This is a genomic window from Streptomyces sp. NBC_01261 (assembly GCF_036226385.1).
Lineage (GTDB): Bacteria > Actinomycetota > Actinomycetes > Streptomycetales > Streptomycetaceae > Streptomyces.
Window position 1 is genome coordinate 8896242 of the sequence record NZ_CP108463.1, and the last position, 111259, is coordinate 9007500.

The window sequence follows — 111259 nt, forward strand, 5'->3', positions numbered from 1 at the left end:
CGGCGGCCCGCATCCGCTCCGGCACGCCGAACAGGTCGCAGATCATCCGCATCGGCAACGGATGAGCGAACTCCGCCCGCAGATCGACGACTTGGTCCGCCGGGACCTCCGCCATCGCGTCGAGCAGACCCGCGGTGATCTCCCGCACCCGGGGGAGCATGGCCTCGGTACGGTGCCGGGTGAAACTCGGGGCGACGAGCTTCCGCAGGCGGGTGTGGTCCTCGCCGTAGGAACTGAGCATGTTGACGATGCTGGTCCAGCTGTAGAGCCAGGCCCATCCCGGTTCGCCGGCGACCTTGTCGTACAGGGCCCAGTGGCGGCGGGCGTCCCTGCTGACGCGGGGGTCGAGCATCAGCGACTTCAGCAGGTCGTAACGGGTGACGGCCCAGGCGGGGACACCACCGGGCAGCTCCACCGGGACGAGGGCGCCGAGCGCGCGCAGGCGGGCGGCTTCTTCGGGGACTGACCTGCCGTAGGGGTCGAGCACGACGGTTCGGCGCGGGTCCACAGGGCTCTCCTCAAGGTTGGCGGGTGGTAGGCAAGTAGGCGTGCTGGTAGGGCGGTTGGAGGCGGGGTCGCGTCCGGGCCGCCGGACCCCGCCGACGTTCACCGCATCGCCGCGGCCGTGTCGCGGCGGCTGCCGGTGAGTCGTATGTCCTCGCCCAGGAGGCCGCGCAGGATGAGGCCCATGCTCTCGTCGAGGGCTCGCATCGCGACCGGGTTGATGATCGGTTCCAGGCTCGGGATGCCCAGGTCGAACTCGCACGTGAACAGGACGCTCACGTCCGTACCGGCCTGGGTGATGTCCCACGTGCCCGCGAAACTCGCGAAGTCGCCGGTGAGTTGGTCGAAGGTGATGCGCCGGGCGACGGGGTCCATGACGTCCCGTTCGGTCCAGCGCAGCAGACCGCTGCGGAAGTGCACCTCCCAGGCGGACTCCACGGTGTCGGGACCGTCGGGCGTCACGGTGACGGACCGGACCGTGTCCGTGTGGTCGGTGTACCGCTCGTAGTCCTGGACCCGGTCGAAGACATGGGTGGCGTCTCCGTCCGGGACGATCGCCTCGATGCGTACGTGGCAGGTCATGTTGGTTTCTCCGTAAGGGTTTCGGACTTTCGGGGCGGGGTGGGCACGGTGCTCAGCCGAGCACCAGCGGGCCGCCCGCGAAGGCCGCGCACATGCCCTCCGCGGCCCAACCGCGCGACGGCGGATGGAACTTGAGCGCGGCCGAACACGCGGCGAGATACGCGGTGTCGTCGGTGGAGACGTACGCCATGCCGCCCAGCGCCTCCAGGCAGCGCGGGACCACGCGGTCGATGGTGTCCTGCGTCGAGAAGCGGCAGACCAGTGAGCGGAGCAGGTCGTCCTGGCCGAGCGGGCGGCCCGTGTCCATGGCGGCGGCGGCACCGCGGATACCGCCCATGGCCGACTCCAACTCGACCAGGATCGCGGCCCGTTGGGCGGCGCTCGCCCGCTTCGCCGACAGCACGCGTTCGGCCAGCGCGCTGGCCATCCCCAGGTACGACGCGGCCATCAGCAACTCGAACCACACGAAGCCCACGGTCTGGACCGGGTCCAGCGTGCGGTCCTCGCCGAGCCCGGTGCGGACCACGAGATCCGGCGGGACGCGGACGTCGCGCAGCCGGACCTCGTCGCTCTCCGCCCCGGCGAGGACGAAGCTGCCCCAGAACGGGTGCACGGAGATACCGGGTGTGGCCGCGGGGACCACGGCCACGGCGAGCTCCGGGCCCTGCCCGTCGTCGAGCGTCACCGACACGCTCAGCAGATCCATCGACGCCGACAGACTGCACGGCTTCTTGACGCCGTTGAGCACCACGTCGGTGCCGTCCTGGTGCGCCTTGATGGAGGAGTCGAGGATCGACTGTCCCGACCGGCCCTCGGCGAACCCCGAGGCGACCAGCAGCCGTTGGTCCGCCACGGCCTCCAGCAGCATCCACTCCATGCCCTGCGCGACCTCGTACGCCTGGACCAGCCCGGCCACCGACAGGTGGTGCATGGTGGTCGCCACCGCCAGCGAGGGGCTGCGCGCCCCGATCGCACGCTGCAACGACACGGCGTCCTCGGCACCGATGCCGAGACCGCGGTGCGCCGCCGGCACCAGCAGCGCGGGGCCGCCCGCCGCCTTGAACAGGGGGAGCGCGGGTCCACCCGGGCGCTCCCGCTCGCTTTGCGGCAACTCGGCGAGCCGCTCGTCCAGACCGGGCAGGAACCGGTCCAGCACCGCGCGTTCGGGTTCAAGAAAGTACATCGCCGTCTCCTCCTCGATCCGCGGGATTGCTACGGCAGCCACGGGGAACCGCTGTCGCCTTCGACCGGGCGCTCACGCCGACGCCCGGGCGCCGAGCCGGTCGGTGATCAGGCGTCGCACCGACGCCCGCCACGCGTCCTCGTTGGCCTGTGTCTCCGCCGCGGCCTCCAGACCCGGGAGGTCCGCGAGCGAACTCGGCAGCGGCTCCTCGTTGAAGAGCACCGACGACATGTCCAGCAGCCGGTCCAGCCGGGTCTGCGCCCACTCCGGCACCACGTCGAAGAACGCCGGACGGACCAGCCGTTCGACGACATCGGGTGCCAGCACCCGCAGCGGCCGGACCGCGATGCCCGCCTCCGCCGCCGCCTCGACGATCACCTGGACCAACCGGTCGCAGGTCAGCGCGTGGGCCCCGCCGCTGAGCCAGTACTCGGCGGTGTGCGCGCCCCCGTCCAGCAGGGACACGATCGCGCGGGCCACCACGTCCTGCGGTACGAAGTCGACGTAGCTCGCGGGGTCGCTCGGCACGAAGGGCAGGCGGTTGCGGAGCACCTGTTGGGCGAAGGTGTGCAGGCCCTGCGGTTCGGCGATCTCCCCGGTGACGGAGTCGCCGATGATGATCGACGGGCGGACGACGGTCACGCTGCCGCCCGCCGCGGCGACCGCCTCCTCGCCGGCCATCTTGGAGGCCACGTAGTCCGCGGGGCTGTTCCCGGCCCGCTCGGCGCGGTTGCCGCCGGCGGCCAGGATCTCCCGGTAGCGGGCCACGTACGCGGTGCTGACGTGGATCAGCGGGACACCGGCGTCGGCCGCGAACCGGGCGACCCGTCCGGCCCCTTCGACGTTCACCGTGTGCATCGAGTCGCGGCCGGACCCGAAGGCGACCATGCCGGCGGCGTGGACCACCGCGTCCGTACGTGCGCACAGGTGCCGGTAGGAGGCGATGTCCAGGCCCAGTTGGGGCCGGGTGATGTCACCGGCCAGGACCTCGGAGCGAGCGGGCGGCGGCCTGCGGTGCGCCAGCGCGATCACCTTGTGGTGGCGCAGACGCAGATACGGAAGCAGGGCGGTGCCGAGGACGCCGGTGGCGCCGGTCAGTAACACGGTCTGTGGGCGTGCCGGGTGCGGTGGGTCGGTCGGGGTGCGCGAACTCGCCGTATTCTCAAGGTGGTTGGGGTTTTCGGGGTACGTCGGCATGTCGTCAGCCTTTCGGGAGCCTCGTGGCCGGGTGCGGGTCGCCGGGTGGGTTCGCCGGGTCAGGTCAGGGACTTCGCCATCGCGGTCAGGGCACCCTCGACGGCCTCCAGCAGCCGGGCCTCCTGGGATGGCGAGAGCACGGCGGGCGGGGTCAGCCGGACGACCGGATGGGCGTTGAGGGAGTGGTTGACCACCACCCCGCGGTCGACCATCTCCAGCAGGAACTCACCGGCCGCCCCCGCGTCCACCAGCTCGATCCCGATCAGCACCCCGGCACCGCGCACCTCACGGACCAGACCGGGCGCGCGGTCGGCGGCGACGGCCCGGAGCGCGGGAAGCAGCCGGGAACCGATGGCGGCGGCCCGTTCGACGAGCCCCTCGTCCCGGATGACCCCGATGGTCGCGCTGACGGCGGCCATCGCGATCGGAGCGCCGGAATAGGTGGAGGTGTGCAGGAAAGGGTCGCTGTCGAACGACTCGAACACCTCCTGTGTGGCGAGCGTGGCCGCCACGGGCATCACCCCGCCGGAGAGCGCCTTGCCCGTCACGAGCACGTCAGGCCGTACGCCCTCGGCGGCGCAGCCCCACCAGGAGCCGAGCCGACCCAGCCCGGTCATCACCTCGTCGACCACCAGGTACGCGCGATGCTCCCGGCACAGCGCGGCCACCGCCGCCAGATATCCGGACGGCGGCACGATCACCCCGGCCTCGCTCTGCACCGGCTCCACGACCACGCAGGCGTCCGCGCCGCCATCACCCAGCACCGCGGCCAGCGCGTCGGTGTCACCGAACGGCACGTGCTGGACATCCGGCAGCAGAGGCCGGAACGGGTCCTGGTAGAGCGCCTTCGCCGTCAGGGACAGCGCCCCGAGGGTCTTGCCGTGATAGCCGTCCTGCATCGAGATCAACCGCCGTCGGCCATGCGCACGGGCCAGCTTCACGGCGGCCTCGACGGCCTCCGTGCCCGACCCGGAGAAGTGCACCCGGTCCAGGCCCGCCGGCGCGACCCCGGTGAGGGCCTCGGCGGCGAGCCCGGAAACCGGGTCCAGGAACAGCCGGGTCGACAACGCCAGCCGCCCCGCCTGCCGCCGCACCGCGTCGACGACCCGCGGATGCCCGGCGCCGACGAAGAAGACGCCGTAGCCCCCGCAGTTGAGGTAGTTCCTCCCGTCGGTGGAGGTGATCTCGGCGCCGAGCGCGGACTCCTCGACGACATCCCCGAACATCCCCGCCAGCCGCGCACGACCGCTGCTGAGATGCCGCGCGTGCAGCGCGACCAACTCTGTTCCTGTCCGACCCACTACGCATTCCCCCGTGACGACGCGTGACGTGCCGCCGAGCTTGGGCCCGGCCTGGACGCGGGGTCACGCCTCAGTCCACTCACCGGAACGGCAACTGTTTCCACCCCGTCCAGGGCAACCCCGCCAAGGGGCGCGGGGCAGTGTCGATTTGCGGCTCCGCCGCGGGGCGCGCCCGGCCACACACGACCGGCACTGGAAAACCGACCGCATCCACAACGGACCGATGCGACCAACCCCCGGAGGGCATGGCAGGCTTGGGGCATGGCCGTCCAGATCAACCCCAGCATCCTGTCCGCCGACTTCGCCCGCCTCGCCGATGAAGCGAACGCGGTGGCCGGCGCCGACTGGCTCCACGTCGACGTCATGGACAACCACTTCGTCCCGAACCTCACCCTCGGCGTGCCGGTCGTAGAGTCGCTGGCCCGGGCGACGGACACCCCGCTGGACTGCCATCTGATGATCGAGGACGCCGATCGCTGGGCGCCGCAGTACGTCGAGGCGGGTGCCTCCTCCGTCACCTTCCACGTCGAGGCGGCCGCCGCGCCGGTGCGGCTGGCCCGCGAGATCCGGGCCAAGGGAGCGCGCGCGTCCATGGCGCTGAAGCCCGCGACGCCCATCGAGCCGTACGAGGATCTGCTCCCCGAACTCGACATGCTGCTGATCATGACCGTGGAGCCGGGCTTCGGCGGCCAGTCGTTCCTCGACATCATGCTGCCGAAGATCCGCCGCACCCGGGAGCTGATCAAGAAGCACGGACTGGAGCTGTGGCTGCAGGTCGACGGGGGAGTTTCGGCCTCGACGATCGAGCGCTGCGCGGACGCGGGCGCCGACGTGTTCGTCGCCGGTTCGGCGGTCTACGGGGCATCCGACCCGGCCGCGGCGGTACGTGCATTGCGCACACAGGCCGAAGGGGCCGCGAGCAAGGCATCCTGGGCGTGCGACCACTGAGCGGCAGGTATGTGAACGGCGGCCATCGAGGCTGATCAAGTACGCCGGATCTGCGAGGATGAACGGCGAACCCAGAGTGTGAACAGCAGTGAGGAGAACGCCGTGTCGGGTATGTCGGCGGGCCGGTCAGCCATGCGGATGGGACCCGCTGAGCTGGTGCAGGCGGCGGCCATGGCCCGCCGCTTCTACCTTGAGGGCAAGTCCAAGATCCAGATCGCGGAGGAGTTCGGCGTCAGCCGCTTCAAGGTGGCCCGGGTCCTGGAGACCGCTCTCGAACGGGATCTCGTACGGATCGAGATCCGAGTACCGGCCGAACTGGACGCGGAGCGCTCGGACGCGCTGCGTGCCCGGTACGGCCTGAGGCACGCCGTCGTGGTCGAGTCCCCGGCCGAGGTCAGCGAGGAGTCGCCCGATCCCGAGAACCTCGGGGAGGTCGCGGCCGACCTGCTCGGCGAGCTGGTCAACGAGGGCGATGTGCTCGGCCTGGCCTGGGGCCGGTCCACCATCCACATGGCGGCGGCCCTCGACCGGCTGCCGCCCTGCACGGTGGTCCAGCTGACGGGCGTGTACGACGCCGGGACCGCCGAGCGCGGCTCGGTCGAGGCCGTACGGCGGGCCGCGCAGGTGTCGGGCGGCGACGCCCACCCCATCTACGCGCCGATGCTGCTGCCGGACGCGGCCACCGCGGAGGCGCTGCGCCACCAGACGGGGATCGCGCGGGCCTTCGAGTACTTCGACAAGGTCACGGTCGCCTGCGTCTCCATCGGCTCCTGGGAGCCGGGCATCTCGACGGTCTACGACATGCTCAAGGACGAGGAGCGGGCACACTACTCGTCCCTCGGTGTCGCCGCCGAGACCTCCGCGCACCTCTTCGACGCCGAGGGTCGCCGGGTCGGCCGGGACCTGGGCGAGCGGTGCATCACCGTCAAGGCGGACCAGTTGCGCCGTATCCCCGAGGTCGTCGCGATCGCGGGCGGGCAGCGGAAGGCGGCGGCGATCGACGCGGTGCTGCGGTCCGGTCTGGTCACCAGTCTGGTGACGGACACCGCGGCGGCCGACTATCTGATGACGGCCGGCTCCCCGCCGAAGTCGGCGCTCAGCCGGACGGACCCCGACGGGATCTGAACCGACACCGACGGGTCCAGACAACGGGTCGTACGGGGACGGCCGTGGCAGCATCGGGCGCATGCTGCTGCGGTTCGTCTCCCGGGTGCTTCTCGTCTGTCTGGCCGTCGTGCTGCCGGTCGGCTGTTCTTCCACGACCACCAGCGGTACCGGCACCGCGACGGTCAAGCTCTCCCAACTCCCCGCCGAGGCACGGCGGACCGTCGCTCTCATCGACGAGGGCGGCCCCTTCCCGTACGCCAAGGACGGGGTCGTCTTCGGGAACTACGAGAAGCTGCTGCCCCAGCAGAAGCGCGGCTATTACCACGAATACACCGTCAGGACACCGGGCTCGCGCGATCGCGGGGCCCGGCGCATTGTCACCGGGCAGGCCGCCGAGATCTACTACACCGATGATCACTACAAGTCGTTCAGGACGGTACTGAGATGACGCAGCTCGCGGTCACGCTCGACCTCGACGGGGTCACGGACAAGGCCGGCCTGATGGACCGCTGTGCCCGTGCGCTGTCCCTGCCCGACTGGTTCGGCCGGAACTGGGACGCCCTCGCCGACAGCCTCGGCGACCACACCGTGTGGCCCGAGGGCGCGGTGGAGCAGGGGCTGCTGGTCGTCGTACGGAACTGGCAGACGTACGCCAAGGCGCGCCCCGACGAGTGGGAGACCGCCGTCGACGTCTTCGGTGACGCCGCCGACCGCACACCGGAGCTTTCGGTCGTGCTCGCGCTGGGCGGAACCAGGTCCTAGCCCGATTGTCCGAGGCGGCTGGCAGAGTGTTCGGTATGGAGCAACAGGAGCAGCGCACGTCGGTTCGTCTCGTGGTCGTGGACCCCGACCTCGAAGCGCAGTGCGACCGGGTGGAAGAGCACTTGCTGGTGCCCCTGGCCGAGTCCGTGAGCGGGGTGAGCGGGCACGCGCTCTTCGCGGACGGGCTCGTGGCCTTCCGGCGTGTGCGGGAGACACTCGCCGAGGCGGTCGCGCGGGGGCCCAAGGTGTGGCAGCCGAACGGCCGTTGGGAACACGAGGGGCTGCGCATCGTCGAACTGCCCACGGAGGAAACGGACTTGCTGTACGCGCTGCTGCGCGAGCTGTCCGGACTCCTCGTGGCACCGCCGGACCTGCCCGACCCCTCGGGCGTCGTGGCCACCGTCCGCACCACCGTCCTGACCCCCGAGAAGACCGCCGTCGGCCTGGTCGGCGCGCTGGCCCGGGTGCTCTCCCTGGTGGACCTCACGCCCGACGCCGATACGGCCATCCTCTTCGCGGCGGTCGAGGCGGCGGGCGACGAGGACGTGCGACTCAGCTACGGGCAGGACGAGGCGTGGCAGCGCCTCGCCCACCGGCTCACGATGCTGCTGACCGAGTCGGCTCCGCTGCATCGCTTCCTGTACTGATCCGACCGCTCCGCGTCACTGGGAACGCCGCCTGCGGCGGACGACGAGGAGCGCGGCCGAGCCCAGCACCACGGCCCCGCCCGCCGCGCCGGCGATGAGGGCCATGGGCCCCGAGCCCGTGTGGTGCAGCGTGCCGCCGGGCGCGATCGTCGTGGTCGGTGTGGCCGACGCACCGTCCGACGGTCCCGGCGCGGCGGACGTGCCGGACATCGGCGAGGACGGTGACGTGCTCGACGTCGGTGACGCGCCCGCCGTGTCGAAGGCGAACGTCACGCTGTCGTTGGCGGTGTTCCGGTCGTTGAGGGCGATGCCCGCCGGGCCGGGGCGCACGGTCGCCGTGCCCTTGGCGCCGATGTAGTCCGTGGCCGCCTTCACCCACAGCGCGAACAGCCGGCTCTTCCCGGCGGCGACGCCGCGTGGCACGGGGCAGACGTAGTGCCGGTGACCAGGTGCGAAGGGCCCCGTTTTGGTGTCGCAGACCCGGAGGAAGCATTTGCCGCAGGGGCCGTCCTCGCCCTCCTCGGCTCCGTCCGGGACCCGATCTTGGCGTGCGTCACGTCCGGAACCTTGCCGACGCAGGTGAGGACCTGCCCGGCGGTCGCGCACCTCGGGTCGTCGACCGCGACGCTCGCGACGCCGGACAGATCCCGGGCATCGACGACGAGCGTCTTGTTCGTCTGCAGGGGAACGTTCGCCCCGCCGTCGTGGAACGTCCAGCCCACGTGGACCGACCGCGCCGCCGCTCCCACGTCGAGCTGCTTGTCCGCTTCGATCACGGCGTAGGACTGCGTCGCCGAGGGGGAAGGACCGGCGGTCGGCGCCACCCTGAGCACCGCGCGGTGGAAAGTCATGCCCGTTCGCTACGCGAGGTGTCCCGAAGGCTGCCCACATCTCAATCACAGGTTCGTTTGGGTGTTCCTCCAGGGGCGCCGTCGACCTGCCTGGACGATGATCCGAGGCATGGCATCGCGCCCGACATGGGACAATGAAGTACGTGCTCTTCCCCCTGGCTGACCTGTCCGGGGACCACCTCTGATCGACTGGGATGTGCAGCACGTGCGTTTCCTCAACGACATCCAGCCCCCGTACGACCTGACGTACGACGACGTCTTCATGGTGCCGCGCCGCAGCGCGGTCGGATCGCGTCAGGGCGTGGACCTCAGCTCCCCGGACGGCACGGGCACCACCATCCCGCTGGTCGTCGCCAACATGACCGCCATCGCCGGGCGCCGGATGGCCGAGACGCTCGCCCGGCGCGGTGGCCTCGTGGTCATCCCGCAGGACATCCCGATCGAGGTCGTCACCGAGGTCGTCGCCTGGGTGAAGAGCCGCCACCTCGTGCTGGACACCCCGATCCGGCTGGCCCCGCACCAGACCGTCGCCGACGCGCTGGCCCTGCTGCCCAAGCGCGCGCACAACGCCGGTGTCGTCGTGGACGAGGCCCAGCGCCCGGTCGGTGTCGTCACCGACGCCGACCTGACCGGTGTGGACCGCTTCACGCAGCTCGCCGAGGTCATGTCCCGTGACCTGCTGCTGCTCGACGCGGACATCGACCCGGGCGAGGCGTTCGGCAGGCTGGACGCGGCCAACCGCCGCTACGCGCCCGCCGTCGACAAGGACGGCAAGCTCGCCGGCATCCTCACCCGCAAGGGCGCGCTGCGCGCCACGCTGTACTCGCCGGCCGTCGACGCGGACGGCAAGCTGCGCATCGCCGCCGCCGTCGGCATCAACGGCGACTTCGTGCAGAAGGCCAAGCAGCTGCTGGACGCGGGCGTCGACACGCTCGTCATCGACACGGCGCACGGCCACCAGGAGTCGATGATCAGCGCGATCAGGCAGGTGCGGGCCCTCGATCCGCAGGTCCCCATCGTGGCCGGCAACATCGTCGCCGCCGAGGGCGTCAAGGACCTCATCGAGGCGGGCGCCGACATCATCAAGGTCGGCGTCGGACCCGGCGCGATGTGCACCACCCGCATGATGACCGGCGTCGGCCGGCCGCAGTTCTCCGCCGTCATGGAGTGCGCCGCCGAGGCGAAGAAGTACGGCAAGCACGTGTGGGCCGACGGCGGTGTCCGTCACCCGCGCGATGTCGCGATGGCCCTCGCTGCCGGTGCGTCGAACGTGATGATCGGCTCGTGGTTCGCGGGCACGTACGAGTCCCCGGGTGACCTCCAGCAGGACGCCGACGGCCGCCTCTACAAGGAGTCGTTCGGCATGGCGTCCGCCCGCGCGGTCCGCAACCGCACGTCGGACGAGTCGGCCTACGACCGCGCCCGCAAGGCGCTGTTCGAGGAGGGCATCTCCACCTCCCGCATGTTCCTCGACCCGGCCCGCCCGGGCGTCGAGGACCTGATCGACTCGATCATCGCGGGCGTCCGTTCCTCCTGCACGTACGCCGGCGCCGCCTCCCTGGACGAGTTCGCCGAGCGCGCGATCGTCGGCATCCAGAGCGCGGCAGGCTACGCGGAGGGCAAGCCACTGCACGCGAGCTGGAGCTGATCAACTCCGTTCTCCGCGGCCTCTGTTGTCCCGGCGCAGGGGTGTTTCGGGGGCCGTGGGCGCGCCGCGGTGGTTGGCGTCCTGGGGCGAGCTGTTGCGCATGGGCTGGGGATGGCTAACCACCCTTCGTGCGGTCTCTGTTGTCTCGGCGTCCGGGGTGTTTCGGGGGCCGTGGGCGCGCCGCGGTGGTTGGCGTCCTGGGGCAAGTCGTTCCGCATGGGCTGGAGTTGGCCAACTCCTTTTCGTGCGGCTTCTGCTGTTCCGGGTGCCGTGGTGTTTCGGGGGCTGTCGGCGTGCTGCGGCGGTTACTGTCCTGGGCGAGCCGCTGCGCGTGGACTGGAGCGACCAACTCCTTTCTCCATCGCCCCTGTTGTCCCGGTCCCCGGGATATCCAGAGGCCGTCGGCGTGCCCCGGAAGCTACCGTCGGGCGTACGGAGATCGCCGTGTGCCGGGCCGCCGACGTGGCGTTGCTCGACCAGTGCATCGGCTCGCCGGGGGTCGTCTCGACTCGTGCCTGCCGGTTCGCGCGGCAGGAAACCGGCGGCGGCACCTGTCTCGTCGCCTGGCTGGATGGTCGGCCCGTCGGGCACGCGGAAGTGATCTGGGACGGCTGCGCGGCCCCCGAGGTGCGGGCCGCCCTGCCCGGCTGCCCGGAGCTCAACGGTCTCGCCGTGTGGCCCCCGCAACTGCGCTCGCGCGGCATCGGCGGCGCCCTGATCCGGCGGGCCGAGGAACTGGCCCGGGAACACGGCCGTACGGCCCTCGGCCTGGGCGTCGTGGCCGACAACCCGAGGGCCGCGGACCTCTGCGCCCGCCTCGGCTACCGGCCCCTGACGGACTACGTGGACCGCTGGTCGTACGAGGACCGTGACGGGGTGATCCGTGAGTGCGTGGACCCCTGCACCTTCCTCACCAAAGAGCTGCCGTCAGGCCCCCTTGACGTCAAGCGGCCCTGACGCAACGCTGCATCCATGACCACACCCCAGAGCATCGAACCCGAGCACACCCTCCTCACCGCCGTAGCCCGCCTCGACAACCTCCGTACCCGTGAGTCCCTCGCCGGTTTCGGCAGCGACGCGGAAGCCCTCGACCGCACCGAGACGCTGGAACTGCTCGCCCTGAGCGAGGTGGTCGCCCGCAAGGCCGCCTACGGCCGTCAGCTCACCGTCCGCGCGGCTCGTGAGTCCGGTGCGTCCTGGACGCAGATCGGGGCCGCGCTCGGCATGAGCAAGCAGGCCGCGTGGGAGGCGCACACGCGGTGGATCGACGCCCAGGCGGAGGTGTTCGGACAGCCCGGGCGGATCGGGTTCGACGAGGAGGACCTGGCCGCGGCGCGCACCCTCGCGGGGGAGCCGGACGAGGGCTGAACAGAACATCGCCGAAAACCGAACCAGGCATCGGCGAGGGCTGGACAGGGCATCGCAACGGGGCTCCGCGCCCCCCCGCAACGGCCGACAGTCACCCCGCACCGCCCAACAACCCACCCGCGACAGTTCAAGGGCTTCAGGTCCGGCAACTACGACCACTTCATGCCGCTGGGCATGGCCGGCGTCAGCGCGGCCGGAGCGACGCTCTTCTTCTCGTCCATCGGCTTCGACGCCGCCTCCACGGCCGGCGAGGAGGCGAAGAACGCGCAGCGCGACCTGCCCCGCGCGAACATGCTGCCCCTCGTCATCGTGACCGCGCTGTACGTCCTTGTCGCGGCCGTCGCCGTCGGCGCGAAGCCCTGGCGCCGCTTCAACGGCTCCGAGGCCGCCCTCACCCAGATCATGCGGGACGTCACCGGCCAGTCCTTCCGGGGCACCCTGCTCGCCGCCTGCGCGGTCATCGCCATCGCGAGCGTCGTCCTGACCGTGCTCTACGGCCAGACCCGCATCCTCTTCGCGATGTCCCGGGACGGGCTGGTCCCCAAGGTGTTCGGGAAGGTCCACCCGAGGACCGGGGCGCCGCGCGCCAACACCGTCATCGTGTCCCTGTTCTGCGGGGTCCTCGCGGCCGCCATCCCGCTCGGGCAGCTCGCGGACGCGACCAGCATCGGCACGCTCTTCGCCTTCGCGCTGGTCAACATCGCCGTCGTGGTGCTGCGCCGGACCCGCCCGGACATGTCCCGCACGTTCCGCGTACCGCTGTCGCCGGTGCTGCCCGCCGTCGGCTTCGGGCTGTGCGTGTGGATGATGGGCAGCCTCTCGGCCGTCACCTGGGTGGTCTTCGGAATCTGGATGGCCGTCGGGCTCGTGTTCTACTTCGTATACGGCCACCGCCGCTCCCGACTGGCACCCACCGCACCACCCGAGAAGTGATCGATCCACCGTGCTGAACGAACTCGACGAACGCATCGTGCACGCCCTCGCCGAGGACGCCCGCCGCTCCTTCGCGGACATCGGGCAGCTCGTCGGCCTGTCCGCGCCCGCCGTGAAGCGGCGCGTGGACCGGCTGCGGGCCACCGGCGCCATCACCGGCTTCACCGTACGGGTGGACCCGTCGGCGCTCGGCTGGGAGACCGAGGGGTTCGTCGAGATCTACTGTCGGCACAACACCTCCCCGGACACCATCCGCCGCGGCCTGGAGCGCTACCAGGAGGTCGTGGCCGCCTCCACCGTCACCGGCGACGCGGACGCGGTCGTCCAGGTCTTCGCCGCCGACATGCGCCACTTCGAGCGAGTCCTGGAGCGCATCGCGGGGGAGCCCTTCGTGGAGCGCACCAAGTCCGTGCTGGTGCTGTCCCCGCTGCTGCGCCGCTTCTCGTCGGGCTCGCCGACGTAGGGCGGCTGTCAGTGGAGCGCCGTACGGTCGAGGGCATGGCAGCACGGATCGATCTCACCCTCGACTGCGACGACGCCCCGCTCCTCGCCACCTTCTGGAAGGCGGCCCTCGGCTACGTCGACGAGCCACCGCCCGCTCCCTTCGCCACGCGTGCCGAGTGGGCCGCGCGGTTCGAGCCCGTGGACGACGACGCCGAGGACGACGGCGCCTGGCTCTGCGACCCCGACGGCGTCGGCCCGCGCCTGTCCATCCTCAAGGTCCCCGAGCCCAAGTCCGCGAAGAACCGGCTGCACTTGGACATCCGTGTGCCGGTGCGCGGCGGCCCGGAGGAGAGATGGGCGGCGATCGGAGCCGAGGCCGCGCGGCTGGTGGAAGCGGGCGGCCGGGTGCTCACCGAGTTCGACGGACACCATGTCGTGATGGCCGACCCCGAGGGCAACGAGTTCTGCGTGGCGGCCGGTTGAGCGCCCGAACCGCCCCCGGGCTCACTCCGCCGTCTTGCGTGCCAGCGCGTTGTTCCCTATCGAGTTGTGCACGCTGAAGCTCACCGCGTCCGAGCGGTAGCGGTCGTCCGACCACTCGACCGGGCGTCCCTCGCGGGTGGTTGTGACCCGGCGGACCCGGAGCAGGGGGCTGGTGCGGCGGATGCCGAGCAGCTCCGCGTCCTGGGCTCCCGCGGCGACCGCGTCGATGACGTGCTCGCCGTAGGCGAAGACCAACCCCGTGTCGTCGTACAGGCGTTGGGTCACCGACGGGCACTCCGGTTCGATCGCCTCGACGGCGGGGGAGATCCAGTCGGCGTACACCGTCCGCTCCAGGAGGACCGGCTCGCCGTCCAGGCCGCGGACCCGCAGGACGTGCAACACGGCTATCCCCGCGGTGAGTTGGAGGCGTACGGCGTCCTCGGCCGTGGCCGGGCGGTACTCCTGCGCGATCACGTGCCCGGTCGCCTCGCGCTCCATCGCGCGGGCCCACTCGGCGAAGCTGCGCAGTTCCGCGAAGCTCTGGCTGCGACGGCTGGCCAGCACCACCCGGCGGGCGCCCTGGCGGGAGCCGATCAGCCCCTCGGCGCTGAGGGCCGCGACGGCCTGGCGGACCGTGCCGCGCGAGACGCCGTACTGCGCCGCGAGGTCCGTCTCCGCGGGCAGCAGGCTGCCGACTGTGTACTCGTCGCGGTCGATGGCTCTGCGCAGCTCGTCGGCGATCTCCTCGTGTCGCGCCGTCATGCTTCCCCTCCGAGTTGGCCACTGTGCACAGCGTGAGCAGCGTAGTCGAGTTCCCTTGGTGATCCGTGTCAGTCAGGAGTGTGCAGAGAAGAAGGGGTCACGGTTTCGCCAATGTTTACGAACAAGACACCATCACCGGGCGTACTGAGGCCAACTTGTTCAGACAAGTTCTGCCGACAAGTGCTCCGCTTTTCTCCGCTCTGCTCTAACCCTCGTGCGCACCCCTGGAGAGACCGTGACCGTGTCCCCGCCGAGAAACGCCGTCCTGGGTGGATCCCTCGCCGTCGTCGCCGCGCTCGCCCTCAGCGCCTGCGGCGCCGCTCCCACCAACTCGTCGACCACCGCCGACGGCAAGAACGCCGCCACCGCCACCTCCGTCGCCGACTTCGGCGGCATGGACGCCCTGGTGAAGGCGGCCAAGAAGGAGGGCACGCTGCACGCCATCGCGCTGCCCCGCGACTGGGCCAACTACGGTGCCCTCATCGACGGCTTCACCAAGAAGTACGGCATCAAGATCACGGACGAGAACCCGGACGGCTCCAGCCAGGACGAGATCAACGCCGTGACCTCCCGCAAGGGCCAGGACCGCGCGCCCGACGTCCTCGACCTCGGCTCCTCCTTCGCGCTGAGCGCCGCCCAGCAGGGCCTGCTCGCGCCGTACAAGGTCGCCTCCTTCGACCAGATCCCCGCGGGTCAGAAGGACCCGAAGGGGCAGTGGTTCAACGACTACGGCGGCTACATCTCCATCGGCTGCGACGCGAAGCGCGTGAAGACCTGCCCGACCACCTTCGCGGACCTGCTGAAGCCGCAGTACAAGGGCCAGGTCGCCCTCAACGGCAACCCCACCAAGTCGGGTTCGGCCTTCGGCGGTGTGTTCGCGGCGGCGCTCGCCAACAAGGGCTCCTTCGACGACATCCAGCCCGGCCTGGACTTCTTCGCCAAGCTGAAGAAGAACGGCAACTACACGCCCGTCGAGTCGACCCCGGCCACCGTCGAGAAGGGTGAGACGCCCATCTCCATCGACTGGGACTACCTGAACGCCGGTTACGCCGACGAGTTCAAGTCGAAGGGCGTCGACTGGAAGGTGTCGGTGCCCAGCGACGGCCAGTTCTCGCAGTACTACTCCCAGGCGATCAACAAGGACGCCCCGCACCCGGCCGCCGCGCGGCTGTGGCAGGAGTACCTGTACAGCGCCGAGGGCCAGAACCTGTGGCTCAAGGGGTACGCGCGTCCGGCGCTGATGACCTCCATGGAGTCGGCCGGCACGCTCGACAAGACCGCCGCCGCCAAGCTCCCGCAGGTCTCCGGCACGCCGGCCTTCCCGACCGAGGCCCAGCAGAGCAAGGCCAAGACGGTCATCGCGTCCGGTTGGGCGAAGGCCGTCTCCGGATGACGGCCACGCTCACGCGGGCCGACGTGGGTGCCGCCGCTTCTGTGAAGCGGCGGCGCCGCGTCCCCAGTTGGATCGCCGTGGTCCCGCTGCTCGTGTTCGTCGCGGTCGCCTTCGGGGTGCCCGCCGTCGCGATGCTGAACGGCGCCTTCACCGTCAAGAACCAGACGACGGGCGCCACTTCGTACAGCACCGCCAACCTGACCGAATCACTCAAGGGCGCCTACCTCACCGCGCTGATCGGCAGCGTCAAGCTGTCCGCCCTCGCGGGCGCCCTCGGTACCCTGCTCGGGCTGCCGCTCGCACAGGTCGTCGTCACCTCCCGCTTCCGCGCGCTGCGCGAGGCCGTGCTCACCGCGTCCGGCGTCCTCGCCAACTTCGGCGGTGTCCCGCTGGCCTTCGCGTTCGTCGCCACCCTCGGCAACGCCGGTGTCCTGACGACCCACTTGGGCCTCAAGGACAAGGGCTGGGACCTCTACAGCTTCTGGGGCCTGGTCCTCGTCTACCTGTACTTCCTCATCCCGCTGATGGTCCTCACCATCACCCCGGCCCTGGAGGGCCTGCGCACCCAGTGGCGCGAGGCCGCCCAGAACAACGGCGCCACCGGCGTGCAGTACTGGCGGCACGTCGCCCTGCCGGTCCTCGCGCCGTCCCTGCTCGGCGGGTTCGTGCTGCTCTTCGGCAGCGCGTTCGCCGCGTACGCCACCGCCGCGGCCATGGTGGGCAGTTCGGTCCCGCTGGTCACCCTCCAGATAGCCGACGCGATCTCCGGCAACGTGCTGGTCGGCCAGGAGAACGTGGCCCTCGCCCTCAGCCTCGACATGGTCCTGGTCGCGGGCCTGGTCATGGCCGTGTACCTGCCCCTGCAACGACGGAGCGCGCGATGGCTGGACGCCTGAACCTCTGGCGGTGGGTCGTCCTCGGCCTCGCCGCCCTGTACTTCCTGGTGCCGCTCGCCGCGTCGGTGGTCTTCACGGTCGACGTGCCGGGGGAGGGCGTCACCTTCGACGCCTACACCCAGATCGTCTCCGCCGACGGCTTCACCTCCAGCCTGGTGCTCTCGCTGGAACTCGCCGCCGCCACCATCGCCGTCGTCCTGCTCCTCATGGTCCCGGCCATGGTCGCGCTACGGCTCGGCGCGCCCCGGCTGCGCCCCGTCGTCGAGGTCATCTGCTCGCTGCCGCTGGTGGTGCCGCCGATCGCATTCGTCGCCGGTATCGCCACCGTCCTCAAGTGGGGTCCCGACTACCTGTCCCGGACCCCGCTGTTCGAGACCTTCGTCGCCATCCAGAACCCGAGCTTCCCGTTCATCCTCGTCCTCGCCTACGTCGTGATGGCGCTGCCGTTCGTGTACCGGGCGCTGGACTCCGGGCTGCGCGCCATCGACGTGAAGACCCTCGTCGAGGCCGCCCGCAGCTGCGGTGCGAACTGGCCACAGGCGCTGGTGCGGACCGTACTGCCCAATCTGCGCGGGGCGTTGCTCAACGCGTCCTTCCTCACCCTGGCCCTGGTGCTCGGCGAGTTCACCGTGGCCCAACTGCTCGGTTTCCAGCCCTTCGCCGTGTGGATCTACAGCGTCGGCGGGTCCAACGCCCAGCTCTCCGTCGCCGTCTCCGTGCTCAGCCTGGTCGTCACCTGGGCACTCCTCCTCACGCTCGCCGGTGTCGGCGGGCGCGACAAAACCGCTTCGTCCCGGGGATGAACCATGACCGCCACCACGCTTGAGAAGACATCGACGGACAACGCCGCCACCGTCGAATTCCGGGGCCTGCGCCGGGAGTTCGGCCCCACGATCGCCCTCGACGGACTCGACCTGACCGTGCGGCCCGGCGAGTTCCTGGCCCTGCTCGGCCCCTCCGGCTGCGGCAAGACCACCGCCCTGCGCATGCTCGCCGGGTTCGAACACCCCACCTCCGGCGAGGTGTTGGTCGACGGCAAGGACGTCACCGACGTCCCCGCGCACCGCCGCGACGCCGGGATGGTCTTCCAGTCGTACAGCCTCTTCCCGCATCTCAACGCCCTCGACAACGTCGCCTTCGGCCTGCGCATGCGCAAGGTCCGTACGGCCGAACGGCGGTCCCGTGCGGCCGAGTTGCTCGACCTCGTCGGGCTCGGCGACAAGGGCGAGCGCTTCCCGCACCAGCTCTCCGGCGGTCAGCAGCAGCGCGTCGCCCTGGCCCGCGCGCTCGCCCTGCGCCCGCGCGTCCTGCTCCTGGACGAACCGCTCTCGGCGCTCGACGCCAAGGTGCGGCTGTCCCTGCGCGAGGAGATCCGCCGCCTCCAGCAGGAACTCGGCATCACCACCCTCTTCGTGACGCACGATCAGGAAGAGGCTCTGTCCATCGCCGACCGGGTCGCCGTGATGCGCGCCGGAAAGCTCGAACAGTGCGCCGCACCGGCCGAGTTGTACGGCCGCCCCGCGACCGCGTTCGTCGCCGAGTTCGTCGGCACGATGAGCCGGCTCCCGGGGCAGCTCTCGGACGGGGTCGTCGACGTGCTCGGCCAGCGGCTGCCGGTCGACGGCGAGGCACCGGCAGGACCCGAAGTCGACGTGCTCGTACGGCCCGAGGCGATCCATGTGCACGCCGACGAGGCCGGAGACGCGCGTGTCGTCGGCACCGCGTTCCTCGGCGCGGTCATCCGCGTCAGCGTACGACTCGGCGACGGCACCGAGGTCAAGGCCGACCTGCCCACGCACGAGGCCGCCACCCTGGGCGCCGGAGTCGCCGTACGCGTGTCGCTGCCGGAGCGGCCGGTCCTCGTGGCAGAACGCGTCAACCCGTAAGGCCCACCGGCCCGTTGTGAACCCGCAGTGAAAGAGAGAAACGTGACCCCCCACGCCCAACTCCCGCTCCAGGCCGTCCTGTTCGACATGGACGGAACGCTCGTCGACACCGAGCGGCTGTGGTGGGAGGCGGTCGAGCAGGTCGCGGGCAGAACCCTGACGGACGCGGACCAGCCGGAGGTGCTCGGCCGCCCGGTCGAGCACACCGCCGACTGGCTCGCCGAGGCCACGGGTGCCTCGGCGGCGGACCTCGCGGCAGCCCTGCACCGGGAGTTCGCCACCCGCGTCCGCACCGGCATCGTGCCCCGCCCCGGCGCGCTCGACCTGCTCGACGCCCTCGCCCGCGACGGCGTCCCCACGGCGCTCGTCACCGCGTCCCCCCGCGCGGTCGCCGACACCGTCCTCGACGCCCTCGGCGCCGGCCGCTTCGCCGTCTCCGTCACCGCCGACGACACCGGGCTCACCAAGCCCGCCCCCGACCCCTACCTCGCCGCCTGCCGCGCCCTCGGCGTCGACCCGGCGGCCTGCGTGGCCGTCGAGGACACCCAGACCGGCGTCAGCTCCGCCGAGGCGGCCGGCTGCGCGGTCCTCGCCGTACCGTCGCTGGCCCCGATCGACGCGGCCCCCGGCCGGACCGTACGGGACAGTCTCGTCGGGGTCACCCCGGCGGACCTGCGCGCGATGGTGACGCACCAACCGCCCTACGAGCTACGCGTGTTGACCTGGAACCTCTGGCTCGGCGGCAGCAAGGTCGACGATCACCGGACCAAGCAGCTCAAGGCCATCGCGGAGACCGGCGCGGACGTGGTCGGCCTCCAGGAGACCGGCGGCACCGCCGCCGGGGAACTCGCCGAGGCGCTCGGCTGGCACCACCACCGCGCCGGCGAGAACCTCGGCGTGATCAGCCGCCACCCGATCACCGCCCGCTTCGGCGACCCGGACGTCGGCTTCTACGGCGCCGCCGGGGTCCGGATCGCCGTCGCCGAGGGCCGCGAGGTCGACCTGTGGACCTGCCACCTCGACTACACGCCCTACGGCCCCTACGAGTCCGCCTTCGACGGGCTTCCGGCCGCCGAGCTGATCGCCCACGAGGAGGTACGGCTCGCCCAGATGCGGGATGCCCTCGGCCGGATCGCGGAGGTGGCCGACGACGCCGTCCCCGTCGTGCTGGTCGGCGACTTCAACAGCCCCTCGCACCTGGACTGGCCGGACGTGGAATGGCCGGTGACGAAGGCTGCGGCGGACGCGGGGTTGCGGGACTCGTACCGGGAGGTGCATCCGGACCCGGTCGTGGAGCCTGGGTACACCTGGTCGCCGATCCATCCGGTGCACGAGGACGGCAGTGGGCGCGTCGAGCCGCAGGATCGTATCGACTACGTCCTGTACCGGGGGCTCACCGTGTTGGACTCCCGGACGTTCATGGTCGGCACGCCTAGCCCCTGGCCGGATGTGGCTGGTAACTGCTGGCCGTCGGACCATGCGGCTGTCCTCACGGTGTTTGCGGTGCCTCGCGGGTAAGTGCCGCGCTGGAAGGTCCGTTGCCGGCTGCAGGTTCGTTGTGGCTGGGCGCGCAGTTCCCCGCGCCCCTTGGGGCGCCGGCCTTCAGAGGGTCAGAAAAGGATCAGGGGTTCCAGAAGAACGACACGTGGGCGCGGTCGAAGCGGTGCTCGGCCAGGTCCTGGCGCGGGATCACCCAGTGCAGCGTGGAGCCCTCTCGCCCGGTGAGACCGATGTCCCACTGGGCGAGCAGGGTCCACTCCTCGGGAGCGGGCAGTTCCGTGGCGTCGGCGGACCCGGGCGCCGCCTTGGCCCGGTGCCGGCGTGCCTGTTCCGCCTCCGCCGCCGCGTCCGTGACGGGGTCCGTCTCCGTGCACTCCTGGGAGGCGTATCCGCCGATGTGCAGCGGTCCGTCGACGACGATGTCGCCGTAGGTCTCCTCCCACACCTCGGCCAGGTCCCAGGCGCGGGGATGGCCGGGAAGCGTGTCGATGCCCTCGTCGGGGTCCGGGGACGGGGCCAGGAAGTGGTGCGGCAGGGAGATGTCGGGGGCCAGCCGCAGTTCCTCCCGCGGGTACTGCTCGTGGACGGCGAGCGTGTCGGTGTCGTCGAAACCGTCCCCCTCCTCGCCGTGGACGCAGGGGTACTTCGTGTTCCGCTCCTCGACGGGTGTCCCCTCGGGGATGTGTATGACCTCTCCGGCCGTGCCGCCGTAGTACGTCATCTCGGGGAAGCCGAAGAGCAACAGGCGGCCGTCGGGGGGCAGTTGGAGGCCCGTCGTGTTCTCGGGGAGCGCCGCGCAGTCGAGGGTGGCGAGTAACGGGAACCAGGGGTCGGGGGCGTCGGCGGGCAGCAGCAGCGGTCCGCCGAACCTGCCGACGACCGGCCCGTCCCCGCCGGTGACGAGGGTCCCGGACGGACGGGCGGTGGCGATCCACCGCTCGACGTCCTCGGACGGTATCCCGCGCCCCAGTGCTTCCGCCCGGAACGGCGCGAGCCGGTCGATCAGGTCAGGATTCATGGGCGGAAACCTACGCCCGGGGTCTGACAACGGGTCCGCCGCATCCGAACGACCGGTACCGACCAGGCACGCAACGAATCGCCGCCCCGCCCCGCCCGCACGCAACGAACCGCCCACCGGTGCGCAACGGCTCCTTCTTGTCCGGCCCGGCCCGTCGGCCGTACCGTCTAGGGAGACCCCAATAGGTGGCTCTTCGGCCTTTTCGTACCGGTGAGGAACACGCATGCGCACCGCCCTCCTGCAGAGCTCCGGCCGCCCCGGCTCCGTCGTCGAGAACCTCAAGGTCCTCGACGAGGCCGCGGGCCGGGCCGCGGCCGGCGGTGCCGGGCTGCTCGCCGCGCCGGAGATGTTCCTCACCGGATACGCGATCGGCGACGACATCGGCCGCCTCGCCGAGCCCGCCGACGGCGACTCCGCGGACACGATCGCCGACATCGCCGGCCGCCACGGACTCGCGATCGCCTACGGCTACCCCGAGCGCGACGGCGACGCCGTGCACAACTCGGCCCAGCTGATCTCCGCCGACGGCACCCGCCTCGCCAACTACCGCAAGACCCACCTCTTCGGCGACTTCGAGCGCGCCCACTTCACACCGGGCGAACAGCCGGTCGTCCAGGCCGAGTTGAACGGCCTGACCGTCGGCCTGATGATCTGCTACGACGTCGAGTTCCCGGAGCCCGTCCGCGCCCACGCCCTCGCCGGCACCGACCTGCTCCTCGTCCCGACGGCGAACATGCACCCGTTCCAGTTCGTCGCCGAAGCGCTGGTCCCGGTGCGGGCCTGGGAGAACCAGATGTACGTGGCGTACATCAACCGCATCGGCCAGGAAGGGGAGTTCGACTTCTTCGGCCTCTCCACCCTCGCCGGACCCGACGGGGTCGCCCGCACCCGTGCCGGCCGGGGCGAGGAACTCCTCCTCTCGGACCTGGACCCCGAGTTCCTGGCCGACTCCCGTGCGGCGAACCCGTATCTGACGGACCGTCGCCCCGGCCTCTACGGGTCCCTCGCCTGAATCCCCGGCCTTCGCCTTCCCTTCAAAGCTTTGTCGCTAGGAGTCCGTACCCCATGACGTCCACGGTGCCCAACGCCGTCCAGCACGCCGACGAGCGGCAGCCGCCGATCACCATGTTCGGGCCGGACTTCCCGTACGCGTACGACGACTTCCTCGCCCATCCGGCGGGCCTCGGCCAGATACCCGCGACCGAGCACGGCACCGAAGTCGCCGTGATCGGCGGCGGGTTGTCCGGCATCGTGGCCGCCTACGAGCTGATGAAGATGGGCCTCAAGCCCGTCGTCTACGAGGCCGACCGGATCGGCGGCCGACTGCGCACCGTCGGTTTCGAGGGGTGCGACCCGTCCCTCACCGCCGAGATGGGCGCGATGCGCTTCCCGCCCTCCTCCACCGCCCTCCAGCACTACATCGACCTGGTGGGACTTGAGACCCGGCCGTTCCCCAACCCCCTTGCGGAGGCGACCCCTTCGACGGTCGTCGACCTCAAGGGCGAGTCGCACTACGCCACCACCGTCGACGACCTCCCGCAGGTCTACCGCGACGTGATGCACGCCTGGAACGCCTGCCTCGAAGAGGGCGCCGACTTCTCCGACATGAACCGCGCCATGCGCGAACGCGACGTCCCGCGCATCCGCGAGATCTGGTCGGAGCTCGTCGAGAAACTCGACAACCAGACCTTCTACGGCTTCCTCTGCGACTCCGAGTCCTTCAAGTCCTTCCGGCACCGCGAGATCTTCGGCCAGGTCGGCTTCGGCACGGGGGGCTGGGACACCGACTTCCCGAACTCGATCCTCGAAATCCTGCGCGTCGTCTACACCGAGGCCGACGACCACCACCGCGGCATCGTCGGCGGCTCCCAGCAACTCCCGCTCCGCCTCTGGGACCGCGAGCCGCAGAAGATCGTCCACTGGCCCTACGGCACCTCGCTGGCGTCCCTGCACGTGGGCGGCGCACCCCGCCCCGCCGTGACCCGGCTGCACCGCACCGCCGGCAACGGCATCACGGTGACGGACGCGAACGGCGACATCCGCACCTACCAGGCGGCGATCTTCACCGCCCAGTCCTGGATGCTGCTCTCGAAGATCGCCTGTGACGACTCGCTCTTCCCGATCGACCACTGGACGGCGATCGAGCGCACCCACTACATGGAGTCCTCGAAGCTGTTCGTTCCCGTCGACCGGCCCTTCTGGCTCGACAAGGACGAGGAGACGGGCCGGGACGTCATGTCGATGACCCTCACCGACCGGATGACGCGCGGGACTTACCTCCTCGACGACGGCCCGGACAAGCCCGCCGTCATCTGTCTCTCGTACACCTGGTGCGACGACAGCCTGAAGTGGCTGCCGCTGTCCGCGAACGAGCGGATGGAGGTCATGCTGAAGTCGCTCGGCGAGATCTACCCGAAGGTCGACATCAGGAAGCACGTCATCGGCAACCCGGTGACCGTCTCCTGGGAGAACGAGCCCTACTTCATGGGCGCGTTCAAGGCCAACCTCCCCGGCCACTACCGCTACCAGCGGCGCCTGTTCACCCACTTCATGCAGGACCGGCTGCCCGCGGACAAGCGGGGCGTCTTCCTCGCCGGCGACGACATCTCCTGGACGGCCGGCTGGGCCGAGGGCGCCGTCCAGACCGCGCTGAACGCGGTCTGGGGCGTCATGCACCAGCTCGGCGGCACGACCGACCCGACGAACCCCGGGCCCGGGGACGTCTACGACACGATCGCGCCGGTCGAACTGCCGGAGGACTGACGGGCGTTCAGCTGGTCGGAGGCAGGTCGGCCGGAGGTCAGATCCCGGCCGCGCGTGCCTTCTCGTACACCTCAGCGGCGACGTCCTTGAGCTCCTGGGCGTCCCGCGGAGTGGTCTGGAGATCGACCAGGATCTCCTCCAGGCCGACCGCCGCGTGTGCCACCAGGTCCTCGACGATCTGGTCGGCGCTGCCCTGGAAGGGCTGGCGGTCGGGTCCGTCATAGGGCTTGGCCGTGTGCACGGCGTTGGCCCGCACGACCTTCTGGATCGGCTCGGTGCGACCGCGTTCGGCCGCCAGGTCCTGCAACTCCCGCCACTCGGCGGCCAGTTGCTCAGCGCCCAGGGCCACCGGAATCCAGCCGTCGGCGTGGTCCACCAGCCGCTGCCGGGCCTTCCCGCTGCCCGCGGCCAGCAGGATCGGGATCGGCCGGGCGGGCTTGGGACCGACCACCGCGGAGGCGATCTTCGTCAGTCGGCCGTCGTACTTCACCGGGTCCGGGCCCCACACGGCCCGGCACACCTCGATCAGTTCGTCGAGCACCCGGCCGCGCTCCTCGAATGGCCGGATTCCTGCCGCCGCGTACTCGTCGAGCGACCAGCCGGTGCCCAGGCCCGCGATCACCCGGCCGCCGCTCGCCGCGTCCAACGAGGCCAGCGCCTTGGCCAGTTGGAAGGGTATGCGCAGCGGCGCCACCAACACACTGGTGCCCAGCCGCGCCCGCTCGGTGGCGGCGGCGGCGAGGGTGAGCGTGACCAGGGGCTCGGCCACGTCCCGGTACACGTCCGGCCAGGCGAGACCCTCGATGTTGTACAGGCCCTGGGTGGCGGGCTCCGGGAAGAGGGCCCGCTCGAAGACCCACAGGCTTTCGTAGCCGATCTCCTCGGCGGTGCGTGCCACGTCGGGAACGTCCGTGCCGATGGAGTACTGCCGCATCTGGGGGAGACTGAGGCCCAGCCGAGTCGTCATACCGGTGCTCCTTCGCATTCGGGTGTGCCGTCAACGCGGGGCGATCACCGGGGGGTTCCGAGGTGGCCGGCACGGCGGCCGGATCAGGCCACCTCAGTCGGGCAACGGCGTGAGCATCATCCGGCCCGCGAATCCCACCGCCGCGTCCAGCCGCTCGGTGAACTCCTCGGCGACATCGGGCAGTCCGCGCAGCGCCCACAGGGCCCGCGCCGCTGTCCAGGTGGCCTCCCGGGCGCGCTCCAGACTCCACGAGCCGAGCAGATGCGTGAGCGGATCGGCGATCTGGAACAGGTCGGGCCCCGGCATCAGTTCCTCGCGGACGCGCTCCTCCAGCGACACGAGGAGATCGCCCACGCGGTCGAACTCGTCCTCCAGGTCGGCCGGTTCGCAGTCGAGCGTGCGGCAGGCGTCCACGACGGCGAGCGCGAGGTCGTGGCCGATGTGTGCGTTGATGCCGGAGAGCGCGAACTGCAGCGGTCGTACGCCGGGATGGCGCCGGAGCTGGAACAGCGGGCGCCAACAGGCGGGCGGGCGGCGCCCGTTGGCCGCCGCGTCCACGGCCGCCAGGTACCGCTCCGCGAACCGTACGTCCAGCGTGATCGCCGCCCGCGCGTCCGCGAACCGACCGGCGTCGACACCCCGGTCGACCGCCTCCGTGACGGCGAGATACACGCGGTTGAACACTGCGATCCCGTCCCGTGCGGGCAGTTCCTCGTCGAGCGCGCGCAGCCGGGAGACGACCTTGTCCACGGGTGTGGTGAAGTGTGCCAATTGCCCCATGGGGGCAGCGTCCCAGCCCTGGGCTGGCCGCGGTGCCGCCGGGCCCGACACTTCCCCAGAACGGGGGAACGGGTCCGGTGTGAGGGGGCGGTGTGTCGCGTTCGCGGGACCGACGGCGGAGCGTACTGGTCGTGGCGGCCTCGATCGTGGTCGCGCTCGGCGCGATGACCGGGGCGATCAGAGCGCTGGACGACGAACGCGGCACGGACCGGACCCGGCCGCACGCGAGCGACGCGACCCTGCTGCTGCCGTGGCCCGATGTGCCGACGACGTTGAACTCCCCTTCCCCGAAGGGGAGTTCGTCGGCCCATCCGAAGAAGACCACCACGACCGGCCCCACCCCGAAACCGCCCAAAATCACCCCCTCCCGCCTCTACCGCCACTCGGACTCCCAGGTCCTCGACTGGGTCCGCGCTCATCCCGACGACCCCCGTACCGAGGTCATAGAGTCCCGGATCGCCGATCAGCCGGAGGCGGTGTGGTTCGCGGACTTCACACCGTCGACGATCACCTCCCGGGTCCGCGCGGTGACTTCGGGCGCCGCCGCGCAGGGCCGGGTGCCGGTGGTCGTGCCGTACGCGATCCCGGACCGCGACTGCGGCGGGGCCTCCGAGGGCGGGGCGCCGGACTTCGACGCGTACGACGGCTGGATCGACGACTTCGCGGCGGGGCTGGGTTCCAGGGAGGTCGTCGTGATCCTCGAACCCGACTCCACAGCCCAGGCCGACTGCCTCTCCGAGGCCCAACGCGCCGACCGCTTCGAGGCGTTGGCCCGCGCGGGCCGTGTCCTGAAGGCCGCCGACCCGAAGGCCCGCGTGTACTACGACGCGGGCCACTCCGACTGGAACCCGGCCGCGCGGCAGGCGGCCCTGCTGAAGCAGGCGGGCGCGGCCTCCGCCGCCTCCTCGGACGGGATCTTCAGCAACGTCTCGAACTTCCACGCCACTTCGGCCGAGATCGCCTACGACCGGCAGGTGCTGGACGCCCTCGGCGGTCCCGCGGGTCTCGGCGCCGTCATCGACACCAGCCGCAACGGCAACGGCGCCCCGGCCGACGGCCAGTGGTGCGACCCGGCGGGCCGGAAGATCGGCCGGGCGCCGACGCTGAGCACCGGGGAGGCGCGGATCGACGGCTATCTGTGGGTCAAGTTGCCGGGGGAGTCGGACGGTTGCCGGGGCGCGGCCGGCACGTTCACGGCGTCGTACGCCTACGACCTGGCGCGCTGACCGGCCTCGCCCGGTGAGTCGTACGACGACGTCCCCTCGTCCAGCAGCGGTTGGTCCGTCTTCAGGTGGGCGGGCGCGAGGAAGCGCAGGGCGTGGTAGCCGGTGATGACGACGAGCGTGCCCAGCGCGATACCGCTGAGCGTGAAGTTGTCGGTGAACTTGATGGTGACGCCGCCGACGCCGATGATGATGCCCGCCGCGGCCGGTACCAGGTTCAGCGGATTGCGCAGGTCCACACCGGAGTTGAGCCAGATCTGCGCGCCGAGCAGGCCGATCATGCCGTAGAGGATGACGGTGATCCCGCCGAGCACCCCGCCCGGGATCGCGGCCACGATGGCGCCGAACTTGGGGCTCAGGCCGAAGAGGAGCGCGAAGCCGGCGGCGGCCCAGTAGGCGGCGGTGGAGTAGACGCGGGTCGCGGCCATCACGCCGATGTTCTCGGAGTAGGTGGTGTTGGGCGGGCCGCCGACGGCGGTCGACAGCATCGAGGCGACGCCGTCCGCCGAGATCGCGGTGCCCAGTTTGTCGTCCAGCGAGTCGCCCGTCATCTCCCCAACTGCCTTGACGTGTCCGGCGTTTTCGGCGACCAGCGCGATCACCACCGGCAGCGCGACCAGGATCGCCGACCACTGGAAGGACGGTCCGTGGAAGGACGGCAGCCCGACCCAGTCGGCCCTGCCGACGCCGGAGAGGTTCAGGCGCCAGTGGTCGGTGACCTCACCGCTCGCGCTCATCGAGTGGATGCGGCCGAAGATCCGGTCGAACGCCCAGGAGACGCCGTAGCCGAAGACCAGGCCCAGGAAGATCGCGACGCGGGACCAGAAACCACGCAGACAGACGACGGCCAGACCGGTGAACGCCATGACCAGCAGGGCCGTCCACTGGTCCTGCGGCCAGTAGGTGGCGGCGGTGACCGGGGCGAGGTTGAAGCCGATCAGCATGACCACCGCGCCGGTGACGATCGGCGGCATCGCGGCGTGGATGATCCGCGCCCCGAACCGCTGCACGGCGACCCCGACCAGGAACAGCACGACCCCGACGACGAACACCGCGCCGGTCACCGTCGCGCTCGTCCCGCCCTGCGCGCGGATCACGGCGGCCACGCCCACGAAGGACAGCGAGCAGCCGAGGTAGCTGGGCACCCGGCCCCTGGTCGCGAGCAGGAAGATCACGGTCGCGACGCCGGACATCATGATCGCGAGGTTGGGGTCGAGGCCCATCAGGACCGGGGCCACGAAGGACGCCCCGAACATCGCCACCACGTGCTGGGCGCCGAGCCCGACCGTGCGCGGCCAGGAGAGGCGTTCGTCGGGGCGGACGACCGCTCCGGGCGCGGGCGTCCGCCCGTCACCGTGCAGCTTCCAGCGCACGCCGAGGTCCATGGTGGGGTCGCTTTCTCTGTACGTGAAATCGGTCCGGACCATTGTCACGGCTACCTGGTGGTTCTACGCTCGCACGGTTCCACTCATGAACAGCGTTCACATACCTGATCGGAGTTGATCGGTGAGTGCAAGGTCGAGTGTCAGATCCCGACTGGGCATCCTTCTCGCCGCCGTGGCCACGCTCACGGCCGTCGTCATCCCCTCCGCCTCCGCGCACCCGGCGCCGGCCGTCCCCCACACCGCCGTCCTCGACGGCACCCGCCTCCAGCAGACCAAGCTCCGTCTGGACCGCGGGGACCCTCAACTCCGGCGGGCGGTCAAGCAGTTGACGGCGCGCGCCGACAACTGGCTGCACCAGGGCCCCTGGACGGTCGTGGACAAGCCGAAACCCGCCCCCGGCGGGGATGTTCACGAATACCTGAGCCAGGCGCCCTACTGGTGGCCCACGACCACCCCGACCGCCGACAACCCGTGGGGCTGCCCGTACGTCCAGCGTGACGGCCAACGCAACCCCGAGGTCGACACGGGGACCGACCGCCAGGACGTGGAGAAGGTCTTCGACTCGACGTACGACCTCGCGCTCGCCTGGTACTACACCGGCGACAAGCGCTACGCGCACAAGGCCGACCAGGTCCTGCGCACCTGGTTCCTCGACCCGGCCACGAAGATGAACCCCAACCTGGACCACGCCCAGTTCATCCCGTGCAAGTACGACGGCCGCGCCATCGGCATCATCGACTTCTCCCAGTCGTACACCAGCGTCGTCGACGCCGTCGCGATCCTCGGCACCGGTGCCCCCGGCTGGACGAGCAAGGACCGTACGGCGATGGCCGGTTGGAACTCCGACTTCCTCGGCTGGCTGAAGAACAGCGCCTTCGGCAAGGAGGAGGGCGCCGCCGCCAACAACCACGGCACCTTCTACGACATGGAGTTGGCCGCCCTCGCCTACGCGACCGGCGACAAGGCGCTGGCCAGGCGGACCGTGCTGGACGCGCGCGCCAAGCGCGTCGACCCGCAGATCGCGGGCGACGGCAGCCAGCCGCAGGAGCTCGCCCGGACGCGGAGTTGGCACTACTCGACCTTCGACCTGGTCGCGTACACCCGGCTCGCCGCCATCGGCCGGCATGTCGGCGTGAACCTGTGGACCTATCAAGGCCCGGACGGGCAGGGCTTGTTGAAGGCGGTGGACTATCTGCTGCCGGCCGCGACCGGGGCCGCCGCGTGGTCGCATCCGGAGCTGGAGTTCTACCGGTACGCGGCGAGCGACGTCGTCCACGCGGCGGCCGACGCGGGGGACGCCAGGGCGAAGGCCGCCGTACCGAAGCTGGAGGCGCCGCCCGGCGGTGACCTGTGGGCGCTGCGTCCGGCGGCCGAGCAGCTGGACTCGATCGCCGGTTGACCGGCCCACCGTGTGAGGACTCGGAGGGCCTCCGTAGTCCTTCCCCGTAGGCCCGTCCGAGCAGGGCCTTCTCGACAGGGGCTCCTGAGCGGTCGCTTAGAATGGGGCGGTCCCCACAGTCTCCACCGCCCCACCAGCACCGCTCGGGAGTCCCGCCGTGACCGTCGAAAGCCCATCCGCCACCGCCCTGTCCTACGGTCAACTCCGCGCCGTCACCGTGCACTTCGACGATCTCGACGCGCTCGGAATGCTGCACAACGCCCGCTACCCGCTCCTCGTCGAGCGGGCGTGGACCGAGCTGTGGCAGGAGCACGGGGTCCGCTTCGACGGCGACTGGGCGAGCGCCGGGGACGCCTGCAACGTGGTGAGGGAACTGCTGATCAGCTACGAGGCGCCGGTCACGAAGACGGGTGCGTACGCGGTCCACCTCTGGCTGGACCGGCTGGGGACGACGGGCCTGACGTACGGCTTCCGGTTCTGTTCGGCGGACGGAGCGACGACCTATGCGACCGGCACTCGGGTCCTGGTCCGGCTGGACGCGGGGACGTTGCGCCCCGCGCCCTGGAGCGAGGGGTTCAGGGCCGTGGGCCGGACACTGCTGCGCTCGGCGGGCTGACCTTCGGGCGGTCGCGGTCCCCGGCGCGGAGCACGCCCGCGAAGACCACGAGCCCGCCCGCCAACACCGTGACCAGGCAGAACGACACGACCAGGCTCGTCGCCTGCGCCACCCCGCCGATCAGGCTCGGCGCGACAAGCCCCGAGGTGTAGGTGATCGTCGCGACGCCCGCGATGGCCTGGCTCGGGTTGGGGCCGCTGCGGCCCGCCGCCGCGAAGCAGAGCGGGACGACCACGGCGATGCCCAGACCGAGCAGTGCGAAGCCGACCATCGTCAGCGCCGGGGTCTCCGCGAGGACGATCAGCAGGCCGCCGAACACGGACAGCACCCCGCCCGCGCGGACCGTACGCACCGAGCCGAAGCGGTTCACCACCCCGTCGCCGACCAGCCGGGCCACCGCCATCGTCAGCATGAAGCCGGTCGTCGAGGCCGCCGCGAGCCCGGCCGACGTACCCAACTGGTCCTTCAGGAACACCGCCGACCAGTCCAGGCTCGCCCCCTCCGCGAACACCGCGCAGAAGCCCACCGCGCCGATGAGCAGCGCCGACTTCGGCGGCAGCGTGAACCGGGGCGGCGCCTCCTCCTCCACGCCCGGGGGGATGTCCAGCACCCAGTGGCAGGCGGTCACACCGAACACGGTGAGGATCACGGCGGCGATCAGGTGGTGCACGCGGGCGTCCGAGCCGAGGTGTGCGGCGAGGGTGCCGCCCGCCGAACCGATCAGGGCGCCCGCGCTCCACATACCGTGCAGGCTCGACATGATCGACTTGTCGAGGAGGCGCTCGATCTCGACACCGAGCGCGTTCATCGCGACGTCGGCCATGCCCGCGCTCGCGCCGTACGTGAACATCGCCAGGCACAGGGTGACCAGGTTGGGCGCGAGCGCGGGCAGCACCAGGGACATGGTCCACATGGCGATCAGCCCGCGCAGGGCGGTGCGGCTGCCGAAGCGGTGGGTGATCCAGCCGGCCAGCGGCATCGAGCAGGAGGCGCCGAACGCCCCGAAGGCCAGGGCGAACCCGAGCCAGCCGGCGGCGACGTGCGCGTGCTCCTGGATCCACGGCACCCGGGTCGCGAACGAGCCGGTGACCGCGCCGTGCACGGCGAAGACGGCCGCCACGGCGTACCGGGCACGCTTCACCTCGCGTCGGTCGTAGACCACTTCACTCATTGTCCGGCCCCTCCTGCCGCGCGCGTCCCCGCCGCCGTCAAAGTCTCTGCTCACGCGTTCTCGTCCCGCTCGCGCCGGGTAAACTATCAGGAACCCTGCCTGATAGAAAGAGAGTTACCGGCTGCCCGTCGCACCCCCTCGATCTGGGAGGATTCCCGGCATGCCCGCATCCCCGAGCACCGCCCGGGCCATCAACGACCGGCTCGCCCTGCGCCTGCTGCAACACGAAGGCCCGCTGACGGCAGGGCAGTTGAAGCAGCTCACCGGACTCTCCCGGCCGACCGTCGCCGACCTCGTCGAACGCCTCACGGCCTCCGGGCTGATCGAGATGGTCGGCGAATCCGGGGAGCAACGGCGCGGCCCGAACGCCCGGTTGTACGGCATCGTCGGCAACCGCGCGTACCTGGCCGCGCTGGACGTCCGCACGGAGGGCGTCTCCGTACTCGTCTCCGACCTCGTCGGCCGGGTGCTCGCGGAGGCGTCGGTACCGATCGACGGCGACTCGGGCACGGGCCCGGCGGTCGAACAGGCCGTGGCCCTGGTGGAACGCGCGGCGAAGGAGGCGGGCGCGGAACACCTCCACACGGTGTGCGTCGGCGCCCCCGGCCTCATCGACCCGGCCACCGGCGAACTCCGCGACACCACCGGCCTCCCCGCCTGGCACCGACGCCTGGTCGCCGCCCTCCACGAACGCCTCCCCGACACCCGCATCGTCGCCGAGAACGAGACGAACCTCGCGGCGCTGGCCGAGCGACGCGACGGCGCGGCCCACGACCGGGACACGTTCGTGCTGCTGTGGCTGGGCATGGGGATCGGTGCGGCGGTGGTGCTGGACGGGATGTTGCGCAGGGGCGCGTCCGGGGGCGCGGGCGAGATCGGTTTCCTGCCGGTACCGGGGACGAGGGGGTTCCCTTCGGCGACGGACTGCGAGGGGGGTTTCCACTCGCTGGCGGGGGCCGGGGCTGTGCTTGAACTGGCCAGGGAGTGCCGGGTGTTGGAGGCGGGGAGGGCGGAGGGGAACAGCGCGGCGGAGGTCGTGCGGTGGGCTGTCGCGGAGCTGGGCGGCATCGGCGTCGGGGGTGACGCGGGCGTCGATGCCGGGGGTGAGTGCGATACGGGTGCCGCGGGCGGCGGTGTCGATGCCGGGGGCGACCCGGATGCGAGCGCCGACGCCGGTCGTCCGGACCCCACGCGAGACACCGGCCCCCGCAACGCCTCCGCCGCCCGCTTCCTGGACGCCCTCGCCGACCGTCTCGCCCTCGGTGTCGCTTCAGTCGTCGCGCTGCTGGACCCCGGATGCGTGGTCCTCGGCGGCGAGGTCGGGCAGGCCGGCGGTGACGAACTCGCCGTACGGGTCGCCGAGCGGATCGTCCGGATGTCCCCGTTGCCCGCAGAGGTGCGCCCGAGCGTCCTCGGCGGCGCCGCCGTGCTGCGCGGCGCGCTGCTGACGGCTCAGGACGGCGCGCAGGACGAGTTGTTCGGATAGCCGGCCGGGCGCGCGGTCGCACCTGGCCTGAGTGGCCCGGCGGTGGGCAAGGGCCGTCGTCACCACCGCCGGACCGGTCCAGGGTGTCCCCTCCGGAGATCCGAAAAGGACTAGACCAGATGATCCAGCAGGTAGGGCCCCCTTGAGAAGTCCAGCGGCACTGTCTGTGAGCCAGCCCACACCCTTCACCTGGATGGACCCTTGCCGGGCGTGGCACACTGGCCGTGTACCAGAAGCAGCGCACTCCGGGGTCGGTGAAAGTCCGAACCGGCGGTTATAGTCCGCGACCCGTCCGCTTCCAGCGGCCGGTTGACCAGGTGGAATTCCTGGACCGACGGTTAAAGTCCGGATGGGAGGCAGTGCGCGGCGGGCGGGCATTCGTGCGCGCCGCCGTATCGGCTCGTCCTGTGTGGACGGGTTCTGTCCGGCGTCGTTCCCGGTGTTCTCGTCCGTTTCATTCTGTCGTCTTCGACAGGCCCCGGAGTCCGTGCCCTATGAGGCAGGAGGACCCGGGAAGTGTTCACCGGAATCGTCGAAGAGCTGGGTGAGGTCACCGACGTCGAGAATCTCGACGACGCCTCCCGCTTTCGTCTGCGCGGCCCCATCGTCACCGAGGGCGCGAAGCACGGCGACTCCATCGCCGTGAATGGCGTCTGTCTCACCGTCGTGGAGTTCGAGGGTGACGAGTTCACCGCCGACGTCATGGCCGAGACCCTGAACCGTTCCAGCCTAGGCGTCCTCGCCGTCGGCTCCCGCGTCAACCTCGAACGCCCCATGGCCCTCGGCGCCCGCCTCGGCGGTCACATCGTGCAGGGGCACGTCGACGGCACCGGCGAGGTGATCGAGCGCAAGCCGTCCGAGAACTGGGAGCTCGTCAAGATCTCGCTCCCGGCCGACCTCACGCGCTACGTGGTCGAGAAGGGCTCCATCACCGTCGACGGCATCAGCCTCACCGTCGTCGACGCGGGCCCGGACTACTTCACCGTCAGCCTCATCCCCACCACCCTCGGCCTGACCACGCTCGGCCTCAAGCAGCCCGGCGACCCGGTCAACCTTGAGGTCGACGTCATCGCCAAGTACGTGGAGCGGCTGATGGGTTCACGCGAGGTGACCCCGTGAACTGGCTCAACTCCGAGGCCTTCGTCCTGTTCGGCCAGCACATCAAGTGGTCGGACATGATCGGCAACGTCATCGGACTGATCGGCCTCGCCTTCGGCTGGCGGCGGTCCATCTGGAGCTGGCCCACCCAGTTCGTCTCCGGCGTGATCCTCTTCGCCGCGTTCGCCACCGCCCACCTCTCCGGCAGCGCCGGCAAGCAGGTCGTCGTCATGGTCGTCGCGGTCTACGGCTGGTGGCAGTGGAACCGCGGCGGGGGCGGCACCGCCGACGGCCACATCACCCCCCGCTTCGCCACCTGGCGCGAGCGCGCGATCCTGGCCGGCTCCGCCGCCGTGGGGACCGTGGCGGTCGCCGCCCTCTTCAAGGCGTACCCCTCGCTCTCCTGGGACCCGTGGCCCGACGCCTACATCTTCGTCGGCACCGTCGTCGCGATGTACGCCCAGGCCCGCGGCATGGTCGAGTTCTGGTTCGCCTGGCTCCTCGTCGACCTCGTCGGCGTCCCCCTCAACTTCGCCAACGGCTTCGCGTTCTCCGGCTTCGTCTACGTCATCTACGGCGCACTCGTCCTGTGGGGCATGCGCGACTGGTGGCTGCGCTCCCGCAAGACCCCGCAGCCCGTCCTGGAAGGAGCGCCGGCATGACTACGGCACCGATCCTGTACAGCACAGACGGTTTCGAGGACTTCTCCCTCGACCCGGTCGAGCAGGCCATCGCGGACATCGCGGCCGGCCGCCCCGTCGTGGTCGTCGACGACGAGGACCGCGAGAACGAGGGCGACCTCGTCATCGCCGCCGAGAAGGCCACCCCCGAGATCATCGCGTTCATGATGAGCGAGTGCCGCGGCCTGATCTGCGCCCCCATGGAGGGCGACGAGCTGGACCGGCTCCGGCTCCCGCAGATGGTCGAGGACAACACCGAGTCCATGAAAACCGCGTTCACAGTCTCCGTGGACGCCGCGCCCGTTCACGGTGTGACCACCGGTATCTCCGCCTCCGACCGCGCGACCACGCTTCGGGTCCTCGCGAGCGGCAACGCCCAGGCCGACGACCTGGTCCGCCCCGGCCACATCTTCCCGCTGCGCGCCCGCACCGGCGGTGTGCTGGTCCGCAACGGCCACACCGAGGCCGCCGTGGATCTCGCCCGTCTGGCGGGCCTGCGCCCGGCCGGCGCGATCGTCGAGATCGCGGGCGAGGACGGCCGTATGCTCCGCCTCCCCGAACTGATCCCGTTCGCCCGCAAGCACGGCCTGACGATCATCTCCATCGAGGACCTGATCACCTACCGCCAGGCAGCCGAACCCACCGTCCGCCGCGAGGCCGAGGTCCAACTCCCCACCCGCCACGGCCAGTTCACGGCCTACGGCTACCGCTCCACCGTGGACGGCGTCGAGCACGTCGCCCTCGTCCACGGCGAGATCGGCGACGGCGAGGACGTCCTCGTCCGCGTCCACTCCGAGTGCCTCACCGGCGACGTCTTCCACTCCCTGCGCTGCGACTGCGGCCCCCAGCTGGAGGCCTCCCTGGAGCGCATCCAGGAGGAGGGCAGGGGAGTGGTCGTCTACCTCCGCGGCCACGAGGGACGCGGCATCGGCCTGCTCTCCAAGCTCCGGGCGTACGAACTCCAGGAGCGCGGCCGGGACACCCTCGACGCCAACCTGGAACTCGGCCTGCCCGCCGACGCCCGGGACTACGGCGCAGGCGCGCAGATCCTGGAGGACCTCGGCGTCCACAGCCTGCGCCTGATGACCAACAACCCCGACAAGACCGACGCGCTCGTCCGGCACGGCCTCAAGGTCACCGGCCGGGAGCCGATGCCCGTACAGGCGGGCGAGCACAACCTCCGCTACCTGCGCACCAAGCGGGACCGGATGGGGCACGACCTGCCCTGGCTGGACACGGCCCCCGTGTCCACCTGCGGCAACCAGTGACCGCGCAATCGCACATCGACGCGTAATCGCACTTCTAGGAGACCAGAGAACGTGAGCGGCAAGGGCGCACCCGAACTGTCCGTACGCAACGTCGGAGACCTGCGGGTCGCCGTCATCGCGGCGCAGTGGCACGAAAAGGTGATGGACGGTCTGGTGGACGGCGCCCTGCGCGCCCTGCACGACCTGGGGATCGACGAGCCGACCCTGCTCCGGGTCCCCGGCAGCTGGGAACTCCCGGTCGTGGCAAAGGTGTTGGCGGGCCGGGGCTACGACGCGATCGTCGCCCTCGGTGTCGTCATCCGGGGCGGCACCCCGCACTTCGAGTACGTGTGCCAGGGCGTGGTCCAGGGCCTCACCCAGGTCTCGGTCGAGACCGGCGTCCCCGTCGGCATGGGCGTCCTGACCTGCGACACCGAGGAGCAGGCCCTCGACCGGGCCGGCCTGGAGGGCTCGAACGAGGACAAGGGGCACGAGGCGGTGACCGCGGCCGTCGCGACGGCGGCCACGCTCCGCTCAGTATCTGAACCGTGGCGTTAAGCCCACGATTGTTTGCAATAGGGTGGGCAGCACCATGTCCAATAAGACGTTCGAGGAGCTCTTCACCGAGCTCCAGCAGAAGGCCGCCACCGGCGACCCCGCCACTTCCCGCACCGCAGAGCTGGTCGGCAAGGGCGTCCATGCCATCGGCAAGAAGGTCGTGGAAGAGGCCGCCGAAGTGTGGATGGCCGCAGAGTACGAGGGCAAGGAGGCGGCCGCCGAGGAGATCTCGCAGCTGCTCTACCACGTGCAGGTGATGATGGTCGCCCGCGGAATCTCGCTGGACGACGTCTACGCCCACCTGTAAAACCCCTTTAGAGCCGTTTCCGACAGTTCACCCCTTTTCACGCGAAGGAAGCCGACCTCATGCTGCGCATCGCCGTCCCCAACAAGGGTTCCCTGTCAGGACCTGCGGCGGACATGCTGCATGAGGCCGGCTACCAGCAGCGCCGGGAGTCCAAGGAGCTGCGGATCGTCGACCCGGTCAACGAGGTCGAGTTCTTCTACCTCCGCCCGCGCGACATCGCGATCTACGTCTCCTCCGGCCGCCTCGACATCGGCATCACCGGCCGCGACCTGCTGATCGACTCCGGCGCGAGCGCCGAGCCGATCCTCCCGCTCGGCTTCGCCCGCTCCACGTTCCGCTTCGCCTCCAAGCCGGGCGCCGCGAACAACCTCGCGGACCTCAAGGGCAAGACGGTCGCCACCTCGTACGAGGGCATCGTCGCCAAGTACCTCGCGGACAACGGCGTCGACGCCTCCGTCGTCCACCTCGACGGCGCCGTGGAGACCGCCATCGAACTCGGCGTCGCCGAGGTCATCGCGGACGTCGTGGAGACCGGAACGTCCTTGCGCAACGCGGGACTTGAGGTCTTCGGCGACCCGATCATGAAGTCCGAGGCCGTCGTCATCCGCCGCACCGGCGGCGAGACCGACGACACCGCCGAGCCCAAGGTCCAGCAGTTCCTGCGCCGCCTCCAGGGCGTCCTGGTCGCCCGCACGTACGTGATGATGGACTACGACTGCCGGGTCGAGCAGCTGGAGAAGGCCGTCGCGCTCACCCCCGGTCTGGAGTCCCCGACCGTCTCCCCGCTGCACAACGAGGGCTGGGTCGCCGTCCGCGCGATGGTCCCCGCCAAGGAGGCGCAGCGGATCATGGACGACCTGTACGACATCGGCGCCCGGGCCATCCTGACGACGGCCATCCACGCCTGCCGTCTCTGAGGAACACGCCAGCCATGTCTCAACTCCCCGCCCTGCCGGTCACGTTCCGGCCGGGCCGCACCCGTGCCGTGCTGCTCACCGCGGGCATCGCGATCTTCGTCGTCATCACGACCGTCGCGATGCTCCTGGAGCAGCTCACCCCGGGGGAGAAGCTCAGCTTCGTCCTCACCGGTGCCCTCCTCTTCGCCGTACTGGCCATGCTCGCCCGGGTGAAGGTCGTCGCCGACGACTCCGGTGTCACCGTCGTGAACATCGTCAGCAGGCGCCGGCTGGCGTGGGCCGAGATCCTCCAGGTGAATCTGCGCCCCGGCGACCCCTGGGTCTTCCTCAACCTGAGCGACGGCACCAGCCTGCCCGTGCTCGGCATCCAGCCCGGTATCGCCAAGGAGCGGGCCATCGCCGACGCGCGCGCTCTGCGGGCCCTCGCCGAGGACAGGTCCCTGAGGGATCTGCCGTAGAGGGCCATGTCTTGATTAATCTGTTGTCGGTGGCGTTTTTCGTTCCCGCCTCCGCCACCGAAGTTCCCCCCTGTCTTCAGAGGCACCCTGCGACCCGAGGAGTGACTCCCTCCAGCGATGGACGGATCGTCCTGTAGTACCTGCGCCGCCCCCTCCCGACATATCGAGGCGGCGGCATGACCATCCCCTTGTTGCTCCTCGGAGCGGCGATCCTGCTGATTCTGGCCAACGGCTTCTTTGTCGCGGCCGAGTTCGGGCTCGTCACCGTGGAGCGTCCCGAGGCCGAGAAGGCCGCCGCCGAGGGCGACCGACGGGCCGCCACGGTCGTCGAGTCGCTCAAGGAGCTGTCCTTCCAGCTCTCCGGCACCCAGCTCGGCATCACCATCACCTCCCTGGTCGTCGGCATGCTCGCCGAACCGGCCCTGGCGGAGCTGCTGCACGGCCCGTTCAGCGCGATCGGCATCCCCGAGGGCGCCGTCTCCGGCGTCGCCGTGGTCGTCGGCATGCTGCTGGCCTCCGCCGTGCAGATGGTGATCGGCGAACTCGTGCCCAAGAACTGGGCGGTGTCGCGGCCCCTCCAGGTCGCGCGCTTCGTCGCCGCACCGCAGCACGCCTTCGCGAAGCTGTTCCGCCCGGTGATCGCCGCGCTGAACACCGTCGCCAACAAGCTCGTCCGCGCCCTCGGCGTCGAGCCCACAGCGGAGCTGGCCTCGGCCCGCACCCCCGGCGAACTCGTCTCCCTGGCCCGGCACTCGGCGCAGGCCGGCACGCTGGAGCAGGACACCGCCGACCTCTTCGTACGGACGCTGTCGCTGGGCGAGTTGACCGCGCAGCACGTGATGACCCCGCGTGTGAAGGTCAGCGCGCTGCAGTCGTCGGCGACGGCCGAGGACGTGGTCAACCTGACCCGCGCCACCGGTCTGTCCCGCTTCCCCGTCTACCGGGAGAAGATCGACGAGATCGTCGGCATGGTCCACCTCAAGGACGCGCTGGCCGTGCCCTCGCACGACCGGCTGCGGACCTCCGTCACCAGCATCGCCAAGTCCCCGGTGCTGGTCCCCGAGACGCTGCCCGTCCAGCCACTCCTCGCCCGGCTGCGCAGCGAACAGCCGATCGCCGTCGTCGTCGACGAGTACGGCGGTACGGCGGGGGTGGTCACCCTGGAGGACATCGTCGAGGAACTCGTCGGCGAGGTCCGCGACGAGCACGACGGCCAGGACGTACCCGAACTCGCCGCGGCTCCACCGGAGGACGGCAAGCCCGCGTGGGACGCCGACGGCAGCTGCCGCGTCGACATCCTCCAACGCATAGGCCTCGACGTCCCCGAGGGCCCGTACGAGACGGTCGCCGGCCTGGTCGCCGACCTCCTCGGCCGCATCCCGGCCCCCGGCGACAAGGCCGAACTCCCGGGCTGGCGGCTCTCGGTACGCCAGGTGGGCCACTACCGGGCCGAACGCGTCCGCCTGGTCCGCACGACTCCCGCGGTGAACGTCATGGAGGCGGCCCGATGACCGTCCTCCAACTCCTCTTCGCCGTCCTGCTGGTGCTCGCCAACGGCTTCTTCGTCGGCGCCGAGTTCGCCCTCGTCTCCGTCCGCCGCAGCCAGATCGAGCCCCTCGGCACGGCCCGCGCCCGACAGGTCCTCTACGGCCTTGAGCGGCTGCCGCAGATGATGGCGGCGGCCCAATTCGGCATCACCGTCTGCTCGTTGACGCTGGGCGCGGTCGCCGAGCCGACGGTCGCACACGTCCTGGAGCCGGTCTTCGAGTGGATGCGCCTGCCCGAGGGCATGATCCATCCCCTCGGATACATCCTCGCGCTCGCCGCGGTCGTCTTCTTCCACCTCGTCATCGGCGAGATGGTCCCGAAGAACCTCGCGATGGCCGCGCCGGAGAAGGCCGCGATGTGGCTCAGTCCCGGCCTGGTCGCCTTCGCCCGCGTCTGCAGGCCGATCACCGTGGCCCTCGGCGCCGTCGCCCAGGGCATCCTGCGGCTCTTCCACGTCGAGCCCAAGGACGAGGTCGAGGCCGTCTTCACCAGCGAACAGCTCAACCGCCTGGTGGAGGACTCGGGACAGGCCGGCCTTCTCGACCCGGAGGAACAGGAACGCCTGGAGGACGCCCTGGAGTTGGGCTCCCGCCCGGTCACCGACGTCCTCCTGCGCCGCGAGGACCTGGTGACTGTCAGCCCCTCGGTCACCCCGGGCGAGATCGTCGCCCTCACGGCCCGCACCGGCTACTCCCGCTTCCCGATCGCCGCGGAGACCGGCGCCTTCATGGGCTACCTCCACGTCAAGGACGTCCTGGACCTGGAGGAGTCCGAACGAGCGGTCCCCCAACAGATCTGGCGCCCGATGACCACGCTCCGGGCCGAACTCCCCCTGGACGACGCCCTGACGGTGATGCGCCGGGCGGCGACCCACCTGGCCCAGGTGGCCGGCGCGTCCGGCAAGATACTGGGCCTGGTGGCCATGGAGGACGTCCTGGAACTCCTGGTCGGCGAGGTGACGGACCCGGCCCACCGAGAGGTACCGCCACAGCCACGCACGGTGGAACTGAAGCAGGCGGTGGCCGGCTGAGATCCGAAGCCGGCGGCAGCAGGGCCTTTCGGCGGCTCGGGGGAGCGATCCCCACCGAGTGCCAGGGCGCCCTGCCGTCGCCGGCTTTCGCGTCCGTCCGCGGGGAGGAATCCGGTGATCACGTCGGGCGCCCGCGCCGCCGTGCCCCGAGCGTCTCCTGTGTGCCGTGGCGCTTCCCGCCGATAGGGTGGGCGGTGATCGACTGGGACGGGCTGGGCGAGGGCGGCGGGCGGCGTGGGCGGTGCCGAGGAGAGCAGGAACACGGGCACCGGGCGCCCGACGTCGCGGGACGTCGCCCGGCTCGCCGGTGTGTCGCACACCGCGGTGTCCTTCGTGTTCAACGGCCGGGCCGACGGCAACCTCTCGGCCGCCACCCAGGAACGCATCCGGCAGGCCGCGACCCAGCTGGGCTACCGCCCCGACCCGGTGGCCCGGGGTCTGCGCCGTCGCCGTACGGCCGTGATCGGGCTGGTCACCGACGAGATCGCGTCCTCGCCGTTCGCCGGCCGGCTGCTGCGCGGCGCCATGGAGACCGCCTGGGACCGGGACCATCTCGTCCTCACCGTCGACTCCGGCGGCGACCCGGTCAAGGAGGACGCGGCCGTCGCGGAACTGCTCGACCGGCGCGTGGACGGCATCATCTACGCGGCCATGTCACTGCGCCGGGTCCGCGTCCCCGAGGGCCTGCGCCGCACCCACTCCGTGCTGGCCAACTGCCTGCCCGAGGACGACTCCCTGCCCGCCGTGGTCCCCGCCGAGCGGGCCGGTGGCCGTACCGCGGCCCGGCTGCTGCTCGGTGCGGGCCACCGCCGGCTCGCCGTGATCGGCGGTCTGGACGACATCGCCTCGGCGGAACGTACCCGCGGCATCCGGGAGGCCCTGCGCGCCGAGGGCGTCACCGTGCCCGCCGAGTGGATCGTGCGCGGCGGCGGGGAGATCTCCGCGGGATACGCGGGGGCACTGAGCCTGCTCGACGGGGTCGAACCGGGCCGCCGCCCCACCGGCGTCCTGTGCTACAACGACCGGGTCGCGGCCGGTGTCCTGCACGCCGCGACCCGGCTCGGGATCGACGTGCCCGCCGAACTGTCGGTGGTCGGCTACGACGACCAAGAACACATGGCCGCGTTCCTCACCCCGCCGCTCACCTCGGTCGCGCTCCCGCACCGGGCGATGGGCGAGGCGGCGGCCCGACTGCTCCTGGACGCCATCGAATCCGGCCAGACCCCGCCCGCGACCGTCCGGCGCCTGGCCTGCCCTGTGGTCAGTCGTGCTTCGGTGGGTCCGGCGCCCGCTGGGTGAGGTGGGCGCCTGGCCCGTCATAGGGGAGGTGGTGGCTCGGCTGTTTCTGGGTGTCATCGGAGCTGGCGAGGCCTCGTGCGCGACCGTGCGGTGCCTGGCTTTGCCGTGTGGTCAGTCGTGCTTCGGTGGGTCCGGCGCCCGCTGGGTGAGGTGGGCGCGTGGCCCGTCATAGGGGAGGTGGTGGCTCGGCTGTTTCTGGGTGTCATCGGAGCTGGCGAGGCCCCGTCCGTGACCGTGCGGTGCTTGGCTTGCCCTGTCGTCAGCCGTGCCTCGCTGGGTCCCGCGCCGACCCGGTGCTCTGGGCGCACGGCCCGTGCTCAGTCGCGACTTGGTGGGTCCGGTACCCACCCGATGATCCGGCCCGTGCCTGCCCTGGCCCGTGGGCAGCCGCTCCTCCGTAGGTTCAGCCCCCACCGGTGGCCCGGGCACCCGACCCGTGTGTGGGGGTGTGGCGCCCACCCGGTGCCCCGGGCGCCCGGTCCGCGTGTGGCCCGCACTCTGGTCAGCCGCGCCTCCGTCGGTCCGGCCGCCCGCCCGGTGACCTGGGCGACCGTTCCCCGCCTGCCCTGCCCCGTGGTCAGCCGAGCCTCCCTGGATCCTGCGCCCACCCGGGCACTCGACCCGCGCCTGTCCTGGCCCGTGGTCAGTCGTGCCTCCGTAGGCCCAGTGCCCACCCCGTGACCCGAGACCCCGGCCCGTCGACGACCAGCTCGGCGATGTCGTCGGGGCGCCGGTAGACGCGCTCGGTGACCATGGCCCGGTCCGCGACGAAGAGTTCGAGGAGCGAGCCGTCGACGAGCAGCCGGAGCGCGAGTTCCGGTGCCTTCGGCACGTGCACGGTGATCGGGGCGGAGCCTTCCCTGCCGGTCCGGGGCCAGGCGCCGCGGTCGAGGACGACGGTTCCCGAGGCGGGGTCCGCCCGGACGGTCAGCTCCCGGCCCGTCGCGTCCCGGAGCAGGGTCACCGTGGTCGGTTCGCATGCCGTGACCGTCAGGTCGTAGGCGTCCGGGAGCGGAACCCGGCCCGGCGCGGTGACGAACGGCTCGGCCGGGCGCAGCAGTTCGAGCTCCGGGGCCGGACTCACCCGCAGGGAACCGTCGGGGTGGACGTCGACGACCCGTGGCGCGGTGAGGACGCCTGCCCATCCGGCCCTGTCCAGCTCCGCCTGCGGGCGGGCCTCCCACGACCAGCCCCAGAGCAGTGTGCGGTCCGGTTCCTGGAGCACGGCGGGAGCGTAGAAGTCCCGCCCCTGGTCGAGTCGGCCGCCGTTGCGCGAGGCGAATCTCAACCTGCCCTGGCTGCACGCCTCCAGACGACCCGTCAAGTATCCGGTGGAGCAGGGATCCCCGTCCCACAGGGACACCAGGAGCACATGGTCGCCGCCTGCCGTCCGGTACAGGTGCGGGCACTCCCAGCCCACCGACTTGTCGCCGAACACGCCTGCGGCTACCGGGTCGTTGCCGTCGAGCAGCACACCGGCGAACCGCCAGTCGGCCAGGTCGTCGCAGTCGTAGAGCAGGACCGACGGCGTGCCGTCGGCGTGCCCGGCGCCGACGAGGGCCCAGCGCCGGTCCGCGTGGCGGAAGACGAACGGGTCGCGGAACATCACCACGTCCAGTCCCGGCGGCGGCCCCGCCACCACCGGCGTCGGCAACGGCTTCCACTCGGTCAGCAGTTCGTCGTCCGGGTCCGCCGCCCGCGCCAGGCAGATGGTGCCGAGTCCGGTGTGGGCATGGTCAACTCCCGTGTATACGACGGTCGGTGTGCCGTCGTCGTCGGTCACGCAGCCCGACCAGCAGCCGGCCTCGTCGGGGCCGCCGGGTGTCGGGGTGAGCGCGATCGGGTGGTGCTCCCAGTGCGCGAGGTCGGCGCTGGAGGCATGACCCCAGTGGACGTTCGCGTGCACCGGTGCGGCGGGGTTGTGCTGGTAGAAGAGGTGGTAGCGGTCCCGCCAACGGAACGGTCCATTGGGGTCGTTGATCCAGCCGGCGGGCGGACGGACCCTGAAACGCGGCGCGTTGGGGTCATGGCTCAACGGTTGACTCCTGCGGACGTGATGCCCTCGCGGAGAGGGCGCTGGCCGACGGCGAACACGGCGACGGCGGGGAGCATCGAGAGCACGACCCCGGCCAGGACCACCGAGATGGACCCGGTGCCGAGGTTGCCCTGGAGGGAGACCAGCCCCAGCGGAAGCGTGTAGTTCTGGCTGGAGGTCTCCAGGATCAGCGGGCGGAAGAACTCGTTCCAGTGGTAGTTGAAGGCCAGCACGCCGACGATCGCCAGGCCGGGTGTGGCCAGCGGCGCGTACACCGAGCGGAAGATCCGCCAGGTCCCCGCGCCGTCCAGCATGGCCGCCTCGCCCAGGTCCTTCGGCATGCCGAGGAAGTACTGGCGCATCAGGAACGTGCCGAAGGCCGTAGGGAAGGCCGGGATGATCAGGCCGAGGAGGGTGTCGGTGAGGCCCATCGTCTTCAGCACCAGGAACACCGGCACGATGGTGACCTGCAATGGCACCATCATGGTTGCCAGGACCAGGCCGAAGAGTGGCTTCTTGAAACGGAACTCCAGGCGCGCGAAGGCGTATCCGGCCAGGCCCGCCGTGATCATCTGGCCGACGGCGACCAGCGCCGTCACCAGCGTGGAGTTCAGGGCGAGCAGCCACACGTCGATCTGCTGGAAGACCCCGCGGTAGGCCGCGGTCGTCGGGTGCGTCGGGATGATCTGCGGGGGCAGGTCGAAGGACTGGGCCGGAGTGCGCAGCGAGGTGGCGACGGTCCAGATGACCGGGCCCAGCGTCACCAGGGCGCACACGGTCAGTCCGGCGATCCGGGCCCAGGGGGTGAGGGAATGGCGCAGGCGGCTCAGGGTCGGGGTTGCTTGGCTCATGCGGCTCACCGGCTCACTGGTAGTGGACGAAACGCCGGCTGAGCCGGAACTGGACGGCGGTGACCGCCATGATCAGCGCGAAGAGCAGCACGCCCACCGCGGATGCCTCGCCGAAGTCGAGCTGCTCGAAGGCCCTTTCGTAGATCACCATCACGACGGTGCGGGTGGCGTCGCCGGGTCCGCCGTCGGTGAGGACGTAGGGCTGTTCGAAGACCTGCAGGGCGTTGATGATGCCGACCACCGACGCGACGAGCAGCGTCGGCGACAGCAGCGGCAGCGTGATGCCGAGGTGCTTGCGCAGGCCGGTCGCGCCGTCGAGGGCGGCGGCCTCGTGGATCTCCTTGGGGATGTTGTTCAGACCGCCGATGAACAGCAGGAACGAGAAACCGAACTGCTGCCAGACGTAGACCAGGATCACCGTGGCCATCGCCGCGTGCTCCGAGGTCAGCCAGGGCACGGGCGCGACACCGACCAGGCCGATCAGCCAGTTCACCACCCCGAAGTCCTGGTTGAACAGGTACTTCATCACCACCGAGATGGACGCGGCGGACAGCACCAGGGGGAAGAAGAACGCCGAACGGAACGCCGACCGCAGCCACCCCGGCATCCGCCCGTTCAGCGCGAGTGCCAGCGCCAGCGCGATCAGCAGTTGCAGCGTGACCGCGAGAACCATGAAGAGGAGCGTGTTGCGGAAGGAGACCAGGACGGTCGAATCCGTGAAGGTCGTACGGTAGTTGGCGCCGCCGGCGAAACGGGGCGGGTCGATCACGTTCCAGTGGAACAGGCTCAGCACCACGGACCCGATGATCGGTACGACCGTGAAGACGACGATGCCGACGACCGTGGGTGCCAGGAACAGCGCGGCCAGCAGCCGGGAGCCGCGATCGCGGACGGACGGCCGTACGGCGGTGGCGGGTGGCGTGGCGGGCCGCGAACGTACGGGCGGAACCTGGGAGTTCGGGACCTGGGTGTTCGTCATACCGCACGCTCCATGGCCTGCTCCAGGGCGCCCTGCATCCGGCGCAGCGCGGGACCCACCGCACGCGGCGAGGCGAGCGCCGTGCCGGTGTACTTGAGCAGCACGTCGGTCACCTCGGCGACCTGCGGCGGCGCGGGGATCGGGCCCGTGTCGGGAAACCGGTCGAGGGTGTCGTAGAAGACCTGCCAGTGCGCCGGGCCGCTCGCGGCGTAGCGGGCGGCGTTCAGCATCGAACGCCGGGCCGGGGTGGTCTGGTTGGTCCGGAACAACCGGGTCATGGTGTCCTTGCGGGCCGCGTACTTGATGAACTCCCAGGCGGCTTCCTGCTTCTTCGAGGTGCGCAGCAGCGCGTAGCCCGCCGCGCCGAACTGGTGGCGCTGGGTGCGCCAACGTGGGAAGTACTGCACGTCGTAGTCGGCGGCCGACATGCCGGCCAGCTGCAGGCCACCCGCCCAGAAGCCGCCCGCCGGAGTGACGCCGACGTGGCCGGTGGAGAACACGCCGACCAGATTGCTGCCGTTGCCGCCCTCGGGCCGGGTGCACAGGTTCTCCTGGACGAGGGAGGCGAGATAGTCGTACGCCTCCTCGACCCGGTCGGTGGTGGCCTGCGGGGTCGTCCAGCGGAAGCCGCCGCCGCGCCCCCGCCGGTCGGCGGCCGGGTAGAAGGTGTCCCACAGCCAGGAGCCGCCGGGCGCCTTCGACTCCTTCAGCAGGTTGGTGCCGTTCGCGAAGAGCCAGGGCACCACGCCGCCCCACAGCCGGTTGGTCCAGAAGTACGGCGTGAAGTGCGAGCCGCCGTCACGCTTCAACTGCCGCAGCAGCGCGGTGAATTCGTCGCGGCTCCAGTCGGCCGCCGGGAACTCCGCGCCCGCCCGGCTCAGCACCTGCTTGTTGAGGTACATGTCGGCGGCGTTGAACTCCATGGGCAGTTGGTAGAGGTTGCCCTCGTACATCATCGACTCCACCAGCGAGGGGTGGACGTCGGCGAAGTACTCGCGCAGTTCCGCCGCGTCCCGCCGCACCCAGCGGTCCAGGGACACGCCGAGTCGCCGGGCGAACAACTGCACGCCCTCGGTGGCCACATACACCAGGTCGGGAGCGGTGCCCGCGGCGATCTGGGTGAGGATCTTCGCGAAGAAGTCCGACCAGTCGACGGCCTGCACCGCGTTCACCCGCAGCGGGATGTCGGGGTGGAGCTGGTGGAAGCCCTTGGTGAGGGCGTCGACGGTGGCCGGGTCGAAGGCGGAGCCGAGGGTGGCGACGACGAGGGAGCCGTCGTCCCGGCCGGGGATGTCGGCTCCGGTGAGCCGGTCCCAGCTCGCGGCGGTCCCGGCCAGGGCCGCTGCTCCGGCCCCGTAGGCGCCGTACCGCATCAGGGTGCGGCGGGGGAGGTGCGAGTCAGTCATCAACGGGCCTAACTCGTGTTAGTTCAGGGGTGATGCCCAGATGATGAGAACTGGGCGGCAGGCCTGTCAAGGGTCGGGAACGCTTGACCTTTAACGAGTTAGGTCTACAGTCCTCGTTCGCAGGAGCCGCCATGAGAGGAACGATGTGTCATGCCCGGAGCGTCGGGGTTTTCCAGGAGAGCACTGTTCGCGGGATCGGCGGCGGGCACCGCCGTCGCACTGCTGTCGGCCGGACGGGCCGCGGCCGCTTCGAAGTCCGAGCCGGGGACCAACTCCGCTCAGTGCGGGGCGAGTTACCGCGCCGCGTATCACTTCACGGTCCCCGACCAGTGGAAGAACGACCCGCAGCGGCCGGTCTGGATCGACGGCGAGTACCACTACTACTACCTCTACAACGCCGACTACTTCACCGGTGCCGTCGGCACCGCGTGGCGCCTGGCCACCACCGGGGACCTGGTCTCCTTCACCGACCGCGGGGTCGCCGTGCCCAAGGACACCACACCCAACGGCGATGTCTGGTCGGGCTCGGCGGTGGTCGACACCGGCGACACGGCCGGATTCGGCGCGGGCGCGGTCGTCGTCATCGTCACCATGTCGCCCGGCGACGGCACCGACTCCCAGGCGCAGTTCCTGTACTACTCGACCGACGGCGGTCTCACCTTCGCCAACCACGGCACCGACCCCGTCCTGCCCAACCCCGGCGTCGCCGACTTCCGCGACCCCAAGGTGATCCGCGACGAGGACCGGGGCCGCTGGGTGATGGCCCTCGCAGAGAACGACAAGATCGGCTTCTACCACTCCGACGACCTCAAGTCCTGGACGTACGCGAACGGTTTCGTCCACGACGGCATCGGCGTCCTGGAGTGCCCCGACCTGTTCCGCGTCACCGCCGTCGACGGCACCGTGAAATGGGTGCTCGGCGCGAGCGCCAACGGGAAGAGCGTGGGGCTGCCCAACACGTATGCCTACTGGACGGGTTCCTTCGACGGCAGCGCGTTCACCGCCGACGCGAGTGACCCGCAGTGGCTCGACCACGGCTGGGACTGGTACGCCGCCGTCACCTTCGAGAAGCGGGACGCGAGCGGCGCGGTGGACGCGGCCGTCCGGTACGCGCTCGGCTGGGTGAACAACTGGGACTACGCCGACACCACCCCCACCATCGACTGCGACGGCTTCAACGGCACCGACTCCGTCGTCCGCGAGATCACCCTGGAGAAGGCGTCCGACACCACCTACTACCTCGCCTCCCGGCCAGTCGCCGGCCTCGACTCGTACGTCTCCCGCACGGCGAACCTGGGAGACGTGACCGTGGACGGCACGAAGGTGCTCGACTACACCGGTATCTCCTACGAGGTGACGACCGAGATCTCCTGGTCCCAACTCACCGGCGCCGGAATCCAGTTGAGGCGCTCACCGGACGGCGGTCGGCACATCGACGCCGGGATCTACGCCGACTACGCCTTCCTCAACCGACGGAACACGGTGAACGCCGACACGTCCGGCAAGTGGCAGGAGAGCCACACCCCGTTCGACCCGTCCGCCGGCACGGTGAGATTGCGCATCCTGGTCGACCGCACATCGGTGGAGATGTTCGTCGACGACGGCCGCTACGTGCACACCAGCCAGGTGTTCCCGTACCTGCTGGACACCGGGCTCGCCCTGTTCACCATCGGGGGCAGCGCGGTGTTCCGGAACACGGTGATACGCGAGTTCACGGTGTGAGACCGGGCGGGGGCGGCCTAGGCCTGCACTCGCGAGCGGATGAAGCCTGAGGCCTGAAGCGGACGTCGCCTTGTAGACACCGGTTCCCGGCGCCCACCTAAGGGGCGCGGGGAACTGCGCGACCAGCCCCCCACGGCGCCGCAGCCGCGACACCACGGATCCGACCGAGCTCCCGCGTCCCCTCACATCCCGGCAGGACCAGGCCCGCGCCCGGACAACACCTCTCCATACGCCTGCATCAGATCCGGCAACCGCAACGTCGACAGGTCGTCCCGCGACAACATCCCGGGATACACCGACAACCGCAGATCCCGGTACGCGCAGCTCTTCTCGTACAGCGTGCGCAGGAACCGCCCGTTCCCGAGCTCGTCGATCCACCCCTGGTCGACCACGTGCCCGGCGATCGACCGCAGCTCGTCCAACGCCTCCTCGTCCCAGACGTCACCGTTCTCCGCCGCCAACACCTCGCCGATGGAGGTGAGTTCGAGAGGCCGGTACGAAGGAAAGTCGACGCGCGTCGTGAAACGGGACGACAACCCGGGGTTCGCGGCGAGCAGCCGGTCCATCCCCTCGGGATAGCCCGCCAGGATCACCACGAGGTGGTCGCGATTGTCCTCGGCCCGCTTCAACAGCACCTGCAAGGCCTCGTCGCCGTACGCGTCGCCCTTGCCGTAACCGGAGTTGGAGAGCGAGTACGCCTCATCGACGAAGAGGACACCACCGATAGCCGAGTCGATCAACTCGTTGGCCTTCACGGCCGTTTGGCCGAGATACTCACCGACCAGGTCCGCCCGCTGCGCCTCGACCAGGTGGTCCCCGCCGAGCAGCCCGAGGGCGTAGAAGACCCGCCCGAGAATGCGCGCCACGGTGGTCTTGCCGGTACCCGAGGGCCCGGAGAAGACGAAGTGCCGTTTCGGCGGCTGGACCGGCAGCCCCTGCCCGGCCCGCAGCCGCGCCATGTTCAACTGGGCGGACAGCGCCTTGACCTGGCGCTTGACCGGCTCCAGCCCCACCATGCGCTCCAGCTCGTTGAGCGCCTCCTCCAGTAAGACGGGATCGGTGGGCCCCGTGGGCAGCGGCAGCACCGGATTCGAGGTCTTCTCCCGTACCGAGTCGCCCGCGGAGGGCAACGGCCCGGTCGGCGGCAGACCGGGCTCCGACAGCTTCAGGTCGCGCCCCTCCGCGCCGAACAGCGGATCGAGCCCGTCCGGCCCCTCCAGCGCGTCCTGTCCGCCGGAGAGCGTGATCGCCGCGAGGTCGGTCATGTCCTCGGACCCGTCGTACCCGTCGGAGTCGGTGATCGCCGCGAGCCGCGCCGAGGTGTCCATGAACGCGGGGTCGACGCGGTGCACCGCCCGGTACAGGGGGAGCGCGGCGGCACTGCGCCCGGTGCCCTCGTGGGCCCGTGCCAGCCAGTACCGCAACTCCTTGCGCTGCGGCTGTTCGCTGCGACAGCGCATCAGCGCCGAGGACAGCAGGGGCTCGGCCTGGCCGTACATCTCCAGGCGTACCCGGGCCATCCCGCCGAACAACCCGGCCTCGATGCCCAGGAGTTGATCGTTGATCAGCGGATCCGTGTGCCGGACCAGCTGCTCCCAGTCCTTGACCAGATAGGACCGGCACGCGTGCAGGAAGCGGACCTGGTGGTCGGTGTCCACGGGCGGCAGTCCCGCCAACGCCCGGTCCAGCTCCGGCACATGACGGCCGTCCAGCCAGTGCGAGGCGTGCGCGAGCAGCAGATCACGCGGGCTCTCCAGCACGGGCTGCACCCACCAGCCGAGCCAGTACCAGGAGTTGAGCGTACGGCGGTGCCTGGTGCGCTGTTCCCCGAAACGTTCCCGGTGCCGGTACATCCGCAGCAACGCGGTCGTCGTGTCGACGCGCAGCGCGTGCAGTCCGAGCCAGCCGTCGGCCATCCCGGGATCGATGCGTACCGCGGTGCGGAACTCCTCCTCCGCCTGCGGATAGGCGCCCATCGTGTAGGCGTCCACGCCTCGCAGCCACGCGAGGTCGGCCGGGGCCTCGGGGCCCTGCGTGCCGAAGTCCATCACGTCCCCCCACAAACCGTGCCCCCGTTGATTCGCCGCCGGGCCGGCGCCCGTCGGCAGTCTGGGTCGAACCGCTGTGCTGTGGACGGGAGTTGCCGTGGTGCGCGAAGCAGCCGTCCGTCGGTCGCACCCTGGGCATCGTACCTGCGGGGCAGTCGCCCATCGAAGGGTGCCGCACAGGCCGTTTGACGAGGTGGGAGCAGATGGGGCGCACTCAGGACGGTGACCCAGGGTGAGCAAATCACGGCTCGTAACGGCCGGAAAACCTGCTGGGAGCAGAACGAAGCCCCCGATCACGGGGGAACAACCGGGGGCTTCGCGACTCTGGGCGGCTTCGAACCGGCCGCACATTCAGAACGTAAGACCTGTACGGCCCCTGGGTCAAGCCGAGTTGAGGCACTCAAACAAGTTCGAGCGGAAGGGTCTTCACAAGTTCAGCACACTGCGGGCGGTCCGTCACCGTGGGTGACCCCATGGTCCGGTCCAACCGCCTCGGAAGGCCCCGCGAGCACCTCGTACCCCGTTCTCAACTGCCGTACCAGGAAGTCCGCGTGGGGGCGCGAAGGGTCTTTGGCGAAGTGTTCGTGTTCCGCCTCGACCCATCCGTCCCAGAAGTCCCGCTGCTCCGTTCCGTCCCGCAGCCGGCCCCGTGCCCACGACTCCTCCCGGGGCAGTTCCATCCACAGCAGCCCCGCGAGGAACGGGCGCACCGCCCGGCGTCCGGCACCGACGCCCTCGACCAGGATCACCGGCGCGGGCGGCAGTGCGCGGGGTGCCGCGAAGTGGCGGGCGTGCCAGTCGTAGGGGGCGTAGTGGGCGGTCTCGCCGCGGCCGAGCGGGGTGATCACCTGGCTCAGTAGCCGCTCGGTCCAGCCGAACAGTTCGTCGTGGGTGGCCAGGTCGTCCAGACGCAGGACGGGGGCGCCGCCCAGGGCCTCGGCCAACTGCCCGGCGAACGTGGACTTCCCGGACCCCGCGTGCCCGTCGACACCGACGAGCCGGACCGGGCCGCAGGACGGGGGCAGCTTGCTCAGACGGTGGGCGAGGTCGTGCATGGCTGATCCCGGGAGGTCGTGGGGCGGGTGATGCCGCAGGTCGCCGGGACAGTCTAGGGAGCGGTGGCTCCCGCCCCAGCTCATACCACTGGTCGATACCAATATTGGTGGGTGTGGCGAGGTTCGAAGTGCTGGCAGCGGAGTGCCGTGTGTGTTCATAGTGGGCGCACAGTCGTCCATTGGATCTGTCCCGACTGGATCTGTCCCGACTCGGAAAACCCGGGGGTCTTCCGCCCATGAGCAGAGCCGAACATCCGTCCCGCAGAACCGTCCTGGCCGCCGCGGTCGCCGCCGCCGTGGTGAGCGGCACGGGCCCGGCGGTCGCCGCGAGCGCCGCCGACGCCGCCGACCCCGACCGCGCCCCGTCGCGTCCGGTCGACAACCACGCCTGGACCACGTACGCCGACTGGCGCCGCGGCGCTGCCCAGGGCACCCGCGCCGTCGCGGGCGCCCGCCCGGGTCTGGAGATCGGCGCCGCCCTCGGCAGCGTCGACTACACCGACCCGCACACCCAGAAGACGGCGGCCTGGGAGTACGCGACCTGGACGTCCCCCGTCCACAAGCTCTCCGTCCCGGCGACGGAGACCATCGCGTCCTGGAACGCGCACACCCCGGCCGGCACCTGGATCCAGATCGAGCTGCACGGCACGTACTCCGACGGCACGGACACCCCCTGGTACGTGATGGGGCGCTGGGCGGCCGGCGACCAGGACATCAAGCGGACCTCCGTCGACGACCAGACGGACGGCAAGTCCACGATCTGGACGGACACCTTCGCGATCGACGACGCCACGACAGGGCTGCGCCTCGCGTCGTACCGACTCCGCCTGACCCTCTACCGCAAGCCCGGCACCAAGCTCACCCCCACCGTGTGGCGCCTCGGCGCGATGGGCTCCGACATCCCGGACCGCTTCACGGTCCCGGCATCGACCCCCGGTCTGGCGCAGGAGTTGATCGTCCCGCGGTACTCGCAGGAGATCCACGTCGGCCAGTACCCGGAGTACGACAACGGCGGCGAGGCCTGGTGCAGCCCCACCTCCTCGCAGATGATCATCGAGTACTGGGGCGGTCGCCTCACCCCGGAGCAACTCGCCTGGGTGGACCCGGCGTTCGCCGACCCGCAGGTCGACAACGCGGCCCGCTTCACCTACGACTACCAGTACGAGGGCTGCGGCAACTGGCCGTTCAACGCCGCCTACGCGGCGACGTACAAGGGCCTCCAGGGCGTGGTCACCCGGCTCGGCTCGCTCGGCGACCTGGAGACGCTGATCGCGGCGGGCATCCCGGCCATAACGTCCCAGTCGTTCCTCAGCAGCGAACTGACCGGCGCGGGCTACGGCACCTCCGGCCACCTGATGACCGTGATCGGCTTCACCGCCGACGGTGACGTGATCGCCAACGACCCCAACTCGGCCACCGATCCGGCCGTCCGCCGCGTCTACAACCGGCGCGAGTGGGAGAACATCTGGCTGCGCACCAAGCGGTACAACGCCTCCGGCAACCTCTCCTCCGGTACCGGCGGCGTCTGCTACCTCTACTTCCCCGCGCACCCGACCGCCCGCCAGCTCAAGGCCCTCGCGGCGGTGGGCGTGCGCTGACCCCGTGCCGGAGACCGAGGTCCCTGTGACCAAGGTCTCCGGCGCAAAACCCGACACGGATGGCAAGGTGGACGAAACGGGGGAGTCCGCCGCACATCCGACCTCTGCGAGCCACCATGACCGCACACTCAGCCAGCGCCGCCCGCACCCGTACCCGCACCGGCGGCCCCAAGGGCGACGGTCCGAAGATCGTCGAGCACATCGTGGGCTGGACCCTTGTCGTGGTGATCGCGATGCTTGTGACCCAAATCGGCCTGCTGTGACCTGACACATACGCGACCTGCCATACTGCGGTTGACCAAGCCCAGTTGGAGAGCCAGAGTCGAAATTGGAAATCAGTCAGCAGCGTGACGTCACCCGTCCCAGGGCGCGCGGTACCGAGCGTTCCCTGGCGCGCCGTGCCGAACTCATCACCATCGGCCGGAAGTTGTTCGCCGACACGTCCTACGATGCGCTGTCCATGGATGACATCGCGCGGCAGGCGCATGTCGCCAAAGGGCTGATCTACTACTACTTCCAGTCCAAGCGCGGCTACTACCTGGCGATCATCAACGACTCGGTCGCCGACCTGGTGACCTTCGCGGCGAGCGGTCTCGAACTGCCCCAACTCGACCGCGTGCAGCGGACGATGGACAGCTATCTGCGCTGGGCCGAGCACAACCAGGCCGCGTACCGCACGATCGTGAGCGGCGGCGTCGGCTTCGACACCGAGGTGCACGCCATCCGCGACGGGGTGCGCGCGGCGATCGTCGCGACCATCGCCGACGGTGCGTACGGCCGTACCGACATCTCCCGGATCGCCCGCATGGGCCTGTTCGGCTGGGTGTGCAGCGTCGAGGGCGCGACCCTTGAGTGGATCAGTACCGCCGACCTCTCCCGCGAGACGATGCGCGAGATCCTCGTGAAGACCCTGGGCGGCACCCTGCGCGCCATCGAGGAACTGGACCCCGCCCATCCGGCGCCGCCGCCCGCCCGCCGGGACGGCTGAATCCGCGGTTCCGGCCGGTTCGGGACGACCGGGCTATTCTTGAAGTAAGCGGTCGTTAACTGGTGACGCGGGACCTTCGATCGGGCATACTCACAGCGCAGAGCCGCTGGTCAGCCGCTTCCGAGACCCGGGAGTAGGAGCAGCGGCCGCATCCGTGCGGTACCCGGCCACGTCGCCTCGACCCCAGGCGTACGCCCGCCGATGTGCCCGACAGGGAGGAGAGCGTCGCCATGCCCGACCGCGCCCCGCAGCCGGTGGACCGGCAACTGCCCACGGACGAGGCCCGGGATCTGATCTCGCTGGCCCGTGACATCGCGCAGCGCGAGATCGCCCCGAGGGCGGCCGAGGAAGAGGACGCCGGAATCTTCCCGCGCGAGGTCTTCACCCTGCTCTCCCGTTCGGGACTGCTCGGCCTCCCGTACGACTCCGAGTACGGCGGCGGCGACCAGCCCTACGAGGTCTACCTCCAGGTCCTCGAAGAGCTCGCGGCGGCCCGCCTCACGGTCGGCCTCGGCGTCAGCGTCCACTCCCTCTCCTGCCATGCGCTGGCCAACTACGGCACCAAGCAGCAGCAGGTCGAGCACCTCCCCGCGATGCTCGGCGGCGGCCTCCTCGGCGCCTACTGCCTCTCCGAACCCTCCTCCGGCTCCGACGCGGCCTCCCTGCGTACGAAGGCGGTACGCGACGGCGAGGACTGGGCGATCGACGGGACCAAGGCCTGGATCACGCACGGCGGCATCGCCGACTTCTACACGGTCATGGCCCGCACCGGCGAGGACGGCCCACGCGGGATCAGTGCCTTCCTGGTGCCCGGCGACGCGGCCGGACTGAGCGGCGCGGCACCGGAGAGGAAGATGGGCATGAAGGGCTCGCCCACCGCCCAGGTCCACTTCGACGGCGTCCGCGTCCCCGACGAGCGCCGCCTCGGCGAGGAGGGCCAGGGCTTCGCGATCGCCCTGTCCGCGCTGGACTCCGGCCGCCTCGGCATCGCGGCCTGCGCGATCGGCCTGGCCCAGGCGGCACTTGACGAAGCGGTGGCCTACGCGAGCGGCCGACAGCAGTTCGGCCGCCCGATCTCCGACTTCCAGGGCCTGCGCTTCATGCTCGCCGACATGGCCACCCAGATCGAGGCGGGCCGCGCCCTCTACCTCGCGGCGGCCCGGCTGCGCGACGCCGGCCGCCCGTTCGCCAAACAGGCCGCCATGGCCAAACTCCACTGCACCGACACCGCGATGAAGGCGACCATCGACGCCGTCCAGATCCTCGGCGGCTACGGCTACACCGCGGACTTCCCGGTCGAGCGCTACATGCGCGAGGCCAAGGTCCTGCAGATCGTCGAGGGCACGAACCAGATCCAACGGATGGTCATCGCCCGCCACTTGGCGGGCCCGGAAGCCCACCGAACCGGCTGACGCCGGGGGTCTGTTCAGTGGCTCAGGCCGCAGATGCGGTGCGCAGCTCCCGCGCCTTCGCCACGCCCTGTCCGACCTGCTCGGCCCGGTAGCCATCGACGCGGGGGAGTGTGGCAGGCGGGTGCGGTCCGAGTCGCGGGCTGTCGGCGTCCCTGCCTCGGACAACCTCGTGCGGGAGGACTCCACCGCCGATCAGACGCCGTCGATCCCCTCCGCCCTGATCCAGCGGGCAGACCTGAGCGGCGGCGCCGCCAGCCGCGCCCACTCCGGGTCGTGTCGCCCCGGCAGGGTGCGGCCCCGGTCGGCCCAACTCCGCATCAGATCAAGGTAGATGGGCGGGTCCTGGGGCTGCGGCGGCGCCGGCGGAACCGATTCTGCCGGTACGGGGACGAAGATCCGGTGCTGACGCCCGGTCGGCGCATAAGTGGGGGTCATACCAAGGCAACGGAAGGGCATGTCGACAAGTCACCGGTGCCGGTAATCGAGCGTGAGTTCACCGGCGTACAGGTCACGGCTATGGCGACCGCACGCGACCTGACGTACCGTCACCTCCACTGTCTCCAGGGGAGGTTAGCCGTGGCAGACGACCGTCCCGTGCCCCTCGACGAGTACCCCGTGCACCAGGTCCCCCTGTCGATGAAGCACGTAGCGACCGGCGACCGGAACGCCTACGACCGCTGCATCTTCCACGTGTTCGACCACGAGGGCCGCGCCCTGCTGATCCTCGGCCTCGGCGTCTACCCCAACGTCGGGGTGATCGACGCCTACGCGACCCTCCGCACCGGCGACGAACTCCACGCGGTCCGCGCCTCGGACGCCCTCGGCGACGACCGCATGCACCTGGCCGTCGGGCCTCTACGCATCGAGGTGGGGGAGCCACTGCACCGCCTCCGCCTCCGCTGCGAGGACAACTCCCTCTCCTGCGACCTCACTTGGACAGCCGAGTTCCCCGCCCTCTGGGAACCCCACCACGTCCAGTACCGCGGCGACCGGCTCACCCTGGAAGGGCGCCGCTTCGTCCAGGCGGGCGGCGTGGAGGGGGTGATCCGCGCCGGCGACGAGGAGTTCCGGGTCTCCGCGGGCGGCTGGACCGGTACCCGTGACCGGAGTTGGGGCGTGCGGCCGATCCCCGGCGAGGAGGGCGGCCGGCTCGCCGAGGACCATCCCACCGAGGGCTTCCACTGGATCTGGTGCCCGGTCCGCTTCGAGGACCGCTTCCTGATGGTCGTCGTCCAGGAGGACGCCGACGGCTACCGCACCCTGAACGAGGCGACCGTCGTCCGCCCCGGCCACCGAGACCGCCAACTCGGCTGGCCCCAGGCCGAGATCACCTACCGCTCCGGCACCCGCCACCCCGAGCGCGCCCTCATCCACCTCGGCGACGCACGCAAACCCCAGGAACTCGCCGTCGAGATCCTGACCTCCTCGCCCCTGGCGATCGGCGCCGGCTACCCACCCGCCGATGACTGGCAACACGGCACCTGGCGCGGCCGAGCCTGGACCGACAGCCGCACCTACGACCTCACCCACCCCACCCCGCTCGCCGCCTACGGCGTCACCGACCACACGGCCCGCTTCCGCCTCGACGGCCAGGTAGGCCACGGCATCTTCGAGCACGGCTCCTTCGGCCGCCACGACCCGAGCGGCTTCACCGGCTTCGACTCGGTCGCACCGTAGGGGAGTTGAGACATGGCGACGACATCCCGCCCGCGTACGGCCATCTGTGCCCCGGGGAGTTCGCCTGCTGCCTGGCGGTGTGGTGCGAGTTCCGCTTCCTCGGTGTTGCGTGCGTTGGTTCTGTCGGCTTTGACTCGGCAGTGCTGCAAGGGAGTTGAGACATGGCGACGGCACCCAGCCCGCGTACGACCATCTGTGCCCCGGGGAGTTCGCCTGCTGCCTGGCGGTGTGGTGCGAGTTCCGCTTCTTCGGTGTTGCGTGCGTTGGTTCTGTCGGCGTCGACTCGGCAGTGCTGCAAGGGAGTTGAGACATGGCGACGGCACCCCGCCCCCGCACGACCACCCGCGACCCCGAGGAGCTCGCCCAGCGCCTCAGCGCCTGGCTCGACGGACGCCTGCCCGGCGCCAAGGCCGTCGATGTCAGGGTTCCCGCGTCGAACGGCATGTCCAGCGAGACGCTGCTCTTCGACATCGAACACCCCGAACCCCCGCTCCGGGCCTGCGCGTTGAGACTCGCCGCGGACCCGGCGGCGTACACCGTCTTCCCGGTCTATGACATTCCGCGCCAGTTCCGCACGATGCGGCTGGTCGCCGACCGTACCGATCTGCCGGTACCTGAAGTGCGTTGGCTGGAGGAGGACCCGGGCCCGCTCGGCGCGCCGTTCTTCGTCATGGAGCGTGCCGAGGGGCGCGTACCGCCGGACGTCATGCCCTATACGTACGAGGGCAATTGGCTGCACGCGGCGACCGACGCGGAGCGAGAGCGCCTTGAGGTCGCCTCCGTCGCGCTCATCGCCCGCCTGCATGACCAAGTCCCGCTGTCCGAGGCCGAGTTCCTCATGCTCCCGGGCGACGGTGATGCCCTCCATCGCCACGTCGTATCCCAACGTGCCTACTACGCATGGGTGGTTGACGGGCTCGCCCGCTCACCGCTCATCGAGAGCGCCTTCGACCGGCTGACGGAACTCTGGCCGGCCGACCCCGGCGAACCGGTCCTCAACTGGGGCGACGCGCGTATCGGGAACGTCGTCTACGACGGGTTCGACCCCGTCGCGGTCCTCGACTGGGAGATGGCGGCCCCGGCCCCGCGCGAGGTGGACCTCGGCTGGACCGTCTATCTGCACCGCTTCTTCCAGGACCTGACGGTCGCCTTCGGCCAGCCGGGCCTGCCGGAGTTCTTCCGCCGGGACCGGGTGGAGGCCCGGTACGCCGAACTCACCGGTCACACCCCGCGCGACATGGACTTCTACACCCTGTACGCGGCTCTGCGGCACGCGATCGTGATGCTCCGCATCGCCTACCGGCAGGTGCACTTCGGCGAAGTGACCGTCCCGGCGGACCCGGACACACTGATCCTGCACCACGACAGCCTGCGGGCCATGGTGCAGGGCAGCTACTGGGGTTGAGCGAGAGCGCTCAGGCGGCGGGGCGCATGACGGGCACCCGCATCGGGCGCGAGCTGGGGCCGCCCACGTGCGAGAAGGGCTGCGTCCGCCAGTCGAGGCCCTGAGGGAGCGTCAACAGCAGCGCGGTGTCCTGCTCCTGGGGCTCCGCCGTCTCGTCGGCGGACCGGGCGTCGGACGCCTCACGGCCCGTACCGGCGCAGACCGTCAGCCCGAACGGGTTCCACGGCGACGCGCACAGCGCGTGCTCCGGCAGGACCTCCTCGTCCGCGAGGAGTGCGATGGGCTGCACGCAGTCCGGGCAGATCACCCGGTACATCTCGAAGGTGTCGTACGCGTCGAGCTCTTCGGCGTCGAAATCGTCTGATTCGACGCCCTCCGGCTCGGAGTCGACGACGAGCTGCGGCCGCTTGGGCGCGGTGCGTCCAGGGCGCTTAAGACTCTGCATGGGTTCTCCCCCTACTGGGCTGGGCCGTGAAGGCGCTGCGGCCTCGACCACAGCAAGCACTTCCCGCCCCGTCTCCGCGGTAATCACGAGACCATCACGGAGACCGCCCAGGGCCTGTGGCGTTCGTCACATGCCGCTCGCAGATGCCCGAGGCGGCGGTTTTGTCCCCGGCCGTCACGCGGGTCGCTCTCCGCCACATCACGAACCGGGTATGACCTGCACCGCAGAGGTATCGGAGGAGATCAGCCGCACTGTAGGTTCTTGCGTCATGGAGGAGCTGGACCGACAAATCGTGCAGCTGCTCGTCAAGGACGGGCGGATGAGCTACACAGACCTGGGCAAGGCCACGGGCCTGTCCACGTCGGCCGTGCACCAGCGGGTGCGCCGGCTGGAGCAGCGGGGCGTCATCCGCGGGTACGCCGCGGTCGTCGACCCGGAGGCGGTGGGCCTGCCCATGACCGCCTTCATCTCGGTGAAACCGTTCGACCCGAGCGCCCCCGACGACATCGCGGACCGCCTCTCCGACGTCCCCGAGATCGAGGCCTGCCACAGCGTCGCGGGCGACGAGAACTACATCCTCAAGGTGCGAGTCTCCACCCCGCACGAACTGGAGGAGCTACTGGCCCGGCTGCGCGGCCTGGCCGGTGTCTCGACCCGGACCACCGTGGTGCTCTCGACGCCGTACGAGGCCCGCCCGCCCCGCATCTGACGGACCTGCGTTCGGGGCGGCGCCGGTGAGGCGCGAGACTGTTCCCCATGAGTGAGCGCACCCCCGAACCGTCGACCATCCTGCTCCGCCGCGGCGAGGTCCACAGTCCCGCCGACCCGTTCGCGACCGCGATGGTCGTGGAGCGCGGCCAGGTCGCCTGGGTCGGCTCCGAGGGCGCCGCCGACGCGTTCGCGGACGGCGTCGACGAGGTGGTCGACCTGGACGGCGGGCTGGTCACCCCGGCGTTCACCGACGCACACGTCCACACCACCGCCACCGGCCTCGCGCTCACCGGCCTCGACCTGTCCGACGCGCCCTCCCTGGAGGCGGCCCTGTCCCTCGTCCGGGACTTCGCCACCGCGCGGCCGGCCGACCGCGTCCTGCTCGGCCACGGCTGGGACGCGGCCCGCTGGCCCGGGGGCCGCCCGCCGACCCGCGCCGAACTCGACACGGCGACCGGCGGACGCCCGCTCTACCTCTCCCGCATCGACGTCCACTCGGCGGTCGTCAGCACGACCCTGCTCGACCTGGTCCCCGGCTTCGACGCGCCGGACGGCCCCCTCACCGCCGACGCCCACCACGCCGTCCGCGCCACCGCGCTGGCCGCCATCACGCCCGAGCAGCGCGTCGAGGCCCAGCGCACCGCCCTGGCCCACGTCGCCTCCCTGGGTGTCGGTTCGGTCCACGAGTGCGCCGGGCCCGAGATCTCCTCCGAGGACGACTTCACGGGCCTGCTGCGGCTCGCCCGTGAGGAGCCGGGGCCGCGCGTCGTCGGCTACTGGGCCGAGCGGGACGTGGCGAAGGCGCGGGAGCTGGGCGCCGTAGGAGCGGCGGGTGATCTCTTCGTCGACGGTGCTCTCGGGTCGCACACCGCGTGTCTGCACGAGCCGTACGCCGATGCCGGGCACGCCGGGATCGCGTATCTCGACGCGGCGGCCGTCGCCGCCCATGTCGTCGCCTGTACCGAGGCGGGCCTCCAGGCGGGCTTCCACGCCATCGGGGACGCCGCGGTGACCTCGGTGGTCGACGGTGTCCGGGCGGCCGCGGAGAAGGTCGGCCTGGGCCGCGTCCGCGCCGCCCGGCACCGGGTCGAACACGCCGAGATGCTCACTCCGGAGACCATCGCGGCCTTCGCCGAGCTGGGCCTGACCGCTTCCGTGCAGCCTGCCTTCGACGCGCTGTGGGGCGGCGAGGAGGGCATGTACGCCCAGCGGCTGGGCGCGGAGCGGGCGCACGCCCTGAACCCCTTCGCGGCCCTGCTGCGGGCCGGTGTGCCGCTCGCCTTCGGCTCGGACAGCCCGGTCACGCCGATCGACCCGTGGGGCACCGTCCGCGCCGCCGCGTTCCATCGGACGGCTGAACATCGGGTCTCCGTGCGGGCTGCGTTCACCGCGCATACGCGGGGCGGCTGGCGGGCCGTAGGACGGGACGACGCGGGTGTTCTGGTGCCGGGCGCGCCCGCCGACTACGCCGTCTGGCGGACCGACGCCCTGGTCGTGCAGGCGCCCGACGACCGGGTCGCGCGCTGGTCGACCGACCCGCGCTCCGGCACACCCGGACTGCCCGACCTGACGCCGGGCGGAGACCTTCCGGTGTGCCTGCGCACCGTCGTGGGCGGACGGACGGTGTTCGTACGGCCGGGCGAGTGATCTCCCGGGGTGGCGTGCCCCCGATCCACGGCCGCCGCCCTGTCGCGCGACCTGCGCATCCTCTGCCCTGACCAGCCGGTTGAGGGAGAAAGTCCAGGTCAAACGGCTGTTGACAGGCGGGCGCAGGGGGCCGGTAGGTTCGTCCGAGTCCACCACCGGACGCCCGACCGGGGAACCTCCGAGCAATCGCCGAAGCGCCGCTGGGTCAGGGTCGGTGTGCCGCACCGGGCACCGAAACTGGGAGCCAGGCTCAGCGCCCGCGCCACGGCGAGGGAACGTTCCGGCCGGTCGGCTGGTGTGACCCGGGTGGGGCCCGGACGTCCAGTAGACAACGGCCTTGGTCGACCCGCAGCCGGCGGGTCCCAGGTCGGCCCGAAGGGCGCCGGGCCCCCATCCGCAGCACTAGATACCGAAAAGGACGTTCTTACCCCGTTCTTGTCGAATCGACACCACCGTACGAACGACGTGGCACGTCATGCCAGGCCGCGGCCACTATGGTGGACGCCTGCGTACGGACATGAAGGGGCAGCAGTGAACGACGGCGACGGAGCCCTCGCGGCACAGGCCCAGGGGCGGAAGTTCGGCCCGCTCGGCACGGCCTTGGTGATCATCCCGACCTACAACGAGGCGGAGAACATCAAGTCCATCGTCCGTCGGGTGCGGCAGTCGGTCCCCGAGGCTCATGTCCTCGTGGCGGACGACAACAGCCCCGACGGCACCGGCAAGCTGGCCGACGAGCTGGCGGCCGAGGACGAACAGGTCCAGGTGCTGCACCGCAAGGGCAAGGAAGGCCTCGGCGCCGCCTACCTGGCGGGCTTCCACTGGGGCATGGACAACGGCTACGGCGTCCTCATCGAGATGGACGCCGACGGCTCCCACCAGCCCGAGGAGCTGCCCCGGCTGCTCACCGCGCTCAAGGGCGCGGACCTGGTGCTCGGCTCCCGCTGGGTGCCCGGCGGCCGGGTGGTGAACTGGCCGAAGTCCCGCGAGTTCATCTCCCGCGGCGGCAGCCTCTACTCCCGCGTGGCCCTCGACCTGCCGCTGCGTGACATCACCGGCGGCTACCGGGCCTTCCGCCGCGAGACCCTCGAAGGCCTCGGCCTGGACGACGTGGCCTCCCAGGGCTACTGCTTCCAGGTCGACCTGGCCCGCCGCGCCGTCCGGGCCGGCTACCACGTCGTCGAGGTCCCCATCACCTTCGTGGAGCGCGAACTCGGCGACTCCAAGATGAGCCGCGACATCCTCGTCGAGGCCCTGTGGCGGGTCACGACGTGGGGCGTGGGCGAGCGCGTCGGCAAACTCCGCGGCCGTGCGAACCCCGGGAGAAAGCCCTCACAGCCGTAGCCCCACGACTTCACAGGCCTCGTTGATCGTCCGCTTATCCCGCACTGAGCCGGGCCCAGGCACACTGGACGTATGACGACTGGCGCACCCACCCCTTCCTCCGCCGCCCGGCCTCCGCGTTCCCGGCTGCGTACGTTCCTGCCGTTGGGCATCGCCGTGTGGCTGGTGCTGGAGATCTGGCTGCTGACGGTGGTCGCGGGCGCGTCGAGCGGGCTCACGGTCTTCCTGCTGCTGCTCGCCGGGTTCGTGCTCGGTGCCGTGGTGATCAAGCGGGCGGGCCGGCGAGCCTTCCAGAACCTGAGCCAGGCCGTGCAACAGGGCACCGCCCCGGCCAGCGGCGGTGGCAGCGGCCTCATGATGCTGGGCGGCCTGCTGCTGATGATCCCCGGCCTGATCTCGGACGCCCTGGGCCTGCTCCTGCTGATTCCGCCGGTCCAGAAGGCCCTGGGGCGCTACGCGGAGCGCGTGGTCCAGCGGAAGCTCGGCAAGGCGGCTCCCGGCACCCTGGGGGACGCCTTCCAGCAGGCCCGTATGCGCCGCCCGGACGGCAAGGTCGTCCAGGGCGAGGTCATCCGCGACGAGCCCGCCGGCGACGCCCCGCAGGGCCCGCGCCCGCCGCTCACCCGCTGACACTCCTCCCGGACGCCGGGACACCCGGACCCCGGGACTCTGGACACGCAAAAGCGCGGGCGCCGTACATGTTCGTACGGCGCCCGCGCTTACTTGCTTGTACTTGTTCGTGCGGTAGAACCGCTCCGGACCTTCAGGACTAGGCCGACTTGCGGCTGTCCCTCGGGTGAACCGCGATATTCATCGCGCCGGAACGGAGAACGGCAAGACGCTCCTCAAGGACCTCTTCGAGTTCCTCGCGGGTGCGCCGCTCCATCAGCATGTCCCAGTGGGTACGCGCGGGCTTGGCCTTCTTTTCCTCAGGGCCGTCGCCGTCGACCAGGAGTGCCTGGGCCCCGCAGACCTTGCACTCCCACTCCGGCGGAATCTCCGCCTCGACCGAGAAGGGCATCTCAAAGCGATGTCCCTTCTCGCATGCGTACTCCACGGCCTGGCGTGGTGCCAGGTCGATACCGCGGTCCGTCTCGTAGCTGGTCACCACGAGGCGCGTGCCGCGAAGAGCTCGCTCACTCATGAATCGTGCCTCCCGGGCTTGTCGCCCACAGGACAGGTGTCGCTGTCGTCGTCATCCGGTCAACGTCCGGTCGGCGGTAAAAATTCCCGTACGGGGTCATGCGTCGCCGTCGTAGCCGCCCCTTGTTGTACCCACCAGCGCCCGGTTTGTCACATCTACTAGCAGATGTCACCTAGCGATTCGTCATCTTTGACGCGCAGTAACGGTACGCCAGGCAGGCCAAACGCGTACACTACCGCCCTTTCGCCTCCAGCGCTAAATCCTCTCGGGAAGAGGATTCCCCGCGTCGCTGATCGCCCGCGCCACCGGAACCCGCGCGAGCAGCACGAATCCCACCACGAAGAAGACCACCAGGGAGATGATCGCGTCCCGATAACTTCCGGTCAGCTGGTAGGTCACCCCGAACAGAAGGGGTCCCAGCCAGCTCATGCCCCGATCGCTCATCTCGTACGCCGAGAAGTACTCGGCCTCTTTCCCGGGCGGCACCAGATGGGAGAACAGGGACCGGGACAGCGCCTGGCTGCCGCCCAGGACGAGGCCGATCCCGGCGGCCAGCACGAAGAACCAGACGGGCGCGCCGGCGGGCAGGAAGTACCCGGCGGCCAGCGTCACCGTCCACGCGATCAGCGAGCCGAGAATCGTCCGCTTGGCCCCGTAGGTCCGGGCGAGTCGCCCCATGCCGAGCGCGCCGGCCACCGCGAGCACCTGGACCATGAGGACGGCCGTGATGAGTGTGGACTGGCTCAGGCCCAGCTCCTCGGAGCCGTACACGGATGCCTGGGAGATCACCGTCTGGATGCCGTCGTTGTAGATCAGGTAGGCGAACAGGAAGGACAGGGTGAGCGGTTTGCCGCGCATGTCCCGGACGGTCGCCGCGAGCTGCCGCCAGCCCTGCGCCGTGGGCGCCTCGGGCGTCGTACGGCCGCGGTCGCGCAGCCGTTTCAGCGGTACGAGGGTGAAGGCGCCCCACCAGATCCCGGCCGAGGCGAGACAGATGCGGACGGCCATCGACTCGGAGAGGCCGAAGGAGTCATGGGCGGTGAACAGGATCAGGTTCAGGACGAGGACCAGGGAGCCCGCCGCGTAGCCGAAGGCCCAGCCGCGGGAGGAGACCGCGTCGCGTTCCTCCGGAGGGGCGATCTGCGGGAGGTAGGAGTTGTACACGACCATCGAGACGGCCACGGAGGAGTTGGCGACGATCAGCAGGAAGCCGCCCAGGAGATAGCGGTCGCCGTCCAGGAAGAACAGGCCCGTGGTGGCGGTCGCGCCCACATAGGCGGCGAGCGCCAGGAGGGGCTTCTTGCGGCCCGTGCGGTCGGCCGCCGCGCCCGCGAGGGGCATCACCAGGATCGACACGATGACGGACGCGGAGACCGTGTAGGCGAAGAAGGACCCCGCCCGAATCGGTATCCCCAGGGGATGCACGAACCCGTCCGGGTCCGCCGCCGACTTCGCGACCGAGGTCAGATAGGGGCCCAGGAACACGGTGAGCACACTCGTCGAGTAGACGGAGCAGGCCCAGTCGTAGAAGTACCAGCCGCGCTGCTCACGCCGCCGCTCGGCGGCCTCGTCGGCCGGCTGTGACCGCAGGGTGTCGGTACCCACCCGTGCCCTCGCTTCCCCGTGAACGCGTCGTCCGGGGGGCTCAGGCCCAGACGCCCCGTTCCACCATGACCTCGCGCAGTGTGTCGATGTGATCGGTCATGATGCCATCGACGCCCAGGTCCAGGAGCCGGTGTATGCGATCGGCCTCGTTGATGGTCCACACGTGGACCTGCACCCCGCGTGCGTGGGCGGCGCTCACGAAGCGCCGGTCAACCACAGGGACGCCCGACTGCTCCTCGGGCACCTGTGCGGCGACCGCCGAACGGCGCACCGGGAGAGGCGCGCCCCAGGACCGCAGCCGCAGATTCAGCACCCCGCGCGTGCCGAACGACGTGGCCAGGCGCGGCCCTGCCAGGTGCTGGGCGCGGACCACACGCTTCTCGGAGAAGGAGCCGACGAGGACGCGGTTCCAGGAGTCGGTGCGCTCCAGGAGTTCCAGGAGGGGAAGCAGCGCCGGCTCCGCCTTGATGTCGACGTTCCAGCGCACCTCGGGGAAGGTCTCCAGCAACTCCTCGAAGAGGGGCACCGGTTCCTTGCCCGCCACGCGCGCGTGGCTCACGTCCGACCAGAACAGGTCCGCGATCCGGCCCGCGCCGTCGGTCATCCGGTCCAGGGTCTCGTCGTGGAAGGCGACGAGCTTCCCGTCCGCCGTGGCGTGGACATCGGTCTCGATGTACCGGTAGCCGAGCTCCACCGCGCGGCGGAACTGGAACACGGTGTTCTCCAGGCCGTCCGCCGCCCCGCCCCGGTGGGCGAAGGGGATCGGGCCGGGGTGGTCGAGGTACGGATGACGTATGAGCGTGGTCACCCGGGCAGTATGGCCCGTTCCGGTGACCCGGTGGCTACGACCGTGCTGCCGCCGGATGCCGACGGGGCGGCGAACACGCGCAGGAAGAGCTGGGCCAGCGGTCCGATCGCCAGGGCGTAGAGCAGGGTGCCGATGCCGACGGTGCCGCCGAGCGCGAAGCCGGTGGCCACGACCGCGACCTCGATCGCCGTCCGGATCAGGCGGATGGAGCGGCCCGTGCGCCTGTGCAGCCCGGTCATCAGGCCGTCGCGCGGGCCCGGTCCGAAGTTCGCGGAGATGTAGAGACCGGTGGCTGCCCCGTTGAGCACGATGCCCGCAAGCAGCAGCGGAATCCGTACGGCCAGGCCATGCGCGTCAGGGACCAGGGCCAGGGTGCCGTCCATCGCGAGGCCGACCACGAACACGTTGGAGACCGTGCCGAGGCCCGGGCGCTGGCGCAGCGGGATCCACAGGAGCAGCACCGCCGCGCCCACGATGATCGAGACGACGCCGATCGTCAGGCCGGTGAGTTCGGCGAGGCCCTGGTGCAGCACGTTCCAGGGCTCCAGGCCCAGGCCCGACACCACCAGGAGCGCCGAGCTGGCGCCGTAGAGGGCGAGTCCGACGTACAGCTGGACCAACCGTCGTCCGAGGCGGCTCTGCGTGGACAAAGGGGGCTCCTTGGTGGTGGTAGTGGCCTGACACATGGCACTCTGTGGCTTGAGAACGAATGCCATCCATGGCCAATTCCGGGAAGGTGGACTGGTTTCCATGGCGCAGTGGACCTCGGCGATGGGCGCCGCACAGCTCGCCCGGCTGCTCAACTCCCAGCAGGACCGGCCGGCTGGACCCGGCACGCGCCGACCGCCCGCCTATCGCGCGCTCGCGGACGGCATCCGGCTGCTCGTGCTGGAGGGGCGCGTCCCGGTGGCCGCCCGGCTGCCCGCCGAGCGGGAGCTGGCCCTCGCGCTGTCCGTCAGCCGCACCACCGTCGCCGCCGCCTACGAGGCGCTGCGCACCGAGGGGTTCCTGGAGTCGCGGCGCGGGGCCGGCAGCTGGACCGCCGTACCGGCCGGAAATCCGCTCCCCGCGCGCGGGTTGGAGCCGTTGCCCCCGGAGGCACTCGGTTCGGTGATCGACCTCGGCTGCGCCTCGCTGCCCGCGCCCGAGCCGTGGCTCACCCGGGCCGTGCAGGGCGCCCTGGAGGAGCTGCCGCCGTACGCCCACACGCACGGCGACTATCCGGCCGGGCTGCCCGCGCTGCGCGCGATGATCGCCGAGCGGTACACCCTGCGCGGGATCCCGACCATGCCCGAGCAGATCATGGTGACGACCGGCGCGATGGGCGCCATCGATGCCATCTGTCATCTCTTCGCGGGGCGCGGCGAGCGGGTTGCCGTCGAGTCGCCCTCCTACGCCAACATCCTTCAGTTGATGCGGGAGGCGGGTGCCCGGCTGGTGCCCGTGGCGATGGCCGACGGGCTCTCCGGCTGGGACATGGACCGCTGGCGCCAGGTGCTGCGCGACGCCGCGCCCCGGCTCGCGTACGTCGTCGCCGACTTCCACAACCCGACCGGTGCCCTCGCGGACGACGACCAGCGCCGCCGCCTCGTGGACGCGGCCCGCTCGGCGGGCACGGTGCTCGTCGCCGACGAGACGATGACCGAGCTGTGGCTGGACGACGACGTCGACATGCCGCGCCCCGTCTGCGGCTTCGACCCGGCCGGCTCTACGGTCATCACCGTGGGCTCCGCCAGCAAGGCCTTCTGGGCGGGCATGCGCATCGGCTGGGTCCGCGCGGCCCCCGACGTGATCCGCAGCCTGGTCTCGGCCCGCGCCTACGCCGACCTCGGCACACCGGTGTTGGAGCAGCTCGCCGTCAACTGGCTGTTCAGCACGGGCGGTTGGGAACAGGCGGTGGAGATCCGTCGTGGTCAGGCCCGCGAGAACCGGGACGCGCTCGTCGCGGCCGTACGGCGGGAGCTGCCCGACTGGGAGTTCGAGGTGCCCAAGGGCGGGCTCACGCTGTGGGTGCGCACGGGCGGGCTGTCGGGATCACGGCTCGCCGAGATGGGGGAGCGCGTCGGGGTCCGGGTGCCGTCCGGGCCGCGCTTCGGCGTCGACGGCGCCTTCGAGGGGTATGTGCGACTGCCGTTCACCGTGGGCGGCGCGGTGGCCGAGGAGGCGGCGGTACGGCTGGCCGCGGCGGCCCGGCTGGTGGAGAACGGGGTCACCGGGGGCGGCGGCGAGTCGCCGCGCACCTTCGTGGCGTAGACGAGTCTCCAGGGGCCCGGTTCTGGCGCGGGCGGGTGGCTCCCGGCCGCCCGCACCGAACCCGGGCTCCTACGAGGTCTCCGCCACGGCGGCCTCGACCACCGCTTCCGTCGCCGGCGTCTCCTCCGCGTCCGCCGGTGTCGTGCGCGGCGGGAGCAGGGCCAGGACCGCCTGGCGGTGCGCGTCGTTCGTCGCGTCGTCGTACGGGTCCGGGGTCGCCGGGACCTGGAGGCGGTGGACCGGGCCGCTGCCGAGGCGGGCGTAGCCGCGGCCCGGGGGGACCTGGGCGATCGGCGTGGTGTGCGGGGGAGCGCCCAGGACCGCCTCCAACTGGGCGGCGCTGGCGGGGCCGAGGACGACACGCGCGCGTGTGTGCTGCCGTACGGCGTCGCTGAGGGTGTCCGCGCTGTCGAACTGGTCGGCCACCACGACCGTCACACTGGCCGCGCGGCCGTGCCGGAGGGGGATCTGGAGCAGGGACTGCGGGTCCTCGTAGCCGTCGGCCGTGGCCACGTGGGCGAAGGCGCTCGGGCGGTCCAGGATAATCCACAGCGGGCGCCTGGTGTCGTCCGGTGCCGGATGGCCCGACTGGCGGGCGCGGTTGGCCGTGATCAGCCGGCGTTCGGTCTCCTGGGCGGCCCACTCCAGGCTGGCCAGGGCGCCGGTCAGCCCGCATTCGACCGCCAGGACGCCGTCCCGGCCGGTGAGGCACGCGTACTCGCCGGTGCCGCCGCCCTCGACGATCAGGACGTCGCCGTACTGCAGGGCCTGCAGGGCGATGGAGCGCAGCAGGGTGGAGGTGCCGCTGCCGGGCTGGCCCATGACCAGCAGGTTCGGCTCGGTGGAGCGGATGCCGGTGCGCCAGACGACCGGCGGGACGTCGCGCTGTTCCTCACCGTGGGTGAGGGGGAGCGTGCGGTGGACCTGGGTCGGATCGGTGAAGCCGAGGACGGTCTCGCCGGGGGCGGTGACGAAACGCTGGGCGGCGATGTCGGTGGGGAGCGGGGCGAGGACGCCGATCGTGAGCTGGTTGCCCTCCTCGTCCCACGCGAAGTGGTACTCCCGGCCGCGGCCGGACTTCGCGGTGAGCAACTGCTCGATCCGCGCGCGGGAGTCGGCCTCGCCGTCGGTGAAGTACGCCGGATAGCGGACGACCAGATGGGAGATCCGGCCCGCGCCGTCGAACTCGTGGGAGGGGAAGGCCTTCTCCCAGTCGCCGCCGTGGGCGAACAGGGGCGCCGGGTCCTCGGCGGTCGAGAAGTAGGGCACCAGCGCCTCGTAGAGGGACCGCAGTCGCTGTGTCTGGGACTCGTCGGGCCCTTCGGGCGCCGGCGGGGTGCGATCGCGGCCGTGCCATGCCGCCGCCGCCATCAGGGTGATGGCGGCGAGCAGCGGGCCGTACGGGACCAGGGCCACGACCAGGATCACCGCGGCCACCAGGAAGAGCAGCGGCCCGCGCTTGTCCTTGGGGGTCTCGGCCCATCTGCGCCGGCCGGCGGATGCCAGCCGGCGCAGACCCTTGGTGATCGTGATCACTGGATGGAGGACATCGGTGGCGCTGTCGGCCGCCGTCCGGGCCAGCTCCCGGCTCCGGGCGATCTGGGCGGTGCCGTTGCTCAGGATGCGGGGGAGGGGGCGCCGGGCCACTGCTGTCTCCTGAAGGTCCGTACGGGTGATTGCGTCAGAACTTGATTCCGCCGAGGAGGCTCGCCAGGCTCTCGCCGCCGGCCTTGATGCTCGGCGCGATGGCCGTGCTGGCCATGTAGAAGCCGAAGAGTGCGGCCACCAGGGCGTGGGAGGCCTTGAGTCCGTCCTTCTTGAAGAAGAGGAAGACGATGATGCCGAGAAGGACGACGCCTGACATGGACAGGATCATTTGAGCTCTCCTGGTTCGTGGGGACAGTCACCATGAGTTGTTCCAGGATCACAGGATGTATCCATACGATAAAAGGTGCAAGTGGGTGAATTTCGGCGAATTTCCCTCGGATGGCGGAGCGCTTTCGGGCCGTCTGAGCAGGGGTTTCACCTGTGCCGGGCCCGGTGGTGATCTTTGCCTCGGAGGGGGCCGGTCATGTGTCTGTGGAGCCAGTACGCTGGCGATTCACCCGTACTAGTGAGAGGCGGTCAGGCCGATGAGTGAAGCCCCCGACCCCGAGGTCGTGGAGTTCGCGACCAAGATCTTCGATCTGGCCCGCCAGGGCGGGACCGAGGCGCTGGTCGCGTACGTGGACGCGGGAGTCCCGGCCAACCTCACCAATGACCGCGGTGACTCCCTTGTGATGCTCGCCGCGTACCACGGGCACGCCGACGCCGTACGGGCCCTGCTGGCGCGCGGCGCCGAGGCCGACCGGATCAACGACCGGGGCCAGACCCCGCTCGCCGGAGCCGTCTTCAAGGGCGAGCAAGAGGTGATCGAGGTCCTCCTGGAGGCCGGCGCCGATCCGGCCGCGGGCACCCCGTCGGCGGTCGACACGGCCCGGATGTTCGCCAAGGGCGAGCTGCTGGAGCTGTTCGGCGCGCACTGACGCTCGGCCCGTCGGCAGCTGAGGCGGGCCTTCTGACCAGGTACGACAAGGAAAACGGGGGAAAACGGGGGAAGGCAGCACGGCGCCGCCCGAAATTTCGGTCGCGGCATCGAGAACTGCCGGGTCATCATGACGTCGTGATTTACGGACGCGATGGCTGGGCAGGTGTTGCCGCACCGCGCGGGCCGTAGTCGCGGCCCGCATGGGCCACCAACGAGAGGCAGAGGAAAATGGTCTACAGCAAGCAGGAAACGGCGGGCGCCCCGACGTGTTGTCACGCGGCCAGGTAGTGCACGTCCCCCGGTTGCGTCGACGCTTGATGTGAGGCTGTTTCCCATGTTCGATCCGGTCATAGCGCCCAGCGGTACGCTGCTCGGCCTGCTTCAGCGGGGCCGCGGCGACGGCACACTGCACGCGCTCACCGCACCCCGTGCCGAGGCACTCGCGGCACTGAACCACTGTGTGCTGCGCGACCCCCGCCACGACTGGCAGGTGGAGAACCGCTCCCTGTACTACGCCCGTCTGTACCTCGATCTGGGCGGCGGCCTGGACGCCGTGGAGGCGCACCTCTTCGACGCCGAGGACGTCCTCGACACCGAGGAGTCACGCACGGGCCTCGCGCTCGCCGTCCTCGGGCACCTCGCCTCCTACGGCAGGCGGGACGCGCTCACCCTGCTGCGCAGGTACGCGGCCTCCGGCAGCAACTGGGCCTGGGCGCTGGACGAGCTGGCGCTCAGGGACGACGACGCGGGCCTGCGCGCCCTCGCCGCTCCCGTGCTGGCGCGTTTCCCGGCCGACCCCGAGGGCGAGGCCGAGCTGGCCACCGCCGTGCGCGACGCCTTCGAACCCCGGCCGTGGCGGCTGTGGGCCGACGACCCGCGCGAATCGATCGGCACGCGCGTGCGTGCCGCTCAGGAGGCCGGCTGCTTCGACCTCTGGCAACGCCAGATGCGACCTACCGGGCCCCGTCCGGGGTGGAGCGTGCAAGCGGTGTTCGAGTGGGCCCAACAAGGCCTCGAACGCGGAGCCGCGCTGCACGTCCCGGCCGCCCGCTGCCTCACCGCCGTCGCGGGCCCCGAGGACCGGCCCGAGATCATCGAGGCCGCCAAGGACGGCGGCGAGGGCGCCCGCTGCACCGCCCTGCGCTATCTCGCCGACAGCAACGACCCCGAAGCCCTCCCCCTCATCGAACGCGCGGTGGCCACCGGCCCGGCACCCGTCGTGGAAGCCGCCGTGGACGCCTTCGAGCGGATGCGGTCCGTCGCCGCCGTCGACCGGGCCCGCGGCTGGGCCCGCCGCCCCGACCCGCTCGGCGCCGCCGCAGGACGCATGCTCGCCTGCCGGGGCGGAGCCCAGGACAGCGACCTCGTCCTCGGCGCCCTCAGGGAGGCCGTCATGGGCGAAGGACCCGACGCCCCCACGCTGTGGACCCTCGTCGACGGCGCCGGTCGCCTCGGCATCGCCTGCGCCGCCCCCGTCCTGCGCCATGTGTACCGGGAGACGGCCTCGTCCCATCTGCGCGGCCGGGCCGCCCGCGCCCTGGCCGCCACCGACCCCTCCTATCCCACCGGCTTCGCCGTCGAGTGCCTCTGGGACTGCGAGGAGACCACCCGCGAGATCGCCGCCCGGCACGCCGAGACCGCCGACGCCCGCGTCGTGGAGCAGCTCCGCAGGCTCGCCGCCGACCCGGCCGAGGAAGCGGAAGTCCAGACAGCCGTACGGAGCCGGATCGGGCCCGACGCCCCCGCAGTGTGAACGTGGGATGACCCGCGGGTCGGACGCGCATGGACGCTGTCTGACCTGCTCGGGTGTGCAGTGCAACGCTCATGGGACGTTCATCGTTCGCATAGATCGACGTTGACGCGGGCACGTCCAGCGCGGCGAGAACACGGGTATGCGTGTCGTCATCGTGACCGAATCCTTTCCCCCCGATGTGAACGGCGTGGCCCACTGCGCGCTCCAGACCGCCCGGCACCTCGTGGATCGCGGTCATCATCCGCTCGTCGTCGCGCCGGCCACCTCGGCCGGCCCCGGGCCCGACGCCGAGTCGCCGTGCCCCGTCATCCGTGTCCCCTCCCTACCGCTCCCCGGCTACCCCCAGGTCCGCGTCGCCCTCCCCAGCCGACGCGTCGCCGCGGCCATCACCGAGCACCGTGCCGACATCGTGCACCTGGCCAGCCCCTTCATCCTCGGCGTCCGCGGCATGGCCGCCGCCGCGCGGCTCGGCATCCCCGCCGTCGCCGTCTACCAGACCGACCTCGCCGGATACGCCCGTACGTACGTCGGTGCGGGCGAGGCCACCGCCTGGCGGCGCATCCGCTCCGTCCACGCCGCCGCCGACCGCACCCTCGCGCCCTCCAGCGCGGCTCTGGGCGACCTGGAGGCGCACGGCGTGCCCCGGGTCAGGCTCTGGCCGCGCGGCGTCGACACCGAGCGTTTCCGCCCCGAGTACCGGGACGAGGCGCTGCGCCGCGAACTCGCCCCGAACGGCGAACTGCTCGTCGGCTATGTCGGCCGGCTCGCCCCGGAGAAGCAGATCGAACTTCTCGCCGGAACCTGCGGAATCGAGGGCGTCCGTGTCGTGGTCGTCGGCGACGGACCCAGCCGGCCGCACCTCGACGAGGCGCTGCCGGGCGCGGTCTTCCTCGGCCGGCGTACCGGAGACGAGCTCGCCCGTATCTTCGCCTCGTTGGACATATTCGTGCACACCGGACCTTTTGAGACCTTCTGTCAGACCGTCCAGGAAGCCATGGCCAGCGGCGTCCCCGTCGTCGCGCCCGCCGCCGGCGGCCCGCTCGACCTGGTCGCCCACGGCCGCACCGGGTTCCTCTTCCCGCCGCGTGACGAGGCCGCCGTGACGGCCGCCGTGCGGACCCTGGCCGCCGATCCCGCACTGCGGGCCGAGTACGGCACGGCCGCGCGGGCCATGGTCGACGGCCGCACCTGGGCGGCCGTCGGTGACCAACTGATCGCGCACTACGGCGATGTCCTCGCCGCGCGCAGGCTGGTGGTGGCGGCATGAACACCGCCTCGCTGCGGATCGTGCGGCTCGCCAACTTCGTGGCCCCCTCCTCCGGGGGGCTGCGCACCGCCCTGCGCGAGCTGGGCAAGGGCTTCAAGGAGGCCGGGCACGATCCGGTCCTCATCGTGCCCGGCGAACGCCACACCGACCGTGAGACCGAGCAGGGCCGGGTCATCACCCTGCCCGGGCCGCTGCTGCCCGGCACCGGCGGCTACCGCGTCCTCGCCGACAAGCGGCGCGTCGCCAACCTCCTGGAGCACCTCGCCCCGGACCGCCTGGAGGTCTCCGACCGTACGACCCTGCGCTGGACCGGCAAATGGGCCAGGCGGGCGCGTGTCCCCGCCGTGATGGTGTCCCACGAGACGGCCGACGGCGTCCTGCGCACCTGGGGCCTGTCGGAGAACATGTCCCGGCGCACCGCCGACGCCCTCAACGTCCGTACGGCGCACACCTACGCGCGCGTGGTGTGCACCACCGAGTTCGCCGAGCGGGAGTTCGTCCGCATCGGCGCCCGCAATGTCGTACGGGCACCGCTGGGCGTCGACCTGGTGGGGCGTCGTCCGGCGCTGCGGGACCCGGTGCTGCGCGCGGAGTACGCGCGCGTGGACGAGGTTCTCCTGGTGACCTGCACCAGGCTCTCCGTGGAGAAGAAGCCCGGCACGGCGCTCGACGCCCTGGAGGCGCTGCTACGGCGCGGGCGGCGGGCGGTCCTCGTGGTCGCGGGGGACGGGCCGCTGCGGGCCCGGCTCGAACAGCGGGCGCGGGAGCGGGGGTTGCCGGTCACCTTCCTCGGACACGTCTCCGACCGGCGGCTGCTCGGCGCGCTCCAGGCCTCCGCCGACGTGTGCCTGGCACCGGGGCCCGCCGAGACCTTCGGGCTCGCCGCGCTGGAGGCCATGGCCTGCGGCACGCCCGTGGTGGCCAGCGCGTCGTCCGCACTGCCCGAGGTCATCGGCTCCGCCGGAGCCACGGCCGCGGACAACGGCAGGGCCTTCGCGGACGCCGTGGAACAGCTGCTCAAACGTTCAGAGGTGGAGCGGCGGGAGATCGCACGCGCGCGTGCCGAGTGCTTCGGGTGGAACACGGCGGTCGACGCGTTCCTCGCCGCGCACGACGCGGATGTTCCCGTACGGCGGTTCGTGCCCGGAGGCGTGGCATGAGAACGGTCCGTTTCGTCGCCCTCGGTGACTCGCTCACCGAGGGCGTGGGCGATCCCGTCGGCGAGGCGTGGCGCGGTTGGGCCGCGCTGCTCGCCGGCGGGCTGGCCGAACAGCCCGAGGAATCCGTGGAGTTCACGAACCTGGCGGTCAGCGGGGCGCAGACGCGGGACGTGCTGGAACGGCAGACTCCGGCCGGGCTCGCCCTGAACCCGGACGTCGTGTCCGTCGTCATAGGCGTCAACGACACCCTGCGCTGCACCTTCGACATCCAGGCACTGGCCGCCCGTCTCGACGAGGTCTACGCCGCCTTCACGGCGCAGGGCGCGGTCCTGCTCACGGCGTGCCTGCCCGACCCGGGCGCGATGCTCGGCCTCCCGGGCGCGCTGGCCCGTCCGCTGGCCCGGCGGCAACGCGCCGTCAACACCGTGGTGCACGCCCTTTCCGAGCGGTACGGGGCCGTGCATCTGCACGCGGCGGAGGGCGAGTGGATCATGGGCCGCGAGATCTGGAGCGCGGACCGGCTGCACCCCAGCGAGCGGGGGCACCGCCAACTGGCGCTGCGTTTCCACGCGTTGCTCACCGAGGAGGGCATGGCCTCGGGGGCCGCGCCGTCGCCCGAGCCCGAGTTCCCGGCGCCCACCAGGTCGGCCAGCCTGCTGTGGCTGGCGACCGCGGGCACCGGCTGGGTGGCCCGCCGCTGTACCGACCTGCTGCCGCAGCTCCTGAGGCTGGCCGCCGACGAGATGCGGCACCGCGCGCGGGGCACGAGCGCGCGCCTCGATCTGAGCGCGTCCCACGCCGTGTCGATGGCGCTGGCCTCCCTGTCGGTGCAGCAGGAGCAGCCGGACGCCGCATAGGGCGTCAGGGGCCTCAGCGGCGCCGTACGGCCACGAAACGGACCGGGGTGCCGGGCACCGCCTGCGCGGTCGCCGGGAGGTCCGAGGGGCGGACGACGGCGATCACCGGATAGCCGCCGGTGGTCGGATGGTCGGCCAGGAACACCACCGGGTGGCCGTCCGGGGGGACCTGGACGGCACCGAGGACCATGCCCTCGCTGGGGAGTTCACCGATAAGGGCCCGTTCCAGGGCGGGCCCCTCGGTACGCAGCCCGATGCGGTTGCTCGCCGAGGACACCCGGTACGCGCGTGACGTGAACGTGCGTACCGCCTCCGGGGTGAACCAGTCGTCGCGGGGCCCCAGGGTCACCCGCAGGACGAGTTCGGTCGGGGGAGCCGGCTGCGGAGCGACGTCCACGCACGCGTGGCGGGTCATCGGGGAACCCAGCGGCAGTATGGCGCCGTTCGTGAGCGGCGCCGGGCCGAGCCCGGACATCAGGTCCGTGGAACGGCTGCCCAGCACCGGCTCGACGCCGACCCCACCGGCGAAGGCGACGTAGGCGCGTACTCCGGAGACGGCCGTTCCGATGTCCAGGAGCGCCCCTGCGGGCACGTGCACGGGCGCTCCCCAGGCGACCGGCCGTCCGTCCACCGAGACCGGGCAGGGGGCGCCCCCGACGGCCACGAGGATCGTTGAACGAGGCCGTACGGAACAGCCGTTGAGGGTCGTCTCCAGGACGGCGGCTTCGGGTGGATTGCCGACCAGCCGGTTGACGAGGGCCGCCGCGGGCCCGTCGAGCGCCCCGGAACGCGGCACCCCCAGGTGCGCGTGTCCGGGCCGTCCCAGGTCCTGCACCGTCGTCAGCGCCCCGGCCCGTACGACGGCGACCGCACGGTCCGTCATACGTCCGCCACCGGGACGAAGCGCACGCGCGTGCCCGGCGACAGCAGCGCGGCCGGCTCGCGTGCGGTGTCCCACAGGACCGCGTCCGTCGTGCCGATCAGCTGCCAGCCGCCGGGCGAGGCACGCGGGTACACGCCGGTGTACGGGCCCGCCAGGCCCACGGCACCGGCGTGGACGGCCGTGCGCGGGGTGGCCCGGCGGGGGACGTCGTAGCGCGCCGGGAGGCCGGTGAGGTAGCCGAAGCCGGGGGCGAATCCACAGAAGGCGACGCGGAATTCGGTGGCCGCGTGGATGCGGGCCACCTCCCGCTCGGGGACGTCCCAGAGCGCGGCGACGTCGGCGAGGTCCGGGCCGTCGTAGCGCACCGGGAGTTCGATCACCTCACCCGCGCGTGGGGGAGCGGGGGGTACGTCGGAGGTCGTGAGTTCGGAGGCCAGGCGGGCCGGGTCGTCGAGGCCGTCGAGGAGGACCGTGCGGGCGGCGGGGACGATCTCGCGGACGGTGAGCAGGCCCTCCGCGCGGCGGCGCAGCAGCTCCGCGTGGACGGCCTGGGCCTCCTCCCCGGAGGCGACCTCGACGAGCAGCGCACTGTCGCCGACGGGCAACGCCCTCATACGAAGGCCTCCACCCGGACACCCGACTCCAGGAGCCGCGCGCGGACCCTGCGGGCCAGGTCGACCGCGCCGGGCGTGTCCCCGTGCAGGCACAGGGAGCGGGCCCGTACCTCGATGCGGGCCCCGGAGAGCGCGTCGACCGTCCCGTCGCGGGCCAGGCTCAGCGAGCGCTCCACGACGGCCTCGGGGTCGGTGACCACCGCGCCGTCCCGGCCACGCGGCACGAGCGTGCCCTCGTCGGTGTAGGCGCGGTCCGCGAACGCCTCCGTGACGGCCGGTAGCCCGGCCTTCGCGGCCAGGTCGAGCACGGCCGAGCCGGGCAGCCCGAGCACGGGCAGCGAGGTGTCGGCCAGGAGCACGCCCTCGATCACCGCGGCGGCCTGCTCCCGGTCGTGCACGATCCGGTTGTAGAGCGCCCCGTGGGGCTTGACGTACGACACGCGCGTGCCCGCCGCGCGGGCGAACACCTCCAGGGCGCCGATCTGGTACGCCACTTCGGCCGCCAGTTCGGCGGACGGCACGTCCATCGCGCGCCGCCCGAACCCCGCCAGGTCCCGGTAGGACACCTGCGCGCCGACCCGTACCCCGCGCTCGGCCGCCAGCTCGCACACCCGCCGCATGGTGACCGGGTCCCCGGCGTGGAAGCCGCAGGCCACATTGGCGCTCGTGACGACGGACAACAGCTGTTCGTCGTCGGTGAGATGCCAGCGGCCGAAGCCCTCGCCGAGGTCGGCGTTCAGATCGATCATCATCTCTCCTGGTCGGGCGACGGGTCAGGCGACGCGGTACTGCTCGTCGCGGGCGTCGGTGACGAACATCTGGCCCGGCGCGTGCGTGATCGCGAACGGCGGGCGGGACGCCATCACCGCGGCCTGCGGGGTCACTCCGCAGGCCCAGAACACCGGGATGTCGTCCGGCGCGGCGTCCACCGGATCACCGAAGTCCGGCCGGCCGAGGTCCTCGATGCCGAGTCCCGAAGGATCGCCGCAGTGTACGGGGCTGCCGTGCACCGCCGGGAGCAGCGCGGTCTCCCGGATCGCCGTCGCCAGGTGCTCCGGCGGCACCGGGCGCATCGACACCACCATCGGGCCGTGCAGCCGTCCCGCCGGGCGGCACGGGCGCCCGGTCACGTACATCGGGACGTTGCGGCCCTGCTCGATGTGCCGGATCGGGACGCCCGCCCCGCTCAGCGACCACTCGAAGGTGAAGCTGCAGCCGATCAGGAACGACACCAGGTCGTCGCGCCAGTACGCCCGCACGTCCGTCGGCTCGTCCGCCAACTCGCCGTCCCGCCACACCCGGTAGCGCGGCAGATCGGTGCGCAGGTCCGCGCCGTCCGCGAGAACCGTCTCCCAGGAGCCCGCGTCCGTGACGTCGAGCACCGGACAGGGCTTCGGGTTGCGCTGGCAGAACAGCAGCATGTCGTAGGCCCAGTCGGCGGGCACGGAGATCAGGTTGACCTGGGTGTGGCCCGCCGCGACCCCGGCCGTGGGGCCCGTCAGCCCGGCCCGGAAGCGGGCCCGGGCGGAACGCGGGCTCCACGCGTGCGCGTGCTCGTCGACGAGGGTCAGGGGGCGGTCCTCCGTGCGGTTCACGCCAGTTCCTTTCCACGCGTCTCCGGCAGTCCGAGGAGCGCCAGTGCCGCGATGCCGTAACCGATGGCCCCGAAGACGAGCGCTCCGCCCACACCCCAACTGTCGGCCAGGAAGCCCACCAGGGTCGGGAAGACGGCGCCCACCGCGCGGCCGGTGTTGTACGTGAAGCCCTGCCCCGTGCCGCGCACCGCCGTCGGATACAGCTCGCTCAGATACGAGCCGAAGCCGCTGAAGATCGCCGACATGCAGAACCCGAGCGGGAAACCGAGCACCAGGAGAAGGGTGTTGGAGCCGATGGGGATGTGCGTGTACGCCAGGACGCAGATCGCCGAGAGCAGCGCGAAGAGCCAGATGTTGCGCTTGCGGCCCAGCACGTCGGTGAGGTAACCGCCGGTCAGATAGCCCAGGAACGCCCCGGAGATCAGGAAGGTCAGATAGGCGCCGGTGCCCACGACCGACAGGCCGCGCTCCGTCTTGAGGTACGTCGGAACCCAGGTGGCGAGGGTGTAGTAGCCGCCCTGGACGCCGGTGGAGAGCAGACCCGCGAAGACCGTCGTGCGCAGCAGGCCCGGGGACTCGGCCGTGCCCGGTTTGAAGATCGCCGCGAACGAGCCCTTCTGGGGGTTCTGCTCGCGGGCGGCCGTCGCCTCCGGGGCGTCGTGCACCCGGCGCCGCACCCAGAGCACCAGCAGCGCGGGCAGCGCGCCGGTCCAGAACATCACCCGCCAGGCGAGGTCGTCGCCGAGGAACGAGAAGACCAGCGTGTAGACGACCGCGGCCAGCGCCCAGCCCACCGCCCAGGAACTCTGGACCGCGCCGAGCGTACGGCCGCGGTGCTTGGCGCTCGCGTACTCGGCGACCAGGATCGCGCCGACCGCCCATTCGCCGCCGAAACCGAGGCCCTGGAGGGCGCGGAACACCAGCAGGGTCTCGTAGTTGGGCGCGAAGCCGCAGGCCACCGTGAAGACGGCGTAGGTGATCACCGTGATCATCAGGGCCTTGACACGGCCGACCCGGTCGGCGAAAACACCCGCCACGGCGCCGCCGACCGCCGAGACGACCAGCGTGACCGTGGTGAACAGGCCGGTCTGGCCGCTGTCCAGGCCGAAGTACGCGGCCAGCGCGACCATGCTCAGCGGCAGCGTGAAGTAGTCGTAGGAGTCCAGGGCGTAGCCGCCGAACGCGCCGGCGAAGGCACGGCGGCCGTTCGGACCGAGCGCCCGCAGCCAGGCCAACGCACCGTCGTCGACGGTCAGTTCATCCCCGTCGGGATGTGTTCCGGTGTTCAGGGCCTGAGGTGGAGGGGTCGTGCTCATGGGCACCTCGCAGAAGGAGGACGGAGGGTGCTGGGAGTGAGCAGGGCTGTGCGGAAGCCGTCGGCGCCGGGGTGAGCGGTGGCGCTTGTCGAGAAAGGTAGAGGATCGTTGAACGATCCTTCAATACCCATGTTGTTTCGTTCTTGTATCTGCGGTTGAATTCCGGGCATGGCAGAACAGCTGGCGGGACTGGCCGACGACCGCGCCCTCCTGGGCCGTACGAGCACCGCGGAACGCGTCTCGGACATCCTCAGGAGCCGCATCGCGGACGGCTATTTCCCGCCGGGCACCCGGCTGTCGGAGGACAGCATCGGCGGGGCGCTCGGTGTGTCGCGCAACACACTCCGCGAGGCGTTCCGGCTGCTCACCCATGAGCGCCTGCTCGTCCACGAGTTGAACCGGGGCGTCTTCGTCCGGGTCCTGTCCGTCGAGGACGTCGAGGACATCTACCGCACCCGACGCCTCGTCGAGTGCGCCGTCGTCCGCGGACTGGGCGAACCGCCGTACGCCCTCGAAATGCTCGCCTCGGCCGTCACCGAGGGGCAGTTGGCCTCCGTCGAAGATGACTGGAAAGGCGTGGGTACGGCCAACATCCACTTCCACCGGGAACTGGTCGCCCTCGCCGGCAGCGCCCGCACCGACGAGCTGATGCGCAGCGTCTTCGCCGAACTCCGGCTCGCCTTCCACCTCGTGGACGACCCGAAGGCCCTCCACGAGCCGTACCTCCAGCGCAACCGCCTGATCCTCCAGGCACTGCAGGCGAACGACCCCGTCGAGGCCGAGAAGCTGCTCGCGGTCTACCTCGACGACTCGCTCGAACGGGTCGTCGACGCCTACCGGAACCGGGTCGGCGAGGACGGCACCGCGGTCGGCTGAGGACGGCACGGCGCTCGACCGGCTCGCACACACTGCTGAGGCGGTAGTCGCTTCTGCGTCGTTTGGGTCGTTGTCAGACCGAGGACCTAGGCTGTGCACCGTGACTTCGCCTGCATCGACGGACAGCGTTCCGCCCCAGTTCAGCGCGGGGCCGCGCCCCGCCCCGGGCCCGGCCGCCGACGAGGGACTGGCGCGGCGACTGCGCGCGCTCGCCTGCACGGCGCCGCTGCACGACCTCGACGCACGCAAGGCCAATCTGGCCGGCGAGTACTCGGTCTACGGCATGGCCGAAGTCGCCCTCGCCGCCATCGACCTGGTCACCCTCAACATGGACTTCGACACCGGCGCGGACCACGACCAGATAGTGGCCAGGCTCATCCCGCGCATCGCCGCCCAGGCCCCGCAGCGCCCCGTCGTCGAGCACGAGCGCGTGGCCCGCTGGGTCCTGGAGAACCTGATCAACGTCGGCAGCGTCGACCGCGGCTTCCGCACGGTCTACGGCACGTTCGCCCAGGACGGCACGTATGTGCGCCGCGACTACGACTTCAAGCTGATCGAAGAGGTCCCCGGCTACGGCGGCAGCGTGTACCTCCGGACGACCGACGAGGCCGTCAACGTCCTGGTGGGCGCGCTCGACACCGACGTCACCAGTGCGCAGATCGCCGCCGAGGTGAAGCTGGAGGTGCTGATCAGCCGGGGGCGGCTCGCCGACGCGCAGCTCGCCGCGGAGCAGGCCCGGTACCGGACCGTGCAGTACTCGGAGACGCTCCGGCGCGCGTTGGACGCCACGCGGCGCAACGTGCGTGCGGTGGACTGGCTCAACTCCGTGCCGGACATGATCGCCGAGGCCCTCGATCACGTTGCCGATCGGTACCGCCACGAGAACGCGATCCTGACCAATATCCGCAAGGCCCGTGACGAGTCCGAGGACGCCGAACAGAAGCGGCGGGCGGCCGAGTTGGTCGACATCGTCAAGGACTGCATCCGGCGGCACACGCAGCTTCAGTCGCGTCTGCTGGAGGCCGGGCCGCTGTTCCGTGCCGAGCAGGATCGGCAGGCATTCGCCACGCCGATGACGACCTCGGGGATCGACCTCTACGGGCATCTCGTCTCGCCCGTTCTGCCGTTGCCGTTGGAGCAGGCGATCCGGGTCACCGACGCGTTCTTCGCTCGGGGGACCGGGCTGCGTACGCCGGTGTCCGTTCGGGTGGGGGATCTGGTCGACATACTGCTCACCCCGCCCGCTGAGCGGGAGCATCTCGGTGCGGAGATGCCTGAGCCGGACCTCATCGCCACGCCGGACGACAGCCGGTTCAGTGAGGAACAGCTGGCTGCGGCCATGGAGTTGCTTGACCTGCCCGCGGATGCGCCTCGGAGGTTGTCGGGGCTGCTGGCGGATGCGCGCGATCGGGACAGGGAACTGCCTTATCTCGTCGCCCTGTTGGCCGTGCACGCGGCGAGTCCACCGTTCGGGACGGCGTATCGGCAGGGGGAGGAGAAGCTGCTGTTCGCCGTGGACGACGGGACCGAGCTGGATGATCCCGAGTTCGGCGGGGCCGATCTCATTGTGGGGATGGCCCTGTTGGACGCGGCGGGGATGGCTGCGGGACGGAGTGATGCGGCGTGATGGTTCCGTCGGTTTGCGGGTGCGGGTCCGTTGTGGCTGGTCGCGCCGTTCCCCGCGCCCCTTTCGGGGCGCTTGACCTCACCCTCGTTATTGAGTCCAAGGAGTTGTCGTCGTGAGTGAGCAGGGCGAATGGAGTGAGCCGGAGGCTGCCGCCCCGGCGGTGAGTGCTGCGATCACGCCCGCCGATGCCGCCGACGCGGCTCGCCTCGTGGCGTTCGGGCTGCAGCCGAAACTGCAGCCCGCGCGGGATCAGGAGTACGCGGAACTGCTGCGTCGCTACCGGGAGGACTCGCCGTTCGCTCGGCTCGCCGACGCCGTCGCCGCTGGGCTGGGGCTGGTCGTCCTGGAGGTGTCCCCGCGCGCGGGGATGGCCGTAACTGCCGCTGAGGACTCGGTGTTCGCCGTCCGCATGGGGGACTACGCGCGTCGTACGGCCGCCGACTCCGGGGACCGGTTCCTGCACGGGCTTGCCCATCTTGCCGTTGCCGCCATGGCGTTTCCGCGACCCGAGGATCTTGCCGACGACGGGTACATCGGGCGCGTCACGGTCAACGGGGTCGACGCCTTCGTACGGCAGGCCTGCCGGCGGCTGGAGGAGCGGGCCGACGAGCAGGGCATGAACACCGATCCGGCCACCGACGCGCCCGGTCTGGAGGCGGCCTGGCGGATCTGGGTCAGACGCAGCGCGACCGGAGCCACCAAGGACGCCCGGAGACTGGCCGGTTCGACCACCGGCATCGTCGGCAAGGCGGCCGCCTTCCTCACCGACTCCGGGTTCCTGCAGCGCACCGGTGACGACAACGGCGGGACCTATCGCACGACCGCCCGCTACCAGCTCCAGGTGCGTGACATGGCCGGAAGTGCCGCCATGGCCGAGCTGCTGGAGCTGGGCGTCGTCCCGGTCACCGACGGCACCGCGAGCCTGATGCCCGCCGAGGACACCGAGGACCTGGAGCTGGTGGCCGACGCCGGGCTGCCGTTCCACTCCTGAGATTCCTCAGCTGCTGAGGTTCCTCAACTCCCCCCCCCACCTGCCGAAGACTTACGACGAGAGTCCGCCATGTACGAGCTGTCCCGGGTCCGCCTCTACTCCATCGGGCCCGCCGGTGCGCGCTATGCCGACACCGTGCTTGACCTGCGAGGCGTGGGCCAGCCCGTGCCCGACCCCGCGCCCACCCAGGCGGAGTTCTTCGAGGACGAGCCCGTCGGCCCGCCGCGCCGCCCCGCGCCCGCCGGTGTGCTCTTCCTGGAGAACGGCGGCGGCAAGTCCGTCCTGCTCAAGCTGATCTTCTCCGTGATGCTGCCGGGACATCGCAACACCCTTGGCGGCGCGAGCTCCGGTGTGCTGCGCAAGTTCCTCCTCGCGGACGACTGCGGCCATGTCGCCCTGGAGTGGCAGCACACGCTGACCGGCGAGTGCGTGGTGGTCGGCAAGGTCAGCGAGTGGCGGGGGCGTCAAGTCTCCAACGACCCGCGGAAGTTCGCCGAGGCCTGGTACTCGTTCCGGCCCGGGCCGGGGCTGAGCCTGGACAACCTCCCGGTCGCCGAGGCCACTTCCGTACGACCGCCCGTCGAGGGCGCGTCCGGCGCACAGGGCCGTCGCCGCACCATGAAGGGCTTCCGGGACGCCATCACCGAGGCGGGCAAGGCGTATCCGCACCTCGAAGTGCACTGGGAGGAGATCCACGACCGCTGGATCGAGCACCTCGGCGACCTCGGCCTGGACCCCGAACTCTTCCGCTACCAGCGGGAGATGAACGCCGACGAGGGCGAGGCCGCCGGTCTCTTCGCGGTCAAGAAGGACTCCGACTTCACCGACCTGCTGCTCCGCGCGGTCACCGACACCCGGGACACCGACGGTCTCGCCGACCTGGTCGGCGGCTTCGGCAACAAGCTGGGGCGACGGGCGGAGCTGATCGCCGAGCGGGACTTCACGGCGGGTTCCGTGGACCTGCTCGGCCGGATCGTCGAGGCCGCCGAGGCACGGGCACGCGCGCGTGACATCCACGCCGGCGCCGAGCGCCGTACCCGCACCCTGGCCCGACGGCTGTCCGCGCGGGGCGCCCAGGAGCGGGTGCGGGCCGCCGACCTCGCCCAGCGGGTCACCGCCGCCGCGTACGCCGTCACGCACGCCGAGGGCGCGCGGGAGCGCAGCGCGCTGATCGCCGCCGAACTCGCCTACCGGCACGCCTCGTTGGCGCTCGCCACCATGGAGAAGTCCGCCGCCGCGCAGAAGCGCGAACTGGCCGACGCCCGCACCCTGCACGCCGCCTGGCAGGCCGCCGAGGCGGTCCTGCGGCACCGCGCCGCCGCCGACCGCTCCGCGCGCGTGGCCGTCGCGATCCGCGAGGCCGAGCGGGACGCGGCACCGGCGCTCGCCGCCCGCGCCAAGGCCGCCGTCGATCTCGTACGGGCCCTGCACTCGGCTGCCGAGAGCGCCGAGAACCTCGCCAACGAGGGCGAGGAGCGCTCCGCCGCGCTCCAGGAGGTCGGCGAGACCTCGCACCGGGACGCGACCTCCGCCGCCACCGAGGCGCAGCGCGCCCGCAGCGAGGTCGGGCATCTGCGTCAGCGCCTGTCCGAGGTCGAGCAGGAGACCGCCGAGGCGGTGCGCGCGGGCTGGCTCGACAACAGCGCCCCCGACGCCGACCCGGCCCGCGCGGCCCTCGCCGCGAGCGACGCCGAGAAGACCGCCGTGGCCTCCTGGGACACCGCGCGCGAGGCATCGCGCCGCGCCTCCGAGCACGCCCGCGAAGCGGCTTCCGCCGAGTCCCGCGCGGAGTTGACGGCGGCTCGCGCGTCCGACGCGGCCACCGCCGCCGAGCGGACCCACGACGCGGAGCGGCGCCTCGCCGAGGGGCTGGCGGGGGAGGAGCGGCTCGCGGAGCTGCTCAGCCTGCCTGGTGCCGGCTCTGCCGCTGGTGCCGCAGGCGGCAGTGGTGGTGTGCCGGTGCCGCGTGGTGCGGGCGGCGAGCGCACTGGTGACGGGGCTGTTACGGGAGCGGGCGACGCCGGGGACGTAGGTGCCGCGGGCGCTGGCTCGGGTGCTGCCGGCTACGGTGCCGAGTCGGACGCGCGGAGCGGTGCCTCGGCCGACACCGCCTCGGCCAACGGCCCTGCCGCGAGCGGCCGTTCCGCCGCCAACGCTTCCTCGGTCGCCCGACTCGGAATCGCCAAGCCCGCCCGCCCCCTCGCCGAAGGCCCCCTCACCCCCGAGGAACTCGACCGCTTCGCCGACGAGTTGCGCGAGCTGCTCGACGACGGAGTCTCCTCCGCGGAGCGGAACCTCTTCGACCTGCGCACCGCCGCGGCCGACGACTCCCGGATCCTCGGGGCGCTCGGCGACGGCGGGCTGCTGCCGCCCGGCCCGGACGTGCTGGCCACCGTGGAGTACCTCGGCGAGCACGGCATCCCCGCGCTGCCCGGCTGGCGTTACCTCGCCCAGGCCGTCGACCCCACCGACCACGCGCGCGTGCTCGCCGCCCGGCCCGAGCTGGTCGACGGCGTGATCATCACCGACCCGGCCACGCACGCGCGTGCCCGCGAGGCGCTCAACGACGCGGCCCTGCTGCCCCGGTCCGCCGTAGCGGTCGGTACGGCCGCCGCCCTGCTCGCCCCGACTCCGGCACCCGACGCGCAGACCAGCGACGTCTTCCTCGTACCGCCGAACCCGGCCATGCACGACGAGCACGCCGCCGACGAGGAGCGACAGACGCTGCGCGCGCGGGCGGGGCAGCGGGACGAGGAGATCCGTACGCTCGCCGCGCGGCTCGGCAAGGACCGGGAACTGGCGGCGCGGCTCGCGTCCTGGCGCGCCGGCTGTCCGAGCGGGCGGCTGGTCGAGCTGGCGCAGGCCGCCCGGGACACGCGCGCGTTCGCCGAGGAGGCCGAGGCCGAACTCGCCGAGGCACGGACCGTGCGGGCCGAGGCCGACGAGACCGCCGCCGAGGCGGCCCAGGTGCGCGACGAGCGGCAGGAGGCCGCACAGAAGGCCCGGCGCGCCGCCGACGCCCTCGCCGGACTCGCCTTTCGGCTGCGGGAACGAGCCGGCTGGCAGGTCAAACTGCGTGAACTCGCCGACGAGGCAGCCGAGTCGGAGGGCCGCGCCCAGTCCTGCCTGGAGCGCGCCCGCGCCGCCGACGAGGACCGCCGCGCCGCCCAGCGCGCCGCCGACGACGCCCGCCGCACGGCCCGTGCGCTGCGCGCCGAGCGCTCCGAGATCGCGGGCGCCCCCGACGACCTACCGGACGACGACCCGGACGCCCCCAAGCCCGCGCTGGCCGCCCTCCGCGAGGCCTACCGGGCCGCCTCACAGCTCTACGAGAAGGTCGGCGTCGGCGCCGATCTGCGGGCCGAGCAGGCGCGGGCCGAGAGCGACGAGAGCGCGGCGATCGCCGAGTTGGACCGGCTCAGCAACAAGGTCCGCACGCGCGCGGCGCAGCTGTTGGAGTCACCCGACGGCTCCGACGTCCCGTCCCGGCAGGCCGCCGCGGCGCGTGCCGAGGAGCTGGTGCAACTGCTGGAGACCCGGGTGTCGACCGCGAGCGAGCAGCTCGGGCGGCTACGCGGCGAGACCGAGCGGCACGCGCCCGAGGACGGCGAGGCACACACCGAGCTGGCCGAGGAACTGCTCCCGCGCGACGCCGAGCACGCCCAGGCCCTGCTGCGCACGGCGACGGCCGAACTCGGCTCCCGCACCGACGCGTTGGGCCAGGCCCGCGAGGCGCATGCCGAACTCCTCGACGCCCACCGCGCCGCCGAGGACGGGGCCGGCGGTTTCGACGAGACCGCCGCGATGCTCCGGGACCTGATGCGCGAGCACTCCTCGGACGAGGAGCAGGAGGAGCCCGAGCCGTACCCCGGCAGCGTGGAGGAGGCCCGGCACTCCGCCGCCGAGGCCCGCCGCTCGCTGCGCGGCTGCTCCGCCGACCTGTCCGCCGCCGAGGGCGCCGTACGCGAGGCGAGCGATGTGCTCGTGCGGCACGCCAACTCCACACGCTACGAGCAGGTACGGACCCCCGCGCGGCAGCAGATCCGGGAGCTGCCCGCGTCCGCGCTGCCGGAGCACGCGCAGAAGTGGGCCGACGCCTTCGCGCCCCGACTCCGGGTCCTCACCGACGAGTTGGCGCAGTTGGAGCGCAACCGCGACTCGATCGTGGACCGGCTCCGCGGGCTCGTCGAGTCGGCGCTGGCGACCCTGCGGTCCGCGCAACGGCTGTCCCGGCTGCCGGAGGGGCTCGGCGAGTGGTCGGGGCAGGAGTTCCTGCGGATCCGCTTCGAGGAGCCCGACCAGGCCACGCTCGCCGAGCGGCTCGGTGTGGTCGTCGACGAGGCGACCCGGGCAGCCGTGAAGAAGAACTCCGACATGCGGCGCGACGGAATGTCCCTGCTGCTGAGGGGAGTTGGCGCCGCGCTTGAACCCAAGGGTGTCGCCGTCGAGATCCTCAAGCCGGACGCCGTCCTGCGCGCCGAGCGCGTGCCCGTCGGGCAGATGGGCGATGTGTTCTCCGGCGGTCAGCTGCTCACCGCCGCCATCGCCCTGTACTGCACGATGGCCGCGCTGCGCTCGAACGACCGGGGCCGCGACAAACACCGGCACGCCGGCACGCTCTTCCTCGACAACCCCATCGGGCGGGCCAACGCGACCTATCTGCTGGAGCTGCAGCGCGCCGTGTCCGACGCGCTCGGTGTCCAACTCCTGTACACCACCGGCCTGTTCGACACGACGGCGCTGGCCGAGTTCCCGCTGGTGATCCGGCTGCGCAACGATGCCGACCTGCGGGCGGGCCTGAAGTACATCAGCGTGGAGGAGCACCTCCGGCCGGGCCTGCCGCAGCAGGCTCCCGCCGGAGAAGGCGAGTCGGTGCACAGCGAGATCACGGCGACCCGGATGTTCAAGCGTCCGGCGCCGACCGCTCCGTAGGAGAACTGCCCGGGGACGAACCGTCCGTGGACGAATCCGTCCGTTGACAAGCCTCAGGAGTGTGACAGCTGCCCGGCGCCGCTCTTGCGGGCTATCCGCTCCTGGGCACGCTCGCTGGACCGCGCCTGGCGCTGGGCCCGACGCCGCTCGCGGCGGAGGGCCCTCGCCGTGCTGCTGGGCTCCGAGACCACGCCGTTGCGCTGGTTCCACATCTGGCGGGTCACCCAGATGTCGAGGGCGCCCCAGGTGGCCACCACCGTGCTGACCACGCTGCTGATCACCATCGGGAACGCCAGCCAGGACCCGGCCAGCGTGCACAGGAAGGCCACCGTCGCCTGCATCAGTGTCACGGAAATGATGATCACCGCCCGCACCGCCGCCGTACGCACCGGATCGGGCAGCCGGCGCCGACGCGCGGGCTCCTCGATCCACAACGGGCGATAGTGCTCCTGCTGTTGCGCTGCCGCGCGAGCCGAACGCGGCTCCCCTGCCGTGGGCGCGCCCGAGTCCCTCCGGGCCTCGCCGCCGTCCCTCGTCGTACCACCGTCTGCCGGAATGTCGCGATTCGGTGCCTCGCGGCGCCGCTGCGCCGTCGACCGCGCCGCCACGCCGTCCTCAAGCGCCACTTGCCGCTCCGCCGTGCCCATCAACGTGTCCTCCCCACCGCCGGTACACCACTCGCCCCGGAGTCCGAAGACTCCGACTCCCCAGTGGGTGCCCGGCTTGCGCTGTTTTACGCCGCACGGTTGCGGATGCGGCTCGTGTGGCCGGTTCCGCCCCCATGTCCCGTAGAGAAAGACGTGCAACATGCCGCGAAGATTCCCAACGAACGAAAAATTCCGGCCAACTGACCAAGTGGACCGATCGGATGGGTATGGCGATCCCGGGGATACAGGGGCGTCAATCTCCCGCAATGACCCGACAACTCCGCATGTCCGGTCGCTGTTGCGGAGGTTCACCCTCCGGACAGCTCTTCGAGTTACCTCTGTGTCAGTAGTAGGCTCGCGCCGTTTGTTGACGTACATGTGTACCCCCGGCCGGCGGGGGTCCAGCTGGGGGAGGCCATGCGCTTTCGCGGGAAGTCCATCCGCCGGAAGATCGTGGCGCTCCTTCTCGTGCCGCTGGTGTCGCTGACCGCGATCTGGGCGTTCGCCACGGTCCTCACCGGCCGGGCCGCCGGGGACCTGTTCAACGTGTCGTCGGTCGTCGAGGAGATCGGCTATCCCACCGAGGACACCGTCCGCGTCATCCAGCAGGAACGCCGGCAGTCGCTCGTCTATCTCGCCGACCCGCGCGCCGCCGACGGGCTCACCGACCTCAGACGCAGCCGCGCCGCCACCGACGAGGCCGTCGCCACGATCCGCAAGAACTCCGAGAACCCGGACGTACGCGACGCGATGGGGCAGGCCACCGACAGCCGTGTCGCCGCTGTCCTCGACGCCTTCGACGGTCTCCAGTCCCTGCGGCGCAGCGTCGAGGACGGCACCGTCGACCGTGCCCAGGCCCTCGGGCTCTACAACCACCTGGTCGACCCGTGCTACGTGCTGCTGTCCAACCTCCATGTCGTCGACAACGTCGAGATGGACAAGCAGTACCGCGCCCTCGTGAACCTCGCCCGCGCGCGCGAGTTGCTCTCCCGTGAGGACGCCCTGCTCGGCTCCTCCCTGGTCGTCGGCGAGCTCACCCGGGACGAGGCCCGCGACGTCTCCGACCTGGTCGCCCAGCGCACCCTGCTGTACGACGTCAACCTGCCGCTGCTGCCTGCCTCGGAGCGCGGCCACTTCGAACGCTTCTGGAAGAACGCGGCCAGCGCCCCGGTGCGCGTGGCCGAACAGGCCGCCGCCTCGACCACGTCCGGCACGCCCCGCAACGTCACCGCGCAGACCTGGAACACCGCGGCCGGTGCGGCGCTGGCCAAGCTCGGCACCCTCGACGACCAGGCCAACGACCGCTACCAGGACCGCGTCCGCCCGGTCGCGATGAGGGTCATCCTCAAGGCGGCCGTCGCCGGTGTCCTGGGGCTGATCGCCCTCCTGTTCTCGCTGTTCCTGTCGGTGCGCATCGGCCGCGGTCTCATCCGCGACCTGCGCCAACTGCGCCTGGACGCCCACGAGGCGTCCGGCGTCCGGCTGCCCAGCGTGATGCGCCGCCTGTCCGTCGGCGAAGTGGTCGACGTGGAGACCGAGGTCCCGCGCCTGGAGTACGACAGGAACGAGATCGGCGACGTAGGCCAGGCCCTGAACACCCTGCAGCGCGCGGCGGTCGAAGCCGCCGTCAAGCAGGCCGAACTGCGGTCCGGTGTCTCCGACGTGTTCGTCAACCTCGCCCGGCGCAGCCAGGTCCTGCTGCACAAGCAGCTCACCCTGCTCGACACCATGGAGCGCAGGACCGAGGACACCGACGAACTCGCCGACCTGTTCCGCCTCGACCACCTGACGACCCGTATGCGCCGGCACGCCGAGGGCCTGGTGATCCTCTCCGGGGCCGCCCCGTCCCGGCAGTGGCGCAAGCCGGTCCAGCTCATGGACATCGTCCGCGCGGCCGTCGCGGAGGTCGAGGACTACGAGCGCATCGAGGTCCGCAGGCTGCCGCGCATAGCCGTCACCGGCCCCGCCGTGGCGGACCTCACCCACCTCGTGGCCGAACTCCTGGAGAACGCCACGGTGTTCTCCCCGCCGCACACCGCCGTCCAGGTCCTGGGGGAGCGGGTCGCCAACGGCTTCACCCTGGAGATCAACGACCGCGGCCTCGGCATGGCGGCCGAGGCACTCCTGGACGCCAACCTCCGGCTCGCCGAGACCCCGGAGTTCGAACTCTCCGACACCGACCGCCTCGGCCTGTTCGTGGTCAGCCGGCTCGCCCAGCGGCAGAACGTCCGCGTCTCGCTCCAGCCCTCCCCCTACGGGGGTACGACCGCCGTCGTGTTCATCCCCGACGCCCTGCTGAGCGACGAGGTCCCCGACACCAACGGCATCGGCTTCCGCCTGGACCGGCCCCGGCCGACGAAGGAGGCCCAGCTGGAGGGGAGCCGCCGCTCCGCGCTCTCCCAGCCCGTGAAGCTGCCCGGCCTGCCGCCCGCCCTGCTGGACGGACCGGTCGAACTGGAAGCCCCCGTGGACCTGGACGCCCTCGAAGGCTTCCCGAACACGCTCGACGACGAGGACGGCGAGCGCGGCGGAATCTTCCGCCCCCGCCGCGCCTCCACCCACCGGGACGACCTCGCCCCCGTCCGCCCCGTGGACGCGCATCAGCAGGTCTCCGAGGCCGACACGGACGGCCACCGCAGCGAGCCGCTTCCGCTGCCCCGGCGCCGTACGCCCAAACTGGTCAGCTCCCATGGACGCCCGGTCGTCGAACAGCGCTCCCGACGCGAAACGGGGGACTCCGGAGAGGTCGATTTCGACGGCCTCTCCACGGCCCCGAGCCTGGGCGGGCCGGAAACGGACGGCCCCGCACCGCTCCCGGCCCGGCGTCGCGGTGACACGCCGCTACGGCGCCGTACCGACGTGCCCGGCGGTCGCGCCGACTCCGGGCAGCCTTCCGCTTCCCCGGGACGCGGCCCCGTCGAGCCGCCCGAGACGCCCGCCCTCCCCAGGCGCACCCGGCGTGCCGAGCTCGCGGCCGGCGCTCCGGACTCCGACACCCCGCCGAGCACCGGAGCGTTGCCCAGACGCGTACGTCAGGCCAATCTGGCCCCGCAGCTGAAACAGGACCCCGATCGGCGCGCCGCGAGCCCGGCGGAGGTCGCCGAACGCGACGCCGACGAGGTGCGCAGCCGTATGGCCTCGCTCCAGCGTGGCTGGCAGCGCGGCCGCGAGGAGAACGCCGAGGGCGACGACGCCCGAGGCGGCACAGCACAAGGAACTAAGGGGGACGGTCGATGACCGCACCGAAGGCGACCGGCCACAGCACCGACCAACGTGGGTTGAACTGGCTTCTCGACGACCTCGTCGAGCGCGTCGCCAGCATCCGCAAGGCCATCGTGCTCTCCGGCGACGGCCTGGCCACCGGCGTGTCCCAGGACCTGACCCGCGAGGACAGCGAACACCTGGCCGCCGTGGCCTCCGGCTTCCACAGCCTCGCCAAGGGCGTCGGCCGCCACTTCGAGGCGGGCAGCGTGCGGCAGACGGTCGTCGAACTCGACGAGGCCTTCCTGTTCGTGACGGCCGCGGGTGACGGCAGCTGCCTCGCCGTCCTCGCGGACGCCGACTCGGACGTCGGACAGGTCGCCTACGAGATGACACTGCTCGTGAAGCGGGTCGGTGTGCATCTGGGGGCCGCTCCGCGCACCGACGTGTCCTCCGGCGGGTAGTGAAGTGACATGAGCGGAGACGGTCAGGGAAGAAGCCACTGGTTCGACGACGAGGCCGGACCGGTCGTCAGGCCGTACGCGATGACGCGCGGCCGCACCACCAGTGCGGCCCAGCACCGCCTCGACCTCATCGCGGTGGTGATCGCGGAGTCCCACGAGGACGACTCGGAAGCGGACCACACGCTGTCCCCGGAGCACGTGGACATCGTCGGTCTCTGTCGTGACGCCCCGCAGTCGGTCGCCGAACTCGCCGCCGAACTCGACCTGCCCATCGGGGTGATACGGGTTCTCATCGGCGACCTGGTGGACGGCGAACTCGTCCATGTGTCACGTCCCGTACCCCCTGCCGAACTGGTGGACGAGAGTATTCTGCGCGACGTGATCTCCGGCCTCCGGGCCCTGTGAGCGGCGCGAGCCGCCGCCCCCTACCCCATCAAGCAGGAGAAAAGACCGATGATCTTCGGGCGTACTGAGCGAGGCAAGCCTCCGGTCGAGCCCGTCACGCTCAAGATCCTGGTGGCCGGCGGCTTCGGCGTGGGCAAGACCACCCTCGTCGGCACGGTCAGCGAGATCAGGCCGCTGCGCACGGAGGAACTGCTCACCGAGGCAGGGCGTCCGGTCGACGACACCAGCGGTGTGGAGGGCAAGCACACCACCACCGTGGCCATGGACTTCGGGCGCATCACCCTGCGCGAGGACCTGGTGCTGTACCTGTTCGGTACGCCGGGCCAGGAGCGGTTCTGGTTCATGTGGGACGAGCTCTCCGAGGGCTCCCTGGGCGCCGTCGTGCTGGCCGACACCCGCCGCCTGGAGGACTGCTTCGCCGCACTCGACTACTTCGAGCGCCGCTCCATACCCTTCGTCGTCGGCGTCAACTGCTTCGAAGGCGCCGACCGTTACCCGGCGGACGCCGTACGCCAGGCCCTCGACCTCGACGAGGACGTACCGCTCATGCTCTGCGACGCGCGCGACCGCGCGTCGGTCAAGGAGGTCCTCATCGAGGTCGTCCAGCACGCGATGGCCTACGGCGCGAAGCGCCGCCAGAGCGTCACCAGCTGAGGCACGGGCGTGGCCCGTACCCCCGCCGACCGGGGTACGGGCCGCAGCCGGTGCGATGCGACGGCACGCGCGTGCGTGCCTGGTGGAACAACGGCCACGCGTGTGTGCCTAGTTGTCGCCGTCCTCCTCCCAGCCGAAGCTCTTCTCCACCGCCTTGCGCCAGTTGTGGTACTCGCGGTCCCGCACGGACGACTCCATGGAGGGCGTCCACTTGACGTCCTTCTGCCAGTGCGACTTCAGTTCGTCCAGGTCGTTCCAGACCCCGGTGGCGAGCCCGGCCGCGTAGGCGGCGCCCAGGCAGGTCGTCTCCGAGACCTTGGGCCGGATGACCGGCACCCCGAGGACGTCCGCCTGGTGCTGCATCAGGAGGTTGTTCTTGGTCATGCCGCCGTCCACCTTCAGGGTGGTGATCTGCACCCCGGAGTCCTGGAACATGGCGTCCACGACCTCGCGTGTCTGCCAGCTCGTCGCCTCCAGCACCGCGCGCGCGAGGTGCGCCTTCGTGACGTACCGGGTGAGCCCGGTGACGACTCCGCGCGCGTCCGAACGCCAGTAGGGGGCGAACAGGCCGGAGAACGCGGGCACGATGTACGCGCCGCCGTTGTCGTCCACGCTCGCCGCCAGGGTCTCGATCTCGTCGGCGTTGCGGATGATGCCGAGCTGGTCGCGGAACCACTGAACGAGCGCGCCCGTTATGGCGATCGACCCCTCCAGACAGTAGACCGGCGCCTCTCCGCCGATCTTGTAGCCCATCGTCGTGAGGAGCCCGTTCTTCGAGGGCACCGGCCGGTTACCGGTGTTGAGCAGCAGGAAGCTGCCCGTGCCGTAGGTGTTCTTCGCGGTGCCCACGTCGTAGCAGGCCTGCCCGAACACGGCGGCCTGCTGGTCGCCCAGGGCCGACGCGACCGGTACGCCCGCGAGTTGGCCGACCGCGGTGCCGTAGACCTCGGCGGAGGACTTGATCTCGGGGAGGATCGCCTCGGGGACGTTCATCGCGGAGAGGATGGACGGGTCCCACTGGAGGGTCTCCAGGTTCATCAGCATGGTGCGCCCGGCGTTGGTCACGTCGGTGACGTGCTTGCCGCCGTCGGTGCCGCCGGTGAGGTTCCAGATCAGCCAGGAGTCGATCGTGCCGAAGGCGATCTCGCCGCGTTCGGCGCGGTCCCTGAGACCGGGCACGTTGTCGAGCAGCCAGGCCGCCTTGGGGCCGGAGAAGTAGCTGGCGAGCGGCAGCCCGGTCTGCTCACGGAAGCGGTCCGGCCCGTCCGAGCCGCCCAGTTGCTTGCACAGGGCCGCGGTACGGGTGTCCTGCCACACGATCGCGTTGTGCACGGGTTTGCCGGTCGCGCGGTCCCAAAGGACCGTCGTCTCCCGCTGGTTGGTGATGCCGAGCGCGCTGAGCTGGTCGGCGCGCAGTCCCGCCTTGGCGAGCGCCCCGGCGACCACCGCCTGCACCTTGGACCAGATCTCGGTGGCGTCGTGCTCCACCCAGCCCGGCTTGGGGAAGATCTGGCGGTGTTCACGCTGGTCGACGGCGACGATCGCTCCGTCCTGGTTGAAGACGATGCAGCGGCTGGAGGTGGTGCCCTGGTCGATTGCGGCGACGAACCTGTCCGTCATGACGACCCCTTTGTCGTGTCCCTCGGATCCTCCGAAGGACTGCTCCCGTCCTTCGGAGGGCTGCTTTCGGAAGACTGGTCGAACACTGCTGTCAGAAGGCTGCGTTGAAGATGACTCCGGCCAGCGCCCCGCCGATCAGCGGTCCCACCACCGGGATCCACGCGTAACTCCAGTCCGAGGTGCCCTTGTTCGGGATCGGGAGCAGCGAGTGGACTATGCGCGGGCCCAGGTCGCGGGCCGGGTTGATGGCGTACCCGGTGGGACCGCCGAGCGACAGACCGATGCCGACCACCAGGAAGGAGACGACCAGTACCGCCGTGCCGGACGTACCGAGTCCCTTGGTGAGGCCGAAGGCCAGGATCGGCAGGACCAGCGCGATCGTCGCGATGATCTCGGTCATCAGGTTCGCCACGACATTGCGGATCGTGGGCGTGGTGGAGAAGATCCCCAGCGTGGGCTGGGCCATCTCCTCCTCGGAGTTGGCCTGGAACTGCGCGTAGTAGACGAGCCAGCACAGCACCGCGCCGAGCATGGCGCCGACCATCTGGCCCGCGATGTAGAACGGGACCTTGTCCCACTTCCCGGTGTCGATGGCGATGCCGATCGTGACGGCCGGATTGAGCTGCCCGCCGGACAGCGGCGCCGCGGTGTACGCCCCGGCCATCACGCCGAAGCCCCAGCCGAACGCGATGACGATCCAGCCGCCGTCCTTGGCCTTCGAGTAGTTGAGTACGACGGCGGCGACCACGCCGGCGCCGAAGAGGATCAGTATCGCGGTGCCGATGACCTCACCGAGGAATATGTCTCCATTGCTCATGGCGGCTCCTAGGCCCTCGCCCGGGACGGTCGGCCCCGGTCCTCCGTGCAGGGTGCGGTTCCCTTGGCGACTTCAGCCGAAGGCGGGGAGGGTCCCGAGCCCCGCCCGGCGTCCGTGAAGAGCGTGCCGTCGCAGCCGAATCGCCCGTGGGAGTGGGCCTGAACGCAGGCGGAGCCCGCGCGGCGCAGTGCCTGGTACGCCGAGAATGTACGGCGATGTCGACCGACACCGGGAAGTGTTCACCGGTGCCTGTGGAGCGTCAAGGTCGCGGACGGCAACGGTGACACCCGCCCTGACGGCCCCTGGAGCCCCGCAGGAGGCCGCAGAGCCGCGCTCAGCGCCCGGGGGACTCGGCGGTCGTGCGGGGGGCCTGTGCGGGCGTCACATGCGATCCGCGGAGGATCTCGTACTCGCCCCGCTCCGCCCGGCCCAGCACCCAACTCGTGCCGTCCAGCGCCTTCGCGGCCTTCTTCACCGGCGCCAGACACGCGGCCGCCTGCCGGTGGTCGGTCACACCGCCCGGCCCGCACAGGACGGTGGCCAGCGACAGCGTCACGGCCCTGCCACCCGCCTCCCAGGGCACGTCGAGCACGGCGGCGGCCAGCGGATGCAGCCCCTCCGGGTCGGTGAGCACCAGGAAGTCGTCCCCGCCGATGTGCCCCACGCGCGTGTGCGCGGTCGCCGCGAGCTGGAGCGCGTGCCCGACCGAGCGGATCAGTTCGTCGCCCGCCGCGAAACCGGCCCCGTCGTTGACCTGCTTGAAGTGGTCGACATCCAGCCAACTCAGCGCGAACGTCCGCCCGTCCGCGATCCGCCGGTCCACCTCACCGGTGATCGCGTCCGAACCGGGCAGCCTGGTCAGCGGGTTGAGCCCCGCGGCCTCCTCGACCCGCGTCTCGGCCAACGTCCGCACCAGATCGGCGAGTCGTACGACGCCGACACACCGCCCCCACCGGTCGACCACCGCCACATCGTCAGACGTACGGTCGCGGTCGCCGACCGCGACCACGTCCAGGACCTCCCAGGCGGTCGCGTCGACGCCCACCGTCCGCGGTACGTCGCCGAGCTTGGCGGCCGGCCGGTCGGCGTACAGGGCGTGGCCGTAGCGCCCCGACATCGACAGCAGGAAGCGCGACCGGTGCACCGAGCGGACCGGCATGCCGTCCCGGTCCACGAGGACCACCCCGGAGACGTCCGGCGAGCCGGTCAGCAGAGCCCGCACCCGACCGGCTGACGCGGTGTCGGGCAGCAGCGCGGCCGGTCGCACGAACTCCCGCACCCAGGGTCCCGACGGCGGTGTCGTCGTGAGTCCGGGTGCGCGGGGCGGAACGTATACGTCCGCCGTGGGGATCCGCGTCGGCGGCGCGAACAGCTCGCCCTGCGCCAACTGGGCCCCGGCCGACCGCGCGGTCGCGCACTGCGTCTCCGTCTCGACGCCCTCCACGGACAGCAGGGCGCCCAACTGCTCGCACAGGGTCCGCATCGCCCGCACCGCGGCCGGCCGCTCCAGCAGCGACGCGTCGAGCTTCACCAGGTCGGGCGCGAGGTCCGTGAGCAGCCGCAGGGGTACGTCACCGTCGCCGACGCCGTCCGCACAGATCCGGAACCCCTGGCCGCGCAGCTCGGACACCGCCTCCAGGAGCGCCCGTTGGGGCACGTGCGTGTACGGCGGGACGATGTCGATCGTGACTTCCCACGGCAGCCGGCCCGCCTCGCGCACCGCGCTGTGCAGCGGGGTGAGCCCGCCGAGGTCGGCGAGGGTGCCGGCGAACACGTTGATGTGCAGCGGCAGCAGCGTCTCCTTGCGCGCGGCGCCGCGGACCGCCAACACGGCCAGCCTGCCGTCGAGTTCGGGGTCGCGGCGGGCCTCGGCCAGGATGTCCCCGGTCTCCGGGCGGACGAGGACCTCCAGCCCCGCGACCCCACCGGTGGTCAGATTGACCACCGGCTGGAACGCGAAGCGGAGAGTGTCCGTCGAGGAGCGCACGGCAGCATGATGACGTCACCGGCGTACGCCCAGGCCCAGTTCATAAGACGTTCACGCAGCCTTGCGGGCCGATCACAACGGGTGCGCGGCGCCCCGTCGGTCACCGCACGGCGAGCACCGCCGACCCGTGCCCGAACAGCCCCTGGTTCGCGGTGAGCCCCACCCGCGCCCCCGCGACCTGCCGGTCACCCGCGTCGCCTCTCAACTGCCAGGTCAACTCGCAGACCTGGGCGATCGCCTGCGCCGGAACCGCCTCTCCGAAGGAGGCCAGCCCACCGCTCGCGTTCACCGGTATGCGCCCGCCCAGGGCCGTCGCGCCCTCCCGGAGCAGCTTGGCGCCCTCGCCCTCGCCGCACAGCCCCAGGTCCTCGTACCACTGCAACTCCAGGGCGGTGGACAGGTCGTAGACCTCGGCCAGGGAGAGCTCTTCGGGGCCGACGCCCGCCTCCTCGTAGGCCGCGCGCGCGATCGACGCCCGGAACGTCTCGTCCGGGGGTGCCACCGCCGCCGCTGAGTCCGTGGCGATGTCCGGGAGGTCCAGCACCGTGTTGGGATAGCGCGGCGTCACCGTGGACACCGCCCGGATCCGTACCGGGTCCGGGGCCCCGTGCCGGCGCGCGAACTCCATGCTGGACAGCACCAGGGCGGCCCCGCCGTCCGAGGTGGCGCAGATGTCCAGCAGCCGCAGCGGATCGGCGACCACCGCGGAGGCGGCGACCTCCTCGGCGGAGACCCGCTTGCGGTAGCGGGCGTACGGATTCAGCGCCCCCAGGGCGGCGTTCTTCACCTTGACCTGGGCGAAGTCCTCCGGGGTGTCCCCGTAGAGGGCCATCCGCCGGCGCGCGTACAGCCCGAAGTATGTCGGATTGGTCGCCCCGAGGACCCGGAAGCGCAGCCAGTCCGGATCGTCGTGCCGCTCCCCGCCGGCCGGTCGGAAGAACCCCTTGGGGGCGGCATCGGCGCCCACGACCAGCACCACGTCCGCGAGCCCCGAAAGGATCTGCGCCCGCGCCGCGTTGACGGCCTGCGCCCCGGACGCGCACGCCGCGTACACGCTCGCCACCCGGGCGCCCTGCCAGCCCAGCGCCTTCGCGAACGTCGCGCCCGCCACATACCCGGGATACCCGCCACGCACCGTGTCCGCGCCGACGATCGAGCCGACGTCCCGCCACTCCAGCCCGGCGTCGGCGAGCGCCGCCCGCGCCGCGGCCGTCCCGTACTCGACGAAGCCGCGCCCCCACTTGCCCCAGGGGTGCATGCCCGCGCCGAGCACCGCCACGTCCGCCGTCATGCCGTCACCTCCGTGGGTCGCCAGTGCCAGGTCGTCCAGGTCGTCTCCGCGTCCTCGCTGAGCACCCCGGGGACGACCTTCACCTCCATGCCCACCGTCAGATCGGCGACGGTGATCCCGGGAACCGCCTGTCCCAGCACCACGATCCGCTCGGACTCCAGCTCCACAGCGATCAACGCGTACGGTTCCCACGGAAGTTCCGGATCGCTCACATACGGTGACGGTGGCCGGTACCGGCTGTCCGTGTACGACCAGATCCGGCCGCGCCGCGACAGCGGGACCTCGGCCAGCTCGCCGCCCTCGCAGGCCGGATTGCGGCAATGGCCGTCCTCACGGGGGAAGAAGACCGAGGCGCACGCGGAACAGCGCGTGCCGAGCAGCCGGAAGCCGTCCCCGTCCCCGGTGAACCAATCGGTGACCACAGGTGTGCGTGTCTGCGACAACGTCCCTCCACAGCACTGGATCTGACGGAACGTCAGAAGTGTGCCACGGGCAACGGAAAATGAGCAGGGCGTTTCGGTGAACCATCGAGCCGCTTACGGCGTCGTCGTATCGGGAGAGACGGCCGGGGCCCACGGGGGTGGTTCCGGCCGTTTCCCGTTCACGCGCGCGGCCCCTGGAAAGACGCCCTCCGCTTGATCGGATACAGTCCGCCGGGTGTCCGAAACTCAAGCCTCCGTCCCCAACTCCGGGCCGAACAGCCACTGTTCGAGCTGCGGATCGCCCTACGGAGAGGGCGTCTCCGGCTGGCCCCGCACGTGCCCGGCCTGCGGCACCGTCGCGTACCGCAATCCGCTGCCCGTAGCCGTCGCACTCCAGCCCGTGTACGACACCAAGGGCACCGCCCTGGTCGTCATCACCCGAACCGTCGCCCCCGCGCGCGGAGGCGTCGCCCTCCCGGGCGGTTACGTCGACGACCGCGAGGACTGGCGACAGGCCCTCGTCCGCGAACTCAGGGAGGAGACGGGCATCGACGCCGCGAGCCGCGACGTACGGCTTGTCGACGCCATCAGCTCGCCCGACGGGCATCTCCTGCTCTTCGGGGTCCTCCCCGAGCGCCCGGTCGAGGGACTGCCCAAGTCCGTGGCCACCGACGAGACGGAGGGCTGGCACCTCCTGCGTCGGCCGGAGGAACTCGCCTTCCCGCTGCACTCCGTGGCCGTCAAGGCCTGGTTCGAGGGCCGGTACATCTGAGGTCAGCCCTCACCCAGCCCTCGCACCCGCACCGGGTAGGACGGCGCGCTCACCCCGTCCTCCAACTCCCGCTCCACGACCACACGCCGGCCCTCCCAGCGGGCGACGTACCGCTCGATCTCCGGTTCGTCCCAACCGTCGCCCGCGTCCGGCACCACCAGCCCGCCCCCGGTCCGCCCCCGGGCGGGCGCCCACACCTCCAGCTCAAGCCCGCCGTCCGCGCCCCGCACCGGCAGCACGGCACCCGCGCGCGCGAGCACCGGAATCCGTGACAACGGGGCATCGACCAGAATCTGGGCCGGCCCCTCGTAGGCCCGCTCCGTCTCCGTGTCGTACCAGCGACCTCTCGGCAACTGCACCGCACGTCGGTCCGACCCCGGATCGAGCACCGGCGCCACCAGGAGACAGTCACCGAGCAGGAAGGCGTCCTCGCAGTCCCGTAGCGCGCGATCCTCCGGCGCACCCCACCACAAGGGCCGCACATACGGCGCCCCGGTCCGCCGAGCCAGATGCGCCAGCGTCATGAAGTACGGCAGCAGCCGCCGCCGTTCGACGAGCGCCACGCGCGCGTGCTCCAACACATCGGCACCGAACTCCCAGGGCTCCCGACGCCCCGCCCGCAGACTCGCGTGCGTACGGAACAGCGGGAGAAACGCGCCGAGTTGGAACCAGCGCAGATACAGCTCGGACGACGGACTCCCGTCGAAGCCGCCCACGTCCGGACCCGAGTACGGGACCCCGCACAGCCCGAGCCCCATGACCAGCGACAGCGAGGCCCGCAACCCCGGCCAGCCGGTGGCCACGTCGCCGGACCACGTGCCCCCGTAGGACTGCATCCCGGCCCACCCGGAGCGTGAGAAGAGGAACGGCCGCTCCTGGGGGGCCAGTTCGCGCAACGCCTCGTAGGCGGCCCTGGCCATGCACAGCGCGTACACGTTGTGCGCCTCGCGATGGTCGCCGCCGCGTCCCTCCAGATCGTGCCGGGCCGAACGGGGCAGGGTCGACTCCCCGAAGGCGGTGAAGGACGTGGGCTCGTTCATGTCGTGCCAGAACCCCGCGAACCCCTGCGCGAGCCGCTCCTTGTAGAGCGAGCCCCACCAGTCCCGCACACGCGCGTGCGTGAAGTCCGGGAAAACGGCCTCCCCGGGCCATACGACGCCCCGCACCAGCCGCCCCGAGGCATCCCGCACGAAGGCGTCCTCGGCCGTCCCGCTGTCGTAGACGGCGTTTCCCGGCTCGGCCTTCACCGCGGGGTCGACGATCGACACCAGGCGGATGCCGTCGCGTCTCAACTCCTCGGCGAGCACCGGCAGTTCCGGGAAGCGCTCGTGGTCGACGGTGAACACCTGGTGCTCGTCGTAGTGATCGATGTCCAGATGGACGGCGTCCAGCGGCAGACCGCGCTCCTGATAGCCGGCGACGATCCGCCGTATCTCCTGCTCGCTGCCGAAGCCCCACCGCGCGTGATGGTGGCCCAGCGCCCACGCCGGCGGCAGCGCGGGAGCGCCGGTGAGCGAGGCCCAGGCGTGCAGCACGCGCGCGGGGGTGCCCACCATGACCCAGCAGCGCAGCGGACCGCCGTCCATCCGCAGCTCGGACGCCCCGGCCCGGTCGTGCCCGGAACCGGCACCCTCCTCGCCCTCCCGCAGCGTCACCGTGCCGTCCCAGGAGGTGTCGTGGAACACCAGATGCGTGGCCGCGTCGGCGACCACCAACTGCACCGGCATGGTGATGTACAGCGGATCGTCACCCGGCGCGAAGGCGTGCCCGGGGTCGGTGTTCCACAGTCGGTACGTCCCGTCGCGCAGCCGCGGGCCCGAGGCTCGACCGCCGAGCCCGAAGAACCGGGCGTCCGCCGCCACCTCCGAGCGCTGCATCCAGCGAGCCGTGCCCCCGCCCACCGGCTCCCACCAGCGCGGCGGCAGATCCCGGCGCAGCGTCACACCTCCGGGCGTACGCACCTCGACCGCGCCGTGCCGCGACACCACGACCGTCACCCGCTCCGCGACGACCCGCCAGCCGCCCTCCTTGTCCGGCTCCAGGACCGCCCGGGGATCCGGCTCCGGGCAACGCCCGCCGAGCGCGTACGACGGCTCAGGACCGGCCCCGTCCCAGCCCCAGAAGACGGCCCCGTTCACGGCGACGGTGATGCGCAGCTCGGAGCGGCTGAACCGGACGACCCCGCCGCCGGGCCCCGGCTCCGCCTCGCGCACCGGCCCGGGGACACGAGCCCGCTCAGCGCCCCGCGAGGGCAGCCCGGTGGCGTCGGCACGCCTTCTGCGCCATGCCGCCCGTACGGTACGCAAACCCTGCGCCGCCCCCGTCGAGCCGACCACCTTCACCGAACGCACCAGGTCACGACCGTCCATGCTGCTCACCCTGCCATTACAAGCCCCGGATATCCGTGTCGTTCAACTGCCGTTCACCCGTGGTGGGACCACATCTTCACGACACGGACTATGTGGGGCCTGCCCTGGTGCAGAAGTCGATCACATGGCATCGTCCGTGTCAGCCGCGTCACGCGCACACCCCCGCACGTGCGCGACCGACGCACACGACGCGCACAGTCCCGGGAGCCGCCCCATGTCGACCGCGAACCCCCTGCCTCTCTGGCAGCCAGATCCGGAACGCATCGCCCAGGCACAGGTCACCAAGTTCCAGTCCTGGGCGGCCGCACACCACGGAGCCCCCTCCGACGGCGGCTACGCGGCCCTGCACCGCTGGTCGGTCGACGAACTGGACACGTTCTGGCAGGCCGTCACCGAGTGGTTCGACGTCCGGTTCTCCACCCCCTACGCGCGCGTGCTCGGCGACCGCTCGACGCCCGGCGCCCACTGGTTCCCTGGCGCGACCGTCAACTACGCCGAGCACGCCCTGCGCGCCGCGGCGACCCGCGCCGACGAACCGGCTCTCCTGTACGTCGACGAGACCCACGAGCCGAGCCCGGTCACCTGGGCGGAGCTGCGCCGCCAGGTCGGCTCCCTGGCCGCCGAGCTGCGCACGCTCGGCGTACGCCCCGGAGACCGCGTCAGCGGCTATCTCCCGAACATCCCGCAGGCCGTCGTCGCCCTGCTCGCCACGGCCGCCGTGGGCGCTGTCTGGACGTCCTGCGCCCCCGACTTCGGCGCCCGTAGCGTCCTCGACCGCTTCCAACAAGTCGAACCCGTCGTCCTGTTCACCGTCGACGGTTACCGCTACGGCGGCAAGGAGCACGACCGCCGTGACACCGTCGCCGAACTCCGCCGCGAACTCCCCACCCTGCGCGCCGTGGTCCACATCCCCCTCCTGGGAACCGACGCCCCCGAAGGCGCCCTGGAGTGGTCGTCCCTGACCTCGGCCGACGTGGAGCCCGTCTTCGAAGAAGTCCCCTTCGAACACCCCCTGTGGGTCCTCTACTCCTCCGGCACCACCGGCCTCCCCAAGGCCATCGTCCAGTCCCAGGGCGGCATCCTCGTAGAACACCTCAAACAACTCGGCCTGCACTGCGACCTGGGCCCCGAGGACCGCTTCTTCTGGTACACGTCCACCGGCTGGATGATGTGGAACTTCCTCGTCTCCGGCCTCCTCACGGGCACAACGATCGTCCTCTACGACGGCAGCCCCGGGTACCCCGACATCGGCGCCCAGTGGCGCGTCGCCGAACACACCGGGGCGACCCTCTACGGCACCTCGGCCGCGTACGTCATGGCCTGCCGCAAGGCCGGCGTGCACCCGTCCCTGGACTTCGACCTCTCCAAGGTGAAGTGCGTCGCCACCACCGGATCACCCCTGCCCCCGGACGGGTTCCGCTGGCTGCACGACGAGGTCCGCGACGACCTGTGGATCGCCTCGGTCAGCGGCGGCACGGACGTCTGCTCCTGCTTCGCGGGAGCCGTACCGACCCTCCCGGTGTACATCGGCGAGCTCCAGGCCCCCGGCCTGGGGACCGACCTCCAGTCCTGGGACCCGAACGGCGAACCCCTGGTCGACGAGGTAGGCGAACTCGTGGTCACCAACCCCATGCCGTCCATGCCGATCTACTTCTGGAACGACCCGGACGGCACCCGCTACCACGACAGCTACTTCGACACGTACCCCGGAGTGTGGCGTCACGGCGACTGGATCACCGTCACCTCCCGAGGCTCCGTCGTCATCCACGGCCGCTCCGACTCGACGCTCAACAGGCAAGGCGTGCGCATGGGTTCAGCCGACATCTACGAAGCGGTCGAACGGCTCCCGGAGATCAGGGAATCCCTCGTCATCGGCATCGAACAGCCCGACGGTGGCTACTGGATGCCCCTCTTCGTCCACCTCGCCCCCGGAGCCGTCCTCGACGACGCCCTCCTGGGCCGCATCAAGCAGACGATCCGCGAACAGCTCTCACCGCGCCACGTACCCGACGAGGTCATCGAGGTACCCGGCGTCCCGCACACCCTCACCGGGAAGCGCATCGAGGTCCCCGTCAAACGCCTTCTCCAGGGCACCCCGTTGGAGAAGGCGGTCAACCCGGGCTCCATCGACAACCTCGACCTGCTGAGCTTCTACGAGGACCTCGCCCGCAAACGCGCCTGATCGCCCTCCCGTAGCGGCCGATCCCCCTCCATAGGTGGCCTCGGACTCGCCCTCGCCGAGCGCAGCGGCAGCGGCCTGTGGGCCTCCGCGCCCGTCCTGTACCTCACCTACGTCTCGCATCTCTCCGTGGCCCAGGTGGGCACCCTCGCCGCGATCGCCGGAGCCATCGGCATCGCCGGTGCACCCCTGGGAGGGCACCTTGCCGACCGGTTTCGGCTCACCCGCGTGCTCGTCGCCCGCCAACTCCTGTGCGCCCTGGCCTCGTTCGCCCTGCTCACCACGGACAACTACGCCCTGCTGATCGTGTTCTCGGCCGCCGTCGGCTTCGGTGACCCGCGCCGCCAACGTGCTCACCAAGCTCCATGCCACCCGCGTGGCAGACCCGGACCGTATCCGCTACCAGGCCATCAGCCGAACCACGGCCCACGCGGGCTGAGCCTTGGGCGGTCTCACCGCCGTGACCGCCCTCGTTCTCGGCACAACCGCCGCCTACCAGTGGCTCCTCCTCGGCGACGCCCTCTCCTTCGTCGCGGTGCGACCCTCACCGTGGGCTGCGGCGAACCCGCGTCGCCTCAACGCACCGTAAGGAGGTCAAAAGACGCGCCACCCGCGAGCAAGCCACTGAACCCCTGGCGCGACCGCACCTACCTCGCGCACGTCGCGACCGAGACCGTCCTCTTCCTCGACGACGCCGTCTTCAAGGTCGGACCGCCCCTCTGAATCGCCCACGCCAGCGACGCACCGCACGGACTGGCACCCCTGCTGATGGCCCTCGACAACGTGATGGTGGTGGCGCTCATCGTCGTCCGGGCCGGTTTCGCCACCACGACAGCGGCCACCCGCAACTCGCTGATACCGCTCTCCGTCGCCTTCGTCCTGGGCGGCGTCACCCTGACGCTCTCGGCCACCGGTGGAGCCGCCACGGCGATCGTGCTCGTCACCGCCTCGGCAATCGCCTTCACCAGTGCGGAAATGCTGCACGCCACCATCTCGTGAGAACTCGCCCTCGCCTCGCACCCGGCACCACGCAGGGCGCCTACCTCGGCGTGCACGGACTCGCCCAGTCCACCCAGCGGAGCATCGGCCCACTCGCGGTCACCGCGGCCATCGCCACCGGCCCGCTCGGCTGAACCGTCTTCGGCACACCATCCATCGCTCTGACCTGCATGATTCAGCACCGTCTGGTCCGCGAGCCACTCGCTCGGACGTCGTTGTCAGTGCCGCCGGTTACTGTGAGTGAGCATTGATCGACCGTGTACAGGGGGAAACATGGCGCACACCGACAACCAGACCATGCGACGCGTTCTGCGCCGCGAAATCGCGGGCACCATCGGCCTGTTGACCGACGAGCAGGACTTCAGCGCCATGCGGCGCTATCGCAGCTTCACCTTCGACGACCACACCGCCTACCTCCAGCAGGTGGAGACCCTCCTCAGGAGCCGCGCCCTCCAGGGCAGCCACACCAGCGTGGCCCTCTTCGACCCCGAGGAATACGCCGAGTTCTGCGCCGACAGCGGCCTCGACCCCGACATCCCGTCGAGCCGCGCCCGCTTCACCGCCGAACTCGCCGCCACCGGCCCCACCCTGCTCTACGAGGGCCAGCCACTGGCCGACCTCCTCCCTGCCCTGGTCGACGAGGCCGTCCGCCAGGCAACCTGGGAGTACGCGACCACACTCCTGGCCCGCCTCGGCGCCTGCGCCTCCTGCGGCGAGGACATCGGCCGCGCCGCCTTCACCCGGGCCTCCGGCCTCCTCGTCCGCATCCTCGACACAGCCCGACCCGGTAACCGGCATCTCGTCTGCAGCGTCTCGGGAGCACCGGAAACCATCGTCGCCGTCCTCCACGCCGACCAGCACGAGGACGGCACCACGCACGTGGACGACGCCGAGGCCCTCGAATTCACCACGGTCCTCGCCCTCGGCCTAGCCACCCGAAGCCCCGGCGGCCTCGTCATGCGCACCACCAGCCCCGACACCCCCGACTGTATCTACGGCTGGCGCCTGCGCGGCAACGGCCTGGAAGCCTTGACCGCCGGCGAGGTCTTCGACGCCTACTGCACCGACGTCGAATCCGGCGACCTCATCTCCCCGGAATCAGGCGTCGACTACTGCGTGCCACCGGACCTCGGAGACCTGGAGCAGCCCCCGGGAGGACACCACCACTGAACATGCCAGGGGCGCCCCACCCACTGGTGAGGCGCCCCTGCAACACAACCGACGAACGACTTTTCCCGCCCGTCCAGTCCGACCGATCGCCCTATTCGCCGGACAGCACAGCCTGAGCCGCCGTGCGCGCCTCCTCGGCACTGTCCGCAGCGCGCGCGGCCAGCGCGGCCCGCTCGCACTGCGCCAGCGTGTACTTCGCCAGCGTCGAGCGCACATAAGGAATCGAAGCCGCACCCATGGAAAGCGAGGTGACCCCCAGACCGGTCAACACACAAGCCAGCAGCGGATCGGACGCGGCCTCACCGCAGACACCACAGCTTTTGCCCTCGGCCTTCGCCCCCTCGGCGGACATCGCGACCAGGTCGAGCAGCGCGGGCTGCCACGGATCCTGCAGACGGGACACCGCACCAACCTGACGGTCGGCGGCGAAGGTGTACTGCGCGAGGTCGTTGGTCCCCAGCGACAGGAACTCGACCTCCTGCAGAATCGAGCGCGCTCGCAACGCGGCCGACGGAATCTCGACCATCGCACCGAACTTGGCCCGCAGCCCGGCCTCCCGGCACGCGTCCGCGAACGCCTTCGCGTCCGCGCGGTCCGCGACCATCGGCGCCATGACCTCAAGGTAGACCGGCAACCCCTCGGCGGCTTTCGCGAGCGCCGTCAGCTGGGTACGCAGCACGTCGGGGTGGTCGAGCAACGACCGCAGACCCCGCACACCCAGAGCCGGGTTCGGCTCGTCGGCCGGAGTCAGGAAATCCAGCGGCTTGTCCGCGCCGGCGTCCAGCACCCGCACGACGACACGCCCCTCGGGGAACGCCTCAAGCACCTGTCGGTAGGCCTGGACCTGCTTCTCCTCGGACGGCGCGTTCTTGCTGTCGTCCAGAAAAAGGAACTCGGTACGGAAGAGCCCCACACCCTCGGCCCCCGCCTCCAGCGCGGCCGGTACATCAGCAGGACCGCCGACATTGGCCAGCAGCGGCACCTTGTGCCCATCGGAGGTGGCACCGGGACCCGTAGAAGTGGAGAGAGCGGCCTTGCGCGCGGCGGCCGCGTCCTCCAGCTGCTCCTTCTTCTCATCACTGGGGTTCACGAAGATCTCGCCGGTACTGCCGTCCACGGCGACCACTGTGCCCTCGGCCAGCTCCCCGGCCCCCGGCAGCGCCACCACAGCCGGCACGCCGAGCGCCCGCGCCAGGATCGCGCTGTGACTCGTCGGCCCGCCCTCCTCGGTGACGAAACCGAGCACCAGCGTGGGGTCCAACAACGCCGTATCGGCAGGCGCGAGGTCACGAGCAATAAGAACGTACGGCTCGTCGCTGTCCGGAACACCCGGCATCGGCACCCCGAGCAACCGGGCGACGATACGGTTCCGCACGTCATCAAGGTCGGCCACCCGACCGGCGAGATACTCACCGGCACCGGCCAGCAGAGCACGGTAGGCGGCGAAGGCGTCGTAGACGGCCCGCTCCGCGGTACTGCCGACCGTGATACGACGTTCCACGTCCGTCATCAGCTCGGGGTCCTGGGCCATCATGGCCTGCGCCTCAAGCACTGCCTGCGCTTCGCCCCCCGCCAGATTGCCGCGCGCCATCAGGTCGGCCGCCACAGCGTCCACGGCTTGGCGGGCGCGCCCCTGTTCACGCTCCGCGTCCTCCACCGGAATCTGCTTGGCAGGCGGTTCCAGAACCGCCGTCCCCATGTGCCGAACCTCGCCGATCGCCACACCGTGGCTCACACCGACGCCTCGCAGCGTTGTCTCCATCTCACCCGTCTCCGATAGTGCGGCGGGTCCCGCCGCCGCGGTGGTTGTCCTGCTCACCGTCATACGACGGCATGACGTCACTCCCAGGTGAAGAGACTGTCGCCGGCCTTCACATCGCCGTCCTCGCGGAGACCGGAGAGAGCGTCGGCGGTGGCTTCGAGAGCCACGATCGGGCAGACCGGGGACTTGCCGGCTGCCTCGACGGCGGCCGGGTTCCAGCGCACGACGCTCTGGCCGCGGGTCACGGTGTCGCCCTTGTTGACGAGCAGCTCGAAGCCCTCGCCATTGAGCTGCACGGTGTCGATACCGAGGTGAGTGAGCACACCGTGCCCCTCACCGTCCACAACGACGAAGGCGTGTGGGTGGAGGGAGACGATGACTCCGTCCACGGGAGAGACGGCCTCGGAAGGTTCACGTACGGGGTCGATGGCTGTGCCGGGGCCGACCATGGCTCCGGAGAAGACCGGATCCGGCACCTCGGTCAGTCCGATGGCACGTCCGGCAAGAGGGGACGTCACGCTGGTCATGGGAAGCCTCCCAGGGGTGGAAATGTGATGGGGCCGTCACTGCCTGTCCCGGACGGCACACTGAGCAGCAGGGTATGTCATATGTAGTACCGGTTCC

At 71.2% G+C, this 111259-nt stretch carries 102 protein-coding genes, 2 pseudogenes and 1 riboswitch (1 of these 105 running past the window's edge); of the genes and pseudogenes, 64 read left to right on the plus strand and 40 right to left on the minus strand.

Annotated elements, in window-relative coordinates:
• The 5 genes from OG226_RS39675 to OG226_RS39695 all read right to left on the minus strand — a co-directional run.
• On the minus strand, nucleotides 1-508 hold the 5' portion of the coding sequence (locus tag OG226_RS39675) for a cytochrome P450 family protein (RefSeq protein WP_329351647.1). 734 nt of this gene lie to the left of the window's left edge; only the first 508 of its 1242 coding nucleotides appear in the window; the start codon lies at nucleotides 506-508; its stop codon lies beyond the left edge, outside the window.
• A 98-nt stretch (nucleotides 509-606) separates the two neighbouring features.
• Nucleotides 607-1086 (minus strand): type II toxin-antitoxin system RatA family toxin, encoded by a 480-nt coding sequence (locus OG226_RS39680; protein WP_327405452.1) that lies wholly within the window; start codon nucleotides 1084-1086, stop codon nucleotides 607-609.
• A gap of 52 nt (nucleotides 1087-1138) precedes the next feature.
• On the minus strand, nucleotides 1139-2311 hold the full coding sequence (locus tag OG226_RS39685) for an acyl-CoA dehydrogenase family protein (RefSeq protein WP_328684545.1): 1173 nt from the start codon (nucleotides 2309-2311) through the stop codon (nucleotides 1139-1141).
• A 30-nt stretch (nucleotides 2312-2341) separates the two neighbouring features.
• Nucleotides 2342-3466, minus strand: coding sequence for an SDR family oxidoreductase (locus OG226_RS39690; RefSeq protein WP_329351649.1), 1125 nt, complete (start codon nucleotides 3464-3466; stop codon nucleotides 2342-2344).
• Nucleotides 3467-3525: 59 nt separating this feature from the next.
• Nucleotides 3526-4746 (minus strand): aspartate aminotransferase family protein, encoded by a 1221-nt coding sequence (locus OG226_RS39695; protein WP_329351650.1) that lies wholly within the window; start codon nucleotides 4744-4746, stop codon nucleotides 3526-3528.
• A gap of 282 nt (nucleotides 4747-5028) precedes the next feature.
• On the opposite strand from OG226_RS39695, the gene rpe reads away from it, so the two are divergent.
• The 5 genes from rpe (at nucleotide 5029) to OG226_RS39720 (ending at nucleotide 8231) form a co-directional block, all read left to right on the plus strand.
• Nucleotides 5029-5715 carry a ribulose-phosphate 3-epimerase gene (gene rpe, locus OG226_RS39700; RefSeq protein ID WP_328684548.1) on the plus strand — a complete coding sequence of 229 codons (687 nt, stop codon included), beginning with the start codon at nucleotides 5029-5031 and terminating at the stop codon, nucleotides 5713-5715.
• Nucleotides 5716-5793: 78 nt separating this feature from the next.
• On the plus strand, nucleotides 5794-6840 hold the full coding sequence (locus OG226_RS39705) for a sugar-binding transcriptional regulator (RefSeq protein ID WP_200688342.1): 1047 nt from the start codon (nucleotides 5794-5796) through the stop codon (nucleotides 6838-6840).
• 61 nt (nucleotides 6841-6901) lie between these two features.
• A complete protein-coding gene (locus OG226_RS39710) occupies nucleotides 6902-7270 on the plus strand; it encodes a ribonuclease domain-containing protein (protein WP_329351651.1) in 369 nt (122 codons plus the stop codon).
• Nucleotides 7267-7584: a barstar family protein gene (locus tag OG226_RS39715; RefSeq protein WP_329351652.1), complete on the plus strand. Its 318-nt coding sequence runs from the start codon at nucleotides 7267-7269 to the stop codon at nucleotides 7582-7584. Before OG226_RS39710 ends, OG226_RS39715 begins: the two co-directional genes overlap by 4 nt.
• A 35-nt stretch (nucleotides 7585-7619) precedes the next feature.
• Nucleotides 7620-8231, plus strand: a complete 612-nt coding sequence (locus OG226_RS39720) for a hypothetical protein (protein ID WP_328684551.1) — start codon at nucleotides 7620-7622, stop codon at nucleotides 8229-8231.
• Between the two features lie 15 nt (nucleotides 8232-8246).
• Here OG226_RS39720 and OG226_RS39725 read toward each other — a convergent pair whose 3' ends face one another.
• Nucleotides 8247-8654 carry a hypothetical protein gene (locus OG226_RS39725; protein WP_329351653.1) on the minus strand — a complete coding sequence of 136 codons (408 nt, stop codon included), beginning with the start codon at nucleotides 8652-8654 and terminating at the stop codon, nucleotides 8247-8249.
• Nucleotides 8655-9287: 633 nt separating this feature from the next.
• On the opposite strand from OG226_RS39725, the gene OG226_RS39730 reads away from it, so the two are divergent.
• The 6 genes and pseudogenes from OG226_RS39730 to OG226_RS39755 all read left to right on the plus strand — a co-directional run bounded on the left by OG226_RS39730 (nucleotide 9288) and on the right by OG226_RS39755 (nucleotide 13958).
• Nucleotides 9288-10730, plus strand: coding sequence for a GuaB1 family IMP dehydrogenase-related protein (locus tag OG226_RS39730; protein ID WP_328686568.1), 1443 nt, complete (start codon nucleotides 9288-9290; stop codon nucleotides 10728-10730).
• Between the two features lie 444 nt (nucleotides 10731-11174).
• The gene (locus OG226_RS39735) at nucleotides 11175-11687 is read left to right on the plus strand and encodes a GNAT family N-acetyltransferase (RefSeq protein WP_329351654.1); all 513 of its coding nucleotides are present in this window, start codon (nucleotides 11175-11177) and stop codon (nucleotides 11685-11687) included.
• A gap of 15 nt (nucleotides 11688-11702) precedes the next feature.
• Nucleotides 11703-12098 carry a hypothetical protein gene (locus OG226_RS39740; protein ID WP_328684555.1) on the plus strand — a complete coding sequence of 132 codons (396 nt, stop codon included), beginning with the start codon at nucleotides 11703-11705 and terminating at the stop codon, nucleotides 12096-12098.
• 129 nt (nucleotides 12099-12227) lie between these two features.
• Nucleotides 12228-13031: pseudogene (locus OG226_RS39745) on the plus strand (amino acid permease); the annotation flags it as partial.
• Nucleotides 13032-13041: 10 nt separating this feature from the next.
• A complete protein-coding gene (locus OG226_RS39750) occupies nucleotides 13042-13494 on the plus strand; it encodes an Lrp/AsnC family transcriptional regulator (RefSeq protein WP_019059706.1) in 453 nt (150 codons plus the stop codon).
• A 35-nt stretch (nucleotides 13495-13529) separates the two neighbouring features.
• Nucleotides 13530-13958, plus strand: coding sequence for a VOC family protein (locus tag OG226_RS39755; protein WP_328684556.1), 429 nt, complete (start codon nucleotides 13530-13532; stop codon nucleotides 13956-13958).
• 21 nt (nucleotides 13959-13979) lie between these two features.
• Here OG226_RS39755 and OG226_RS39760 read toward each other — a convergent pair whose 3' ends face one another.
• Nucleotides 13980-14720: a GntR family transcriptional regulator gene (locus tag OG226_RS39760; RefSeq protein ID WP_329351656.1), complete on the minus strand. Its 741-nt coding sequence runs from the start codon at nucleotides 14718-14720 to the stop codon at nucleotides 13980-13982.
• Between the two features lie 235 nt (nucleotides 14721-14955).
• On the opposite strand from OG226_RS39760, the gene OG226_RS39765 reads away from it, so the two are divergent.
• From OG226_RS39765 to OG226_RS39785, 5 genes are read left to right on the plus strand one after another with little or no spacing between them, the layout of a single operon-like run.
• Complete coding sequence (locus OG226_RS39765; RefSeq protein WP_329351657.1) at nucleotides 14956-16113, plus strand: ABC transporter substrate-binding protein; 1158 nt, start codon at nucleotides 14956-14958, stop codon at nucleotides 16111-16113.
• Nucleotides 16110-17009: an ABC transporter permease gene (locus tag OG226_RS39770; RefSeq protein WP_328684559.1), complete on the plus strand. Its 900-nt coding sequence runs from the start codon at nucleotides 16110-16112 to the stop codon at nucleotides 17007-17009. Before OG226_RS39765 ends, OG226_RS39770 begins: the two co-directional genes overlap by 4 nt.
• The gene (locus tag OG226_RS39775) at nucleotides 16994-17812 is read left to right on the plus strand and encodes an ABC transporter permease (RefSeq protein WP_318015143.1); all 819 of its coding nucleotides are present in this window, start codon (nucleotides 16994-16996) and stop codon (nucleotides 17810-17812) included. The genes OG226_RS39770 and OG226_RS39775 overlap by 16 nt, the downstream gene beginning before the upstream one ends.
• Before the next feature lie 3 nt (nucleotides 17813-17815).
• Nucleotides 17816-18895, plus strand: a complete 1080-nt coding sequence (locus OG226_RS39780) for an ABC transporter ATP-binding protein (RefSeq protein WP_328684560.1) — start codon at nucleotides 17816-17818, stop codon at nucleotides 18893-18895.
• A 42-nt stretch (nucleotides 18896-18937) separates the two neighbouring features.
• Nucleotides 18938-20413 carry an HAD-IA family hydrolase gene (locus tag OG226_RS39785; RefSeq protein WP_328684561.1) on the plus strand — a complete coding sequence of 492 codons (1476 nt, stop codon included), beginning with the start codon at nucleotides 18938-18940 and terminating at the stop codon, nucleotides 20411-20413.
• A gap of 103 nt (nucleotides 20414-20516) precedes the next feature.
• Here OG226_RS39785 and OG226_RS39790 read toward each other — a convergent pair whose 3' ends face one another.
• Entirely contained in the window at nucleotides 20517-21413 is an 897-nt protein-coding gene (locus OG226_RS39790) for a DUF1963 domain-containing protein (protein WP_328684562.1), read from the minus strand.
• 223 nt (nucleotides 21414-21636) lie between these two features.
• On the opposite strand from OG226_RS39790, the gene OG226_RS39795 reads away from it, so the two are divergent.
• A complete protein-coding gene (locus tag OG226_RS39795; protein ID WP_328684563.1) occupies nucleotides 21637-22425 on the plus strand; it encodes a carbon-nitrogen hydrolase family protein in 789 nt (262 codons plus the stop codon).
• 53 nt (nucleotides 22426-22478) lie between these two features.
• Entirely contained in the window at nucleotides 22479-24176 is a 1698-nt protein-coding gene (locus OG226_RS39800; RefSeq protein ID WP_328684564.1) for a flavin monoamine oxidase family protein, read from the plus strand.
• Nucleotides 24177-24213: 37 nt separating this feature from the next.
• On the opposite strand, the gene OG226_RS39805 is transcribed toward OG226_RS39800, so the two are convergent.
• Together OG226_RS39805 and OG226_RS39810 are read right to left on the minus strand one after the other, a co-directional pair.
• On the minus strand, nucleotides 24214-25143 hold the full coding sequence (locus OG226_RS39805) for an LLM class F420-dependent oxidoreductase (RefSeq protein ID WP_328684565.1): 930 nt from the start codon (nucleotides 25141-25143) through the stop codon (nucleotides 24214-24216).
• A gap of 93 nt (nucleotides 25144-25236) precedes the next feature.
• Nucleotides 25237-25923 (minus strand): DUF5995 family protein, encoded by a 687-nt coding sequence (locus OG226_RS39810; protein ID WP_328684566.1) that lies wholly within the window; start codon nucleotides 25921-25923, stop codon nucleotides 25237-25239.
• Nucleotides 25924-26048: 125 nt separating this feature from the next.
• Here OG226_RS39810 and OG226_RS39815 point away from each other — a divergent pair, with 125 nt between their 5' ends.
• Nucleotides 26049-27149 carry a glycoside hydrolase family 6 protein gene (locus OG226_RS39815; RefSeq protein WP_328686569.1) on the plus strand — a complete coding sequence of 367 codons (1101 nt, stop codon included), beginning with the start codon at nucleotides 26049-26051 and terminating at the stop codon, nucleotides 27147-27149.
• Here OG226_RS39815 and OG226_RS39820 read toward each other — a convergent pair.
• Entirely contained in the window at nucleotides 27131-28531 is a 1401-nt protein-coding gene (locus OG226_RS39820; protein ID WP_328684567.1) for a uracil-xanthine permease family protein, read from the minus strand. The genes OG226_RS39815 and OG226_RS39820 overlap by 19 nt on opposite strands.
• Before the next feature lie 121 nt (nucleotides 28532-28652).
• On the opposite strand from OG226_RS39820, the gene OG226_RS39825 reads away from it, so the two are divergent.
• Entirely contained in the window at nucleotides 28653-29930 is a 1278-nt protein-coding gene (locus tag OG226_RS39825) for an alginate lyase family protein (protein ID WP_443066945.1), read from the plus strand.
• Nucleotides 29931-30087: 157 nt separating this feature from the next.
• Nucleotides 30088-30546: an acyl-CoA thioesterase gene (locus OG226_RS39830; protein WP_328684569.1), complete on the plus strand. Its 459-nt coding sequence runs from the start codon at nucleotides 30088-30090 to the stop codon at nucleotides 30544-30546.
• On the opposite strand, the gene OG226_RS39835 is transcribed toward OG226_RS39830, so the two are convergent.
• Nucleotides 30506-31717: an MFS transporter gene (locus OG226_RS39835; protein ID WP_328684570.1), complete on the minus strand. Its 1212-nt coding sequence runs from the start codon at nucleotides 31715-31717 to the stop codon at nucleotides 30506-30508. The two genes, OG226_RS39830 and OG226_RS39835, sit on opposite strands and share 41 nt — an antisense overlap.
• A 160-nt stretch (nucleotides 31718-31877) precedes the next feature.
• On the opposite strand from OG226_RS39835, the gene OG226_RS39840 reads away from it, so the two are divergent.
• The 11 genes from OG226_RS39840 to OG226_RS39890 all read left to right on the plus strand — a co-directional run bounded on the left by OG226_RS39840 (nucleotide 31878) and on the right by OG226_RS39890 (nucleotide 42345).
• Nucleotides 31878-33203, plus strand: coding sequence for an ROK family transcriptional regulator (locus OG226_RS39840; protein WP_329351662.1), 1326 nt, complete (start codon nucleotides 31878-31880; stop codon nucleotides 33201-33203).
• A gap of 236 nt (nucleotides 33204-33439) precedes the next feature.
• Nucleotides 33440-33570: riboswitch (FMN riboswitch) on the plus strand.
• 149 nt (nucleotides 33571-33719) lie between these two features.
• Nucleotides 33720-34322: a riboflavin synthase gene (locus OG226_RS39845; RefSeq protein ID WP_328684572.1), complete on the plus strand. Its 603-nt coding sequence runs from the start codon at nucleotides 33720-33722 to the stop codon at nucleotides 34320-34322.
• Nucleotides 34319-34963, plus strand: a complete 645-nt coding sequence (locus tag OG226_RS39850; protein ID WP_329351663.1) for a nicotinamide mononucleotide transporter family protein — start codon at nucleotides 34319-34321, stop codon at nucleotides 34961-34963. Before OG226_RS39845 ends, OG226_RS39850 begins: the two co-directional genes overlap by 4 nt.
• Nucleotides 34960-36249 carry a bifunctional 3,4-dihydroxy-2-butanone-4-phosphate synthase/GTP cyclohydrolase II gene (locus OG226_RS39855; protein ID WP_328684574.1) on the plus strand — a complete coding sequence of 430 codons (1290 nt, stop codon included), beginning with the start codon at nucleotides 34960-34962 and terminating at the stop codon, nucleotides 36247-36249. Before OG226_RS39850 ends, OG226_RS39855 begins: the two co-directional genes overlap by 4 nt.
• A 51-nt stretch (nucleotides 36250-36300) precedes the next feature.
• Complete coding sequence (gene ribH / locus OG226_RS39860) at nucleotides 36301-36786, plus strand: 6,7-dimethyl-8-ribityllumazine synthase (protein WP_019059681.1); 486 nt, start codon at nucleotides 36301-36303, stop codon at nucleotides 36784-36786.
• A 34-nt stretch (nucleotides 36787-36820) separates the two neighbouring features.
• Nucleotides 36821-37093, plus strand: a complete 273-nt coding sequence (locus tag OG226_RS39865) for a phosphoribosyl-ATP diphosphatase (RefSeq protein WP_018534786.1) — start codon at nucleotides 36821-36823, stop codon at nucleotides 37091-37093.
• Between the two features lie 59 nt (nucleotides 37094-37152).
• Entirely contained in the window at nucleotides 37153-38010 is an 858-nt protein-coding gene (gene hisG, locus OG226_RS39870; protein WP_328684575.1) for an ATP phosphoribosyltransferase, read from the plus strand.
• A 14-nt stretch (nucleotides 38011-38024) separates the two neighbouring features.
• On the plus strand, nucleotides 38025-38468 hold the full coding sequence (locus OG226_RS39875; protein WP_328684576.1) for a PH domain-containing protein: 444 nt from the start codon (nucleotides 38025-38027) through the stop codon (nucleotides 38466-38468).
• Between the two features lie 176 nt (nucleotides 38469-38644).
• The gene (locus OG226_RS39880; RefSeq protein WP_329351664.1) at nucleotides 38645-39979 is read left to right on the plus strand and encodes a hemolysin family protein; all 1335 of its coding nucleotides are present in this window, start codon (nucleotides 38645-38647) and stop codon (nucleotides 39977-39979) included.
• On the plus strand, nucleotides 39976-41046 hold the full coding sequence (locus tag OG226_RS39885) for a hemolysin family protein (RefSeq protein ID WP_328684578.1): 1071 nt from the start codon (nucleotides 39976-39978) through the stop codon (nucleotides 41044-41046). Before OG226_RS39880 ends, OG226_RS39885 begins: the two co-directional genes overlap by 4 nt.
• A 234-nt stretch (nucleotides 41047-41280) precedes the next feature.
• Nucleotides 41281-42345 (plus strand): LacI family DNA-binding transcriptional regulator, encoded by a 1065-nt coding sequence (locus tag OG226_RS39890; RefSeq protein WP_329351665.1) that lies wholly within the window; start codon nucleotides 41281-41283, stop codon nucleotides 42343-42345.
• Nucleotides 42346-42988: 643 nt separating this feature from the next.
• Here OG226_RS39890 and OG226_RS39895 read toward each other — a convergent pair.
• From OG226_RS39895 to OG226_RS39910, 4 genes are read right to left on the minus strand one after another with little or no spacing between them, the layout of a single operon-like run.
• The gene (locus OG226_RS39895; protein ID WP_329351667.1) at nucleotides 42989-44380 is read right to left on the minus strand and encodes a glycoside hydrolase family 32 protein; all 1392 of its coding nucleotides are present in this window, start codon (nucleotides 44378-44380) and stop codon (nucleotides 42989-42991) included.
• Entirely contained in the window at nucleotides 44377-45231 is an 855-nt protein-coding gene (locus OG226_RS39900; protein ID WP_328684581.1) for a carbohydrate ABC transporter permease, read from the minus strand. The genes OG226_RS39895 and OG226_RS39900 overlap by 4 nt, the downstream gene beginning before the upstream one ends.
• A 13-nt stretch (nucleotides 45232-45244) precedes the next feature.
• The gene (locus OG226_RS39905; protein ID WP_328684582.1) at nucleotides 45245-46210 is read right to left on the minus strand and encodes a carbohydrate ABC transporter permease; all 966 of its coding nucleotides are present in this window, start codon (nucleotides 46208-46210) and stop codon (nucleotides 45245-45247) included.
• On the minus strand, nucleotides 46207-47616 hold the full coding sequence (locus OG226_RS39910; protein WP_329351668.1) for an extracellular solute-binding protein: 1410 nt from the start codon (nucleotides 47614-47616) through the stop codon (nucleotides 46207-46209). The genes OG226_RS39905 and OG226_RS39910 overlap by 4 nt, the downstream gene beginning before the upstream one ends.
• A 150-nt stretch (nucleotides 47617-47766) precedes the next feature.
• Here OG226_RS39910 and OG226_RS39915 point away from each other — a divergent pair, with 150 nt between their 5' ends.
• On the plus strand, nucleotides 47767-49338 hold the full coding sequence (locus OG226_RS39915; RefSeq protein WP_329351670.1) for a glycoside hydrolase family 32 protein: 1572 nt from the start codon (nucleotides 47767-47769) through the stop codon (nucleotides 49336-49338).
• Between the two features lie 182 nt (nucleotides 49339-49520).
• Here OG226_RS39915 and OG226_RS39920 read toward each other — a convergent pair whose 3' ends face one another.
• Both OG226_RS39920 and OG226_RS39925 read right to left on the minus strand, forming a co-directional pair.
• Entirely contained in the window at nucleotides 49521-51386 is a 1866-nt protein-coding gene (locus tag OG226_RS39920) for an AAA family ATPase (RefSeq protein WP_328684585.1), read from the minus strand.
• Nucleotides 51387-51820: 434 nt separating this feature from the next.
• The gene (locus tag OG226_RS39925) at nucleotides 51821-52441 is read right to left on the minus strand and encodes a uridine kinase family protein (protein WP_329351671.1); all 621 of its coding nucleotides are present in this window, start codon (nucleotides 52439-52441) and stop codon (nucleotides 51821-51823) included.
• 236 nt (nucleotides 52442-52677) lie between these two features.
• Between OG226_RS39925 and OG226_RS39930 the strand changes: the two genes are divergently transcribed.
• The 4 genes from OG226_RS39930 to OG226_RS39945 all read left to right on the plus strand — a co-directional run bounded on the left by OG226_RS39930 (nucleotide 52678) and on the right by OG226_RS39945 (nucleotide 56439).
• Nucleotides 52678-54039: a peptidase C39 family protein gene (locus OG226_RS39930; RefSeq protein WP_329351672.1), complete on the plus strand. Its 1362-nt coding sequence runs from the start codon at nucleotides 52678-52680 to the stop codon at nucleotides 54037-54039.
• A gap of 116 nt (nucleotides 54040-54155) precedes the next feature.
• Nucleotides 54156-54302, plus strand: a complete 147-nt coding sequence (locus tag OG226_RS39935; protein WP_328684588.1) for an SCO1431 family membrane protein — start codon at nucleotides 54156-54158, stop codon at nucleotides 54300-54302.
• A gap of 65 nt (nucleotides 54303-54367) precedes the next feature.
• On the plus strand, nucleotides 54368-55027 hold the full coding sequence (locus tag OG226_RS39940) for a TetR/AcrR family transcriptional regulator (RefSeq protein WP_329351674.1): 660 nt from the start codon (nucleotides 54368-54370) through the stop codon (nucleotides 55025-55027).
• A gap of 230 nt (nucleotides 55028-55257) precedes the next feature.
• A complete protein-coding gene (locus OG226_RS39945; protein WP_329351676.1) occupies nucleotides 55258-56439 on the plus strand; it encodes an acyl-CoA dehydrogenase family protein in 1182 nt (393 codons plus the stop codon).
• 192 nt (nucleotides 56440-56631) lie between these two features.
• Here the strand turns inward: OG226_RS39945 and OG226_RS39950 are convergent, their stop codons facing one another.
• Nucleotides 56632-56874: a hypothetical protein gene (locus OG226_RS39950; RefSeq protein WP_328684591.1), complete on the minus strand. Its 243-nt coding sequence runs from the start codon at nucleotides 56872-56874 to the stop codon at nucleotides 56632-56634.
• Nucleotides 56875-57015: 141 nt separating this feature from the next.
• On the opposite strand from OG226_RS39950, the gene OG226_RS39955 reads away from it, so the two are divergent.
• Nucleotides 57016-58116: a hypothetical protein gene (locus OG226_RS39955; protein ID WP_329351677.1), complete on the plus strand. Its 1101-nt coding sequence runs from the start codon at nucleotides 57016-57018 to the stop codon at nucleotides 58114-58116.
• Between the two features lie 310 nt (nucleotides 58117-58426).
• Nucleotides 58427-59521, plus strand: a complete 1095-nt coding sequence (locus OG226_RS39960; protein ID WP_329351678.1) for a phosphotransferase family protein — start codon at nucleotides 58427-58429, stop codon at nucleotides 59519-59521.
• A gap of 10 nt (nucleotides 59522-59531) precedes the next feature.
• Here OG226_RS39960 and OG226_RS39965 read toward each other — a convergent pair whose 3' ends face one another.
• Nucleotides 59532-59966, minus strand: a complete 435-nt coding sequence (locus OG226_RS39965; protein ID WP_327405497.1) for a hypothetical protein — start codon at nucleotides 59964-59966, stop codon at nucleotides 59532-59534.
• Nucleotides 59967-60234: 268 nt separating this feature from the next.
• Here OG226_RS39965 and OG226_RS39970 point away from each other — a divergent pair, with 268 nt between their 5' ends.
• The 4 genes from OG226_RS39970 (at nucleotide 60235) to fxsA (ending at nucleotide 64298) form a co-directional block, all read left to right on the plus strand.
• Entirely contained in the window at nucleotides 60235-60675 is a 441-nt protein-coding gene (locus tag OG226_RS39970; RefSeq protein ID WP_026150833.1) for an Lrp/AsnC family transcriptional regulator, read from the plus strand.
• Nucleotides 60676-60722: 47 nt separating this feature from the next.
• A complete protein-coding gene (locus tag OG226_RS39975) occupies nucleotides 60723-62324 on the plus strand; it encodes an amidohydrolase (RefSeq protein ID WP_329351679.1) in 1602 nt (533 codons plus the stop codon).
• Between the two features lie 531 nt (nucleotides 62325-62855).
• Nucleotides 62856-63668 (plus strand): polyprenol monophosphomannose synthase, encoded by an 813-nt coding sequence (locus tag OG226_RS39980; RefSeq protein WP_266870020.1) that lies wholly within the window; start codon nucleotides 62856-62858, stop codon nucleotides 63666-63668.
• Nucleotides 63669-63740: 72 nt separating this feature from the next.
• Entirely contained in the window at nucleotides 63741-64298 is a 558-nt protein-coding gene (gene fxsA / locus OG226_RS39985; RefSeq protein ID WP_328684595.1) for an FxsA family membrane protein, read from the plus strand.
• Between the two features lie 139 nt (nucleotides 64299-64437).
• Here the strand turns inward: fxsA and OG226_RS39990 are convergent, their stop codons facing one another.
• The 4 genes from OG226_RS39990 to yczE form a co-directional block, all read right to left on the minus strand.
• Nucleotides 64438-64812, minus strand: a complete 375-nt coding sequence (locus OG226_RS39990; RefSeq protein ID WP_003977404.1) for an RNA polymerase-binding protein RbpA — start codon at nucleotides 64810-64812, stop codon at nucleotides 64438-64440.
• A gap of 255 nt (nucleotides 64813-65067) precedes the next feature.
• Nucleotides 65068-66417, minus strand: coding sequence for an MFS transporter (locus tag OG226_RS39995; RefSeq protein ID WP_328684596.1), 1350 nt, complete (start codon nucleotides 66415-66417; stop codon nucleotides 65068-65070).
• 40 nt (nucleotides 66418-66457) lie between these two features.
• Nucleotides 66458-67225, minus strand: a complete 768-nt coding sequence (locus OG226_RS40000) for a glycerophosphodiester phosphodiesterase (protein WP_328684597.1) — start codon at nucleotides 67223-67225, stop codon at nucleotides 66458-66460.
• Nucleotides 67222-67911 carry a membrane protein YczE gene (yczE, locus tag OG226_RS40005; RefSeq protein ID WP_328684598.1) on the minus strand — a complete coding sequence of 230 codons (690 nt, stop codon included), beginning with the start codon at nucleotides 67909-67911 and terminating at the stop codon, nucleotides 67222-67224. Before yczE ends, OG226_RS40000 begins: the two co-directional genes overlap by 4 nt.
• A 64-nt stretch (nucleotides 67912-67975) precedes the next feature.
• On the opposite strand from yczE, the gene OG226_RS40010 reads away from it, so the two are divergent.
• Nucleotides 67976-69478 (plus strand): SCO1417 family MocR-like transcription factor, encoded by a 1503-nt coding sequence (locus tag OG226_RS40010; RefSeq protein WP_328684599.1) that lies wholly within the window; start codon nucleotides 67976-67978, stop codon nucleotides 69476-69478.
• 69 nt (nucleotides 69479-69547) lie between these two features.
• Here the strand turns inward: OG226_RS40010 and OG226_RS40015 are convergent, their stop codons facing one another.
• Both OG226_RS40015 and OG226_RS40020 read right to left on the minus strand, forming a co-directional pair.
• Nucleotides 69548-71125 (minus strand): hypothetical protein, encoded by a 1578-nt coding sequence (locus OG226_RS40015; RefSeq protein WP_328684600.1) that lies wholly within the window; start codon nucleotides 71123-71125, stop codon nucleotides 69548-69550.
• Nucleotides 71126-71159: 34 nt separating this feature from the next.
• Complete coding sequence (locus tag OG226_RS40020; protein ID WP_019059657.1) at nucleotides 71160-71354, minus strand: hypothetical protein; 195 nt, start codon at nucleotides 71352-71354, stop codon at nucleotides 71160-71162.
• Between the two features lie 256 nt (nucleotides 71355-71610).
• On the opposite strand from OG226_RS40020, the gene OG226_RS40025 reads away from it, so the two are divergent.
• The 5 genes from OG226_RS40025 (at nucleotide 71611) to OG226_RS40045 (ending at nucleotide 77042) form a co-directional block, all read left to right on the plus strand.
• Entirely contained in the window at nucleotides 71611-72003 is a 393-nt protein-coding gene (locus tag OG226_RS40025) for an ankyrin repeat domain-containing protein (RefSeq protein ID WP_327405506.1), read from the plus strand.
• Nucleotides 72004-72339: 336 nt separating this feature from the next.
• Nucleotides 72340-73758 carry a HEAT repeat domain-containing protein gene (locus OG226_RS40030; protein ID WP_328684601.1) on the plus strand — a complete coding sequence of 473 codons (1419 nt, stop codon included), beginning with the start codon at nucleotides 72340-72342 and terminating at the stop codon, nucleotides 73756-73758.
• Nucleotides 73759-73897: 139 nt separating this feature from the next.
• Nucleotides 73898-75025 (plus strand): glycosyltransferase family 4 protein, encoded by a 1128-nt coding sequence (locus tag OG226_RS40035; protein ID WP_329351681.1) that lies wholly within the window; start codon nucleotides 73898-73900, stop codon nucleotides 75023-75025.
• Nucleotides 75022-76185, plus strand: coding sequence for a glycosyltransferase (locus OG226_RS40040; protein WP_329351682.1), 1164 nt, complete (start codon nucleotides 75022-75024; stop codon nucleotides 76183-76185). The genes OG226_RS40035 and OG226_RS40040 overlap by 4 nt, the downstream gene beginning before the upstream one ends.
• A complete protein-coding gene (locus tag OG226_RS40045; protein WP_329351684.1) occupies nucleotides 76182-77042 on the plus strand; it encodes an SGNH/GDSL hydrolase family protein in 861 nt (286 codons plus the stop codon). The genes OG226_RS40040 and OG226_RS40045 overlap by 4 nt, the downstream gene beginning before the upstream one ends.
• Nucleotides 77043-77055: 13 nt before the next feature.
• Here OG226_RS40045 and OG226_RS40050 read toward each other — a convergent pair whose 3' ends face one another.
• The 5 genes from OG226_RS40050 to OG226_RS40070 are packed head-to-tail and all read right to left on the minus strand — an operon-like array spanning nucleotide 77056 to nucleotide 81450.
• The gene (locus tag OG226_RS40050; protein WP_329351685.1) at nucleotides 77056-77925 is read right to left on the minus strand and encodes a biotin-dependent carboxyltransferase family protein; all 870 of its coding nucleotides are present in this window, start codon (nucleotides 77923-77925) and stop codon (nucleotides 77056-77058) included.
• The gene (locus OG226_RS40055) at nucleotides 77922-78539 is read right to left on the minus strand and encodes a 5-oxoprolinase subunit B family protein (protein ID WP_328684606.1); all 618 of its coding nucleotides are present in this window, start codon (nucleotides 78537-78539) and stop codon (nucleotides 77922-77924) included. Before OG226_RS40055 ends, OG226_RS40050 begins: the two co-directional genes overlap by 4 nt.
• Entirely contained in the window at nucleotides 78536-79288 is a 753-nt protein-coding gene (locus OG226_RS40060) for a LamB/YcsF family protein (RefSeq protein WP_329353650.1), read from the minus strand. Before OG226_RS40060 ends, OG226_RS40055 begins: the two co-directional genes overlap by 4 nt.
• 24 nt (nucleotides 79289-79312) lie before the next feature.
• Nucleotides 79313-80134, minus strand: a complete 822-nt coding sequence (locus OG226_RS40065) for a putative hydro-lyase (RefSeq protein WP_328684608.1) — start codon at nucleotides 80132-80134, stop codon at nucleotides 79313-79315.
• Nucleotides 80131-81450, minus strand: a complete 1320-nt coding sequence (locus OG226_RS40070; protein WP_328684609.1) for an MFS transporter — start codon at nucleotides 81448-81450, stop codon at nucleotides 80131-80133. Before OG226_RS40070 ends, OG226_RS40065 begins: the two co-directional genes overlap by 4 nt.
• A gap of 168 nt (nucleotides 81451-81618) precedes the next feature.
• On the opposite strand from OG226_RS40070, the gene OG226_RS40075 reads away from it, so the two are divergent.
• From OG226_RS40075 to OG226_RS40090, 4 genes are all read left to right on the plus strand, one after another.
• Complete coding sequence (locus OG226_RS40075; protein ID WP_328684610.1) at nucleotides 81619-82326, plus strand: GntR family transcriptional regulator; 708 nt, start codon at nucleotides 81619-81621, stop codon at nucleotides 82324-82326.
• Between the two features lie 100 nt (nucleotides 82327-82426).
• The gene (locus tag OG226_RS40080) at nucleotides 82427-83953 is read left to right on the plus strand and encodes a hypothetical protein (protein ID WP_328684611.1); all 1527 of its coding nucleotides are present in this window, start codon (nucleotides 82427-82429) and stop codon (nucleotides 83951-83953) included.
• Between the two features lie 112 nt (nucleotides 83954-84065).
• Nucleotides 84066-84944, plus strand: a complete 879-nt coding sequence (locus OG226_RS40085) for a hypothetical protein (RefSeq protein WP_328684612.1) — start codon at nucleotides 84066-84068, stop codon at nucleotides 84942-84944.
• A gap of 69 nt (nucleotides 84945-85013) precedes the next feature.
• A complete protein-coding gene (locus OG226_RS40090) occupies nucleotides 85014-89876 on the plus strand; it encodes a hypothetical protein (RefSeq protein WP_329351686.1) in 4863 nt (1620 codons plus the stop codon).
• A gap of 53 nt (nucleotides 89877-89929) precedes the next feature.
• Here OG226_RS40090 and OG226_RS40095 read toward each other — a convergent pair whose 3' ends face one another.
• Entirely contained in the window at nucleotides 89930-90523 is a 594-nt protein-coding gene (locus OG226_RS40095) for a hypothetical protein (protein ID WP_329351687.1), read from the minus strand.
• 417 nt (nucleotides 90524-90940) lie between these two features.
• Here OG226_RS40095 and OG226_RS40100 point away from each other — a divergent pair, with 417 nt between their 5' ends.
• From OG226_RS40100 to OG226_RS40115, 4 genes are read left to right on the plus strand one after another with little or no spacing between them, the layout of a single operon-like run.
• Nucleotides 90941-93760 (plus strand): sensor histidine kinase, encoded by a 2820-nt coding sequence (locus OG226_RS40100; protein ID WP_329351689.1) that lies wholly within the window; start codon nucleotides 90941-90943, stop codon nucleotides 93758-93760.
• Complete coding sequence (locus OG226_RS40105; RefSeq protein WP_033282376.1) at nucleotides 93757-94188, plus strand: roadblock/LC7 domain-containing protein; 432 nt, start codon at nucleotides 93757-93759, stop codon at nucleotides 94186-94188. Before OG226_RS40100 ends, OG226_RS40105 begins: the two co-directional genes overlap by 4 nt.
• Nucleotides 94189-94197: 9 nt before the next feature.
• Nucleotides 94198-94593, plus strand: a complete 396-nt coding sequence (locus OG226_RS40110) for a DUF742 domain-containing protein (RefSeq protein ID WP_327405522.1) — start codon at nucleotides 94198-94200, stop codon at nucleotides 94591-94593.
• A 48-nt stretch (nucleotides 94594-94641) separates the two neighbouring features.
• Nucleotides 94642-95247 (plus strand): GTP-binding protein, encoded by a 606-nt coding sequence (locus OG226_RS40115; RefSeq protein ID WP_328684616.1) that lies wholly within the window; start codon nucleotides 94642-94644, stop codon nucleotides 95245-95247.
• A 108-nt stretch (nucleotides 95248-95355) separates the two neighbouring features.
• On the opposite strand, the gene glpK is transcribed toward OG226_RS40115, so the two are convergent.
• The 5 genes from glpK to OG226_RS40140 all read right to left on the minus strand — a co-directional run bounded on the left by glpK (nucleotide 95356) and on the right by OG226_RS40140 (nucleotide 101384).
• Nucleotides 95356-96867 (minus strand): glycerol kinase GlpK, encoded by a 1512-nt coding sequence (gene glpK, locus OG226_RS40120; protein WP_329351692.1) that lies wholly within the window; start codon nucleotides 96865-96867, stop codon nucleotides 95356-95358.
• A 91-nt stretch (nucleotides 96868-96958) separates the two neighbouring features.
• Nucleotides 96959-97684 carry an MIP/aquaporin family protein gene (locus OG226_RS40125; RefSeq protein ID WP_328684618.1) on the minus strand — a complete coding sequence of 242 codons (726 nt, stop codon included), beginning with the start codon at nucleotides 97682-97684 and terminating at the stop codon, nucleotides 96959-96961.
• Between the two features lie 334 nt (nucleotides 97685-98018).
• A complete protein-coding gene (locus OG226_RS40130) occupies nucleotides 98019-99671 on the minus strand; it encodes a GGDEF domain-containing protein (RefSeq protein WP_329351694.1) in 1653 nt (550 codons plus the stop codon).
• 100 nt (nucleotides 99672-99771) lie between these two features.
• Nucleotides 99772-100962, minus strand: coding sequence for a lipid-transfer protein (locus OG226_RS40135; RefSeq protein WP_328684620.1), 1191 nt, complete (start codon nucleotides 100960-100962; stop codon nucleotides 99772-99774).
• Nucleotides 100959-101384, minus strand: a complete 426-nt coding sequence (locus OG226_RS40140; protein ID WP_328686570.1) for a Zn-ribbon domain-containing OB-fold protein — start codon at nucleotides 101382-101384, stop codon at nucleotides 100959-100961. The genes OG226_RS40135 and OG226_RS40140 overlap by 4 nt, the downstream gene beginning before the upstream one ends.
• 235 nt (nucleotides 101385-101619) lie before the next feature.
• On the opposite strand from OG226_RS40140, the gene OG226_RS40145 reads away from it, so the two are divergent.
• On the plus strand, nucleotides 101620-102156 hold the full coding sequence (locus OG226_RS40145; protein ID WP_328684621.1) for an NUDIX domain-containing protein: 537 nt from the start codon (nucleotides 101620-101622) through the stop codon (nucleotides 102154-102156).
• Nucleotides 102157-102158: 2 nt separating this feature from the next.
• Here OG226_RS40145 and OG226_RS40150 read toward each other — a convergent pair whose 3' ends face one another.
• A complete protein-coding gene (locus tag OG226_RS40150; protein WP_328684622.1) occupies nucleotides 102159-104525 on the minus strand; it encodes a glycoside hydrolase family 31 protein in 2367 nt (788 codons plus the stop codon).
• A 214-nt stretch (nucleotides 104526-104739) separates the two neighbouring features.
• Between OG226_RS40150 and OG226_RS40155 the strand changes: the two genes are divergently transcribed.
• The 6 genes and pseudogenes from OG226_RS40155 to OG226_RS40180 all read left to right on the plus strand — a co-directional run bounded on the left by OG226_RS40155 (nucleotide 104740) and on the right by OG226_RS40180 (nucleotide 108873).
• The gene (locus tag OG226_RS40155; RefSeq protein ID WP_328684623.1) at nucleotides 104740-106707 is read left to right on the plus strand and encodes an acetoacetate--CoA ligase; all 1968 of its coding nucleotides are present in this window, start codon (nucleotides 104740-104742) and stop codon (nucleotides 106705-106707) included.
• Between the two features lie 126 nt (nucleotides 106708-106833).
• Nucleotides 106834-106977 (plus strand): annotated as a pseudogene (locus OG226_RS40160) (MFS transporter); the annotation flags it as partial.
• 187 nt (nucleotides 106978-107164) lie between these two features.
• A complete protein-coding gene (locus OG226_RS40165) occupies nucleotides 107165-107293 on the plus strand; it encodes a hypothetical protein (protein ID WP_328686665.1) in 129 nt (42 codons plus the stop codon).
• A 179-nt stretch (nucleotides 107294-107472) separates the two neighbouring features.
• On the plus strand, nucleotides 107473-107703 hold the full coding sequence (locus OG226_RS40170; RefSeq protein ID WP_328684624.1) for a hypothetical protein: 231 nt from the start codon (nucleotides 107473-107475) through the stop codon (nucleotides 107701-107703).
• Entirely contained in the window at nucleotides 107700-107837 is a 138-nt protein-coding gene (locus tag OG226_RS40175) for a hypothetical protein (protein ID WP_328684625.1), read from the plus strand. Before OG226_RS40170 ends, OG226_RS40175 begins: the two co-directional genes overlap by 4 nt.
• A gap of 139 nt (nucleotides 107838-107976) precedes the next feature.
• Nucleotides 107977-108873 carry a hypothetical protein gene (locus tag OG226_RS40180; RefSeq protein WP_328684626.1) on the plus strand — a complete coding sequence of 299 codons (897 nt, stop codon included), beginning with the start codon at nucleotides 107977-107979 and terminating at the stop codon, nucleotides 108871-108873.
• Nucleotides 108874-108964: 91 nt separating this feature from the next.
• Here the strand turns inward: OG226_RS40180 and ptsP are convergent, their stop codons facing one another.
• Complete coding sequence (ptsP, locus tag OG226_RS40185) at nucleotides 108965-110635, minus strand: phosphoenolpyruvate--protein phosphotransferase (protein ID WP_328684627.1); 1671 nt, start codon at nucleotides 110633-110635, stop codon at nucleotides 108965-108967.
• 77 nt (nucleotides 110636-110712) lie between these two features.
• A complete protein-coding gene (locus OG226_RS40190) occupies nucleotides 110713-111162 on the minus strand; it encodes a PTS sugar transporter subunit IIA (RefSeq protein ID WP_328684628.1) in 450 nt (149 codons plus the stop codon).
• Nucleotides 111163-111259 lie beyond the last annotated feature (97 nt).

Excerpts from the sequence above, each read along its gene's own strand:
- OG226_RS39680 (WP_327405452.1), bottom strand. The coding sequence starts at position 1,086 with ATGACCTGCCACGTACGCATCGAGGCGATCGTCCCGGACGGAGACGCC.
- OG226_RS39690 (WP_329351649.1), bottom strand. The coding sequence starts at position 3,466 with ATGCCGACGTACCCCGAAAACCCCAACCACCTTGAGAATACGGCGAGT.
- rpe (WP_328684548.1), top strand. The coding sequence starts at position 5,029 with ATGGCCGTCCAGATCAACCCCAGCATCCTGTCCGCCGACTTCGCCCGC.
- OG226_RS39710 (WP_329351651.1), top strand. The coding sequence starts at position 6,902 with ATGCTGCTGCGGTTCGTCTCCCGGGTGCTTCTCGTCTGTCTGGCCGTC.
- OG226_RS39715 (WP_329351652.1), top strand. The coding sequence starts at position 7,267 with ATGACGCAGCTCGCGGTCACGCTCGACCTCGACGGGGTCACGGACAAG.
- OG226_RS39720 (WP_328684551.1), top strand. The coding sequence starts at position 7,620 with ATGGAGCAACAGGAGCAGCGCACGTCGGTTCGTCTCGTGGTCGTGGAC.
- OG226_RS39740 (WP_328684555.1), top strand. The coding sequence starts at position 11,703 with ATGACCACACCCCAGAGCATCGAACCCGAGCACACCCTCCTCACCGCC.
- OG226_RS39755 (WP_328684556.1), top strand. The coding sequence starts at position 13,530 with ATGGCAGCACGGATCGATCTCACCCTCGACTGCGACGACGCCCCGCTC.
- OG226_RS39760 (WP_329351656.1), bottom strand. The coding sequence starts at position 14,720 with ATGACGGCGCGACACGAGGAGATCGCCGACGAGCTGCGCAGAGCCATC.
- OG226_RS39770 (WP_328684559.1), top strand. The coding sequence starts at position 16,110 with ATGACGGCCACGCTCACGCGGGCCGACGTGGGTGCCGCCGCTTCTGTG.
- OG226_RS39775 (WP_318015143.1), top strand. The coding sequence starts at position 16,994 with ATGGCTGGACGCCTGAACCTCTGGCGGTGGGTCGTCCTCGGCCTCGCC.
- OG226_RS39780 (WP_328684560.1), top strand. The coding sequence starts at position 17,816 with ATGACCGCCACCACGCTTGAGAAGACATCGACGGACAACGCCGCCACC.
- OG226_RS39790 (WP_328684562.1), bottom strand. The coding sequence starts at position 21,413 with ATGAATCCTGACCTGATCGACCGGCTCGCGCCGTTCCGGGCGGAAGCA.
- OG226_RS39795 (WP_328684563.1), top strand. The coding sequence starts at position 21,637 with ATGCGCACCGCCCTCCTGCAGAGCTCCGGCCGCCCCGGCTCCGTCGTC.
- OG226_RS39800 (WP_328684564.1), top strand. The coding sequence starts at position 22,479 with ATGACGTCCACGGTGCCCAACGCCGTCCAGCACGCCGACGAGCGGCAG.
- OG226_RS39805 (WP_328684565.1), bottom strand. The coding sequence starts at position 25,143 with ATGACGACTCGGCTGGGCCTCAGTCTCCCCCAGATGCGGCAGTACTCC.
- OG226_RS39810 (WP_328684566.1), bottom strand. The coding sequence starts at position 25,923 with ATGGGGCAATTGGCACACTTCACCACACCCGTGGACAAGGTCGTCTCC.
- OG226_RS39820 (WP_328684567.1), bottom strand. The coding sequence starts at position 28,531 with ATGGACCTCGGCGTGCGCTGGAAGCTGCACGGTGACGGGCGGACGCCC.
- OG226_RS39835 (WP_328684570.1), bottom strand. The coding sequence starts at position 31,717 with ATGAGTGAAGTGGTCTACGACCGACGCGAGGTGAAGCGTGCCCGGTAC.
- OG226_RS39840 (WP_329351662.1), top strand. The coding sequence starts at position 31,878 with ATGCCCGCATCCCCGAGCACCGCCCGGGCCATCAACGACCGGCTCGCC.
- OG226_RS39855 (WP_328684574.1), top strand. The coding sequence starts at position 34,960 with ATGACTACGGCACCGATCCTGTACAGCACAGACGGTTTCGAGGACTTC.
- OG226_RS39865 (WP_018534786.1), top strand. The coding sequence starts at position 36,821 with ATGTCCAATAAGACGTTCGAGGAGCTCTTCACCGAGCTCCAGCAGAAG.
- hisG (WP_328684575.1), top strand. The coding sequence starts at position 37,153 with ATGCTGCGCATCGCCGTCCCCAACAAGGGTTCCCTGTCAGGACCTGCG.
- OG226_RS39875 (WP_328684576.1), top strand. The coding sequence starts at position 38,025 with ATGTCTCAACTCCCCGCCCTGCCGGTCACGTTCCGGCCGGGCCGCACC.
- OG226_RS39880 (WP_329351664.1), top strand. The coding sequence starts at position 38,645 with ATGACCATCCCCTTGTTGCTCCTCGGAGCGGCGATCCTGCTGATTCTG.
- OG226_RS39885 (WP_328684578.1), top strand. The coding sequence starts at position 39,976 with ATGACCGTCCTCCAACTCCTCTTCGCCGTCCTGCTGGTGCTCGCCAAC.
- OG226_RS39900 (WP_328684581.1), bottom strand. The coding sequence starts at position 45,231 with ATGAGCCAAGCAACCCCGACCCTGAGCCGCCTGCGCCATTCCCTCACC.
- OG226_RS39905 (WP_328684582.1), bottom strand. The coding sequence starts at position 46,210 with ATGACGAACACCCAGGTCCCGAACTCCCAGGTTCCGCCCGTACGTTCG.
- OG226_RS39910 (WP_329351668.1), bottom strand. The coding sequence starts at position 47,616 with ATGACTGACTCGCACCTCCCCCGCCGCACCCTGATGCGGTACGGCGCC.
- OG226_RS39915 (WP_329351670.1), top strand. The coding sequence starts at position 47,767 with ATGCCCGGAGCGTCGGGGTTTTCCAGGAGAGCACTGTTCGCGGGATCG.
- OG226_RS39920 (WP_328684585.1), bottom strand. The coding sequence starts at position 51,386 with ATGGACTTCGGCACGCAGGGCCCCGAGGCCCCGGCCGACCTCGCGTGG.
- OG226_RS39925 (WP_329351671.1), bottom strand. The coding sequence starts at position 52,441 with ATGCACGACCTCGCCCACCGTCTGAGCAAGCTGCCCCCGTCCTGCGGC.
- OG226_RS39930 (WP_329351672.1), top strand. The coding sequence starts at position 52,678 with ATGAGCAGAGCCGAACATCCGTCCCGCAGAACCGTCCTGGCCGCCGCG.
- OG226_RS39935 (WP_328684588.1), top strand. The coding sequence starts at position 54,156 with ATGACCGCACACTCAGCCAGCGCCGCCCGCACCCGTACCCGCACCGGC.
- OG226_RS39945 (WP_329351676.1), top strand. The coding sequence starts at position 55,258 with ATGCCCGACCGCGCCCCGCAGCCGGTGGACCGGCAACTGCCCACGGAC.
- OG226_RS39950 (WP_328684591.1), bottom strand. The coding sequence starts at position 56,874 with ATGACCCCCACTTATGCGCCGACCGGGCGTCAGCACCGGATCTTCGTC.
- OG226_RS39960 (WP_329351678.1), top strand. The coding sequence starts at position 58,427 with ATGGCGACGGCACCCCGCCCCCGCACGACCACCCGCGACCCCGAGGAG.
- OG226_RS39965 (WP_327405497.1), bottom strand. The coding sequence starts at position 59,966 with ATGCAGAGTCTTAAGCGCCCTGGACGCACCGCGCCCAAGCGGCCGCAG.
- OG226_RS39970 (WP_026150833.1), top strand. The coding sequence starts at position 60,235 with ATGGAGGAGCTGGACCGACAAATCGTGCAGCTGCTCGTCAAGGACGGG.
- OG226_RS39975 (WP_329351679.1), top strand. The coding sequence starts at position 60,723 with ATGAGTGAGCGCACCCCCGAACCGTCGACCATCCTGCTCCGCCGCGGC.
- fxsA (WP_328684595.1), top strand. The coding sequence starts at position 63,741 with ATGACGACTGGCGCACCCACCCCTTCCTCCGCCGCCCGGCCTCCGCGT.
- OG226_RS39990 (WP_003977404.1), bottom strand. The coding sequence starts at position 64,812 with ATGAGTGAGCGAGCTCTTCGCGGCACGCGCCTCGTGGTGACCAGCTAC.
- yczE (WP_328684598.1), bottom strand. The coding sequence starts at position 67,911 with ATGTGTCAGGCCACTACCACCACCAAGGAGCCCCCTTTGTCCACGCAG.
- OG226_RS40010 (WP_328684599.1), top strand. The coding sequence starts at position 67,976 with ATGGCGCAGTGGACCTCGGCGATGGGCGCCGCACAGCTCGCCCGGCTG.
- OG226_RS40020 (WP_019059657.1), bottom strand. The coding sequence starts at position 71,354 with ATGATCCTGTCCATGTCAGGCGTCGTCCTTCTCGGCATCATCGTCTTC.
- OG226_RS40025 (WP_327405506.1), top strand. The coding sequence starts at position 71,611 with ATGAGTGAAGCCCCCGACCCCGAGGTCGTGGAGTTCGCGACCAAGATC.
- OG226_RS40030 (WP_328684601.1), top strand. The coding sequence starts at position 72,340 with ATGTTCGATCCGGTCATAGCGCCCAGCGGTACGCTGCTCGGCCTGCTT.
- OG226_RS40035 (WP_329351681.1), top strand. The coding sequence starts at position 73,898 with ATGCGTGTCGTCATCGTGACCGAATCCTTTCCCCCCGATGTGAACGGC.
- OG226_RS40040 (WP_329351682.1), top strand. The coding sequence starts at position 75,022 with ATGAACACCGCCTCGCTGCGGATCGTGCGGCTCGCCAACTTCGTGGCC.
- OG226_RS40045 (WP_329351684.1), top strand. The coding sequence starts at position 76,182 with ATGAGAACGGTCCGTTTCGTCGCCCTCGGTGACTCGCTCACCGAGGGC.
- OG226_RS40050 (WP_329351685.1), bottom strand. The coding sequence starts at position 77,925 with ATGACGGACCGTGCGGTCGCCGTCGTACGGGCCGGGGCGCTGACGACG.
- OG226_RS40055 (WP_328684606.1), bottom strand. The coding sequence starts at position 78,539 with ATGAGGGCGTTGCCCGTCGGCGACAGTGCGCTGCTCGTCGAGGTCGCC.
- OG226_RS40060 (WP_329353650.1), bottom strand. The coding sequence starts at position 79,288 with ATGATCGATCTGAACGCCGACCTCGGCGAGGGCTTCGGCCGCTGGCAT.
- OG226_RS40070 (WP_328684609.1), bottom strand. The coding sequence starts at position 81,450 with ATGAGCACGACCCCTCCACCTCAGGCCCTGAACACCGGAACACATCCC.
- OG226_RS40075 (WP_328684610.1), top strand. The coding sequence starts at position 81,619 with ATGGCAGAACAGCTGGCGGGACTGGCCGACGACCGCGCCCTCCTGGGC.
- OG226_RS40090 (WP_329351686.1), top strand. The coding sequence starts at position 85,014 with ATGTACGAGCTGTCCCGGGTCCGCCTCTACTCCATCGGGCCCGCCGGT.
- OG226_RS40095 (WP_329351687.1), bottom strand. The coding sequence starts at position 90,523 with ATGGGCACGGCGGAGCGGCAAGTGGCGCTTGAGGACGGCGTGGCGGCG.
- OG226_RS40100 (WP_329351689.1), top strand. The coding sequence starts at position 90,941 with ATGCGCTTTCGCGGGAAGTCCATCCGCCGGAAGATCGTGGCGCTCCTT.
- OG226_RS40105 (WP_033282376.1), top strand. The coding sequence starts at position 93,757 with ATGACCGCACCGAAGGCGACCGGCCACAGCACCGACCAACGTGGGTTG.
- OG226_RS40110 (WP_327405522.1), top strand. The coding sequence starts at position 94,198 with ATGAGCGGAGACGGTCAGGGAAGAAGCCACTGGTTCGACGACGAGGCC.
- OG226_RS40115 (WP_328684616.1), top strand. The coding sequence starts at position 94,642 with ATGATCTTCGGGCGTACTGAGCGAGGCAAGCCTCCGGTCGAGCCCGTC.
- glpK (WP_329351692.1), bottom strand. The coding sequence starts at position 96,867 with ATGACGGACAGGTTCGTCGCCGCAATCGACCAGGGCACCACCTCCAGC.
- OG226_RS40125 (WP_328684618.1), bottom strand. The coding sequence starts at position 97,684 with ATGAGCAATGGAGACATATTCCTCGGTGAGGTCATCGGCACCGCGATA.
- OG226_RS40135 (WP_328684620.1), bottom strand. The coding sequence starts at position 100,962 with ATGACGGCGGACGTGGCGGTGCTCGGCGCGGGCATGCACCCCTGGGGC.
- OG226_RS40150 (WP_328684622.1), bottom strand. The coding sequence starts at position 104,525 with ATGGACGGTCGTGACCTGGTGCGTTCGGTGAAGGTGGTCGGCTCGACG.
- OG226_RS40155 (WP_328684623.1), top strand. The coding sequence starts at position 104,740 with ATGTCGACCGCGAACCCCCTGCCTCTCTGGCAGCCAGATCCGGAACGC.
- OG226_RS40170 (WP_328684624.1), top strand. The coding sequence starts at position 107,473 with ATGGCCCTCGACAACGTGATGGTGGTGGCGCTCATCGTCGTCCGGGCC.
- OG226_RS40180 (WP_328684626.1), top strand. The coding sequence starts at position 107,977 with ATGGCGCACACCGACAACCAGACCATGCGACGCGTTCTGCGCCGCGAA.
- ptsP (WP_328684627.1), bottom strand. The coding sequence starts at position 110,635 with ATGGAGACAACGCTGCGAGGCGTCGGTGTGAGCCACGGTGTGGCGATC.
- OG226_RS40190 (WP_328684628.1), bottom strand. The coding sequence starts at position 111,162 with ATGACCAGCGTGACGTCCCCTCTTGCCGGACGTGCCATCGGACTGACC.